The 112,894-nt window shown below is 63.0% G+C and carries 107 protein-coding genes, 1 tRNA gene and 4 pseudogenes (1 of these 112 cut by a window edge); 58 read left to right on the top strand and 54 right to left on the bottom strand.

All coding sequences use genetic code 11. The annotated features are described in order from the left end of the window. The first annotated feature begins 35 nt into the window (after positions 1-35). From PMI20_RS10330 to PMI20_RS10305, 6 genes are all read left to right on the top strand, one after another. Positions 36-920: an alpha/beta fold hydrolase gene (locus PMI20_RS10330; RefSeq protein ID WP_007929412.1), complete on the top strand. Its 885-nt coding sequence runs from the start codon at positions 36-38 to the stop codon at positions 918-920. A gap of 202 nt (positions 921-1,122) precedes the next feature. After that, positions 1,123-1,196 (top strand) — tRNA-Gly (locus tag PMI20_RS10325). A 432-nt stretch (positions 1,197-1,628) separates the two neighbouring features. Further along, a complete protein-coding gene (locus PMI20_RS10320; RefSeq protein WP_007929414.1) occupies positions 1,629-1,811 on the top strand; it encodes a type II toxin-antitoxin system HicA family toxin in 183 nt (60 codons plus the stop codon). A 32-nt stretch (positions 1,812-1,843) separates the two neighbouring features. Continuing rightward, positions 1,844-2,251 (top strand): type II toxin-antitoxin system HicB family antitoxin, encoded by a 408-nt coding sequence (locus tag PMI20_RS10315; protein ID WP_007929416.1) that lies wholly within the window; start codon positions 1,844-1,846, stop codon positions 2,249-2,251. Between the two features lie 244 nt (positions 2,252-2,495). Next, entirely contained in the window at positions 2,496-2,963 is a 468-nt protein-coding gene (locus PMI20_RS10310; RefSeq protein ID WP_007929417.1) for a GAF domain-containing protein, read from the top strand. A gap of 129 nt (positions 2,964-3,092) precedes the next feature. Beyond that, positions 3,093-4,007 carry an SGNH/GDSL hydrolase family protein gene (locus PMI20_RS10305; protein WP_007929418.1) on the top strand — a complete coding sequence of 305 codons (915 nt, stop codon included), beginning with the start codon at positions 3,093-3,095 and terminating at the stop codon, positions 4,005-4,007. A 33-nt stretch (positions 4,008-4,040) separates the two neighbouring features. On the opposite strand, the gene PMI20_RS10300 is transcribed toward PMI20_RS10305, so the two are convergent. After that, positions 4,041-5,819, bottom strand: a complete 1,779-nt coding sequence (locus PMI20_RS10300; protein ID WP_007929420.1) for a sensor domain-containing phosphodiesterase — start codon at positions 5,817-5,819, stop codon at positions 4,041-4,043. Positions 5,820-6,056: 237 nt separating this feature from the next. After that, complete coding sequence (locus tag PMI20_RS10295; RefSeq protein WP_007929421.1) at positions 6,057-6,947, bottom strand: LysR family transcriptional regulator; 891 nt, start codon at positions 6,945-6,947, stop codon at positions 6,057-6,059. A 102-nt stretch (positions 6,948-7,049) separates the two neighbouring features. On the opposite strand from PMI20_RS10295, the gene PMI20_RS10290 reads away from it, so the two are divergent. Then, positions 7,050-7,712, top strand: coding sequence for an NADPH-dependent F420 reductase (locus PMI20_RS10290; protein ID WP_007929422.1), 663 nt, complete (start codon positions 7,050-7,052; stop codon positions 7,710-7,712). 90 nt (positions 7,713-7,802) lie between these two features. Here the strand turns inward: PMI20_RS10290 and PMI20_RS10285 are convergent, their stop codons facing one another. Together PMI20_RS10285 and PMI20_RS10280 are read right to left on the bottom strand one after the other, a co-directional pair. Beyond that, positions 7,803-8,144, bottom strand: coding sequence for a YXWGXW repeat-containing protein (locus tag PMI20_RS10285; protein WP_007929423.1), 342 nt, complete (start codon positions 8,142-8,144; stop codon positions 7,803-7,805). A 182-nt stretch (positions 8,145-8,326) separates the two neighbouring features. After that, the gene (locus PMI20_RS10280; protein ID WP_007929424.1) at positions 8,327-8,857 is read right to left on the bottom strand and encodes a GNAT family N-acetyltransferase; all 531 of its coding nucleotides are present in this window, start codon (positions 8,855-8,857) and stop codon (positions 8,327-8,329) included. Positions 8,858-8,963: 106 nt separating this feature from the next. On the opposite strand from PMI20_RS10280, the gene PMI20_RS10275 reads away from it, so the two are divergent. Together PMI20_RS10275 and PMI20_RS10270 are read left to right on the top strand one after the other, a co-directional pair. Beyond that, positions 8,964-9,134 (top strand): YhfG family protein, encoded by a 171-nt coding sequence (locus PMI20_RS10275; RefSeq protein ID WP_007929425.1) that lies wholly within the window; start codon positions 8,964-8,966, stop codon positions 9,132-9,134. Continuing rightward, a complete protein-coding gene (locus PMI20_RS10270) occupies positions 9,131-9,745 on the top strand; it encodes a Fic/DOC family protein (protein ID WP_007929427.1) in 615 nt (204 codons plus the stop codon). The genes PMI20_RS10275 and PMI20_RS10270 overlap by 4 nt, the downstream gene beginning before the upstream one ends. 76 nt (positions 9,746-9,821) lie before the next feature. On the opposite strand, the gene PMI20_RS10265 is transcribed toward PMI20_RS10270, so the two are convergent. From PMI20_RS10265 to PMI20_RS10250, 4 genes are all read right to left on the bottom strand, one after another. Continuing rightward, positions 9,822-10,838 (bottom strand): Ldh family oxidoreductase, encoded by a 1,017-nt coding sequence (locus PMI20_RS10265; RefSeq protein WP_007929429.1) that lies wholly within the window; start codon positions 10,836-10,838, stop codon positions 9,822-9,824. 121 nt (positions 10,839-10,959) lie between these two features. Then, positions 10,960-12,534 carry an aldehyde dehydrogenase (NADP(+)) gene (locus tag PMI20_RS10260; protein ID WP_007922736.1) on the bottom strand — a complete coding sequence of 525 codons (1,575 nt, stop codon included), beginning with the start codon at positions 12,532-12,534 and terminating at the stop codon, positions 10,960-10,962. A 52-nt stretch (positions 12,535-12,586) separates the two neighbouring features. Beyond that, positions 12,587-14,155 carry an APC family permease gene (locus PMI20_RS10255; protein WP_007922737.1) on the bottom strand — a complete coding sequence of 523 codons (1,569 nt, stop codon included), beginning with the start codon at positions 14,153-14,155 and terminating at the stop codon, positions 12,587-12,589. A 172-nt stretch (positions 14,156-14,327) separates the two neighbouring features. Continuing rightward, positions 14,328-15,248, bottom strand: coding sequence for a dihydrodipicolinate synthase family protein (locus PMI20_RS10250; protein ID WP_007922738.1), 921 nt, complete (start codon positions 15,246-15,248; stop codon positions 14,328-14,330). 305 nt (positions 15,249-15,553) lie between these two features. Between PMI20_RS10250 and PMI20_RS10245 the strand changes: the two genes are divergently transcribed. From PMI20_RS10245 to PMI20_RS10225, 5 genes are all read left to right on the top strand, one after another. Next, positions 15,554-16,486 carry a 4-hydroxyproline epimerase gene (locus PMI20_RS10245; RefSeq protein WP_007922739.1) on the top strand — a complete coding sequence of 311 codons (933 nt, stop codon included), beginning with the start codon at positions 15,554-15,556 and terminating at the stop codon, positions 16,484-16,486. Next, positions 16,483-17,616, top strand: coding sequence for an NAD(P)/FAD-dependent oxidoreductase (locus PMI20_RS10240; RefSeq protein WP_007922740.1), 1,134 nt, complete (start codon positions 16,483-16,485; stop codon positions 17,614-17,616). Before PMI20_RS10245 ends, PMI20_RS10240 begins: the two co-directional genes overlap by 4 nt. Beyond that, positions 17,613-17,846, top strand: coding sequence for a 2Fe-2S iron-sulfur cluster-binding protein (locus PMI20_RS10235; RefSeq protein ID WP_007922741.1), 234 nt, complete (start codon positions 17,613-17,615; stop codon positions 17,844-17,846). Before PMI20_RS10240 ends, PMI20_RS10235 begins: the two co-directional genes overlap by 4 nt. Further along, complete coding sequence (locus PMI20_RS10230; RefSeq protein ID WP_007922742.1) at positions 17,843-19,108, top strand: NAD(P)/FAD-dependent oxidoreductase; 1,266 nt, start codon at positions 17,843-17,845, stop codon at positions 19,106-19,108. The genes PMI20_RS10235 and PMI20_RS10230 overlap by 4 nt, the downstream gene beginning before the upstream one ends. A gap of 112 nt (positions 19,109-19,220) precedes the next feature. After that, positions 19,221-19,997: an AraC family transcriptional regulator gene (locus PMI20_RS10225; protein WP_007922747.1), complete on the top strand. Its 777-nt coding sequence runs from the start codon at positions 19,221-19,223 to the stop codon at positions 19,995-19,997. A 24-nt stretch (positions 19,998-20,021) separates the two neighbouring features. Here the strand turns inward: PMI20_RS10225 and PMI20_RS10220 are convergent, their stop codons facing one another. Then, the gene (locus PMI20_RS10220; protein WP_007922749.1) at positions 20,022-20,795 is read right to left on the bottom strand and encodes a GNAT family N-acetyltransferase; all 774 of its coding nucleotides are present in this window, start codon (positions 20,793-20,795) and stop codon (positions 20,022-20,024) included. Between the two features lie 126 nt (positions 20,796-20,921). Between PMI20_RS10220 and PMI20_RS10215 the strand changes: the two are divergent. Both PMI20_RS10215 and PMI20_RS10210 read left to right on the top strand, forming a co-directional pair. After that, positions 20,922-21,097, top strand: a pseudogene (locus tag PMI20_RS10215) (AidA/PixA family protein); the annotation flags it as partial. A gap of 265 nt (positions 21,098-21,362) precedes the next feature. Further along, positions 21,363-22,229, top strand: a complete 867-nt coding sequence (locus PMI20_RS10210) for a phosphotransferase (RefSeq protein WP_007922751.1) — start codon at positions 21,363-21,365, stop codon at positions 22,227-22,229. A 116-nt stretch (positions 22,230-22,345) separates the two neighbouring features. Here PMI20_RS10210 and PMI20_RS10205 read toward each other — a convergent pair whose 3' ends face one another. Then, entirely contained in the window at positions 22,346-23,431 is a 1,086-nt protein-coding gene (locus PMI20_RS10205; RefSeq protein WP_007922752.1) for a type I restriction endonuclease, read from the bottom strand. Positions 23,432-23,673: 242 nt separating this feature from the next. Between PMI20_RS10205 and PMI20_RS10200 the strand changes: the two genes are divergently transcribed. Beyond that, a complete protein-coding gene (locus PMI20_RS10200; protein WP_007922754.1) occupies positions 23,674-24,072 on the top strand; it encodes a low affinity iron permease family protein in 399 nt (132 codons plus the stop codon). A 92-nt stretch (positions 24,073-24,164) separates the two neighbouring features. On the opposite strand, the pseudogene PMI20_RS10195 reads toward PMI20_RS10200, so the two are convergent. Continuing rightward, positions 24,165-24,395, bottom strand: a pseudogene (locus PMI20_RS10195) (DUF4142 domain-containing protein); the annotation flags it as partial. A 361-nt stretch (positions 24,396-24,756) separates the two neighbouring features. Here PMI20_RS10195 and PMI20_RS10190 point away from each other — a divergent pair. The 3 genes from PMI20_RS10190 to PMI20_RS10180 are packed head-to-tail and all read left to right on the top strand — an operon-like array spanning position 24,757 to position 27,748. Then, positions 24,757-26,145, top strand: a complete 1,389-nt coding sequence (locus PMI20_RS10190; protein WP_238543413.1) for a dTDP-4-dehydrorhamnose 3,5-epimerase family protein — start codon at positions 24,757-24,759, stop codon at positions 26,143-26,145. A 52-nt stretch (positions 26,146-26,197) separates the two neighbouring features. Continuing rightward, positions 26,198-26,470, top strand: a complete 273-nt coding sequence (locus PMI20_RS10185) for a hypothetical protein (protein WP_007923785.1) — start codon at positions 26,198-26,200, stop codon at positions 26,468-26,470. A gap of 36 nt (positions 26,471-26,506) precedes the next feature. Beyond that, positions 26,507-27,748: an MFS transporter gene (locus tag PMI20_RS10180; protein WP_007923787.1), complete on the top strand. Its 1,242-nt coding sequence runs from the start codon at positions 26,507-26,509 to the stop codon at positions 27,746-27,748. A 16-nt stretch (positions 27,749-27,764) separates the two neighbouring features. Here the strand turns inward: PMI20_RS10180 and PMI20_RS10175 are convergent, their stop codons facing one another. The 4 genes from PMI20_RS10175 to fos form a co-directional block, all read right to left on the bottom strand. Continuing rightward, positions 27,765-28,289 carry a DUF4142 domain-containing protein gene (locus PMI20_RS10175; RefSeq protein ID WP_284172396.1) on the bottom strand — a complete coding sequence of 175 codons (525 nt, stop codon included), beginning with the start codon at positions 28,287-28,289 and terminating at the stop codon, positions 27,765-27,767. Positions 28,290-28,427: 138 nt separating this feature from the next. Then, the gene (locus PMI20_RS10170; RefSeq protein WP_007922228.1) at positions 28,428-29,774 is read right to left on the bottom strand and encodes a sensor domain-containing diguanylate cyclase; all 1,347 of its coding nucleotides are present in this window, start codon (positions 29,772-29,774) and stop codon (positions 28,428-28,430) included. Between the two features lie 110 nt (positions 29,775-29,884). Continuing rightward, positions 29,885-30,523, bottom strand: coding sequence for a LysE family translocator (locus tag PMI20_RS10165; RefSeq protein ID WP_007922230.1), 639 nt, complete (start codon positions 30,521-30,523; stop codon positions 29,885-29,887). A gap of 127 nt (positions 30,524-30,650) precedes the next feature. Then, positions 30,651-31,067, bottom strand: a complete 417-nt coding sequence (gene fos, locus PMI20_RS10160; protein ID WP_007922232.1) for a fosfomycin resistance glutathione transferase — start codon at positions 31,065-31,067, stop codon at positions 30,651-30,653. Positions 31,068-31,202: 135 nt separating this feature from the next. Here fos and PMI20_RS10155 point away from each other — a divergent pair, with 135 nt between their 5' ends. Beyond that, positions 31,203-31,412: a CopG family ribbon-helix-helix protein gene (locus PMI20_RS10155; protein WP_037033910.1), complete on the top strand. Its 210-nt coding sequence runs from the start codon at positions 31,203-31,205 to the stop codon at positions 31,410-31,412. A 168-nt stretch (positions 31,413-31,580) separates the two neighbouring features. Here PMI20_RS10155 and yiaY read toward each other — a convergent pair whose 3' ends face one another. Next, entirely contained in the window at positions 31,581-32,729 is a 1,149-nt protein-coding gene (yiaY, locus tag PMI20_RS10150) for an L-threonine dehydrogenase (RefSeq protein ID WP_007922233.1), read from the bottom strand. Positions 32,730-32,886: 157 nt separating this feature from the next. On the opposite strand from yiaY, the gene PMI20_RS10145 reads away from it, so the two are divergent. Continuing rightward, positions 32,887-33,906, top strand: a complete 1,020-nt coding sequence (locus tag PMI20_RS10145; RefSeq protein ID WP_007922235.1) for a DUF4917 family protein — start codon at positions 32,887-32,889, stop codon at positions 33,904-33,906. A gap of 152 nt (positions 33,907-34,058) precedes the next feature. Here the strand turns inward: PMI20_RS10145 and PMI20_RS10140 are convergent, their stop codons facing one another. Next, on the bottom strand, positions 34,059-34,601 hold the full coding sequence (locus tag PMI20_RS10140; RefSeq protein ID WP_007922237.1) for a helix-turn-helix domain-containing protein: 543 nt from the start codon (positions 34,599-34,601) through the stop codon (positions 34,059-34,061). A 159-nt stretch (positions 34,602-34,760) separates the two neighbouring features. Between PMI20_RS10140 and PMI20_RS10135 the strand changes: the two genes are divergently transcribed. Both PMI20_RS10135 and PMI20_RS10130 read left to right on the top strand, forming a co-directional pair. Next, the gene (locus PMI20_RS10135) at positions 34,761-35,543 is read left to right on the top strand and encodes an aldolase (RefSeq protein WP_007922239.1); all 783 of its coding nucleotides are present in this window, start codon (positions 34,761-34,763) and stop codon (positions 35,541-35,543) included. A 30-nt stretch (positions 35,544-35,573) separates the two neighbouring features. Continuing rightward, positions 35,574-36,461, top strand: coding sequence for a dihydrodipicolinate synthase family protein (locus PMI20_RS10130; protein WP_007922247.1), 888 nt, complete (start codon positions 35,574-35,576; stop codon positions 36,459-36,461). Between the two features lie 200 nt (positions 36,462-36,661). Here PMI20_RS10130 and PMI20_RS10125 read toward each other — a convergent pair whose 3' ends face one another. Then, complete coding sequence (locus PMI20_RS10125; RefSeq protein WP_007922249.1) at positions 36,662-36,997, bottom strand: YegP family protein; 336 nt, start codon at positions 36,995-36,997, stop codon at positions 36,662-36,664. A 215-nt stretch (positions 36,998-37,212) separates the two neighbouring features. Between PMI20_RS10125 and PMI20_RS10120 the strand changes: the two genes are divergently transcribed. From PMI20_RS10120 to PMI20_RS10095, 6 genes and pseudogenes are all read left to right on the top strand, one after another. Then, on the top strand, positions 37,213-37,752 hold the full coding sequence (locus PMI20_RS10120) for an RNA polymerase sigma factor (RefSeq protein ID WP_007922251.1): 540 nt from the start codon (positions 37,213-37,215) through the stop codon (positions 37,750-37,752). Then, the gene (locus tag PMI20_RS10115) at positions 37,749-38,705 is read left to right on the top strand and encodes a FecR family protein (protein ID WP_007922253.1); all 957 of its coding nucleotides are present in this window, start codon (positions 37,749-37,751) and stop codon (positions 38,703-38,705) included. Before PMI20_RS10120 ends, PMI20_RS10115 begins: the two co-directional genes overlap by 4 nt. Positions 38,706-38,825: 120 nt before the next feature. Continuing rightward, positions 38,826-41,201 (top strand): TonB-dependent receptor, encoded by a 2,376-nt coding sequence (locus tag PMI20_RS10110; RefSeq protein ID WP_007922254.1) that lies wholly within the window; start codon positions 38,826-38,828, stop codon positions 41,199-41,201. A 58-nt stretch (positions 41,202-41,259) separates the two neighbouring features. Then, positions 41,260-42,395, top strand: a protein-coding gene (locus PMI20_RS10105; protein ID WP_238543459.1) for an IS3 family transposase whose coding sequence is annotated in 2 segments (ribosomal slippage) — positions 41,260-41,509 and positions 41,509-42,395 — 1,137 coding nt in all. Because the reading frame shifts where the segments join, the coding sequence is not laid out codon by codon here. A gap of 37 nt (positions 42,396-42,432) precedes the next feature. Further along, positions 42,433-42,645, top strand: a pseudogene (locus tag PMI20_RS10100) (hypothetical protein); the annotation flags it as partial. Positions 42,646-43,179: 534 nt separating this feature from the next. Further along, positions 43,180-43,533: a DUF6124 family protein gene (locus PMI20_RS10095; protein WP_007927423.1), complete on the top strand. Its 354-nt coding sequence runs from the start codon at positions 43,180-43,182 to the stop codon at positions 43,531-43,533. A 125-nt stretch (positions 43,534-43,658) separates the two neighbouring features. On the opposite strand, the gene PMI20_RS10090 is transcribed toward PMI20_RS10095, so the two are convergent. The 6 genes from PMI20_RS10090 to PMI20_RS10065 all read right to left on the bottom strand — a co-directional run bounded on the left by PMI20_RS10090 (position 43,659) and on the right by PMI20_RS10065 (position 48,312). Beyond that, the gene (locus tag PMI20_RS10090) at positions 43,659-43,964 is read right to left on the bottom strand and encodes a ribbon-helix-helix domain-containing protein (RefSeq protein WP_007927425.1); all 306 of its coding nucleotides are present in this window, start codon (positions 43,962-43,964) and stop codon (positions 43,659-43,661) included. A 78-nt stretch (positions 43,965-44,042) separates the two neighbouring features. Then, complete coding sequence (locus PMI20_RS10085; RefSeq protein WP_007927432.1) at positions 44,043-44,624, bottom strand: DJ-1/PfpI family protein; 582 nt, start codon at positions 44,622-44,624, stop codon at positions 44,043-44,045. 154 nt (positions 44,625-44,778) lie between these two features. Continuing rightward, positions 44,779-45,996: a class I SAM-dependent methyltransferase gene (locus PMI20_RS10080; RefSeq protein WP_007927434.1), complete on the bottom strand. Its 1,218-nt coding sequence runs from the start codon at positions 45,994-45,996 to the stop codon at positions 44,779-44,781. A 237-nt stretch (positions 45,997-46,233) separates the two neighbouring features. After that, positions 46,234-46,851 (bottom strand): TPM domain-containing protein, encoded by a 618-nt coding sequence (locus PMI20_RS10075; protein ID WP_007927435.1) that lies wholly within the window; start codon positions 46,849-46,851, stop codon positions 46,234-46,236. 29 nt (positions 46,852-46,880) lie between these two features. Continuing rightward, complete coding sequence (locus tag PMI20_RS10070) at positions 46,881-47,630, bottom strand: TPM domain-containing protein (RefSeq protein WP_007927436.1); 750 nt, start codon at positions 47,628-47,630, stop codon at positions 46,881-46,883. A 73-nt stretch (positions 47,631-47,703) separates the two neighbouring features. After that, complete coding sequence (locus tag PMI20_RS10065; protein WP_007927437.1) at positions 47,704-48,312, bottom strand: LemA family protein; 609 nt, start codon at positions 48,310-48,312, stop codon at positions 47,704-47,706. Positions 48,313-48,566: 254 nt separating this feature from the next. Between PMI20_RS10065 and bglX the strand changes: the two genes are divergently transcribed. Further along, positions 48,567-50,888, top strand: coding sequence for a beta-glucosidase BglX (gene bglX, locus PMI20_RS10060; RefSeq protein WP_007927438.1), 2,322 nt, complete (start codon positions 48,567-48,569; stop codon positions 50,886-50,888). A gap of 139 nt (positions 50,889-51,027) precedes the next feature. On the opposite strand, the gene PMI20_RS10055 is transcribed toward bglX, so the two are convergent. From PMI20_RS10055 to PMI20_RS10015, 9 genes are all read right to left on the bottom strand, one after another. Next, positions 51,028-52,191 (bottom strand): phospholipase D-like domain-containing protein, encoded by a 1,164-nt coding sequence (locus PMI20_RS10055; protein ID WP_007927439.1) that lies wholly within the window; start codon positions 52,189-52,191, stop codon positions 51,028-51,030. A 1-nt stretch (position 52,192) separates the two neighbouring features. Continuing rightward, a complete protein-coding gene (locus tag PMI20_RS10050; RefSeq protein WP_007927440.1) occupies positions 52,193-52,783 on the bottom strand; it encodes a YceI family protein in 591 nt (196 codons plus the stop codon). A gap of 184 nt (positions 52,784-52,967) precedes the next feature. Further along, the gene (locus PMI20_RS10045; RefSeq protein WP_007927441.1) at positions 52,968-53,735 is read right to left on the bottom strand and encodes an IclR family transcriptional regulator; all 768 of its coding nucleotides are present in this window, start codon (positions 53,733-53,735) and stop codon (positions 52,968-52,970) included. An 86-nt stretch (positions 53,736-53,821) separates the two neighbouring features. Continuing rightward, positions 53,822-55,279 carry an amidase gene (locus PMI20_RS10040; RefSeq protein ID WP_007927442.1) on the bottom strand — a complete coding sequence of 486 codons (1,458 nt, stop codon included), beginning with the start codon at positions 55,277-55,279 and terminating at the stop codon, positions 53,822-53,824. Continuing rightward, complete coding sequence (locus PMI20_RS10035; protein WP_284172379.1) at positions 55,279-56,589, bottom strand: citrate-proton symporter; 1,311 nt, start codon at positions 56,587-56,589, stop codon at positions 55,279-55,281. Before PMI20_RS10035 ends, PMI20_RS10040 begins: the two co-directional genes overlap by 1 nt. A gap of 108 nt (positions 56,590-56,697) precedes the next feature. Beyond that, positions 56,698-57,873, bottom strand: a complete 1,176-nt coding sequence (locus PMI20_RS10030; RefSeq protein WP_007926551.1) for a M20 aminoacylase family protein — start codon at positions 57,871-57,873, stop codon at positions 56,698-56,700. Positions 57,874-58,086: 213 nt separating this feature from the next. Next, positions 58,087-58,416, bottom strand: coding sequence for a hypothetical protein (locus PMI20_RS10025; RefSeq protein WP_007926552.1), 330 nt, complete (start codon positions 58,414-58,416; stop codon positions 58,087-58,089). Continuing rightward, positions 58,413-59,510, bottom strand: coding sequence for a serine hydrolase domain-containing protein (locus PMI20_RS10020; RefSeq protein ID WP_007926553.1), 1,098 nt, complete (start codon positions 59,508-59,510; stop codon positions 58,413-58,415). The genes PMI20_RS10025 and PMI20_RS10020 overlap by 4 nt, the downstream gene beginning before the upstream one ends. A 165-nt stretch (positions 59,511-59,675) precedes the next feature. Further along, positions 59,676-60,551, bottom strand: a complete 876-nt coding sequence (locus PMI20_RS10015; RefSeq protein WP_007926554.1) for an acyl-CoA dehydrogenase family protein — start codon at positions 60,549-60,551, stop codon at positions 59,676-59,678. Positions 60,552-60,691: 140 nt separating this feature from the next. Between PMI20_RS10015 and olsB the strand changes: the two genes are divergently transcribed. Together olsB and PMI20_RS10005 are read left to right on the top strand one after the other, a co-directional pair. Continuing rightward, on the top strand, positions 60,692-61,447 hold the full coding sequence (olsB, locus tag PMI20_RS10010; protein WP_007926556.1) for an L-ornithine N(alpha)-acyltransferase: 756 nt from the start codon (positions 60,692-60,694) through the stop codon (positions 61,445-61,447). Beyond that, positions 61,447-62,241, top strand: coding sequence for a lysophospholipid acyltransferase family protein (locus PMI20_RS10005; RefSeq protein WP_007926558.1), 795 nt, complete (start codon positions 61,447-61,449; stop codon positions 62,239-62,241). Before olsB ends, PMI20_RS10005 begins: the two co-directional genes overlap by 1 nt. A 27-nt stretch (positions 62,242-62,268) precedes the next feature. Here PMI20_RS10005 and PMI20_RS10000 read toward each other — a convergent pair whose 3' ends face one another. Further along, positions 62,269-62,850, bottom strand: a complete 582-nt coding sequence (locus PMI20_RS10000; protein WP_007926560.1) for an acyl carrier protein phosphodiesterase — start codon at positions 62,848-62,850, stop codon at positions 62,269-62,271. A gap of 153 nt (positions 62,851-63,003) precedes the next feature. On the opposite strand from PMI20_RS10000, the gene PMI20_RS09995 reads away from it, so the two are divergent. The 3 genes from PMI20_RS09995 to PMI20_RS09985 are packed head-to-tail and all read left to right on the top strand — an operon-like array spanning position 63,004 to position 65,576. Beyond that, positions 63,004-63,318, top strand: a complete 315-nt coding sequence (locus PMI20_RS09995; protein ID WP_007926562.1) for an ArsR/SmtB family transcription factor — start codon at positions 63,004-63,006, stop codon at positions 63,316-63,318. 13 nt (positions 63,319-63,331) lie between these two features. Continuing rightward, positions 63,332-64,498: an MFS transporter gene (locus PMI20_RS09990; RefSeq protein ID WP_007926564.1), complete on the top strand. Its 1,167-nt coding sequence runs from the start codon at positions 63,332-63,334 to the stop codon at positions 64,496-64,498. 28 nt (positions 64,499-64,526) lie between these two features. Next, positions 64,527-65,576, top strand: coding sequence for an alkene reductase (locus tag PMI20_RS09985; RefSeq protein ID WP_007926565.1), 1,050 nt, complete (start codon positions 64,527-64,529; stop codon positions 65,574-65,576). Positions 65,577-65,652: 76 nt separating this feature from the next. Here PMI20_RS09985 and PMI20_RS09980 read toward each other — a convergent pair whose 3' ends face one another. Continuing rightward, a complete protein-coding gene (locus tag PMI20_RS09980) occupies positions 65,653-66,540 on the bottom strand; it encodes a DMT family transporter (protein ID WP_007926567.1) in 888 nt (295 codons plus the stop codon). Positions 66,541-66,702: 162 nt separating this feature from the next. Then, positions 66,703-67,335, bottom strand: a complete 633-nt coding sequence (emhR, locus tag PMI20_RS09975; protein ID WP_007926568.1) for an efflux system transcriptional repressor EmhR — start codon at positions 67,333-67,335, stop codon at positions 66,703-66,705. 264 nt (positions 67,336-67,599) lie between these two features. Between emhR and emhA the strand changes: the two genes are divergently transcribed. The 4 genes and pseudogenes from emhA (at position 67,600) to PMI20_RS09955 (ending at position 74,928) form a co-directional block, all read left to right on the top strand. Continuing rightward, entirely contained in the window at positions 67,600-68,757 is a 1,158-nt protein-coding gene (emhA, locus tag PMI20_RS09970; protein ID WP_007926570.1) for an efflux RND transporter periplasmic adaptor subunit EmhA, read from the top strand. A 3-nt stretch (positions 68,758-68,760) separates the two neighbouring features. Continuing rightward, a pseudogene (gene emhB, locus PMI20_RS09965) lies at positions 68,761-71,906 on the top strand (efflux RND transporter permease subunit EmhB). Next, positions 71,903-73,363 carry an AdeC/AdeK/OprM family multidrug efflux complex outer membrane factor gene (adeC, locus tag PMI20_RS09960; RefSeq protein ID WP_007926574.1) on the top strand — a complete coding sequence of 487 codons (1,461 nt, stop codon included), beginning with the start codon at positions 71,903-71,905 and terminating at the stop codon, positions 73,361-73,363. The pseudogene emhB and the gene adeC overlap by 4 nt, the downstream one beginning before the upstream one ends. Positions 73,364-73,662: 299 nt before the next feature. Further along, complete coding sequence (locus PMI20_RS09955) at positions 73,663-74,928, top strand: OprD family porin (RefSeq protein ID WP_007926576.1); 1,266 nt, start codon at positions 73,663-73,665, stop codon at positions 74,926-74,928. Positions 74,929-75,150: 222 nt separating this feature from the next. Here PMI20_RS09955 and pcaC read toward each other — a convergent pair whose 3' ends face one another. From pcaC to pcaR, 11 genes are all read right to left on the bottom strand, one after another. Beyond that, positions 75,151-75,543, bottom strand: a complete 393-nt coding sequence (pcaC, locus tag PMI20_RS09950; RefSeq protein WP_007926582.1) for a 4-carboxymuconolactone decarboxylase — start codon at positions 75,541-75,543, stop codon at positions 75,151-75,153. 10 nt (positions 75,544-75,553) lie between these two features. Beyond that, entirely contained in the window at positions 75,554-76,354 is an 801-nt protein-coding gene (gene pcaD / locus PMI20_RS09945; protein WP_007926584.1) for a 3-oxoadipate enol-lactonase, read from the bottom strand. Between the two features lie 11 nt (positions 76,355-76,365). After that, positions 76,366-77,730, bottom strand: coding sequence for a 3-carboxy-cis,cis-muconate cycloisomerase (locus tag PMI20_RS09940; RefSeq protein WP_007926586.1), 1,365 nt, complete (start codon positions 77,728-77,730; stop codon positions 76,366-76,368). Between the two features lie 47 nt (positions 77,731-77,777). Next, on the bottom strand, positions 77,778-79,073 hold the full coding sequence (locus PMI20_RS09935) for an MFS family transporter (protein WP_007926588.1): 1,296 nt from the start codon (positions 79,071-79,073) through the stop codon (positions 77,778-77,780). Between the two features lie 129 nt (positions 79,074-79,202). Further along, positions 79,203-79,769: a protocatechuate 3,4-dioxygenase subunit alpha gene (gene pcaG / locus PMI20_RS09930; RefSeq protein WP_007926589.1), complete on the bottom strand. Its 567-nt coding sequence runs from the start codon at positions 79,767-79,769 to the stop codon at positions 79,203-79,205. A 1-nt stretch (position 79,770) separates the two neighbouring features. Further along, a complete protein-coding gene (gene pcaH / locus PMI20_RS09925; protein WP_007926590.1) occupies positions 79,771-80,475 on the bottom strand; it encodes a protocatechuate 3,4-dioxygenase subunit beta in 705 nt (234 codons plus the stop codon). Positions 80,476-80,504: 29 nt separating this feature from the next. Next, positions 80,505-81,710 carry a 3-oxoadipyl-CoA thiolase gene (gene pcaF, locus PMI20_RS09920; protein ID WP_177323794.1) on the bottom strand — a complete coding sequence of 402 codons (1,206 nt, stop codon included), beginning with the start codon at positions 81,708-81,710 and terminating at the stop codon, positions 80,505-80,507. After that, complete coding sequence (locus tag PMI20_RS09915) at positions 81,707-82,489, bottom strand: CoA-transferase subunit beta (protein ID WP_172833204.1); 783 nt, start codon at positions 82,487-82,489, stop codon at positions 81,707-81,709. Before PMI20_RS09915 ends, pcaF begins: the two co-directional genes overlap by 4 nt. Then, positions 82,486-83,343 carry a CoA transferase subunit A gene (locus PMI20_RS09910; RefSeq protein ID WP_007926595.1) on the bottom strand — a complete coding sequence of 286 codons (858 nt, stop codon included), beginning with the start codon at positions 83,341-83,343 and terminating at the stop codon, positions 82,486-82,488. The genes PMI20_RS09915 and PMI20_RS09910 overlap by 4 nt, the downstream gene beginning before the upstream one ends. A gap of 214 nt (positions 83,344-83,557) precedes the next feature. Further along, a complete protein-coding gene (gene pcaK, locus PMI20_RS09905) occupies positions 83,558-84,904 on the bottom strand; it encodes a 4-hydroxybenzoate transporter PcaK (protein WP_007926597.1) in 1,347 nt (448 codons plus the stop codon). A 310-nt stretch (positions 84,905-85,214) separates the two neighbouring features. Beyond that, complete coding sequence (pcaR, locus tag PMI20_RS09900; protein ID WP_007926599.1) at positions 85,215-86,057, bottom strand: pca regulon transcriptional regulator PcaR; 843 nt, start codon at positions 86,055-86,057, stop codon at positions 85,215-85,217. 633 nt (positions 86,058-86,690) lie between these two features. Between pcaR and PMI20_RS09895 the strand changes: the two genes are divergently transcribed. Both PMI20_RS09895 and PMI20_RS09890 read left to right on the top strand, forming a co-directional pair. Then, positions 86,691-86,891: a hypothetical protein gene (locus PMI20_RS09895; RefSeq protein ID WP_009042495.1), complete on the top strand. Its 201-nt coding sequence runs from the start codon at positions 86,691-86,693 to the stop codon at positions 86,889-86,891. 353 nt (positions 86,892-87,244) lie between these two features. Then, on the top strand, positions 87,245-88,720 hold the full coding sequence (locus tag PMI20_RS09890) for an inorganic phosphate transporter (RefSeq protein ID WP_007926602.1): 1,476 nt from the start codon (positions 87,245-87,247) through the stop codon (positions 88,718-88,720). A gap of 267 nt (positions 88,721-88,987) precedes the next feature. Here PMI20_RS09890 and ccoM read toward each other — a convergent pair whose 3' ends face one another. The 3 genes from ccoM to PMI20_RS09875 all read right to left on the bottom strand — a co-directional run bounded on the left by ccoM (position 88,988) and on the right by PMI20_RS09875 (position 89,981). Further along, positions 88,988-89,104 carry a cytochrome c oxidase subunit CcoM gene (gene ccoM / locus PMI20_RS09885; protein WP_007926603.1) on the bottom strand — a complete coding sequence of 39 codons (117 nt, stop codon included), beginning with the start codon at positions 89,102-89,104 and terminating at the stop codon, positions 88,988-88,990. A gap of 145 nt (positions 89,105-89,249) precedes the next feature. After that, entirely contained in the window at positions 89,250-89,423 is a 174-nt protein-coding gene (locus PMI20_RS09880; RefSeq protein WP_007926604.1) for a hypothetical protein, read from the bottom strand. 210 nt (positions 89,424-89,633) lie between these two features. Then, positions 89,634-89,981 carry a hypothetical protein gene (locus tag PMI20_RS09875; RefSeq protein WP_007926605.1) on the bottom strand — a complete coding sequence of 116 codons (348 nt, stop codon included), beginning with the start codon at positions 89,979-89,981 and terminating at the stop codon, positions 89,634-89,636. Positions 89,982-90,200: 219 nt separating this feature from the next. Here PMI20_RS09875 and rapA point away from each other — a divergent pair, with 219 nt between their 5' ends. Then, complete coding sequence (rapA, locus tag PMI20_RS09870) at positions 90,201-93,047, top strand: RNA polymerase-associated protein RapA (RefSeq protein ID WP_007926606.1); 2,847 nt, start codon at positions 90,201-90,203, stop codon at positions 93,045-93,047. Positions 93,048-93,124: 77 nt separating this feature from the next. Here rapA and PMI20_RS09865 read toward each other — a convergent pair whose 3' ends face one another. Further along, on the bottom strand, positions 93,125-94,471 hold the full coding sequence (locus tag PMI20_RS09865) for a spinster family MFS transporter (protein ID WP_007926607.1): 1,347 nt from the start codon (positions 94,469-94,471) through the stop codon (positions 93,125-93,127). 336 nt (positions 94,472-94,807) lie between these two features. Between PMI20_RS09865 and PMI20_RS09860 the strand changes: the two genes are divergently transcribed. Then, the gene (locus PMI20_RS09860; protein WP_007926609.1) at positions 94,808-95,167 is read left to right on the top strand and encodes a YkgJ family cysteine cluster protein; all 360 of its coding nucleotides are present in this window, start codon (positions 94,808-94,810) and stop codon (positions 95,165-95,167) included. A gap of 143 nt (positions 95,168-95,310) precedes the next feature. After that, positions 95,311-97,599: a putative bifunctional diguanylate cyclase/phosphodiesterase gene (locus PMI20_RS09855; RefSeq protein ID WP_037034839.1), complete on the top strand. Its 2,289-nt coding sequence runs from the start codon at positions 95,311-95,313 to the stop codon at positions 97,597-97,599. Here the strand turns inward: PMI20_RS09855 and PMI20_RS09850 are convergent. Further along, positions 97,490-98,386 (bottom strand): NAD(P)-dependent oxidoreductase, encoded by an 897-nt coding sequence (locus PMI20_RS09850; RefSeq protein ID WP_007926611.1) that lies wholly within the window; start codon positions 98,384-98,386, stop codon positions 97,490-97,492. The genes PMI20_RS09855 and PMI20_RS09850 overlap by 110 nt on opposite strands. A 192-nt stretch (positions 98,387-98,578) precedes the next feature. Here PMI20_RS09850 and PMI20_RS09845 point away from each other — a divergent pair, with 192 nt between their 5' ends. After that, positions 98,579-100,762, top strand: coding sequence for a hypothetical protein (locus PMI20_RS09845; protein WP_007926612.1), 2,184 nt, complete (start codon positions 98,579-98,581; stop codon positions 100,760-100,762). 327 nt (positions 100,763-101,089) lie between these two features. Here PMI20_RS09845 and PMI20_RS09840 read toward each other — a convergent pair whose 3' ends face one another. Further along, on the bottom strand, positions 101,090-101,401 hold the full coding sequence (locus PMI20_RS09840) for a DUF2288 domain-containing protein (protein ID WP_007926613.1): 312 nt from the start codon (positions 101,399-101,401) through the stop codon (positions 101,090-101,092). A 339-nt stretch (positions 101,402-101,740) separates the two neighbouring features. Between PMI20_RS09840 and PMI20_RS09835 the strand changes: the two genes are divergently transcribed. From PMI20_RS09835 to PMI20_RS09795, 9 genes are all read left to right on the top strand, one after another. Then, positions 101,741-102,868, top strand: coding sequence for a branched-chain amino acid ABC transporter substrate-binding protein (locus PMI20_RS09835; protein ID WP_007926614.1), 1,128 nt, complete (start codon positions 101,741-101,743; stop codon positions 102,866-102,868). Positions 102,869-103,099: 231 nt separating this feature from the next. Continuing rightward, positions 103,100-104,023 (top strand): high-affinity branched-chain amino acid ABC transporter permease LivH, encoded by a 924-nt coding sequence (gene livH, locus PMI20_RS09830; RefSeq protein WP_007926616.1) that lies wholly within the window; start codon positions 103,100-103,102, stop codon positions 104,021-104,023. Continuing rightward, entirely contained in the window at positions 104,020-105,276 is a 1,257-nt protein-coding gene (locus tag PMI20_RS09825; RefSeq protein ID WP_007926619.1) for a high-affinity branched-chain amino acid ABC transporter permease LivM, read from the top strand. Before livH ends, PMI20_RS09825 begins: the two co-directional genes overlap by 4 nt. Next, entirely contained in the window at positions 105,273-106,040 is a 768-nt protein-coding gene (gene livG / locus PMI20_RS09820; RefSeq protein WP_007926620.1) for a high-affinity branched-chain amino acid ABC transporter ATP-binding protein LivG, read from the top strand. The genes PMI20_RS09825 and livG overlap by 4 nt, the downstream gene beginning before the upstream one ends. After that, positions 106,041-106,742, top strand: a complete 702-nt coding sequence (locus tag PMI20_RS09815; RefSeq protein ID WP_007926621.1) for an ABC transporter ATP-binding protein — start codon at positions 106,041-106,043, stop codon at positions 106,740-106,742. Between the two features lie 298 nt (positions 106,743-107,040). Next, entirely contained in the window at positions 107,041-107,346 is a 306-nt protein-coding gene (locus tag PMI20_RS09810; protein WP_007926622.1) for a BufA1 family periplasmic bufferin-type metallophore, read from the top strand. A gap of 28 nt (positions 107,347-107,374) precedes the next feature. Next, a complete protein-coding gene (gene bufB, locus PMI20_RS09805; RefSeq protein WP_238543432.1) occupies positions 107,375-108,259 on the top strand; it encodes an MNIO family bufferin maturase in 885 nt (294 codons plus the stop codon). After that, positions 108,256-109,041, top strand: coding sequence for an HvfC/BufC N-terminal domain-containing protein (locus tag PMI20_RS09800; RefSeq protein WP_037034843.1), 786 nt, complete (start codon positions 108,256-108,258; stop codon positions 109,039-109,041). Before bufB ends, PMI20_RS09800 begins: the two co-directional genes overlap by 4 nt. Positions 109,042-109,043: 2 nt before the next feature. Continuing rightward, complete coding sequence (locus PMI20_RS09795; protein ID WP_007926625.1) at positions 109,044-109,547, top strand: DoxX family protein; 504 nt, start codon at positions 109,044-109,046, stop codon at positions 109,545-109,547. Between the two features lie 132 nt (positions 109,548-109,679). Here PMI20_RS09795 and PMI20_RS09790 read toward each other — a convergent pair whose 3' ends face one another. Next, positions 109,680-110,588 carry a LysR family transcriptional regulator gene (locus tag PMI20_RS09790; protein WP_007923341.1) on the bottom strand — a complete coding sequence of 303 codons (909 nt, stop codon included), beginning with the start codon at positions 110,586-110,588 and terminating at the stop codon, positions 109,680-109,682. A 106-nt stretch (positions 110,589-110,694) separates the two neighbouring features. Between PMI20_RS09790 and PMI20_RS09785 the strand changes: the two genes are divergently transcribed. The 3 genes from PMI20_RS09785 to PMI20_RS09775 form a co-directional block, all read left to right on the top strand. Then, the gene (locus PMI20_RS09785; RefSeq protein WP_007923343.1) at positions 110,695-111,294 is read left to right on the top strand and encodes a short chain dehydrogenase; all 600 of its coding nucleotides are present in this window, start codon (positions 110,695-110,697) and stop codon (positions 111,292-111,294) included. Positions 111,295-111,461: 167 nt separating this feature from the next. Then, positions 111,462-112,145, top strand: a complete 684-nt coding sequence (locus PMI20_RS09780; RefSeq protein WP_007923345.1) for a COG3650 family protein — start codon at positions 111,462-111,464, stop codon at positions 112,143-112,145. A 110-nt stretch (positions 112,146-112,255) separates the two neighbouring features. Then, positions 112,256-112,894 carry the 5' portion of an NAD(P)/FAD-dependent oxidoreductase gene (locus PMI20_RS09775; protein ID WP_007923351.1) on the top strand. Its footprint extends 975 nt past the window's final position, so the window shows 639 of its 1,614 coding nt (coding positions 1-639); the start codon lies at positions 112,256-112,258; the stop codon falls past the right edge of the window.

Raw genomic sequence — 112,894 nt, 5'->3', positions numbered from 1 at the left:
TTGCGCGCATACCCGCTTGCCAGGAGTCTTATGACATGAGGCCAGAAATCGCTGTGCTGGATATACAAGGTCAGTATCGGGTTTACACGGAGTTCTATCGCGCAGATGCCGCAGAAAAGACCATCATTCTGGTCAACGGCTCAATGGCCACCACCGCGTCTTTTGCGCAGACCGTGAAGAACCTGCATCCGCAATTCAATGTGGTGCTCTACGACCAGCCCTATGCCGGTCGTTCGAAAGCCCACAACAGGCACGAGAAAATGCTCACCAAGGAAGTCGAGGGGCTGATCCTGCTGGAGCTGATCGACCACTTCGCCGCCGAGCACGTGATGTCGTTCTCCTGGGGTGGCGCGCCGACGCTGCTCGCCCTGGCACAACGCCCGCGGCGCATTGAAAAGGCGGTGATCAGCTCGTTCTCGCCAGTGATCAACGAGCCGATGCGCGACTACCTCGAACGCGGTGTCGATTACCTCGGTAGCCTGGACCGAGACCGTGTCGGACACCTGGTCAACGAGACCATCGGCAAGCACCTGCCGTCGCTGTTCAAGCGTTTCAACTATCGCCACGTCAGCACCCTGGCCGAGCATGAATACGGGCAGATGCACTTTCACATCAGCCATGTCCTCAACAGCGACCGCCAGTGCTACTTGAAAGCGGCGAAGAACATCGAGGTACCGGTGCTGTTCATGAACGGTGAATGGGACGAATACACCGCCGCCAATGACGCCCGGCTGTTCGGCAACCATGTCCGACACTCGACGTTCAGCACCATCCAGGCCGCCGGGCACTTCCTCGACATGGAACACAAGGCCGCCTGCCGGGACAGCCGTAACGCGCTGATGGGGTTCCTCAAACCGACCCAGCACACCAGTCGTCCGCGTTATCACTACCTGCAGGACCACCATGCCCTGGCTATCTGAAGTGGCGTCATCGCGAGCAACTCGTCCCCTGCCCCTGGAGCGAGCTTGCCCGCGATAGACCGCAAGCCGGTCTTCGCCCCGTCGCCGCAATGACGGCGTAGAAGCGTGCCTGCGTGCATTTCCCGCCGCTTCGCAAACACAGGTCCGGCAAAGAAAAACTTCAAATCCGCGCGCACTTCTGGTACAAAGTCAGCCGCTCCGAGCGGGTGTCGTATAATGGCATTACTCCAGCTTCCCAAGCTGATAACGAGGGTTCGATTCCCTTCACCCGCTCCACTTCATTCGAGTCCAGCGTCAGGCCCTGCCGACGCGGGATGCAGAAACAAAAAAACCGGTCCTCGAGTGACCGGTTTTTTTATGGGCGCTTTATTAAGCTGCGGCCACGATAAACGAGCGCGGAAATGGCAATAACCCCGAATAGCCCCGTGCTGTCCTCCAACGCCTCGGCCGGGTTCGCTCATCTTCAAAGATGACCATCGAGTACTCCTGTCGGTCCTCAACGCAATCAGCTTGGCCAGTACTTCGGCAGATATCGCGGTTCGAGAAGGATCCTGCAACACAGCCAGCGCTTTTATCCGCCGCGTTCCAAACTCGCTCTTTCTACACTTCAGCCTGCGGAGTTCCCCTGCCAACGACCGTCGGGCGGGCCAGGTATTGAACACATTTTTTTGGTAGGTATAGTAACCACCAGCATCACAAGGAGGTGATGTGAACAGTCGGTATTTGATCGGCCAAATCGTCGCAGACGGTTGGTATCTGGTCAGGGTCAGAGGCAGTCACCATCATTTCAGGCATCCCAGTAAACCGGGGCTGGTGACAGTGCCACATCCCAAAAAGGACCTGCTGAGAAAAACCGCCATCAGCATTCTGAAACAGGCGCTGCTCATGTGAAGGTGATTCACCGCGCCCTGGAGGTTCCGCACATGCTTTACCCGATTGCAATTTCAATGGGCGATGACGAACACGCCTGGGGGGTGGAAGTCCCCGACATTCCTGGCTGCTTCTCGGCCGGTGACGACCTCGACGACGCCATGGCCATGGCCCGCGAAGCCATCGAAGGGCACTTCGAGATTCTCGCCGAAGACGGTGCCCCCATCCCGCACGCCAACAAGGTCACCCTGCACGCAGCCAACCCTCAGTACGCAGGCTGCACCTGGGCGCTGATCGACATCGATGTCACCAAGTACCTGGGCAAGGCGCAGAAGCTCAACATCACCCTGCCCGGCTACTTGCTGAACCGCATCGACGAATACGTGCTACATCACCCGGAAGCCAAGAGCCGCTCGGGGTTTCTCGCTTCGGCTGCACTGAAGGTTTTGCAGCAAGACTGAACACGCCGCCCTGACCGAAGCACGTGAATAGCCAATAAGGCTGTTGGTGGCCGCTCAACGCTGGACCGGCTAGCGCTCGCGCAAAAGAAGAATCGGCCCGGCGTGGCCGATTCTTTTGTCCCCCTGCGCTGCCTCGGCAACGAACTGCAAACGAATATAAGCAAGGACCCATTCGGTATTTAAAGTTGCCCCACCCGCCCCGTTATAGTCGGCCCTCCCCAGGTTAAACAGACAGGAGGCCCAGGTGGCCAAGTCTTCTCCGTTGTTCGACTCGCTGCAGGCCGATATCGACGCCCTGGCCAGGCAACTGGGCGTCAGCTCGATCCTGATCATGCGTTCGCTGCCCCAGCACATGCAGGTCGAAGCCTCGGGCGGGCGGCATGAGGATACTTATCCGATTGGTGCCCAGGGCCAGAAAAGCAGCCTCGCGCACAACGGCCAGGCGCTGTATTGCGAGCGCGTGGTGGACAGCGGCCAGCCGCTGTACGTCAAGGATTCGCGCCTGGAAGCCGAGTGGGCAGGCAACGAGGACGAGGTCGAATTCGGCCTGAGCAACTACCTGGGTTACCCGGTGCGTGATGCCGATGGTGAGGTGTTCGGCACCGTCTGCGCGCTGGATGAAAGCGCCAGGCAATACAGCGCCGAGGAACAGGCCGCGCTGGAGGCGTTCCGGCAAAAGGTCGAGGCCCTGCTCGCCCGATCGCCGCGATGAAACTTTAGTCGTACAGGTCGCCCACAGGCACGCGCGGACGAGTACGGCTAAGCCCAGGTCGCATTCGACGCATCGGCAACGCTCGAAACTTCTACGATGAGCCCTCGCCTTTCACCGTAGAGACCGCCCATGCGCCAGATCCTGCTCGCTCCCTTGCTCGCACTTTCGTTGGCCGCCGGCAACTGCCTGGCCGGCCCGTCGTTCGATCGTCTCTACGCCTTCGGCGACAGTTACTCCGACAACGGCGCCAGCGACCGCTTGACCCGGGACATGCTCGCCCAGCAGTTCAAGGACGCCCAGCAGCTGCCCGGCGAGCTGTATTGGCAAGGCCGCTGGAGCAACGGCCCGACCGCCGTGGAAGTGCTTGCCAAAAGCCTGCGGTTGCCCCTCACCGACCACGCCGTTGGCGGCGCGAAAAGCGGGCAGAACAATTACTACGCCTGGATGACTGCGTACCGCGACACAGGAGTGAGCGGGCAGATCGACGACTACCTGGCCAACACCAAAGGCCAGGCCGACCCTCGCGCGCTGTACTTCATCTTCATCAGCGCCAACGATTTTTTCGAGCATGCCGACTTCGGCCACAAGGAGCCGATCGACGAACTGGCCACCAGCAGCATCGACCATATCCAGAATGCCGTCAGTCGTCTGGCCAAGGCCGGCGCCAGGCATTTCCTGGTGGTCGGCAGCACCGACCTGCGCCATGCCCCGGCGGTGGTGGCCAGCGGGCAGAGCGAACAGGCGCTGCGCTATCAACGGATACTTGAACGGCAACTGCCGTCGCTGCTGGTGGCCGAGAGCAAAAAGCTCAATGTAAAAATCACCTACTTCGACCACATCGCCTTCAGCGATCAACTGCGCCGCCGGCCTGCCGAGCATGGCCTGGCCCAGCTCGACCGACCGTGCCAGCCGACCTATCCCGAGGTGAAGCCGGCGTGCGCCCATCCAGACGAATATTTCTATTGGGATGAATGGCACCCGACCCGCAAAGTCCATGCCCTGGCGGGCGAAGCCATGGCCAAGACCCTCGGCCAGGCCCGCTAAGGCACAGCCTCGCCGGCGAGCAGCAGGCCTGCCCTAGACGCAAAGCTGCAACGGGAACCGGTTCGCCCCGCTCCAGGCCAGGAAGCGTTCCTGCAGCATCGGCCTGGCGAGGAAATAACCCTGGGCTTCATCGCAACCGAACGTGTAGAGCATCTGCAAACATTTGAAACTCTCGATGCCCTCGGCCACGGTGCGATAACCCAGCTCGCGGGCCAGGCTGATGATCGAGCGGGTGATCTTCTGGTGCTGGGTGTTGCGCTCAAGGTCGGTGATCATCGATTTGTCGAGTTTCACCACGTTGGCCGGGATCTGGTGCAGGTAGGCAAAGTTGCTGTAGCCAGTGCCGAAATCATCGATGGCCACGTCCATGCCCAGCTCGCGAATGCGCGTCAATTGCGCCAGGACATTCGGGTTGGAACGCAGCCACTCGCCCTCGGTGATCTCCACTTCGAGCCGCCGTGGGTCGATGCCATGCAGCTCACAGGCGCGGCGGATCAGCTCGGCGATATCCTGGTCCTCGAAATCCTTGGGCGACAGATTGATCGACAGCTTGCAGCTCTCGGGCAGGCCCCAGGTGCGCAACTTGCTCAACACCGTATCGATGACCCAGCGGGTCACCTGATGAATCAGGCCGTTGCGCTCCATCACCGGAATGAACTCGGCGGGCGAGATCGGCCCCAGCCACGGATGTTCCCAGCGCAGCAAGGCTTCGGCACTGACCTGGGCTCCGTCGGGCAGGGCGAAGCGTGGCTGGAACATCAGGTAGATCTGGCCACTGCGCAAGGCGTCGTTGAGGTCCGACGCCAGGTTGAACGCGCGGCGCTGGGCGTGATCGCGCCCGGCATCGTAATGCGCCCAGAAACTGCGCCCGGCCATGGCCAGCTCCAGGGCGAACATGGCCTTGCGCAAGGCATCGTCCACCGACTGGGTATCGATCTCGAACTCCACGGTTCCGGCGCAGACCGTGGGAATCATGGGAAACCCCAGCCCGGGCGGCTGGCGACGCAGGCGACTGACCAGCGCATCGAGCAGTCTATCGAGCCCCTCGGCCGGCGCCGGCAGCAGGAAGCCGAAGCGCTTGACCGACACGTGATAGACCCGCACATGCCGCCCCAGGTACTCCTGCAAACGCAGCGCGAGAAAACGGATGATGGTCTCGAAAGGCGCCAGCCCCAGGGCCAGGGTCAGTTCGTGGGCCACCTTCATGTCCAGGGCATCGATCAGCACCAGCACGCGCTGTTCGCCGATGTGGTGCTCGACCAGGTCACGCAGGTCGCTCTGGAACTGCTCGCGATTGGCCAGGCCGCTGACCGGGTCGCGACGACGCTGGCGCTGGCGCTGCTCGACCTGCTCCATGACCATCGCCGCCATGTCCCGCAACTGCTGGCGTTCGACGATGCTCAACTGCTGCTCGACCTTGTCGATGATGCACAGGCTGCCGATGGCATAACCGGACGCGGTCAACAGCGGCGCCCCGGCGTAAAAGCGGATGCCCTGGCCTCGGGTCACCAGTGGGTTGTCCTGGAAGCGCGGATCGAGCGCCGCGTTGCGCACCTCCAGCACTTCGCGGCCTTGCACCGTGAAGGCGCAGAACGACTGGCTGATGGGGGTCTGCGGCTCATCGAAACCCACCCGCGACTTGAACCACTGACGATCACGGTCCACCAGGCTGATCAAGGCGGTAGGCACCTTGAAGTACTCGGCCGCCATGCGGCAGATCCGGTCGAAATTCTCGCAACTGGCGGTGTCCAGCAACTCTAGGGCATGCAGGGCGGCCAGGCGCCGCTCCTCGGCAATCGCCTTATCGGGCATACACGACCTCGGGCCGGGACAACGCGATCATCACAATAAACAACCTATTCGCAGGGAGGCTGGAGGGGGAGCGACGGGGATGAAAGCGATAGTGGCATTAGGACATCCCGGCCACCAGAATGACTGACGGGCAGGCGCTTGCCAAACCCATCCGTCGGACGAACGGTATTGGTTACAAAAAAGCTTGGTTCTCAAGAGCTTCGGTCTAGAGCGCTTCGACGGTTTTCGACGTTGCTCTCAGGCGCCGAAACGAGCGATCGCCGCATCGACGAAGTGCCGCAGCTTGGCGGTCATCTGCCGGTCCGGCCGGTACAGCAGATGCATGGCGCGACTCGGCGCCTCATAGCCGGGTAGCAACTGCACCAACTCCCCCGCGGCCCGCGCCGGTTCGAGAAAATCCGCCGGCCCCAAGACGATGCCGAAGCCATCCACGGCCGCCGACAGCAGGGCCTTGCTCTCGTTGACCTGCAAGCGGCTGCGCACCTGAACCTCATGTACCTGGCCGTCGCGGCGGAACTGCCATTGGTTGTCCGCCGGCCGCGACCAGTAGGCGTACCCCAGGCACTCATGCTGTTCGAGATCGGCCGGCACCCGTGGCGTGCCCCGGGCGGCGAGGTAGGCAGGTGCCGCGCAGGCGATCAGGCGATAGGGCGCCAGCGGCCTGGCGGTCAGGCTGGAATCGGCCAGCGGGCCGATACGAAAGGCCGCCTCGTAGCCCTCCTCCACCAGGTCGATGTAGCGATCGGTGAGGTGCAGGTCGATTTCCACCTGCGGATGCTCGCGCAAAAACGCCGTCACGAACGGCATGAGGCTGTAGGAGCCGAAGGTCACCGGCGCACTGATGCGCAACTTGCCCCGGGGCGTGGCGTTCATGATCTGCGCCAGGGAATCGGCAGCCTGGGCTTCGCCGAGGATGTGCTTGCAGCGCTCGAGGTAGGCACTGCCCAGCTCGGTCAGGCTCTGCCGGCGCGTGGTGCGGTTGAGCAGGCGCGCGCCCAGCCGCTGCTCCAGCGCCGCCACATGCTTGGCGACCATCTGCGGCGACAGTCCCAGGCGGGTCGCCGCACGAGCGTAGGAACCGCTTTCGGCGGCCGCGACAAAGGCCTCCATGCTGGTCAGACGATCCATCATTCAACACTCCCAGTAACGAGACCAAGTACCAGGCGCTTATTTATCGCCATCTGGTGGCGAATCATCATAGCCGCTCGACCCTTTCAACGGAGCATGGACATGCGTATCGGCATTATCGGAGCAGGTTTTATCGGGCGCGCCGTGGCGCAACTGGCCCTGGCGGCGGGGCATGAGGCGATGCTCAGCAACTCCCGCGGCCCGCAGACCATGAGCAGCGTGGCCAGCGGCATTCGCGGCAGCCGCATCGGCAGCGTCGAAGACGCCGTACAGTTCGGCGAGCTGGTGCTGGTGGCCATCCCGCTGGCCCATTACCGTAGCCTCCCCGCGGCCCTGCTGGCCGGCAAGACGGTGCTGGACGCCAATAACTATTACCCAAACCGCGACGGCCATATCGAAGCCCTGGACCGCTTCGAAACCACCACCAGCCAATTGCTCGCCGAACACCTCGAAGGCGCCAGGGTGGTGAAGGTGTTCAATGCCATCCTCGCCCAGGACCTGCTGACCGACGCCCGCTCCAGTGGCGCCCCTGATCGCCGCGCCCTGCCGATTGCCGGCGACGATCCGCAGGCCAAGGCGCAGGTCGTGCAATTGCTCGACGAGCTGGGTTTCGACACGGTCGATGGCGGCGGCCTGGCGGACAGCTGGCGTTTCGAACGGGCCAAACCGGCCTACTGCATCCCGCTGGATAAACCGGGGCTGCGCGCGGCCCTGGCACAGGCGCAACGAGAAGTCGAACTGCCCGAAGGTTCGTGGCGCTCCTGACGCCAAGGCATGCAGCGTTCTGCGAGCGCAAAAAAAACGACCCGTTCGGGTCGTTTTCATAGGTTTGCCTGTGTGCCGGTTCGCCTTCGCTCAACTGGCCCAGCCACCCGCATGCAGGTGCCAGCCATCGCCGCGACGCTCCCAGAACGGGTGCACATAATGGTACCCGGGACGCAACGGCTCCCAGTGACCCTGGACCGCCACATACTGCCGGCCATCCCAGTGCCAGTAAGCCCGGGACCAGACATAACCCGGGCGATGCATGGGCTCGACTTCGATGACCCGCACCGGCGGTGGCTGCGGCGCAACCACCTCGGCGTATTCCACCGGCGCCGCGCGTTCGACCACCCGCCGCTCATGCACCACCCGTTCCTGCACACACCCGGAGGCCACTACGACCACCGCCACCAGAGCCGTGTAACGTAACAACATGCTGCCTCCCCGGCGCTTGACGCCGACGTTTGAACTGCTGACAACGCCCCCTGCAACCACCCGGCTCCTGCCAGGCGTAAGACGTGTTTTAACAGCTCGAAACTGTCTGCTTGCTGAACCTGACAGCGGCCGGCAGATAGCGACAGCCGGGTGGCGACAAACGGCCAGTCAGCGGCGGCAGATCAACGTCCTCGGGCGTCGAAATCCGCCCGGGTCATCTCGAAAAACTTGCTCGGCAGTCCCTCGAACTCGCCATCGCGCACAAAACGAAAACCCAGCTTGCGCGCCACCCCCAGCGAGGCCTCGTTCAAGGCATGGGCATCGGCGACGATGCGCTCGACCCTTGCCCCGAGAAAAGCGTGCTCGACGATGCGCCCCGCCGCCTCGGACGCAACACCCCTGCCCCACGCCCGGCGCACCAGGCGCCAGCCCATTTCCAGTTCCGGGCCGACAGCCTCGTAGGGAATGAACGACACCCAGCCGAGAAACTCCTGCGGCGCGGACTTGGCAAAGATCGCCCAATAGCCGCAGTGCTCACCAAAATCGCGCTCCATACGCGAACGCACGAAATCGCGGTGCTCCTCGCCACCGTCCCAGGGGCCGGGAAGGTAACGGGTGACGTGCGGATCGAGGTCCATGGCGATGCACGCCTCGAAGTGTTCGAGGGTACGCGGGCGCAGCAACAGGTTGGGGGTTTCGAAGTGAAGGTTCATCAACTGGATATCCGTATTCAGGAAGATTGAAACGAGCGATGAACGATAACAAAGTCCCCCCTGCTATCAGCTATAATTTCCCATCACTCGCACAGAGGGGCCGGATATGGAAAAGCTGAGTTTTCAAGCTAAAAAAGCCTACTTCGCCAAGCATCGTAAATCCAACTTCAGCGCCAGTCTGCGCCTTGAAGGTTTCGCCACATCGCTCAACGATGAGGAATGCAAACTGCCCTCCCGCAAAGCAGCACTCAAAGCCGTTCAACAACTCAAAGTGTGAATACCGACAAGTACGGCGTTGGCCATGACCCGGATTGCTACCCGGGAACCGATGTCCTGAAAAACCTCCTGGATTTGCGTGATGAGCGAGACCTCAACGAGGCAGAACGCTATCTCACCGAGAAGTGCGCAACGCAGTTCGAATTCCAGGAACCGCCCTACAGTCTGGCAACCTTGAAAGACATCCATCACACGCTGTTTTCGCGGATCTACAGTTGGGCAGGCGAACTGAGAACAGTGAAGATCAGCAAGGGTGGCAATCAGTTCTGTATCCCCGAGCGCATCGAACCGGAAGCGACCAAAGAATTCAGCCGGCTCAAGGCTGCAGGCTGGTTTGACGGTTATTCACGTGAACAGCTGGTAGTTGCCTGCGCCGAGTCTTACGGAACGATCAACGTCCTGCATCCCTTCAGGGAAGGCAACGGGCGAACCCAACGCATCCTTTTCGAATGGATCATCGTCAACGCCGGCTATGAAATCGATTGGTGGGCGGTTGACCAACAGGAATGGGTTGCAGCCAACATCAGTTCATTCCACGGCAATGATCACCATCTGAATCAGATATTCGAGCGCTGCATCGGTATGCCGATTCAAGAAGACGTTCATTCATAGCCCGGAACTGAAACGATCACTTGTTGAACGATTACGGCCCCTCTGTAGATGAGCTTGCTCGCTACAAGAATCGCGGTTACTGCGCCAACAGCGCCTGGATATCGTTGAACAGCGCGCGGGGGATCTTTACGCCGTGTTGCGCGCTGCGGGCCCTGGCTTCGAAACGCCGCTGCGACGGCAGCCGCGCGCCCTGCCCCGTGATGGCTGCGAACAGTCCTTCGGCGCGTTCCAAACCCTTCTCGTAGTCCTGCCCCAGAAACACCTGCGGATCGAACGCCAGGATCAGCTCGCCATGGCAAGGCGCGGCGCCGACGCCAGCGTCGAAGGCCATGGACTCGGCGCTGGTGAGGTCGCCGATCAGCGCGCCGGCCAGCAGTTCGATCATCGCCGCCAGGGCTGAACCCTTGTGCCCGCCGAAGGTTTGCATGGCGCCTTGCAGGGCTGCCCTGGCATCTGTAGTCGGTTGGCCCTGGGAATCGATAGCCCAGTGTTCGGGGATGGCCTTGCCTTGGCGCGCGTGCAGTTCGATATCGCCGCGGGCGATGGCGCTGGTGGCGAAGTCGAACACGAACGGCTGGCCCGCCGGCCGTGGCCAGGCGAACGCCAGGGGGTTGGTGCCAAACACCGGCTTGCTGCCGCCGGCCGGCGCCACCCAGCTGTGGCTGGGGTTCATGGCGATGCCCACCAGCCCCTCGGCGGCGATGGCCTCGACCTCCGGCCACAGAGCGGAGAAGTGGAAGCACCGCTTGATCGCCATGGCCGCCAGCCCCTGGCTACGGGCCTTTTCCGCCAGCAATGGCAAGCCGGTCTGGAACGCCAGCAGGGAATAACCGTAGTGCGCATCCACCTCCAGTACGCCCGCGGAAATAGGCCGCAGGCTCGGCTCAGCCAGCGGGTCGACCTGGCCCTCGCGCACGGAGCGCACACACCCCAGCAGGCGGTACACCCCGTGGGAATGGCACTCGTCGCGCTGTCCCTGGGTGATGACCTCGGCAATGGCCCGGGCATGGGCATTGGACAGGCCGTGGCGGGTCAGCACCTTGAGGGACAGGTCATGGACTTCGGCGAGGGAAAGAGTGACGAGATCGGACATGGGGCTTGTGCTCCGATAAAAACCGTGGGGGCCGGGAAACCCGGCCCTATGGGGTTGAAGGTGAGAACGCCGCAGGCCTGCGGCCTGATCGCAGCCTGCGGCAGCGGCTACAAGCAACGACTCAAGTCAGCCGCTCGCCGTTGAGGCGCTGCGGAACCTGCCAAGGGTTGTCGTTGCACAAAGCCTGCGGCAGCAATGCTGGCGGCAAGTCCTGGTACGACACCGGGCGCAGGAAACGCTGGATCGCCAGGCTGCCCACCGAGGTGGTGCGCGTATCCGAGGTGGCGGGGAACGGCCCGCCATGGACCATGGCATGGCCAACTTCGACACCGGTGCCAAAACCGTTGACCAGCAGGCGGCCGGCCTTGCGCTCCAGCAACGGCAACAGTTCCCGGGCTTGCGGATGGTCGTCGTCACTCAGGTGCAGGGCGATGGTCAGCTGACCTTCCAGGCTCGCCAACAGCGCTCTCATCTGGGCCGCATCGGTACAGCGCACGATCAACGAGGCCGGGCCGAAGACCTCCTCGCGCAGTGCAGTGCGGGCCATAAAGGCCTCGGCCGATGTGGCGAACAGCGCGGCACGGGCCTGATAGCGCTGGCCATCGGCGCCCTGCCCCAAGGGCTCCACCTCGGCATGCCGCAGCAGCCGCTCGACGCCCTGGCAGTAGCTGCCATGAATACCTGGCGTCAACATGGTCTGCGCCGGCGCCAGCTTGAGCGCGGCTGCCGCCGCGGCTTCGAATGCGCGCAACGCCGGGCTGTCGACCGCGAGGAGCAAACCCGGGTTGGTGCAGAACTGGCCGGCGCCCAGGGTCAGGGAGCCGACAAAGGCCTGGGCGATGGCTTCGCCGCGCTCCGCCAGCGCGTTGGCCAACAGCAGCACCGGGTTGATCGAACTCATCTCGGCATAGACCGGAATCGGCTCCTCGCGGGCCGCGGCGATCTTCATCAACGCCACGCCGCCGTTGCGCGAACCGGTAAAGCCCACGGCCTTGATCCGACTGTCCGCCACCAGCCCCTGGCCAATGCTGCGGCCGGCATCGAACAGCAGGGAGAACACCCCTTCCGGCAGCCCGTGGCTGTGCACCGCCTGCTGGATCGCCTGCCCTACCAGTTCCGAAGTACCGGGGTGCGCCGAATGCGCCTTGACCACCACCGGGCAACCGGCGGCCAGCGCCGAGGCGGTGTCGCCGCCGGCCACGGAAAACGCCAGGGGAAAGTTCGAGGCACCGAACACCGCCACCGGCCCGATGGCGATCTGGCGCAGGCGCAGATCCACCTTGGGCAAGGGTTGGCGCTCCGGCTGGGCCGGGTCGATGCGCGCCTCCAGAAAGCTGCCATCGCGCACCACCGCCGCGAACAAACGCAGCTGGCCTACGGTGCGCCCGCGCTCGCCTTCCAGGCGGGCACGGGGCAGGCCGGTCTCGCTCATGCAGCGCTCGATCAGCTCATCACCGAGGGCGAGGATGTTGCCGGCGATGCTCTCCAAAAAAGCCGCCCGTTGTTCCAGGCTGGTTTCCCGGTAGCGGTCGAATGCCGCCTCGGCCAGGGCACAGGCGCGTTCCAGGTCGTTCGGGCCGGCGCCGCCAAAACCCGGCGCCAGGATCTCGCCGGTGGCGGCAGCCAGCGCATGCACTTCGCCGTGGCCACCCCGCACGCGGGTTTGGCCGATCAGCAGTTGTCCTGTTACAGGCATGGGTTACCTCTCTGAATAAATGGCGTGAGCTGAATGGATGCCTGGTCCGTGCTCATTCGTCTGCCCCTTCCAACAGCAGCTTGCTGCCTGGCACCCCGGTGTTGGCGCCCCAGTAGTAAATGCACAGGGCCATGAGGGTGACGACCAGGGTGTCGTAGGGGTGAGTGAGCACACCGATCCCGCCGAAGCTGCCCAGGTAGGAAATGACCATGGTCAGGGCGTAAAAGGCGATCAGCCACAGGGACGAGCGCACCTGTTCGGTCAGGCTCAGGTGGTCGGTGGGCACCAGGCGCCTGCAGCCCAGGTAGATGACGAACATCAGGATCTGCAGGCCCAGCAGCCAAGACACCGTGCTCCAGCCGGACCAGTAGACGATCAGCGCGGCGATGACGAAGGACACCGGCCCCAACAGGCCGAAGCCACTGACCCGGAACGGCCGCGGCAGGTCCGGCGCACTCTTGCGCAGCGCCGCCACGCTGATCGGGGCAATCGCGTAACTCAGCACCAGGGCCGCCGACACCACATTGATCAGCGCTTCCCAGGACGGGAACGGCAAGGTCCAGAACACCGACAGGCCGAAGGTCAGCCACAGCGCCGGGCGCGGGATGCCGGACTGCTCGTCGATGCGAGTGAAGATCTTGAAGAAGGTCCCGGTCTTCGCCCAGCCGTACACCACCCGTGGCGTGGCGTTCATGTAGATGTTGCCGCAGCCGCTGGGGGAAATCACCGCGTCGGCCACCACCAGGTAGGCCAGCCAGCCGACGCCCAGGGTCAGGGCGATGTCGCGGTACGGCAGGGAGAATTGCTTGCTGATGCTGCTCCAGCCGTTGGCCAGCATGTCGGTGGGAATGCTGCCGAGGAACGCCAGTTGCAGCAGGCCGTAGATCAGGGTCGAGAGCAGGACCGAAAGGATCAGCGCGATGGGAATGGTGCGCTGTGGATTGCGCACTTCGCTGGCCACCGAAATGATCGGCGTCAGGCCCAGGTAGGCGAAGATGATGCCGCCGGCGGAGACCGCCATTTCGATGCCGGACAGCCCGAAGGGAGCAAAGCCCTGGACGTGGAAATTCTCCGCTTTGAAGAAGGTGAACAGCACGCCGATGACCAGCAGCGGCACGACGAACTTGAACAGGCTGATGAGGTTGTTGGACTTGGCGAAGGTCTTGACGCTGGAGTAGTTGAGCCAGAAGAACAGGCACAACAGGGCGAACTGCACCAGCCAGCCGAGCAGGGTCGGGTTGCTGTTGCCGGCATGGGTCAGCCCCGGAAACCAGGCCGCTGCGTATTGCCGCGCCGCCACCACTTCAATGGCCACCAGGCTGGAAAACGCGATCAACGTGATGAAGCCCATCAGGTAGCCCAGCAGCGGCCCATGGGAGAACACCGGATAACGCACCACCCCGCCCGCTCGCGGCAGGGCCGCGCCCAGTTCGCAATAGACGATGCCCAGCAGCAGGACGGCGAAACCGCCGAGCAGCCAGGAGAAGATCCCCGCCGGCCCGGCGATGGCCGAGACATGGCTGGCGGCGAACAACCAGCCGGAACCGAAGATCGCCCCCAGGCCGATGAAGGTGAGGTCAACCAGAGAGAGCTGTTTCTTGAATTTGCCTTGGCCTGACATAGGCGCGCCTTCTTATTGAGTTATTGGAGTAGGCAGATCGAATGTCGCGCCGGCCTCCTGCGAGCAGGCTGCCGACGGGGTGAAACACGGCACTGCGCGAGTGCCTGATGGTTCTTCTCGTGGACCAGGCCGCCCCCGCGAGCCACTGCGCGGGGGCGGTCTGTCGGCTGGCTTACAGACCGACGTCCGGCAACTGCGGACGCTCGGCCAGGGCCTTGGCGACTATCGCCTTGACCTCGGCCAGGGTCTCGCCCTGCAGGGCCAGGCGCGGCGGGCGGGTGATCGAGGAACCGCGACCGACCAGTTCCTCGCAGAGCTTGATGCACTGCACCAGGTCCGGACGCGCATCCAGGTGCAGCAGCGGCATGAACCAGCGGTACAGCGCCAGGGCTTCCTCGAAGCGTTTTTCCCTGGCCAGGCGGAACAGGGTTTCGCCCTCTTTCGGGAAGGCGTTGGACATCCCGGAGACCCAGCCTTCGGCGCCGACGGCGATGCTTTCCACTACCACGTCATCCAGGCCGGCGAACAGCACGAAGCGGTCGCCCACGGCATTGCGCAGATCGATGAAGCGCCGGGTGTCGCCGGAGGAGTCCTTGAAGCAGACGATGTTTTCGCAGTCCTGCAGGGCGATCAACACGTCCGGGGTGACGTCGTTTTTGTAGATCGGCGGGTTGTTGTAGACCATCACCGGCAGGTCGGTGCCGGTGGCAATGGCGCGAAAGTGCGCGGCGGTTTCATGGGACTTGGCCGAATACACCAGGGCCGGCATGACCATCACCCCGTCGACCCCGACCTTGGCCGCTTCGCGCACGGTGTTGCGGGCGAACTCGGTGGTGAACTCGGCGATCCCGGCGATCACCGGTACGCGGCCGCCGGCGGCGTCCTTGGCGACCTCGATCACCGAGAGTTTTTCCGCGGTGCTCAGCGAGGTGTTTTCGCCCACGGTGCCGCACACCACCAGGCCCGACACACCGTCGGCCACCAGATTGCGCATGACGCTGTGGGTGGCGTCCAGGTCCAGGGAAAAGTCGGGTTTGAACTGGGTGCTGACGGCAGGGAACACACCGCTCCAGTGGATGGCTTTACGGCTCATGGTCTTGTCCTTATGGGTTGAGTCGGTCGGGGCCGACAGGCGTTGGAAACGAAAAACAGATTCCGCCTTTCACCGCCTCGCAGCTTGAGGTTTTTCCCGCTCAAGCAAGACGAAATCGGCACATTTACCCAATCGCCCACCGACCTTTTCCGTCCATTGCGCCTCCTTCGACCTGCCTGAAATCTCCTGCACCAGCAGCCGCACCGCACACCTGTGCCGATTTCGTCATCCGCCGCAGAGAAAACCCACAAGCGATGCGGCCCTTTCCCGAGCCACTCTGTAGGCCTTTTCCGTCAGGTGCTGCCATGAAAAAAATAACCGTCATCGATTCACATACGGGGGGCGAGCCGACTCGCCTGGTTGTCGACGGCTTTCCCGACCTGGGCAACGGCTCGATGGCCGAACGGCTGGCGATCCTGCAAGCACGCCACGATCGCTGGCGCACGGCCTGCGTGCTGGAACCACGGGGCAGCGATGTGCTGGTGGGGGCCCTGCTGTGCGAACCCCAGGCGGCGGATGCCTGTGCCGGGGTGATCTTCTTCAACAACAGCGGTTACCTGGGCATGTGCGGCCACGGCACCATCGGCCTGGTGCGTTCGCTGTATCACCTGGGGCGCATCGAACCCGGCGTGCACCGCATCGAAACCCCGGTGGGCACCGTCAGCGCCACCCTGCACGACGACCTCTCGGTCAGCGTGCGCAACGTGCCGGCCTACCGATACCGCAGCGGCGTCGAACTGCAACTGCCCGGCCACGGCAAAGTCCGTGGCGATATCGCCTGGGGCGGCAACTGGTTCTTCCTGATCAGCGAGCATGGCCAGCGCATCGCCCTGGATAACGTCGAAGCCCTGACCCACTACACCTGGGCCGTGCGCGAAGCCCTGGAGACCGCCGGCATCAGCGGCGCCGACGATGGTGTGATCGACCATATCGAGCTGTTCGCCGACGACCCGCAGGCCGACAGCCGCAACTTCGTGCTGTGCCCCGGCAAGGCCTACGACCGCTCCCCCTGCGGCACCGGCACCAGCGCCAAGCTGGCCTGCCTGGCCGCCGACGGCAAACTCGCGCCCGGGGCGATTTGGCGTCAGGCCAGCGTGATCGGCAGCCAGTTCAGCGCCAGCTACGAGCAGGCAGGCGAGCAGGTCATCCCGACCATCCGCGGCACCGCCCACATCAGCGCCGAAGCCACCTTGCTGATCGAAGACAGCGATCCTTTCGGCTGGGGCATCGTCTCGTGAGCCAGCCGGCCGAAGCCGACGTCCTGGTGATTGGCGGCGGCATAGTCGGGGCCGCCTGCGCCCATGAAATGGCCCGCCGCGGCCTGCGGGTACGGGTGCTCGACAACGCCAGCGGCGGCGCCACCGGCGCGGGCATGGGCCACCTGGTGGCGATGGACGACAACCGCGCCGAACTGGCGCTGAGTCACTACTCCATCGGCCTGTGGAACCAGCTGCGCGCGCAACTGCCGGCCACCTGCGCCTACCGCAATTGCGGCACCCTGTGGCTGGCCGCGGACGCTGCGGAAATGGACCTGGCCCGGGCCAAGCAAATCAACCTGGCCCAGCACGGAGTGGCGGGCGAATTGCTCGACAGCGCGACCCTGGCTGCACTCGAACCTCTGTTGCGCAAAGGGCTTGGCGGCGCCCTGAAGATCCCCGGCGACGGCATTCTCTACGCCCCGGCCACCGCCCACTGGCTGTTGCACAACACGCCAGGGATCAGCTGCGAGCGGGCCACGGTCAGCGCCATCGCCGACCACCGCGTGGAGCTGGATGACGGCCGTGTGCTGCGTGCCGAGTACGTGGTGCTGGCCAACGGTCTGGCGGCGAAGAACCTGCTGCCGGAGTTGCCGCTGCGGCCGAAGAAAGGCCATTTGCTGATCACCGATCGTTACCCCCGGCAGGTGTCCCACCAACTGGTGGAACTGGGCTACGCCGCCAGCGCCCACGCCAGCAACGGCACCTCGGTGGCGTTCAATGTGCAGCCACGGCCGACCGGGCAATTGCTGATCGGCTCGTCCCGGCAGTTCGACAGCCTCGACCCGGCCATCGAGCCCGAAGTACTGACCCCAATGCTGCAACGGGCCGTGGCCTATCTGCCGGGGCTGGCGCAACTGAACGGCATCCGCGCCTGGACCGGCTTTCGCGCCGCCACCCCGGACGGCCTGCCGATCCTTGGCCAACATCCACGCCACACAGGCCTGTGGCTGGCGGTCGGGCATGAAGGCCTGGGCGTCACCACCGCCCCCGGCAGCGGCCGGCTGCTGACCCAATTGCTGCTCGGCGAACGGCCGGATATCGACGCCCAGGCCTATCGCCCCGAACGCTTCGCCGAGCTGACCGCCTCCCTGACTGGAACTGCCCCATGATCATTTACCTGGACCGTCAGGCGCTGACCGTGGGCGATGGCCTGAGCGTCGCCGCCGCCATCGCCGCCAGCGGCGACCCACGTACCCGAACCTCCTGCATCGGCCAGCCCCGGGCGCCCTTCTGCGGCATGGGCATCTGCCAGGAATGCCGCATGACCATCGACGGCCGGCGCCAACTGGCCTGCCAGACCCTGTGCCGCGAAGGCATGCACGTGGAGCGCACGCCATGAGTCAACAGCGCCTGAGCTGCGACATCCTTATCGTCGGCAGTGGCCCGGCCGGCCTCGCGGCGGCCCGGGCGGCGAGCCGCAGCGATCTCTCGATCATCCTGCTCGATGACAACCCGCGCCCCGGCGGCCAGATCTGGCGCAACGGGCCCGGCGTCACGCTCGCCGGCATCGCCCGCAACGCCTTGCAGGTGCTGGAGCATCCTCGGTTGCGTTACCTGCCGGGCACCCGGGTGGTGGCCGACGCCGGCGCCAATGCCCTGCTGCTGGAAAATGCCGAGCAGGCTTTGCTGGTCCGCTACCAGAGCCTGATCCTGTGCTGCGGCGCCCGCGAACTGCTGCTGCCCTTCCCCGGTTGGACCTTGCCCGGAGTGACGGGCGCCGGGGCTTTGCAAGCCCTGCTGAAAAACGGCCTGGCCGTGGCCGGCGAGCGCGTGGTCATCGCCGGCAGCGGGCCGTTGCTGCTGGCCAGCGCCGCCACCGCCCGCCAGGCCGGCGCCCGGGTCGAGGCGGTCCTGGAGCAGGCCCCGCTAGCCGCGCTGGCGACATTCGCCGCCGGGCTCTGGCGCTGGCCGGCCAAGCTCGGCCAGGCCGCCGGGCTGGCCACCACGGCCTATCGCTACAACGCCCATGTGCTCGAAGCCCTGGGCGAAGATCGCCTGCAAGCGGTGCGTATCCAGCAGGGCGAGCAGGTTCGGGAAATACCCTGCGAACGTCTCGCCTGCGGTTTTGGGCTGGTGCCCAACACCACCCTGGCCAGCCACCTCGGCTGCCAACTGCAGGCCAATGCCATTGCCGTGGATCGCTACCAGGCCACCAGCCTGGCCCAGGTCTACGCGGCCGGCGAATGCACCGGGGTCGGCGGCAGCGAACTGGCGAGGGTCGAAGGCGAGATCGCCGGGCTGGCCGCCAGCGGGCAGACCCGGGAGGCCATCGCACTGATCCAGCGTCGGGCCCATTGGCAGGTTTTCGCCGAGCGAGTGCGGGAAACCTTCGCCCTGCGACCCGCGCTTCTGCGCCTGTCGCGACCTGATACGCTGCTGTGCCGCTGCGAGGATGTGCCCTACGCCGAGGTAGCTGGCGAAGTGAGCTGGGCCGAGGCCAAACTGCACAGTCGCTGCGGCATGGGCGCCTGCCAGGGGCGAGTCTGCGCCACGGCGGCACAGGCCCTGTTCGGCTGGGCCGCGCCGACGCCACGAGCGCCCCTGGTGCCGGCGCGGATCGAAACCTTGCTGATGGAATCGCCGACACCCGGCGCGAAGTGAAGCGCAGACCGCTGCCACGGGCCGCCCGCCAACGGCGCCGCGCAATTCAAGGATGAGCCAGTAGACCCAAAGTCGCGGGGCGCGCCCCGCCCCACAACAAGAGCAGCCCTTGATGATCGATACCGCTCAGCTGCACCGCCTGCCCGAAGCCATCGCCAGCCAGGCGCCCGAGGATATTCACGGCCTGCTGGGCAGCATGGCCCTGGTGATCCCGCTGCTCGACACCCTGCCCAACGCGGTGTTTTTCATCAAGGACCTGCAGGCCCGCTACCTCACCGCCAACCTGACCCTGGCCCAGCGCTGCGGCTTCAAGAACGTCGCGCCGCTGCTGGGCAAGACCTCGGCCGAGGTGTTTCCCGCCGTGCTCGGCCCGGTCTATACCGAGCAGGACCAGCGCGTGCTGCGCCAGGGTGTCACCATCAAGGGCCAGCTGGAACTGCACTTGTACGGCAGCCGCGAACCCGGCTGGTGCCTGACCCACAAGCTGCCGCTGCACGGGCGCGACGGGCGGATCATCGGCATGGCCGGCATCTCCCTCGACCTGCAGGCCGCCCGCGACGCGCACCCGGCCTACCAACGCCTGGCCGCGGTGGACCGGCATATCCGCGAGCACTACAACGAAGCCATCCGCCTCGACGACCTGACCCATATCGCCGACCTGTCCATCGCCCAGCTGGAGCGCTACTGCAAACGCATCTTCCACCTCACCCCACGGCAGATGATTCACAAGGTGCGCCTGGAACACGCCTCGCGCCTGCTGCTCGGCGAACTGCCGATCACCGACGTCGCCCTGCAATGCGGCTACACCGACCACAGCGCCTTCAGCCGCCAGTTCAAGGCGCTGACCGGCGTCAGCCCACGGCAGTTCCGGCAGAACGCTGCGCATTGAGCGGAGTGTTTGCCCACCACCTGCTCATTCGCGGTAAAAGGTCGTGTACCCGAACAAAGTGTCGAACCCCGCCTTCCGGTAGATCGACAGCCCCTCCTGGGAGGCCTCCAGCACACACAGGCTCACCCCCTGTTTTTTCGCATACGCCAGCGCTTGTCGAATCAGTGCGCTGGCATAGCCCCGGCCCTGGTATTCGGGCCGGGTGCCGATATCATCCAGACGCGCCACCGCCTGCCCCAACGACAGGGTCAGCGAACTGACGGGCAGCGACTGCTCATATAGGGTGAAATGCATCAACGGCTGGCCGTTTTGCAGCGCCACCCGATGCCGGGCCAGGTATTGCCCCGCTCCCGCATCACCCGACTCGAAGGCACTTTCCACAGGATCGGCCCAATCCTCGAGCAGCTCATCGGTACAGCGAATGTCGAAGCTCACCGCCACATCCGGTGGCAATTCATGGACGCTCAGATCGACCCACATCGACGTGGTTCTATCGCCTTCCAACAAGTGCTGCTCCAGCAGCAGGTCACGGACCTGCGCCACCAGGTTATCGTGCACAACCACACAAAAAGGCAGCCCCGCGCGTTCAAGAAACCCGATGCCTGCAAGCACCCCCACGGCCAGGTCCGGCCCTGTTCGCTTGACGAACAGCAGGTTCAGACTGCTGGCGACAACACCCGTGCAGTACGCCGCAAGACTATCGTTAAAATGCCAGTTTTTTTGTGAAATGGCCGAGAAAAAAAGGTCCTCTGCCTGATGATAGAGAGCGACCGTACGGGACTGCGTAACGCTGGACATCGTGTTCACTCCTAATCTGCTCGCGCCCCCTGTGTCGCGCTCTTCAATCCACGGTAACCCCGAGTACCTGGGCCCTCCAGAAAAATTCTGTTTTAGAGTGTGAAGGTGTGTGTTCGTCGATAGAGCAACCTGATCCGCTGGCGCGAAACCAGCCTGTCGCAGAGCTTCGAAACCGCGGTGGTGTTCTACAGGTTCATCAGTGGCCAGGGCAACGGCCCCCCACTCCACGCAAGGCCACCGCCTGAATGGCGGTTCCCAACCCCAGCAACCCTTCGGTGCCCAGCTGTCAGAAAGTGGACAACTAACACGGGTCGTCCGAAATCCTGGCCTGCGGCAGGCAGAATGCCGCGCATTGACCCCGTCTACCGGCCTACTCGGTCCAACCCCGGCCAAAACAGGCTGTGGCCGGCCAGAGGTCCTTTTCCCTCGCAAGGGCACAGAAGGCACCCGGATGAATTTCGTGAACGCCAGGACTTGCGATGAATTATGATGCGCGCCCTTTCGGCTCGCGTTTCAGCGCAGGCTCACAGCGCCCCCTCGTTCGTAATCCCAGGTCAGGAACCCTACATGCTTCACCTCAGGAGCTTCACCCGAACGCTGCATCGACAGCAGATCGATGGCGTGACCTTCCATTTCGAGCCATCCCATCGGCACGAACTGGACCCGCTGATACGGCGTTTTCTGGCCAAGCCCGAGCAATATCCCACGCTGGATATTCCGGAAGACACCCGGGGCGTGTTCCTGCTCGAAGGCGAACGCCAATGGGTGCTCAAGCGCAACCGCCTGACTCACTGGAAAAAGCAGCTGCAGAACTTCCTCGGCCTCAAGCGCAGCTTCGGCCTGCACGACCTGACCAATGAATTCATCAACCTGTCGGTGGTATCGGGCAAATCCGCCCTCTCGCCCCAGGTCTCGGCGTTTGGCTACAAGGGGCGTTTTCCGTTCCTGCGCGAAGAGTACTTGCTGGTGGGTTTCTGGGCGAATCATTGCAGCGTCGACGACCGCCTGCTGGCCCATCCCGAGCAGGCTGAAACCCTGTTGTCGGCGATCTTCCGGCTGTTCGGCCAGATGCTCGACGACGACTTCGTGCACATGGACCCCCACCCGAAAAACATTCTGCTCGCCGCCGATGGCCACCTGCGCCTGATCGACTTCGAGTGCTGCGCCCACTCGGTACTCCACCGCGACTTCAGCCTGGGTTTCCTGCTGGGTTACTTCTACCGCTTCTGGTTCCGGCGCTTCATCGCGCAGCAGGATTACGACCGACTTTGCGAGGCGTACCTGAACACGGAGCACCCCAACCTGGATCGCACCGTCTTCCAGCCGGTGTACCGGCGCTTTCGAGACCAAACCGTCTCACGCAGCACGCGCTACCGCATCCTCACCTGCGCCCGGGCACAAGCGGCGTTCCAGCGCGAAATCAGCCGCCCCTGAGGCCAATCCGCTACCCCGCCCATACCGCTCTCGACAAGCGAAGGCGGGGAGTGAATCAGGCAAAAAAAAACCGGCGTAGCCCGCCGGTTTTTTTAACTCGTACCCAATGCAGATTCCTAGTCGTAATACCCAACGGTTTTTTTCAGGTGATCGGAATACTCGTAGATTTCATCGACAGAGCTGATCGGATGACGTGTCTCATTCTTTTCCTCGTCAAAAATCCCGATGTACTTTTGTGAACGGTTGAAATGCAGGCGGCAAATCGGTTTTCGGTTGTTGTCGTCGAGCAAGATACCGAAGTAACTCTGAGTGTCCCTCTGAACGATTCGCTTGGCATCGACCACGGAGCGAACCACCGCACGTACGATGTGATAGCCCTCAAGCTCCTCCAACGTCGTCAGCACCTTATCGTCCGCTGCCTCCACATCATCGTTATCGGCACTCCCCACTCCGGAAGCGGAGGCAACCGAAAGAGACGGCTGGATAGCACCACTCATTGCAGACTTGAGACGATCATTGATTTGATCATTGAGAAATTGTCCCACCGCTTTTCGAGTCAGCTCATAAAACTGCTCACGGACTTTTTGGGTAATCACTCCGTCGTATACCCGCGATGCAAAGACTTTGACGAAGTCATCGTCTGGCTTACTAACTTGAGAAGCGATGACTTTTTTGATCTGGCTGACGTACTTCAGCTCACCTGCCGCGCTGATAATCGACTCCACATCAAAAGACGACTTCGTCAGCTTGGTCAGTTCTGGTACCGAATACTCGTCGATATCGAGCAGATCCAGTTCAAGGAAAGGTTTCTCATCCATTTTGTTGGGAGCATCCAGGTCGGTGAAAAACTTATAAACCTGGCCGTTGGTAAGGATGGAAATCCGCGCGCTGGTGACATGGAAGTAACGAAACAATTGCGACGCATGATTGATATGCAACGGCTCGCCGATCTTCTTGCACTCGATGAGGATCTGGACCTCCCCTTCCTTCATGATCGCGTAATCGATCTTCTCGCCCTTCTTGGTTCCTATATCGCAGACAAACTCTGGCGTCACCTCCGTCGGATCGAATACGTCATAGCCCAACACCGTGCTGATGAAGGGCATGACAAAAGCATTTTTTGTCGCTTCCTCCGTCTGAATGGCTGCTCCCTGCAGACGTACCTTGGCAGCAAGACTGGTTAACTTCTCGAAAAATTCCATGAGTGGCCTCTTACCTGTTCCGATCCATGTATGAGCGTGGTGGCAAATTGACTGCCATTGATACTAGACACAAACCGCCACAAAGAAAGATTCCTCCTATCCTGGAAAGAACGCCGGGAGAGGATCCCTGGCGACCGAACGGATGCAGCCCCTGACTGCAGCCAGAGGGCCAATCATAAAAAGAATTTTCCCTCTACCGCCGCTGTCTGAATTTCAGATGCCGCCGCACAGGGGAAACGACAATGAAATTCGCCAAACTCTCGCAGAAGCTGTCGCTGTGGGCCGGCAGTCCGGGGACCTTTCTGATCGCGCTGGCATTGATTGCAATCTGGGGCATGAGCAGGCCGGTCTTTGGTTTTAACAATACCTGGCAGCTGATCATCAATACCTCCACCACCATCATCACCTTCCTGATGGTGTTCCTGATCCAGAACACCCAGAACCGCGACAACGACATCCTGCACTTGAAGATCGACGAACTGCTGCGCGCCACCAAGGATGCGCACAATGCGTTGCTGAGCCTGGATGGGCTGGATCTCAAGCAGTTGGAGAAGCTGCGGCAGGAATACAAGGAAATCGGCGAGGGCGAGCCCTTGAAGCTGGATGAACTACCGCCGGAGCAACAGCAGAAGCCGAGTTGAATCGATGCTGAAAATGCCAGGGAGAGACGGCGACACCGGACGCGGTGCGCCTTCAGGTTAGGCCAGAAGGCGCATCGGTGGTGGGACGGCACTCAGCCGTCCAACTGATCCAGAGGTCGGCCAGCCTTGAGGGCCTTGGCCATTTGCAGGTGATTGCGCAGTTTCGGCAGGGTCTCTTCGGCGAAGGCCTTGAGTTCGGGGACCTCGGTGATTTCGGCCTGTTGCTGGATCTGTTCGATGGCTTCTTCGGTGGCCTTGACCTGGCTCTCGGCATAGGCGGCATCGAAGGCTTCGCCTTTCGGAAACTCGGGGATCAAGGACTTACCGCGCAGGACCGGCGCGTGCTGCGCCAGGGCATCTCCCTCGACCTGCAGGCCGCCAGTTCAAGGCGCTGACCGGCGTCAGCCCACGGCAGTTCCGGCAGAACGCCGCGCACTGACCTGGACAGCCCGCGGGCTGAAGTCTTATCGGATGAAGGAATATGCTGGGATGGAAACCGGATATTGTCTGAGGAAAAGAAGTTTGTTTCCTTCATCTGTCCATTCTCTTGAGCGACCCACTTTGGTTCGATCTAAGCACTTAACAAAAGAACATATACTAGATCTTAAACATTCAGATCTATAACTTAATGTTCCATATGATTTTTATGATTCGCACTATTTTTGTGCCGCTGCGCACCATAAGATGGCGATCAGAAAACTCATAAACCTCACAAAGAAATTTATTGACAAGCCTTCATCAGACAAGCACTTTCTCAGCACCACAGCCGTTCACATAAACAACACCGAAGACGTCAGGACAGACGCTGGTGCAGATACGTTTTTTCTGTCGAAAGAGGGATCTATGTTCGAGGAAATTGGCAACGATACTCATCAGGCCGACTTTTTAATTCCAGGCCTCAGGTTCGAAAAGAACTCCGTCAGTAATACCTATGCTGGAAATGGCTGGTTCAGTCGAAAACTAATGTCCAGCAAGGGGCCGCTCATATCGGACTTCGTCACTCATGAACCAGACTTCAGTTATTCCACCTATGGCATACATGTCGGCCAGGACGATCGCCTGACATTCATGGGGGACAACGGCAAGAAAATAGAAGGTTATTTTGTCGATTGCCGAGAAGGCAGCCCTAGCTTCCATCAAATTGTCCAACTCAGATTCTCGCCAAGCCTGTATCGACACTTGGTCATTCCACGAGGCGTGGCTCATACCTTCGATAACCTGGAATACATTGTCACCCGGGACGAACCAATCTGGCACTCGGATCAAGACAATACAGCATGGAACCTGGACAACGATCTTGTTTCAGTTCCGCGCACTACGGAACTTGCAAAGTTTCCAATGATCAAGGCCAACCGATATCGCTTGCCCGATGAAGCCCATCGTTTTCTTTCGAAGATTTCCCAGTCTTTGCTGGAGAACCCCAAGTCCTATCTGGCTCGATATCCGGTAACCATCCGCGGTACCGAACAGTATGTGATGTTCGAGCCCAAGACCTGGTCGGACGATGCCCACAGCGTCGCTGAACGGCTTACGGACGAGGAGTTCTGCGGCGTACGGATAAAACGCAACCGCTATGCCCTGACTGGCGCCAGGTCCTATACGCTGGTGCCCAATACCGCCTCCTGCGTGGCCGACGTCCTGGTGCTTCCAGCGTCCGTTCCGGGCACTCCTCACCAGTATTACTGGCACGCCAGAACGAAAAAGACCTATACCTTCCTCAATAATCAGGAACTGCAAATTGACTTGAGCCTAATTGATCTCAGGCATGACTCCGCCACTTACGGCCAGCACAAGTCTCTCCAGATCATTTGTGACCCACGCACCAGCATTCATATTGAGCAAGGTATTGCCTACACGTTCCATTGCAGTAAACCGACATTGGTTCGTTGTGAACATGAAGTCTTCGTCAGTCAGAACGAGCCGCGCTCGGACATTCCCATGTTCGGCCAGGATTTGATTCCATTCGCTGTCGACCAGCCTTATCCAAATATCAAACTACCTGATATGCGTTGCCCGGACATCCTGCTGTACAAGATGGCCAAGTTCGAGCAGCAGACACTGAAAGTAACTTAGTTTTTGGGGTGTGCACCCAAGTTGCAAACTTACTGACATCATGGAGATTCACATGAAAGCAACTCAAGAAGCAGTATCCTGGAAAGAAGAGCTGGCTGACCTGGTTGGCTCGGCTCAAAACGCAGAAGAGTCTCTGGCTCTCGCCGCGTTCGAGAAAGCCCTGTCTCCTTACCTGCAAGAACCTGGAGCACTGCGTACACTCCTGGGCAAGATACAAGCCATGGAAATTGTTGCGCTGGATAGCCTTACGGCCAAAAAGGAGTTCAACAGCATAGAAGAGCTCCAATCGTTCTTGCCTGCCAATATCAAAGCCCTGGCTGCGTGATACCGGGCATATAAAAATTTAACGGATTAAATTTCTGTGCACACCTCTTTCAATTCAACGGCGCGATCAGTCTGGTCCTTTGTGGCCTTGGGGGTATTACTCATACTTTCCGAAGCCATCTACGACCTGGTATTCGCCAACCTTGCCTACTCCATCAGCGGAACAACGCTGGCCGTTACCACCACCTACGCCATCGGCTATAGCGCTGAAATACTCGTGACCTTGCTAGGCGCGGGTTTTATCGATCGTTTCAACAAATGGAAACTGTTCATTGCCACGCAACTGGTAAACATCGCGGTGTTTGCCCTGGCCATTCCTGTCCTCAGGATCTATGACAGCTCCGTGGAGTGGGTGTGGTTTTTTGCCTTCTTCGTCGACCTGATCCATCAGTACTCACGGCTGATCCTGTTTGCCTTGATCCCGTTCCTTTTCACTGCTGGCGACATCCCCAGAATCAACGGCCTGCTCGCCACCTTCAATGGCGTCGCCAGGACCCTGGGGCCGGTCATCGGGGCCCTGGTCATTTTCAACGTCGGCTTGTCGATCTCACTACTGGCCTCCATTGCCTTCATGCTGGCCGCGCTCGCCTTGACGATCAGCCTGAGTGCCTTGAATGGGCAAACCTCGCCCCTCGATATTGCCAGCACCTCGTTTGCCCAACGCTTCCAGGAAAGTGTCACCGGCGCTTCGAGAGCCACCATCGATCTATTGCGCGCTCCACGTTGGCGCTATTTCCTCGCCTCTTATGCCACCTGCCTGCTGGTGGTCAGCGTGCTGGCGCTCCTGTGGGTCCCCCTGCTGCGGGGCTTTCATGGGTTTTCCGAAGTGCAGACCGGCTACCTGTTCTCCGTTGGAGCGGCAGGTGCCATAGCCGGCGGACTCGCCTTGCGCGCCAGTGGCCAGGCCTCCCGGGTGCCGGGCACGATATTGCTGTCGCACCTGATCATGATCTCGGGGGTCTGCATCACGTTATGCCTGCGCGGCAATATCTGGCTCGCGGGCACCGGCATGTTCGTATTCCAGTTCGGTACCACACTGTATTTCCGTACCACTGCCAGTGCCATCCAGCTCACCGTGCCCAAGGAAATCATTGGTAGCTGGTATGGCTCGATAGACTTCATCAGCCGCTTTGCCGGGCTCGTGGGCATTCTGTTGGCAGGCTGGGCCTACGACAGGCTCGGAACCTACGCCATCTACTCGATACTCTTACTCTTGCTGGCACTGAGCAGCTTCAACTGGCGCGGCAGTCGCCAGGCTCGCTGGCTGGTCAATACCTGAGGCGGCACACCGCCGCTCAACCATCCAACTGATCCAGGGCCCGGCCAGCCTTGAGGGCCTTGGCCATTTGCAGGTGATTGCGCAGTTTCGGCAGGGTCTCTTCGGCGAAGGCCTTGAGTTCGGGGACCTCGGTGATTTCGGCCTGTTGCTGGATCTGTTCGATGGCTTCTTCGGTGGCCTTGACCTGGCTCTCGGCATAAGCGGCATCGAAGGTTTCGCCTTCCGGAACCTCGGGGATCAGCGCCTTGGCCTTGTTGATCACTTCTTCCCGGGGCGCCACGGGCAGGTCGAGTTTCCTGGCGATTTTAGCCAGGTGCTGGTTGGCGGTGGTGCGGTCGTTGATGACCACGATGGTGTAGTCCTTGACCGCCTTGGAAGAGGTCTTCTGGTGGGCCAGGCGACTGGCCTCGATGTCGGCCATGCCCTTGGCCGAGGCGTCATCGATAAACTCCGCGGGGGACTGGGCGAATGCCGCGCTGGCGCTCAGGCCGAGCAGCAGCGCGAGGCAGGTGCGGGACAGATGGGTGGCCATGAAGCTCATGGTATCGGCCTCCTTTGATCAGTTGACGGCGCACGGCGCCTGCACAGAGTGAGAGCTTTCAGGCCATCGAAGGTTTGAAAAAGTTGCATCGGCCACGACGAACGGTTGGCAAAAAAACGCCCTGATCGGCCGTTTCTTTCAGGCCCGGGACGGGCTCCGCTGGGCGCGTTTGGCCGCGTACATCGCCTCGTCGGCGTGCTTGAACAGCTGCTTTTCGTCATGGCCGTGTTCGGGGAACAGGCCGATGCCGATGCTCGGCAGAATGCTCAACTGATGGCCATCCAGGCGCAGCGGCTCGTCGAGCGCCCGGCGAATCTTTCCGGCGACGATGCCGGCATCTTCCGCATGCTGGATACAGTCGAGCAGCACCACGAACTCATCGCCACCGATCCGCGCCACGGTGTCGCTCTCGCGCACGCAGGCCTTGAGCCGGTTGGCCACCGCCTGCAACAGCATGTCGCCGACGGCGTGGCCAAGTGTGTCGTTGACCTGTTTGAACCGGTCCAGGTCGACGTAGAGCAAGGCCATGCGCCCGGACTCGCGACGAGCACGGGCCAGGGCACTGCGCAGGCGCTCGCGGAGCAATTCGCGGTTGGGCAACTGGGTCAGCTGGTCGTACTGGGCCATGTACTGCAGGCGCGCATGCAGCTGCTTGCGCTCGATGGCGGTGGCGAGCTGGGCGCAGACGTATTGCAGCAGCTCCTTGTCCTGCTCGGTGTATCGCTCGTCGCCCGGCGCGCTCTTGACGATCAGCGCGCCGATGGTGCCTTTCTGCGAATTGAGTGGCACACCGAGCCAGCAGGGTGAGTACGGGGCGGCGGCATCCGACAGCGGGGACAGCGGCCCATAATTGCCGGGAGTCAGCAGCAACGGCTGGCCACTGCGGATCACCTCGGTGCACAGGCTGCCGGTCAGCGTGCCCGGCTGCTCCGGACAACGCTCGCGGTCGTCGACGTGATAGGGAAAGCTCAGCGCCTGGCATTGCTCGTCGTACAGCGCGACGGAGAAATTCAGCGCCGGCAGCCATTCACCGATGATCCGGTGCACGCGCCGGAACAACGCCAGCAGGTCCTCGGTGGCATGGGCCGCTTCGGAAATCGCATACAGCGCCGCCTGCCGCGACTCGGCCTGCTTGCGCTCGGTGATGTCGCGGGCCACGGCGATGCGCAGCTGGTCGACCTCGGACCAGCGCGCCGACCAGAGGATATGCGCGACCTGCCCGTCCTTGCGCAGGTAACGGTTCTCGAAGTTGGGCATGGGTTCGCCAGCCATGATCCGCTCGGCGGCCTGCAGCGTGCGCAGGCGGTCCGCGGGGTGCACCAGCTCGATCATGCGCCGGCCGACCAGTTCGTCCGGCGTATAACCGAAAATCCGCTCGCAGGCGGCGCTGACAAAGACAAAACGACCCTCCACATCCACCGCACAGACGGCGTCCAGCAGAAGGTCGATGAAACTGGCCAGGGGCGCGGAGTTGTTGGTTGCCATCAGGGAACGACACTGCCTGTGAAGATAAAGCGCCGAGTATCAATCCCTGGTTCTGGCAGCGGCGCAGGGCCGCTGCTGGTCCGTGGCTGTCGCAACCTTGCGGACAGCCTTTATGCCTTGTTCGCCAGCAATCCCGGAACGGCATGCAGCAAGGCGTTGATGGCAAACCCGATGAACATCACGCCGCAAAGCCGGGTGATCGCCAGTTCGTGGCGCTGATACAGGGTCCGCACCCGCCGCGCACCGACGATGCCAATCAGAATAGCGTATGCGCCGATGCCGCCGAGGAAACTGAGGAAGATCAGCCAGGGCAGCATCGACCAGTTGAGCAGCTCGGCACGACTGGACAGCAGCGCGGTGAAAGTCGCCACGGCCACCGGGTACGCCTTGGGGTTGGTCAGGCCGAACAGGATGCCGTGCCAGAACGGCTGGCGCGCCGGGCCCTGGGGTTCCTGCCCGTTGCTGCGCTGGCTGCGGATCGCCCGCAGGCCGAGCCAGAACAGATAAAGGCCGCTGAGCACGCCGAGCACATCGAAGGCGCTGCTGCCGATCTCCTTCGCGCCGACGATGGCGATCAGCGCGGTGCTGCACCAGATCACGTCGCCCAGCAGATGCCCGCAGAGAAAGCCGGCCCCGGCGCGCCGCCCGCGCGCCGCGCCGATACCGAAGACCGCCAGCACGCCCGGCCCGGGAGTAATGCCGTAGATAAATCCCGAGGCGAGAACGGCCAGTAACAGCGAAGAAGTCATGCCACACTCCGAAGCGCCGAAGGTGGCGCGGTTTTGATCGCAGGATTCTGCCGGCTTGCGCGCCCCCGCACCACCCCACAATGGTCGCCATAACGACAGCCAGCCGTCTTGAAGCGGCGGCGAGCGGTCATTCGTCGGTAAAGATCGTCATCCCGGCATAGGGCTGCTGCCGGCAGGCGCGCAAACGCGAGGCCAGATCGCCGACATGGGCTTCCAGCTGGTGGCCGTCGGGGTCGAGGAAATAGAACGAGGCGCCTTCGCTGCGGTTGTCGCGCCACTCCCGTACGCCAGCAGCCCGCAGGCGCTGGACGAACGCCAGGAAATGCCCGGCCTCGATGCTGAAGGCATAGTGGGTGTAGTCCGGCACTTCGGCCAAGCGGCGCGACGGGTCCAGCGACAGGCACAACCACAGGCCCGGCAGCGACAGATAGGCGCCGCTGTCCCAACTGGCGTCCAGGTGCAGGCCCAGCAGGTCGTGGTAGAACCCCAGGCTGCGGTTCAGGTCGGTCACGGCGAGGGTCAGATGGTTGAGGCCGGTCAGCATGCAAAGTCCTTGTAAGAGGAAGGTCCTGAATCGTCTTGAATCAAAGCAGCGCTCGCACTGGACGAATGGCTCTGGCGGCAAGCCTCGGGTGGCGATGTAGTGTGCTGCATCACAAACCACTACATCGAGATCACCCTGTCCGTCATGTCCTTGCGCCTGCCCGATGATGTTGCCAGTTCCCTGGCTCACTTGGCCAAGGCGACAGGCCGCAGCAAGTCATTCCTCGCTGTGGATGCTCTGAGAGAATATCTGGCCCGCGAAGCCTGGCAAATCGACGAGATCCAGAAAGCCCTGACTGAAGCAGAGGCAGGCGACTTCGCCTGGTCCCCAATCGTCCTTACCTGATCCCCTACCGCGTACGTCAGGGACGCCTGCAGATACTGCGGATTTCCATACCCGGCGCTTGCCGCCTGCCGGTTGGCAAGGCGACCGCCAATAGCTCGTGCATTGGGGCCAGCGGCGGCGCGCCCAGGACAGCAAGGGCCCGAGCGCGCGATAGAACATCTGTAGGTATCAGAACGCGCTACGGAAGATTTCCTCGATCTGACGCTGGTCGGCGGTGCGTGGGTTGGTCAGGCCGCAGGCGTCTTTCAGGGCGTTGGCGGCCAGGACCGGAATGTCCGTCAGCTTGGCGCCCAGGTCACGCAAGCCGCTGGGGATCTCGACATCCCGGGCCAGGCCGCGAATGGCGCTGATGGCTGCCTGCGCGCCCTCCTCCGGGCTGAAGCCACGAATGTCCGCGCCCATGGCGTGGGCCACGTCGGTCAGGCGTCCGGCGCAGACCATGGCATTGAAACTCTGCACATGGGGCAGCAGCACGGCGTTGCACACACCGTGGGGCAAATCGTAGAAACCGCCCAGCTGGTGCGCCATGGCATGCACGAAACCCAGCGACGCATTGTTGAAGGCCATGCCGGCGAGGAACTGGGCGTAGGCCATGTTTTCCCGGGCGACCAGGTCGCTGCCGTCGTGCACCGCCTGGCGCAGGTTCTGGCTGATCATGGTCATGGCTTTCAGCGCGCAGGCATCGGTAATCGGGTTGGCCGCGGTGGACACATAGGCTTCGATTGCGTGGGTCAGCGCGTCCATGCCAGTGGCGGCGGTCAGGCCCTTGGGCATGGCGACCATCAGCGCCGGGTCGTTGACCGACAGCAGCGGCGTGACGTTACGGTCGACGATGGCCATTTTCACGTGGCGCTGCTCGTCGGTGATGATGCAGAAACGGGTCATTTCACTGGCGGTGCCGGCGGTGGTGTTGATCGCGATCAGCGGCAGTTGCGGCTTGGCCGAGCGGTCGACGCCCTCGTAGTCGCGGATATGCCCGCCATTGGTGGCGCACAGGGCGATGCCCTTGGCGCAGTCATGGGGCGAACCGCCGCCGAGGGAGACCACGAAGTCGCAGCTGCTCTGCTGCAATTGCGCCAGGCCCTTCTCGACGTTGCCGATGCTCGGGTTGGGCTTGGCGCCGTCGAAGATCACCGAATCGATGTCCTGCATCGCCAGTTTCTCGGCAATCATCCCGGCCACCCCGGCCTTGGCCAGGCCGGCGTCGGTGACGATCAGCGCCTTGCGAAAACCGTAGTTGCGAATCGCGACCATGGCCTCGTCGAGACAGTCGATACCCATGATGTTCACGGCGGGAATGAAAAAAGTGCTGCTCATGGCGCGTCCTCCAGGCTGGGATTGGATCAGCCGTGCCGATCCGGCAAATGCGCACAGGATCGACCCATCGGTCACGCGCGTTGTTGATCTGGCTCAAGGGTCGGTCGTGATAAAGTCGGCGCCCTGTACACCTTCTGCCTTGAGACGACGAACCGCGATGATGGATTTCCAGGAATTTGATGCCGACCTTGAAGACTGGAACGCCTTGCGCGCCAGCACGCCGATCACCGGCCTGCTGATCGGCAACGGCGCCAGCCGCGCGGTGTGGGAAGACTTCGCCTACGATTCGCTGTTCGAGAACGCCCGCACCGTCGAAGAAAAGCCCCTGAGCCCCTCCGAGCTGAGCGTGTTCGAAGCCCAGCAGACCCGCAGTTTCGAACAGGTGCTGGGCGCGCTGAAGACCACCAGCCGGGTCAACAAGGCCCTGGCCGTCAGCTCCGCGGCGCCGCGCAATCGCTACTACGCAATCAAGGAAGCGCTGATCAATACCGTGCACGCGGTGCACATTCCGTGGCGCCTGGTACAGCCGGCGACGCTGTCGCAGATCAACCAGGAACTGCGCCGCTACCGCACGGTGTTCACCAGCAACTACGACCTGCTCAACTACTGGGCGATCCAGCACGATGCCCAGGGCATCGACGACCTGTTCCAGGGCGCCGACCCGAGCTTCGACATCAGCCAGACCGCCAGCGAACGGACCCGCGTGCTGTACCTGCACGGCGGCCTGCATCTGGTGCGCAACCAGGACGGCACCGCGCGCAAGCTGGGTTCCACCGAAGGCACGCTGCTGGGCAACTTCGCCATCAACAACACCCTGAAGACCCTCGACGATGTGCCGCTGTTCGTCAGCGAGGGCCCAGTGGCGGACAAGCTCAAGACCATTCGCGGCAGCGACTACCTGTCGTTCTGCTACCAGCAGTTGCTGAATCACAGCGACGCGCTGTGCATCTTCGGCCACGACCTCGGCTCCCAGGACAGCCACCTGGTGAGCGCCATCCGCCAGTCCAAAGTGCGGACCCTGGCGATCTCGATCCAGCCGCGCAGCAAGGCCTTCATCCAGAACCAGAAGCGGCGCTACGCCAAGCTGTTCGCGGGGATGGAAGTGACGCTGCGCTTCTTCGATTCGAAGAGCCATGCGCTGGGCGATCCTGCGCTGTCGGTGCCGGTCGAGCGCTGAAAGATCGCGGGCAGGCGTCTGCGGAGCGCCACCTCTGTAGCCGCTGCCGAGCCCGCGAGGCTGCGATCGACCCCGAAGGGGGCGCACGGTGTTGAGATCGCTGAAGGCCTTCGGCCTTATCGCAGCCTTCGGCAGCGGCTACATCGTGTCCCTTATTCCTCGCCGCTGTGCACCACCACCAGCAACTGCGCCTGCACCTCGCCCACCGAGCGCAGGCGGTGGGGTTTCTGCGCGTTGAAGTGCAGCGCGTCGCCCCGGTTGAGGATCACCCGCTCGTTCATGAAATCCACTTCCACCTGCCCTTCGTGGACAAACAGAAACTCCTCCCCCAGGTGTTCCTTGAAGCTCTTGTCGGTGAACTCCCTGGGCGGGTAGATGATGAACGGCAACAGGCTGCGCTCGCTGACCTGATGCGCCAGCACCGCATAACCCGGCGCCTGGTCGTTGGCCGCCAGCGACTGGCGTTCGTCGCTGCGCACCAGGCTGTAGCTGTCGAGGCTGACCTTGTCTTCGGCGAACAACTCCTCGACGTTCACGTTCAACGCCTTGGCCAGTTTCAACGCCGCGGCGATCGAGGGCGTGTTCAGGCCGCGCTCGACTTTCGACAGGTAGCTCTTGGTCATGCCGGATTTCTCGGCCAGGGCCTCTAGCGTCACGCCAAGTTTTTTTCTCAATAATTTCAAACGGATAGACATGTAGAACGGTTAACCCATCAAGGAGGCGACGATTTGTCCTTGCCAATGACACAAAGTGTCATATAGCCTCTTTAGTGTCATTTGCTTTCACCCAACGACCTTGCGAGCAGCGGGGGCTGGCAAATCCGACGTCCATTGCAACGACCAAAGGACACCGATATGGCCAAGACATTAGCACTACCCAAAGAGCAACTGGTCAGGCAAGCCCTGACCCAGATGCAAAACACCCTGGCGGATAATACGTGGACCGACCGGCAAAAGCTGGCCCTGACCTGCCGCATCCTGTTCGAGAACGGGCATGACTCCGGTCTTGCCGGGCAGATCACCGCCCGTGGCCCGCAACCGGGCACTTACTACACCCAGCAACTGGGCCTGGGTTTTGATGAAATCACCGCGGGCAACCTGCTGCTGGTCAACGAAGACTTGGAGGTGCTCGAAGGCCACGGCATGCCCAACCCGGCCAACCGTTTCCACAGCTGGGTGTACCGCGCCCGCCCCGATGTGAACTGCATCATCCACACCCACCCGACCCACGTCGCCGCGTTGTCGATGATCGAAGTGCCGCTGGAAATCTCCCACATGGACCTGTGCCCACTGTACGACGACTGCGCCTTTCTCGAGGCCTGGCCGGGGGTGCCGGTGGGTAACGAAGAAGGCGAGATCATCTCCGCGGCCCTGGGCGAGAAGCGCGCCATCCTGCTCTCGCACCACGGCCAGCTGTCCACCGGCGCCAGCATCGAGGAAGCCTGCGTGATCGCCCAACTGATCGAGCGCGCCGCCAAGATGCAATTGCTGGCCATGGCCGCCGGCACCATCAAGCCGATCCTGCCGGAGCTCGGCCGCGAGGCCCATGACTGGATCTCCAAGCCCAAGCGTCACGCCGCCGCCTTCAACTACTACGCTCGGCAGAACCTCAAGCAACACGCCGATTGCCTGAACTGAACCCACCTCATTTGCTAAAGGAGCGTCGCCATGTCGAACGCCAACATTCACGGCATCATCGGCTACACCATCACCCCGTTCACCGCCAACGGTGAGCAACTGGACCTGGACACCCTCGGCCGTTCCATCGATCGCCTGATCGACAGCGGCGTGCAGGCCATCGCGCCCCTGGGCAGCACCGGCGAAGGCGCTTACCTGAGCGACGCCGAGTGGGACCAGGTCGCCGAGTTCAGCATCCGCCACATCGCCAGGCGCGTGCCGACCATCGTCAGCGTTTCCGACCTGACCACCGCCAAGGCCGTGCGCCGCGCGCGGTTTGCCGAGGCCAAGGGCGCCGATGCGGTGATGGTCCTGCCGACGTCCTACTGGAAGCTCAGCGAAGCCGAGATCCTCGCCCACTACCGCGCCATCGGCGACAGCGTCGGCGTGCCGATCATGCTCTACAACAACCCGGCCACCAGCGGCACCGACATGTCGGTGGAGCTGATCCTGCGGATCTTCAATGCCGTGGAAAACGTGACCATGGTCAAGGAGAGCACCGGCGACATTCAGCGCATGCATAAGCTGCAACTGCTGGGCGAAGGCCAGGTGCCGTTCTACAACGGTTGCAACCCGCTGGCCCTGGAAGCCTTCGCCGCTGGCGCCAAGGGCTGGTGCACCGCCGCGGCGAACCTGATCCCGCAGCTCAACCTGGACCTGTACCAGGCGGTGCTGGACAACGACCTGGAGCGCGCGCGCGAACTGTTCTACCGCCAGTTGCCGGTGCTCGACTTCATCCTCAAGGGCGGCCTGCCGACCACCATCAAGGCCGGGTTGAACATGACCGGTCTGCAGGTCGGCGACCCGCGCCTGCCGGTGTTCCCGCTGAATGAAGCCGGGCGCAATCAGTTGCAGGCCATGTTGAACGCAGTGCGCTGATCGGGCCCTGGCTGTAGGGGCAAGCTTGCGGGCCTCATCGCCGGCAAGCCTGGCTCCTACCGTCCGCTTCTGTAGGAGCGAAGCTTGCTCGCGATAGCGGCGCATCAGACACCACGCGTTGTCTGACGCCTACAAAAGCAGCGCCCAACAAAAAGCCCGGCAGGTTGTCCTGTCGGGCTTTTTTGTTTCAGTGCAAAACGTCAGGCGGTCTTGTCTTTGATGGTCGTGCTCGGACCGTTGGTCTGCACGCTGGCAATGCCCGCGTCGCGCGCCGCCTCGGACGAATAGCGCTGGCTATTGCCGATGATCTGGTGGTTCGCGGCCTTGAGGTTGAAATAAGGTTTGCCGTCCTTGGAGACTTCCTTGGCGTAGCGGGCCTCGTTGGGACTGTTGGTCTGCACCGAAGCGATGCCGTTTTCGGCGGCGCTGCGGGAGGAATACAACTCACTCGTCAAAATGGTTTCAGCATTGCCAGCCTTGAGAACGAAGCGGAACTGCCCGTCACTGCTTTTGCTCAATTCATACCATCCAGCCATGGTCCTGCTCCTGAGTGTCCAAAGATGCGAATGCACTTCGGATTAAAGCTTGTCTTTGCCGGTTTACCAGCGTTTGGGGTGTGTTGCTGAGGCACGCAGCATCAGACAGGAAAAATCGCATCCGGTTCATGGCGCGAAACTCATGCAGACAAATAGTAATAATTCTCGATATCATTCGCGACCTTTCTGCCCGGCAGTACTTGCGAAGGATTTTCATGTCTCGCTTCAAGCCCGACCCCACCTCGGCGGACCCCGTCCGCGGGTTCTATGCGGACATCCTGCATTACCTGCGTAAACGCACGGACAACGCCTGCGATGCGGCGGACATGACCCAGGACGTCTTCACCCAATGGCTCGATTACCGCGACCGGGCCAAGGTCGAACAACCCCGCGCCTTTCTGTTCCAGATGGCGCGCAACCTGCTGCGCGATCACTGGCGCCGGCAGAAGGTCAGGCACAAGGTGCACCACGAACCGCATGCAGCAGAACCCGAGCCACTGGCCGATGAACACCACGAGCCTCTGCCCGCGGCCCAGCGCCTGCAACGCCTGGAGCGCTTGAAGAGCGTGCTCGCCGAACTCTCGCCGCGCCGCCGCGAAGCCCTTATGCTGCACCGCTTCGAAGGCCTGAGCCAGGCACAGATCGCCGAACGCATGGGCATCTCCCTGAGCATGGTGGAAAAACACATCGCCTTTGCCCTGCTGCACTGCAAGCAGCGCCTGGAGCAGGAACACGGCAAGGAGCAAGCCCAATGACCCGCCACAGCGACACCGACGAGATCGACAGCATCGACGCCCAGGCGGCCGTCTGGTTCACCCGCAATCGCGACGATCGCAGCCAGGCCACGCGTGAAGCCTTTGCGGCCTGGTCCCGCGAGCCGGCCCATGCCCGGGCCTATGCCGAGTTCGAGCGCTTGTGGGCCGAGCTGGCCGAACTCGAACCACTGAACCAACCAACGCCGCTGCCGGTGCGCAAAAAGCCGCGCTGGCGCCCGGCCCTGGCGGTGGCCGCCGCGTTGGTCTGCGCGCTGCTGGCCATCGAGCTGGGCGCCCCGCCGGCGATCCATTCGCAACAGATCGCCGCGCAGAGCACGGGCATGCGCAGTTTCAACCTGCCCGATGGCAGCACCCTGTACGTCAACGCCAACACCCGCCTGCGCATCGACTTCAGCGCGCAGCAGCGCAACCTCTACCTGGACCAGGGCCAGCTGTACCTGGAAGTGGCCGCCGACAAGGAACGGCCGCTGTGGGTGCATGCAGGCAACGCCCAGGTGCGGGTGGTCGGCACCGGCTTCGATGTGCGCCGCGGCGAGAAACAACTGGTGGTCAGCGTCGCCCACGGCCAGGTGGCGTTCGTTCCCGACGCGCAGAAGCCCGATTCGCTGCTGCTCGGCGCCCGCCAGCGCGGCATCTATGACTACGCCAGCGGCACCCTGCGGGAACAGGCGGTGAACCTCGATGAGGTCGCCGACTGGCGCGGCGGCCACCTGGCCTTTCGCAATCGCGACCTGGCCAGCCTGGTGGACGAGCTGAACCTCTATCGCCGCCAGCCGGTGTTGCTGGCCGATGGCGCGCTGGGCAACTTCAAGGTCTCGGGCAACCTCGATGTGCAGGACCCGGACGCCCTGATCAAGGCCCTGCCGGCGCTGATCCCGGTGAAAACCGTGGCCCTGGCCGACGGCCGCGTGCGTATCGAAGCCCGACGCTGAAACCCATATGCGAATATTTTGCATTCGCATATGAGGTTTTATTTTGCTGACGCGTCTTCCTCCGGTCTGCGTTGTTTACGCACACCTTTTCTGGCCTTTGTCGCCGCTCCGGGGGATTTCATGTTTCGCGCGCCTTATCACTTGCAGCTCATCTGTTCGCGTCCGACCCTGCTCGCCACCTGCCTGGCGTTCAGCCTGCAGGCCCAGGCCCAGGTTCAAGTCGAATCGTTCAACTTTGCCCTGCCCGCCCAACCGCTGGCGGCCTCGCTGAGCCAGGTGGCGCAGCAGGCGAAGATCCAGTTGCTGTTCGACGAAGAGTTGCTGCGCAACGTGAAGGCCCCGGCGCTGAAGGGCGATTTCAGCCCCGAGGCGGCGATCCAGCAATTACTGGGTGGCAGCGAGTTCAGCCTGGTCAAGGTCGACAAGACCTACGTGGTGCGCCCCGCGGAAAACAGCAGCACCCGCAGTTCGGCGCTGCAGCTGGGGGCCATGAGCGTCATCGGCAGCGGCCTGGAAGTGGACTCCGCCACGGTCGGCCGCTCGACCTTGAACCAGGCCGAGATCGATCGCCACCAGGCCACCAATATTCCCAGCCTGATCGCCACCCTGCCCGGCGTCAGCCTCGGCGGCTCGCTCAAGCCCGGCGGCCAGACCATCAACATCTGGGGCCTGGGCGACGCCGAAGACGTGCCGATGAGCGTCGACGGCGCGACCAAGAGCGGCTTCGAACGCTACCAGCAGGGTTCGATCTTCATCGAGCCGGAACTGATCAAGCGCATCGAAGTGGAAAAGGGCCCGCACTCGCCCGAGACCGGCAACGGTGGTTTCGGCGGCACCGTGCACATGGAGACCAAGGACGCCCCCGACCTGCTGCAGGAAGGCCGCGACAGCGGCGCCATGCTCAAGTACGGCTACAGCAGCAACAGCCATGAGCAGGCCTACACCGGCGCGGTGTACGGACGCACCGAGGACCGGCGTTTCGATGCCCTGGCCTACTGGACCAAACGCGACGGCGACGACATGAAGCTGGCCAGCGCCCAGCCGGACCCGCGCAACGCCTACCCGATCAACCCCAAGCGCCTGCCCAACACCGCCCAGGACCTGGACGGCGAGCTGTTCAAACTGAACATGCAACTGACCGACGAACATCGTCTGGGCTTGAGCTACATGCGTTCCAACAGCGATATCTGGGCGCCCTTCTCGGCCAAGAGCTACCCGACGCCACCGACCCAGAGCGATATCGACAAGTACGGCTACGACGGCGCCACCCGGCGCTTCCTGGCCCAGCGCAATACCGTCGATACCACCTGGCAGGCCAAGTACCAGTACACGCCGCTGGACAACCCGTGGATCGACTTCGAGGCCAAGTACTCCGATTCCAAGACCGACCAGACCGACGAGCGCGGCCCGAACGCCTACACCCAGCCCGCCTCCGGTGGACGCAAGATCACCGTGGGTTACGAGGACAGGATCCTCTCGCTGAAAAACACCAGCCGCTTCAACACCGGCCCGCTGGAACATGCCCTGACCCATGGCATCCAGATCCGCAAGCACACCCGCGAGGTGGACATGTGGATGCCGGGCAAGACCTACGAGGTGCCCAAGTACAACAACGGGCATTACCAGCCGGGCTTCATGCCCCATGGCAAGGTCGACAACAACGCCTTCTATATCCAGGACGCGATCACCCTGGGCGACTTCACCCTGACCCCGTCCCTGCGCTACGACCATGTACGCAACCGTGGGCAGAAAAACGACGCGCCGATCTATAACAGCCCCAACCCGGTGGTCGGCCACGATTATGGCGACAAGACCTACACCGGCTGGTCGCCACGGCTGTCGGCGTTCTGGACGGTCACCCCGCAATTCGCCCTGTTCGCCGACTACAGCAAGACCTGGCGCGCGCCAGTGATCGACGAGCAATACGAAGTCCAGGCGCCGGGCACCACCCGCTCGGCCACCAGCCGCGACCTCGACCCGGAGCGCATCACCGCGTTGCGCGCCGGTAACATCACCAGCTTCGCCAATGTGTTCAGCGATGCCGATAGCGTGCAGATCCGCACCACCGTGTTCCGCAATGAGATCAAGGACGAAATCATGAAGAACCTGGGGATCGGCTGCCCCGAGCAACTGAGCAGCGGCAAGAACATCGGCCAGGTGTGCAACCAGCCGACGATCGGGGTCTACCGCAATATCGGCGACCTGACCATCAAGGGTTTCGAGGTCGAGAGCTTCTACGATTCGACCTACCTGTTCGGCTCGCTGTCCTACTCCTGGATCACCGGCAAGCATGAAGGCGCCTACACCAATCCCTGGGGGCCGAATGTCTGGGCGCGGGACATTCCGCCGCGCAAGTGGGTCGCCACCCTGGGGGTGAAAATCCCGCAGTGGGATGCGCAGGTGGGTTGGCAGGGCCAGTGGGTACGCCAGACCGACCGCGTGCCGAGCGACGTCTACCCGAGCGGCCCGGCCAGCGCCTTGGGTGAACTGGCCTAATAATTCTGGACACCTCAATCGGGCGCTATGATGGCGCCCAAATCTGAGGTGTTTGGACATGCGCAACTCTTATTCAAATGAGTTCAAGCTCAAAGCAGCCAGCATGGTGCTGGACGAAGGACAGTCGGTTCCCGAGGTCTGCGCCAGCATAAATATTGGTCCTACGGCCTTGCGGCGCTGGGTCGATCAACTGCGCAAGGAAAGAGAAGGTTTAACTCCGATAGGGGCCAAAGCCATCACTGCTGATCAGCGGGAAATTCAGCGGCTCCAGGCCCTGCTCAAGCAGAAAGACCGGGATATCGAAATCCTAAAAAAGGCCAGTGCTCTCCTGCTTTTGGACGCCAAAGATCACTCGCGCTGATCGATGAGTTGGGCGAGCAGTACGGCGTAAATGAGTGCTGTCGTGTGCTTGAGATCAGCCGCAGCAGCTTCTACAGCTGGCGTCAGCGCCAAGGCCAGCAATGCCCTGAGCGAGAAAGGCTCAAGGCGGAGCTGGTCAAGCATCACAAGGCGTCGAGGGCCTCAGCAGGCTCTCGTACCCTGGCCAAAATGCTGCAGGCCGCTGGGCACCAGATAGGTCGATTCAAGGCTCAAAGCCTGATGCGAGAGGCCGGGATAACCTGCCGGCAGCGCAGGCGTCACAAATACCGGTCATCGGGTGTGGAGGCTTTGACGGCACCGCATGAACTCAAGCGTCAGTTTGATGTGAAGGCACCCAACGAGGTGTGGTGTGGGGACGTTACTTACATCAAGGCTGGCAAGCGCTGGTTGTATTTGGCGGCTGTTTTGGATCTGTTTGCCCGCCGTATCGTGGGCTGGTCGTTCTCGTCGATTTCTGATGCGACGCTGACCTGTGAGGCACTGCGGATGGCGACTGAACTGAGAGGACACCCAAAGGGCGTGCTGTTTCACTCTGACCAGGGCTGCCAGTACACCAGTCACAAATTCAGGCATGAATTGAATGAACAAGGCTATCGCCAGAGCATGAGCCGTAAAGGCGAATGTTGGGACAACGCCCCGATGGAGCGTTTTTTTGGAAGCCTGAAGTCGGAGTGGGTGCCTAAGGGCGGCTACGGCTCGGAACATGAGGCCCGAATGGACGTGCAGCGCTACATCACACGCTACAACACCACTCGGCCTCACAGTTACAACGAATATCGATCACCCGTCGCAGCAGAAAGACTGGCTGCGTAAACCTTAAATGGTGTCCAGGATTACTTGACCAGTTCAGGGCGACTCCTACTGGGACCAGTACGAGAACGGCCGCTACAACGTGCAGGGCCTGTTCGCCAACTGGAAACCGCAGCAACCGTACCTCAAGGGCACGGAAGTCAACTTCACCCTGGACAACATGTTCAACCGCGATTACCGCCCGCCCCTGAGCGGCGAAAACGCCTCCAGCCTTGGGCGTAACGCCAAGATCAGCGTGACCCGGTTCTTCTGAACCGGGTGCGCTGCCCCTATAACCGCTGTAATCCCTGCAATCGCTGTAACCCCTGTAGCCGCTGCCGAGCCTGCGAGGCTGCGATCGACCCGAAGGGGCGCGGCGATCTTGCGACCGTCTGAGGTCCTGCGGACCTATCGCAGCCTCGCAGGCTCGGCAGCGGCTACAGGTATTGGTCAGGGAGAGGTGCTGGACGGAGAAGAAGTTTCGCTTTGTTTTGTAAGGTATTTCCTAGAAAATCCCCAACGCCTTTGAGCGCCTTGTCCCCCTCAGATCGATCAGGCAGTCTGCCTGGGTCGCTGCAAAATCAGCGGCCCGGATGTGGAAGTCTGGTTCTGAAGAGCGTGCAATTCGTCTCAATACGAACATCAGTAACTTTCGGTGCTGGTGAAGTCGTTTTATGGCGGCTGTACGTGGGGCACCCTCGGGTGCGCCGGCTCTTCAGTCCCGGTCTTCCACACCTGCGTACGGCTGCCACCTTCTCATGTGGAAGTGAGATCCGGCGGTTCCTTGAACGACTGGAGAAATCACCTCATGAAAAAGCTCGTCCCCGATCCACCCCTGCAATCCCCTCGTAAACTGCGCGACCCGGAACTGGATCGCGCCAACGCCAGCCTGATCGCCACCTTGCAAGGCACGCGCCGCCGCCCCTTTGGCCTGCGCGATGGCCAGGGCCATCCCCTGTTCGCCGTGCAGCCCGGCGTCAATGCCGAAGACGCGCTGATGCACGTGTCCCTGCTGCTCAAATGCGCCGAGGAGGTGTCCGATGAAATCACCGAACGCGCCAGCGGCATCGAACGCGGGCTGATCTGGTCCATGGTGCACTCAGTAGAAATGGCCCGCGCAGTGGTGGACGCCCTGCTCGACGGCACCCGCCCGACCTCTTGATATGAAACGAATCCTGTAGCCGCTGCCGCAGGCTGCGATAGGTCCGCAGGACCTCAGACGGCCGCAAGATCGCTGCGCCCCTTCGGGTCGATCGCAGCCTGCGGCAGCGGCTACAGGGTGCGGGGTTATTGGGTGGCGCTGCGCACCACGCTGAGTCCCGGCGTGGCGCTGCGGCGCTGGCTCAGGTAGCGGGTGCAACTGACCCGCAGGAACGAGGCGAAATTCACCACTTCGCCGCGGTAGTCCATCACCTCTTCGTAGAGCTTGGCGATCAGCTGGTTGGTGGTCATGCCATCGACCTCGGCGATTTCGCTGAGGATGTCCCAGAACTGGTTTTCCAGGCGCAGGGTGGTGACCACCCCGCAGATGCGCAGCGAGCGCGAACGGGACTCGTAGAGGATCGGGTCGGCTTTGACGTAGAGCTCGCACATGCTGGGCGCTCCTCGGTTGTAGGGGTAGGACGATGGCGCTGCTTCCTGACAGAAAAGCAGCGCCGGCGGATCATCCTCTTACAGGGTGATTTGGGTGCCCAGCAAACCGAGGAAACCGGCCAGCCAGCTAGGATGCGCCGGCCAGGCCGGGGCCGTCGCCAGATTGCCTTGGACGTGGCTGTCCGTCACGGGAATATCGATGTAGGTACCTCCGGCCAGGCGCACTTCCGGGGCACAGGCCGGGTACGCACTGCACTCGCGGCCTTCGAGAATGCCCGCCGCGGCCAGCAGTTGGGCGCCGTGGCAGACGGCGGCGATCGGCTTGCCGGCCTGGTCGAAGGCTTGCACCAGTTGCAGGACTTTTTCGTTCAACCGCAGGTATTCCGGGGCACGACCGCCGGGGATCAGCAGCGCGTCGTAATCGGCGGCCTCGACCTTGGCGAAGTCAAAATTCAGGGCGAACTGATGGCCCGGTTTTTCGCTATAGGTCTGGTCGCCTTCGAAGTCGTGGATCGCGGTGCGCACGGTCTGCCCGGCCTTTTTGTCCGGGCACACCGCATGCACGGTGTGGCCGACCATCAGCAGCGCCTGGAACGGCACCATCACTTCGTAGTCCTCGACGTAATCGCCGACCAGCATGAGGATTTTTTTCGCGGCCATGGAGATGACTCCTCTTCAAGGGAAAACAGGAGTATTCAAGGTAGTCCCTATCCGCGGGGCCGGGTAATAACCCGGTACTACGCCAGTAATGCTGCCGGGCATTGCGTCATCGTTTTTCGCGGGCAAGCCTCGCTCCTACGGCTGCAGGCAACCCTCAGCCCAGGTAGCCGTCGGCCCGCAGCAGGGTTTCCAGGCAGTGCTCGCTGATGTGGTAGAACGCCTTGAGCTCGCCGATCTTCGCCAGCAGCTGGGTCGGGTCCTGGGGCTCGGCGCGTTTGACCGCGAGGATCATCTTGTTTTTGTTGGTGTGTTCCAGGGAGATGAACTCGAAGACCTTGGTCTCGTAGCCGCAGGCTTCGAGGAACAGCGCGCGCAGGCTGTCGGTGACCATCTCCGCCTGCTGGCCCAGGTGCAGGCCGTATTGCAGCATCGGCTTGAGCAGCGCCGGGCTCTGCATCTGCGGGCGGATCTGCTTGTGGCAGCACGGCGAGCACATGATGATCGCCGCGCCGGAACGAATGCCGGTGTGGATCGCGTAGTCGGTGGCGATATCGCAGGCATGCAGGGCGATCATCACGTCCAGCTCGCTCGGCGCCACGCTGCGCACGTCGCCGCACTTGAACTCCAGGCCCTGATGGTCGAGGCGCGCCGCCGCGGCGTTGCACAGGGTCACCATGTCTTCGCGCAGCTCCACGCCAGTCACCTGCCCTTGCGCCTGCAAGGTGTTGCACAGGTAGTCGTGGATGGCGAAGGTCAGGTAGCCCTTGCCGGAGCCGAAGTCCGCCACCCGCACCGGCTGTTGCAGATCGATCGGCGACGAGCTCAGCGCATGGCTGAAAACCTCGATGAACTTGTTGATCTGCTTCCACTTGCGCGACATCGCCGGGATCAGTTCGTGCTGCTTGTTGGTCACCCCCAGGTCGGTGAGGAAGGGCCGGCTCAGCTCCAGGTAGCGGTTCTTCTCGCGGTTGTGCTCGGCGGACGGCACTTCGCGCTGCTGCTGGGCCTTGCCCTTGAACAGCGAGCTTTTGCCCTTCTTGCTGTATTCGAGCTGCACCTCATCGGTGAGCGACAGCAGGTGCGCGTTCTTGAACGACGCCGGCAGCAGCCCGGCGATCAGCGCCACGCCTTCATCGAGGGGGAAGTTCTTGGTGATGTCGCGGGTCTTGTAGCGGTAGACGAAGGACAGGCACGGCTGCTCCTTGACCGTCAGTTGCTTGATGATCAGCCGCTGCAAATCCGCCTCGGCCCCCACATGCTTGGCCAGCACCAGTTTGATAAAGGCGTTCTGCGCCAGGCTGGTTTCCAGCAATTCGAGAAACTGGGCGTGATGATCCGGCGCGAGGCTGGCGGGGGTTGCGGTTGCAGACATGTAAAAGGTGCCTCGGGCGATGCGGGGTGTGAATCGGGGAATGGCGGGTATTTTAGGGGGGATGGCCCGCCGGGGCACGGAGTTATTTACCCGACGGAGCAGAATTCCAGGCGATGGGGCCTCCTGTAGCCGCTGCCGAAGGCTGCGATCGGCCGAAAGGCCGTGGCGCTCTCAAGATCGCTGGAGGTCCTGCGGACCTTGCGCAGCCTACGGCAGCGGCTACAGGGACGGGGGAAATCAGGCCAGGACCACCAGGCGGTTGGGCAGTTCGTTGCGCACATGGGTCACCGGCACATGCACCTTGAGCAGTTCGCCGCAGGCCTCGATGCAGTTGATGAAGCCTTGCAGGGTCTGCCCCTGCTTCACCTGCTGGGTGAAGGCCTGGACGATGGCGTCCCAGGTCTTGTCGTCGAGGCGCCTGGAAATGCCCTCGTCCACCAGGATTTCCACATAGCGCTCGGCTTCGCAGACGAAGATCAGCATTCCGGTGCTGCCGACGGTGTGATGCAGGTTCTGTTCGAGAAACTGGCGGCGGGCCAGGTTCGAGGCGCGCCAGTGGCGTACCGAGCGCGGAATCAGGCGAGTGGTGATCCGCGGGATGCGAAACACCAGGCAGAGCACGATAAAGGTCACCCATTGCACCAGCAGCAACAGGTGCATGCTCATCCAGCCGGTGGCGTAATGCACCACGCCCGGCACGATCAGCGCCAGCAGGCTGGCCCAGAGCAACGGGATATAGGCGTAGTCGTCGGCGCGGGCGGCCAGCACGGTGACCAGCTCGGCATCGGTCTGCTGTTCGACCCGGGCGATCGCCTCGGCGACCTGCCGTTGTTCGTACTCACTCAGTAGTGCCATGTCTTCCCATACTCATCGATTATTGTTAGTCACCAGCCGCCTGACGATCCGCCGCCGCCAAAACTACCACCGCCACCGCTGAAGCCCCCACCGCCTCCGCCGCCAAAACCGCCCCCGCCAAAACCTCCGGAACCGCCACGCCCGCCGCCACCGCTGGGCAGGATGCCAAGCAACTGGCAGACGAAGATCGTCACGATAAACAGCAGCACCAGGAACACCAGGGCGCCGGGATGCCGCTCGAAAAACTCACTGCCGCGCTCGCCGCCACCGTCATAGGCAGCGCTCGGTTCGTCCAGGGGATTGCCGCCCAGCACCAGCAGCATGGCCGATACGCCATCGCTGATGCCCTTGCTGAAATGGCCGGCCTTGAAGGCCGGGGTGATGACCTGGTTGATGATCACCGAACTTTGCGCATCGGTCAGGCGATCTTCCAGGCCGTAACCGACTTCGATGCGCAGCTTGCGATCATCGCGGGCGACGATCAACAAGGCGCCATTGTTCTTGTCCTTCTGGCCAATGCCCCAGTAGCGCCCCAGCTGATAGCCGAAGTCCTCGATGCTGGTGCCTTGCAGGTCCGGCAGGGTCACGACCACCACCTGCTCGCCGGTGGACTGTTCGTGGGAGGCCAGCTCCTGGGTCAGTTGCTGGCGCACCGCCGGCTCGATCATCTGGGCGTTGTCCACCACCCGCCCGCTCAGCGCCGGGAACTTCAGCTCGGCCTGGGCCGCTATCGCAAACACCCAGAGCAACAGCACCACACCCACTCTCAACACGCGCATTGGAACCTCATCCGTGGTAACGCCGGGGCGGATCCCGCGGCCGCTCGCGCGATCCGCGGGTAGCCGCTGCTGATCAGAACTTCACTTCTGGGGCTTTGTCGGCGTCGGGGCTGGTGGCCTCGAAGGTCTCGCGCACCGGCAGGTTGCTGTACATCACGCTGTGCCACAGGCGGCCGGGGAAGGTACGGATCTCGGTGTTGTACTTCTGCACCGCGAGGATGAAATCGCGACGCGCCACGGCGATGCGGTTCTCGGTGCCTTCGAGCTGCGACTGCAGGGCCAGGAAGTTCTGGTTGGCCTTGAGGTCCGGATACCGCTCGGACACCACCATCAAACGGCTCAAGGCACCGGTCAGCTGGTCCTGGGCCTGCTGGAACTGCTTGAGTTTTTCCGGGTTGTCCAGGGTGCTGGCATCGACCTGGATCGACGTCGCCTTGGCCCGCGCCTCGATCACCGCGGTCAGGGTCTCCTGTTCGTGCTTGGCGTAGCCCTTGACCGTTTCCACCAGGTTGGGGATCAGGTCGGCGCGACGCTGGTACTGGTTCTGGACCTGACCCCAGGCCGCCTTGGCCTGTTCGTCGAGGGTCGGGATGTTGTTGATCCCGCAGCCGCTGAGCAGGCTGCCGAGCAGCAGCAATGCCATCACGGGCCAGCTTGAGCGAAGGCTCTGTCGTACGTTCATGGTGGTGACGCTCCTTGCAACCTAGGGGATGGAACCTGTAACCCTTTGAATCGAGTGCATCGGGCATAATCTGCCGCCACCACTGGATTGCATCGGGCCAATCGGCTAAAAGATGCCCAGCGCGAAAAAGAGTTCAGAAGTGTGCTGCATTTATCCGAACAACAATAGTCGTTCCTTTATTAGCCGCTCTCCCAATTTTCGGCCGCTCGACGCGTACTGATCGCGTCTGTTTTAGGCCCTAGAGAACAATATTCATGAAGAAGCTGTGTTTGCTGGGTTTGCTGATCAGCCTGGCCAGTCACCCTGCCCTCGCCGCCACCACGCCGGTATCGGCCCAGGAAAAACCCTTTTCGGACGCGGTCCTGCAGAACAAGGACGCTTTCATCGACAACCTGCTCAAGCAGATGACCCTGGATGAAAAGATCGGCCAGTTGCGCCTGATCAGCATCGGTCCGGAAATGCCCCGCGAGCTGATCCGCAAGGAAATCGCCGCCGGGCGCATCGGCGGCACCTTCAACTCCATCTCCCGCCCGGAAAACCGGCCGATGCAGGACGCGGCCATGCGCAGCCGGCTGAAGATCCCGATGTTCTTCGCCTATGACGTGATCCACGGCCACCGCACGATCTTCCCGATCCCCCTGGCCCTGGCGTCGAGCTGGGACATGGACGCCATCGGCCGCTCCGGGCGCATCGCCGCCCGGGAAGCCAGCGCCGACAGCCTGGATATCACCTTCGCGCCAATGGTCGACATCTCCCGCGACCCACGCTGGGGCCGCACCTCCGAAGGCTTCGGCGAAGACACCTACCTGGTCTCGCACATCGCCAAGGTCATGGTCAAGGCCTACCAGGGCGACAGCCCGAAGAACGCCGACAGCATCATGGCCAGCGTCAAGCACTTCGCCCTGTACGGCGCGGTGGAAGGCGGTCGCGACTACAACGTCGTCGACATGAGCCCGGTAAAGATGTACCAGGACTACCTGCCGCCCTACCGCGCCGCGATCGACGCCGGTGCCGGCGGGGTGATGGTGGCGTTGAACTCGATCAACGGCGTGCCGGCCACCTCCAACACCTGGCTGATGAACGACCTGCTGCGCAAGGAGTGGGGCTTCAAGGGCCTGGCGGTGAGCGACCACGGCGCCATCGTCGAGCTGATGCGCCATGGCGTCGCCAAGGACGGCCGCGAAGCCGCCAAGCTGGCGATCAAGGCCGGCATCGACATGAGCATGAACGACTCGCTGTACGCCAAGGAGCTGCCGGGGCTGATCAAGTCCGGCGACGTCAGCCAGCGTGACCTGGACAACGCCGTGCGCGAAGTGCTGGCCGCCAAGTACGACATGGGCCTGTTCGCCAACCCGTACCTGCGTATCGGCAAGGCCGAGCAGGACCCGGCCGACACCAACGCCGAAAGCCGCCTGCACCGCAGCGATGCCCGCGATGTGGCGCGCCGCAGCCTGGTGCTGCTGAAGAACGCCAATGAAACCCTGCCGCTGAAAAAGGCCGGCAAGATCGCCCTGGTCGGCCCGCTGGCCAAGGCGCCGATCGACATGATGGGCAGTTGGGCCGCCGCCGGCGTGCCGGCGCAATCGGTCACCCTGTTCGACGGCATGAGCCGCGCCCTGGGCGATCAGGCGCAGCTGATCTACGCCCGTGGCTCGAACATCACCGCCGACAAGGCGGTGGTCGACTACCTGAACTTCCTCAACTTCGATGCCCCGGAAGTGGTGGACGACCCGCGCCCGGCCCAGCAGTTGATCGACGAAGCGGTAAAGGCCGCGCAGCAGGCTGACGTGGTGGTGGCGGCGGTGGGCGAATCGCGGGGCATGTCCCACGAATCCTCCAGCCGTACCGACCTGCACATCCCGGCCAGCCAGCGCGAGCTGATCAAGGCCCTCAAGGCCACCGGCAAGCCGCTGGTGCTGGTGTTGATGAACGGCCGGCCGCTGGCGCTGCTCGATGAGAACGAACAGGCCGACGCGATCCTGGAAACCTGGTTCAGCGGCACCGAAGGCGGCAACGCCATCGCCGACGTGCTGTTCGGCGACTACAACCCGTCCGGCAAGCTGCCGATCACCTTCCCGCGTTCGGTGGGGCAGATCCCGACCTACTACAACCACCTGACCATTGGCCGGCCGTTCACCCCGGGCAAACCAGGCAACTACACCTCGCAGTATTTCGACGACATCACCGGTCCTCTGTTTCCGTTCGGTTATGGCCTGAGCTACACCACCTTCAGCCTGTCGGACATGGCCCTGTCGTCGACCACCCTGAACAAGAGCGGCAAGCTCGACGCCAGCGTGACCCTGAAAAATACCGGCAAGCGCGACGGCGAAACCGTGGTGCAGCTGTATATCCAGGACGTCGCCGGCTCCATGATCCGCCCGATCAAGGAACTGAAAAACTTCCAGAAAGTGCAGCTCAAGGCCGGCGAACAGAAGGTGATCCACTTCAGCATCAGCGAAGACGACCTGAAGTTCTACAACGCCCAGCTCAAGTACGCCGCGGAACCGGGCGAGTTCAAGGTCGAGATCGGCCTGGACTCCCGGGACGTCAAGCAACAGAACTTCGAACTGCTGTAACCCTCCCCCTCGGACTCGCTCCTGCCCCCCCATGTAGGAGCGAGGCTTGCCCGCGATAGCGATTCTGCTGATACACCGCGTTGCCTGGATCGCCAGCAAGCTTGGCTCCTACAGAAGCCAAAGCTGGGCCGGGCCGGGTTCAGTCGCGGCGATTGAGCAGGTTGACCACCAGCCGGTCCACCCAGCCCCAGATCCGCTGCTTGACCCGCCGCCACAGCGGGCGGTTTTTCCAGGCTTCGAGGCTGACTTCCTGGCTCTGGTCGAAGTCGGCGAGGAAGCTTGCAAGCACCGCATCGGTGAGCGGTAGGTCGAGGGCTTCGAGGTTGGCCTCGAGGTTGAAACGCAGGTTCCAGTGATCGAAGTTGCACGAGCCGATGCTCACCCAATCGTCGATCAGCACCATCTTCAGGTGCAGGAAACGCGGCTGGTATTCGAAGATCTTCACCCCGGCCCGCAGCAGGCGCGGGTAATAACGATGCCCGGCATAACGCACCGACGGGTGATCGGTGCGTGGCCCGGTCAGCAGCAGGCGCACGTCCACCCCGCGTCCGGCAGCGCGGCGCAGTGAGCGGCGGACCTTCCAGGTCGGCAGGAAATACGGGGTCGCCAGCCAGATTCGCCGGTGCCCGCTGTTCAGCGCGCGCACCAGCGATTGCAGAATATCCCGATGTTGCCGGGCGTCGGCATAGGCCACCCGGCCCATGCCCATGCCCTCGCCCTGGGCCGGCACGCGCGGCAGGCGTGGCAGACCGAAGTTCGACGCCGGCTTCCAGGCGGTGCGATAGCGGTTGGCGATCCACTGCCGGTCGAACAGCATCTGCCAGTCGAGCACCAGCGGGCCGCTGATCTCCACCATGACTTCATGCCAGTCGCAGCTGTCTTGCAGCGGGTTCCAGAATTCATCGGTCACCCCAGTGCCACCGACCACCGCCAGTTCCTGATCCACCAGCAACAGTTTGCGGTGGTCGCGATACAGGTTGCGCACCCCGCGACGCCAGCTCAGGCGATTGTAGAAGCGCAGTTCGACCCCGGCGCCCGTCAGGCGCTGGCGCAGACCCAGGGTGAAGGCCAGGCTGCCGTAGTCGTCGAACAGGCAACGCACCCGCACCCCGCGCTCGGCGGCCTGGGTCAGGGCCTGGACCATGGCCTCGGCGCAGGCGCCCGCCTCCACCAGGTACAGCTCCAGTTCCACCTGCTCACGGGCCCGGGCGATCGCCACCAGCATCCGCGGGAAAAAACTCGGACCGTCGATCAGCAACTCGAAGCGATTGCCTTCACGCCAGGGAAAAACCGCGCCCGCCATATCAGCGCGCCGTGAAGATCAGCACCGCACCCACCGGCACAGATAGACTGATCGCCGACAGGCCGGCCGCCTTGCGCAGGGTTTCGAGCCCCGGCACCAGGTCGAAATCGGCGGCGTTGAGCACCAGCGGCTCCAGGGTCACCACCTGGAAGCGTCGATCGTCCAGGCGCGTGGCCAAAAGCTCGGCGCTGTATTCGTGCTGTTTGCCGTGCAGGGTGACGTTGACCGGCAGACGCAGCTCGATCTGCGCGCCGGGCGCCAGGTCGTTGATCGGGCGCAGGTTGATCTGTGCGTTGATCAGGGCATCCGGATGCTGCTCGATTTCGAACAGCTCCTTGCGCATGCGCTCGTCGCGCAGCGGAATCCCGCTGTTGATCGAGTCCAGCTCGACTTCCAGCTGCGCCATGCCCTTGGCGTCGACCTTGCCATGCAGGACCAGGAAGCGCTGGACTTCGGAAACATTGGCGTTTTTGGTGGTGACAAACGACAGGCGCGAGGACTCGTTGTCCAGGTACCAGTTGGCCTGGGCCGGCCAGGCCGCGCAGGCCAGCAGCAAAGCGCCCAGGGCCTTGGGGAAAGAAGCGTTGAACATGGAAGACTCATGGGGTCGAGAAATCTGAGCCGAACCTTAACCGGCCCGCGCGCGCTTGCAAACAGCGACCAGCCCCGAATGGTGAATTCCGTAGCCGCTGGCGCAGGCTGCGAAAGGTCCGCAGGACCTCCTGCGCCCGCGAGAATGTCACGGCCGTGCCGGCCGATCGCGCCTGCGGCAGCGGCTACAGGCTGCGCTCGACATCGTGGACAGTCGCCGCGAGGCTGTCCAGGTGCAAACTCAGCACCCGCTCCACTGGCGCCTGGTCCATCGGCCAGTGCAGGGCCATGCTGCCCACCAGCCGGCCCTGGTCACGAATCGGCAAGGCCACGGCGCGGATCAGGAACGGCAGCCGCACCGGGTACTCCCAATAACCTTCGGTGCGCTGGCCGAACCCTTGATGCTGGGATTGCTCGCAGGCGCGGTACTGGTCCTCCTGGGGCACCCGCTCGCGGACGGCCAGGCGCTGGACCTGCTCGTGATCCAGCTCGGCCAGGCACGCCTTGCCCATCGCCGAATGGAACAGGCTCGAATAGTGGCCGACAATCTGGCAGTTATGCGGATAACGCTTGCGCAGTACCGCCGGGATCGAACTTTCCATGACCTCCAGGCGCTCGCCGTCGAAACACGACAGGTCGACCACCAGCCCGGTGCGCTCGCTCAAGGCCTGCAACCAGGGCGCGGCACGCTCCACCAACTGCCGCTTGAAGCGTTGCTGCTGGTCGCCGAACAGCCGCCTGGCGCACAGCCGGTAGCGCCGGTCGCTCAGGCCGCGATAGATCCAGCCCTGCTCCTGCAACGTCAGGAGCATGCGCGACACCGTGGCCTTGGGCAGCGCCGTCAGGTAATGCAGCTCCTCCAGGCCCAGGGCCTGGTGCTGGCCCAGCAGTTCGACGATCGCCAACGCCCGTTCGACCGAACGCACACTGCCGGTTTCTACCTTGCTGGCCATATGCCGACCTCCCTGATAAGCGGATGGATGAGCGTTTTACGCAGCAAGATACGGGCCCGATAAACCCGTACACCCCGGTTCGAGGGTTACAACGGATGACCCGGCGGCCGGCGCCTGACCCACTGCGTCAGTTGTTCGTGGGCATGACCGAGCTGCAACACCGCCCGGTCGGCCTGGGCCGGACCGATGATCTGCATGCCCATGGGCAAGCCCGCCGGGTTGAAGCCGACCGGCACGCTGAGGCTCGGCAGGCCGGCCAGGGTCGGGCCGATCACCACTTCCATCCAGCGATGGTAAGTATCCATTTCCCGCCCTCCGACAAGGCGCGGCCAAGGCACCCCTGCATCGAAAGGGAACACTTGGGCGCTGGGCAACAGCAGGAAATCGTAACGTTCGAACAGGCGCTCCAGGGCCCGGTACCAGTCGCTGCGAATCTGCGAGGCCTGGTAGACATCCGCCGCGCTCAGGCGCAGCCCGCCCTCGACTTCCCACTGCGCCTCGGGCTTGAGCAGTTGGCGCTTCTGCGGGTCGGTATACAGCGGCCCCAGGTTGCCCTGGACCAGCCAATGCCGGTGCACCAGCCAGCACTGCCACAGCGCCGCCATGGAAAACGCCGGCTGGCAGGCCTCGACCTCGCAGCCCAACTGGCGAAAATCCCCCAGCGCCGACTCGCACAGCGCCAGCACGCCATCGTCCATGGCCAGATAACCGTCGTAGTCCCCCAGCCAGCCCAGGCGCGTGCCGCGAAAGTCCCGCTGCAAAGGCTCGTTGAAGATCGCCGGGTCGTCCTTGAGCGACAAGGGCACCCGCGAGTCGTACCCGGCCTGAGTGGCCAGCAGACGCGCGATATCGGCCACGCTGCGGCCCATCGGGCCCTCGGTGGCCAGTTGCTGGACGAACAGCTCCGGCGCCGGGCCGTGGGGCACCCGGCCCTGGGACGGGCGCAGGCCGAAGACATTGTTGAAGGCCGCCGGGTTGCGCAACGAGCCCATCATGTCGCTGCCATCGGCCACCGGCAGCATGCGCAGCGCCAGGGCCACCGCCGCCCCGCCACTGCTGCCGCCGGCATTCAACGTCGGGTCGTAGGCATTGCCGGTGGTGCCGAACACCTTGTTGTAGGTCTGCGAGCCCAGGCCGAACTCCGGCACGTTGCTCTTGCCGACGATGATCGCCCCGCTGGCCCGGACCCGCTCCACGCAGATGGCGTCATGGGCCGGGATCTGTTCGGCGAACAGCGGCGAGCCCAGGGTCGTGCGCAGCCCGGCGGTGGCCGCCAGGTCCTTGATTGCCTGGGGCATGCCGTGCATCCAGCCCAGGGACTGGCCCCGGTCCAGATGGCGGTCGCGCGCCTCGGCCTCGGCCAGCAGTACCTGGCGCTCGCGCAACGACACCAGGGCATTGACCCGGGGGTTGCAGCGCTCGATCCGGTCCAGGTAGGCCGACATCACTTCGCGGCAGGAAAACCTGCGGGCGTGGATCGCCCGGGACAGCTCGACGGCGCCCAGCTCGACAATGGGTCCAAGGTCTTGTATTGCGATATCCATCAAGGCTTCACCCCGAAATTCAGTGTGCTCGGTTTCTTCTCTTTGGGTGCCTCATGCAGGCAATAAGTGCCCAGCAGCGTCAACACGCAGGCAAACAAGACATAAAACGCCGGGGCCACCGGGGTGCCCAGTACCTTGCTGAGCCAGGTCACGATCAGCGGAGCGAAACCGCCAAAGACCATGACCGCCACGTTGTAGGCCACCGACACCCCGGTGGAGCGCACCTGCACCGGGAACTGTTCGGCCAGTGCCGTCGGCGCCGGGCCGAAGAAGCCGCCGATGGCGCTGCACAGCAGCACCTGCATCACCAGCAGCCGCTCGATCGAGGGCGCCGCGGCGACCCAGACATACAGCGGGTACACCATGACGAAAAACGCCAGGGTGAAGGCCAGCAATACCGGGCGCCGCCCCAGCCGGTCAGACAGGGCGCCGGACAACGGAATCACCACCGTCATCAGCGCCACCGCGAACATCTGCACCAGCAACACCTGGTCCAGCGGCAAGCCAAGGTTCTTGTGGGCGAAGGTCGGCATGTTCACCAGCACCACGTAGAACGACACCGTCGCCCCGCAGGCCAGGCCCATGGACACCAGGATGCTGCGCCGGTGCTCGCGCAGCACCTGCATCAGGCCCGGGCCGTTGCCGCGCACCTGCCTGCGGGCCTCGACGAAGGCTTCCGGCTCTTCCATGTACTTGCGGATCCACAGGCCCACCGGGCCGATCAGCAAGCCGATGACGAACGGCAGGCGCCAGCCCCACAGATCGAGGTCCTCGGGCGAGAGCAGATGGGTGACCAACGCCACCATCGCCGCCCCGGAGAACACCGCCAGGCATTGTCCGACCAATTGCCAGGAGCCATACAGGCCCTTGCGGTGCGCCGGCGCGCTTTCCACCAGGAAGGCCGTGGCGCTGGCGTATTCGCCGCCGGTGGCGAAGCCCTGCAGCATCCGCGCGACCACGATCATCAGCGGCGCGCCCATGCCGATGGCCGCGTAGTTGGGGGCAAAGGCGATCAGGGCGATGGAGACTGTCATCAGGCGGATGATCAGTTGCATGGCGGCCTTGCGGCCTTTGCGGTCGGAATACATACCCAGCAGGACGCCGCCCACCGGGCGCATGAAAAAGCCCACGCCGAAGGTGGCCAGGGCCATCAGCAGCGAGGCGTATTCGTCGTCGGAGGGAAAAAACTGCCGGGCGATGATGCTGGCCAGAAAGCCGTAGACGATGAAGTCGTACCACTCCAGGGCGTTGCCGATCACCGCGGCGACCACTTGCCGGGTACGCGAAACACTGGAATTCGAGGTGTGCATGAGCGCTGTCCTTCTATTCTTGTCGGGCCTCTCGGGTAACGAGTCGGGCCCTTATGGGAAGTGCCGGGCGCCACGGCGCCCGATTCAGCGGCAGAAGAAAGGGAAAACTCAGGCCGGCTCGAGCCAGCTCTCGGCCAGTGCGGCCCAATAGGCGGCGCCAGTCAGCAGGATGTCGTCGTTGAAGTCGTAGCCGGGGTTGTGGACCATCGGCCGGGACAGGCCGTTGCCGATGAACAGGTAGCTGCCGGGACAGCGTTGCAGCATCCAGGCGAAGTCTTCACTGCCCATCAGCTTGCGCGTATTGCCGTCGACCGCCTGCTCGCCCAGCAGCGCCACACCCACCTGGCGGGCGAATTCGGTCTGCTCCGGGCTGTTGACCAGCACCGGATAGGCCGGGCGGTGTTCGATGCTGGCCGAGCAGCCGAAGCTCTGGGCCTGGGTGTGGATGATCGCCTTGACCCGTTCGAGCATCTGCTCGCGCACTGGTGCGTTCAGCGCCCGCAGGCTCAGGCGCAGCAGCGCCTGTTGCGCAATGACGTTGGCCGCCTCGCCGGCCTGCAGCGCACCGACCGTCACCACCGCCGCCTCCTGGGCATCGATGTTGCGCGCCACCACGGTTTGCAAGGCCATCACCACACTGGCCGCCGCCACCAGCGGGTCGACCGTCAGGTGCGGCATCGAACCATGCCCGCCCACGCCTTCAAGGGTCACGGTGAGCAGGTCCTGGGAGGCCATCATCGGCCCTTGGCGAAACCCCAGGTGACCGGCCGGCAGCCCCGGCATGTTGTGCATGCCGAACAGCGCGTCGCAGGGGAAACGCTCCAGCAGGCCGTCGGCGAGCATCGCTTCGGCGCCGCCCTGGCCTTCTTCGGCCGGCTGGAAAATCAGGGTCAGGGTGCCCTCGAACTGGCGCGTGGCCGCCAGGTAACGCGCCGCGCCGAGGAGCATGGCGGTGTGGCCGTCGTGCCCGCAGGCATGCATGCAACCGCTGTGGCGGCTGCTGTAGGCCACGCCGCTGTTCTCGATGATCGGCAAGGCGTCCATGTCGGCGCGCAGGCCAAGCCTGCGCGGGCTGTTGCCATTGCGCAGCACAGCGACCACGCCGGTCTTGCCGATACCGCTATGCACTTCGTAACCCCACTCCTCCAGGGAGCGGGCGACCAGCGCCGAGGTGCGGTTCTCCTCGAAACCGAGCTCGGGATGGGCGTGGATGTCCTGGCGCACGGCGCGCAGGTCGCTGGCGACGTCGTCGAGCCAGGCAAAGATATGCGGGAAACGGGTCATGACGTATCTCCTCGGGCCGGGTGTAATCCCGTTCTTTTTTTCGGAGCGTCTCACGGTGCGGCAAGGCGTGATCGCGGCGTGCCCTCAGATAACCGCGAGCCGTCGCCCGCGACAATCAAATGTGGTTCCACAGGGTGGAACCTTGTGCGGGGAGCCAATAAGCATGGGGCTGGAAGCCCCGGGAAAGGATTACCGATCGTTGCGCGGCGCCGTTCAGGGCTCCAGTCGACAGCCCTGGCGTTCGCCCAGCCAGACCGCGCTGTGGCTGCGCCCCAGGCCGCTGGCGCTGACCCGCTTGTGCTCGGCATCGTCCTGCAGGCTTTTCAGTGGCAGGTACTGCTGCACATAACCTGCGCAGTACTCGGCGGCGTTACGCATCACGTACCGGCAGGAGCAGTACTCCTTGGCGCTGTAGGCGCTGAGGATGTCCGGGAAGGCCCGCAGGGCGACCCGCTCACTCCAACCCCAGCCGAGCAAGGCCAACAGCGCCAGCAACAGCAGGCTGCCAAAAGGATGGCGCAGGACCCACGGGCGCCGGCTCATGGCTGCACCTGCCGGGCGAAGGCCGCCAGCGCCAGCTTGAGCAATGTGTTGTGGCTATAGCTGCCGTCGCGGTCATCGGCATAACGCACGATCACCAGCCCGGCGCTGGGAATCACGTACAACGCCTGCCCCCAATGGCCCAGTGCCGCGAAGGTATCGGCCGGCGCATCCGGCCAGGGCGACGGGGCTCCGCCGACGGCGCGGTTGAGCCACCAATGACCGCCGGGCACCAGTTCGTCCTGATTGGCCTGATAACCGGCGAACGGCGTGCGATTGAATTCGACCCAGTCCCTGGGCAGCAACTGGCGCTCGCCCCAACGCCCATCGCGCAGCATCAACAAACCGACCCGCGCCAGATCGCGGGCAGTGAGGTAGGCATAGGAGGAACCAACGAAGGTGCCGGTGGCGTCGCTTTCCCACACGGCGTGGGTAATGCCCAGGGGCTCGAACAGCGCCTGCCACGGGTAATCGGCATAACGCCGGGCGCCCAGCATGCCTTTCAGGGCCGCCGACAGCAGGTTGCTGTCGCCGCTGGAATAGCGAAACACCTGCCCCGGCGGGCTGAAGGCCGGGTGCTCGGCGGTAAAGCTCGCCATATCGCCGTGGCCGCGGGTGTAGAGCATGGCCACCACCGAGGACTTGAGGGGCGCGTACTCGTAATCCTCCTGCCAGTCCAGGCCCGAGGCCCAGTGCAGCAGGTCAGCCATGCGGACATCCGGGTGCTGGCGCAACGCCGGAAGAAAGCGGGCGGCCTTGTCCTGCAACTGGAAACGCCCTTCGCCATAGGCCACGCCCAGCACCGCGGCCAACAGGCTCTTGCTGATGGACCAGGTCAGGTGCGGGGTGTCGGCGTTGGTCGGGCCGGCGTAACGCTCATAGATCAACTGGCCGTCGCGGATCACCAGCAAGGCGTCGCTGCGGATGCCCAGGCGGGTCGCCTCGTTCCGGGGCGCGAAGGCATAAGCCTCCAATGCCTCAAGGGCCGGGCCGCTGGCTGCGGGCCCCTTGCTCCATTGCGCGCCGGGCCAGTTCTCGGCCCAGGCGGGTGGGAGCATCAACAGCAACGCAAGCAGCAGGGTCGAGCCTTTGAGCATGGCGGGAACTCGGACTGGGCAACCTGCTGAGGGTAGACCAGGGAGATGACAGTTTTTGTCCGGCCGATGGTCCTGCAAACCTATCGCGAGCAAGCTCGCTCCTACAGAAAAGCGACGCTGCTTATGTAGGAGCTTGCTCGCGATGGGCCGCGCAGCGGCCCCTCCTTATAGAGCCAGAGCCTTGGCCAGGCGTTTGCTCCGCGCCCCCGCCGCCAGGTCCAGCACCGCCCGATCGCGCTTCCACAATTCGGCCCACTGCGGCGGGCCATCGGCAAAGGCCTGCTCAAGGGCCGGCTTGAGCCCGTCGAACTGGGCGAACAGGCCTCCCAGCAACACATGCCCGCTGCCCAGCGACGGGCTCTGCCGGCTGACTTCCGCGCAACCGGCAAGCAAGGCCAGCAATTGCAGGAGCAGGGTCTGCGGCCAGTCGTTGTCCTGGCCGACGCCATACAGCCAGGCGGTCATGGCGCTGAGTACATAGATGTCTTCCAGGGTGCGGAAGGGTTTGACGTAGGCATCCCAACCGTCGCCCGCCAACAGCTCGCACAGGGCGTTATCCAGTTGCAGGCGGCCGTGGCTGATGTCCGGCATCAGCGGGATCGCCGGCAGCTTGTCGACCTTGACCCCGGGCTCGCCAGCATGGACCACCGCCAGGCTCAGGCGCTGCGACTCGCCTGGCGCTTCGCAGCGGGCGGCGATCAGCAGCCAGTCGGCGGCATCGCCGGCGGTGACAAAATCCTTGCGCCCGTTCAGGTGCAGGTCCTGCAGGCGGGTCTGCATGTCGGCCGGGCGCAGGCTGCGCTGCTCGGTGGCGCACAGCGCACCCAGGCTCAGCGGCGCGCTGGGCCAGAGCATGCGCAAGGCCGCCTGGTAGCCCACCAGGAAGGCCAACCCCGGGGTGGCCATCAACCGCCCACCGCGCACCGCCAGTTCGAAGGGCGTCACCGGTCCCAGTTCCTGTAACAACGCGGCATAACCTTCGGCCAGGTCCGGGTGGGCGGGCAGTCGGCGACGGCTGTGCAGCAGGGCTTGCCAGGGCATAAGCGGGTCCTCAGGGGCTGTCATATAAGCATCACCAAAGCTTCATGGCGATGACACCGGGGCTACATAGCCTGACTTTGCACAACAAAGTCGATCGGCTGCAACCCAAGGCGGGTCAGTGGCCCGCACGGAGATTCACAATGACTCAGATCGCCCGCATCAGCGACACCGGCAATGAACGCCGCCTGCAAGCCGAGCGCCTGGTTGGCGCCGCGGCCCTGCAAGAAGCCCAGGCCCTGCGCTTCAACGTCTTCAGCGGCGAGTTCAACGCCAAACTGAAAGGCGCGGAACTGGGTCTGGACATGGATGACTATGATGTCCACTGCAGCCACATCGGCGTACGTGACTTGAACAGCGGCCGCCTGGTCGCCACCACCCGCCTGCTCGACCACCAGGCCGCCAGCAGCCTGGGGCGTTTCTACAGCGAAGAAGAATTCAGCCTGCACGGCCTGGTCCAGCTCAAGGGCCCGATCCTCGAGATCGGCCGCACCTGCGTCGACCCGGCCTACCGCAACGGCGGCACCATCGCCGTGCTCTGGGGCGAGCTGGCCGAAGTGCTCAACCAGGGCGGCTACAGCTACCTGATGGGCTGCGCCAGCATCCCGATGCAGGACGGCGGCGTGCAGGCCCACGCGATCATGCAGCGCCTGCGCGAGCGCTACCTGTGCACCGAGCACCTGCGCGCCGAACCGAAGAACCCGCTGCCGAACCTCGATATCCCGTCCAACGTCATCGCCGAGATGCCGCCGCTGCTCAAGGCCTACATGCGCCTGGGCGCGAAGATCTGCGGCGAGCCGTGCTGGGACCAGGATTTCCAGGTGGCCGACGTGTTCATCCTGCTCAAGCGCGATGAGCTGTGCCCGCGCTACGCCCGTCACTTCAAGGCGGCCGTGTGATGCGCCGGCTACGGGTCTACGGGCGCATCGCCCGGGTGCTGCTGGTGGTGGCGCTGGGCCTGAGCATGGCCAGTGTGTTCGGCGTGTTCGAGCGCCTGGGCGTCGCCCATTCCATGGTCCGGCGCCAGCGCTGGTCGCGCTTTTTCATGGCGCGCCTGAGCAATGCCCTGCCCTTCGGCGTGACGGTGCACGGCGAGGTGCCGAAGCAGCCGATGCTGTGGGTCAGCAATCACGTGTCCTGGACCGATATCCCGTTGCTCGGTGCGCTGACACCGCTGTCGTTCCTGTCCAAGGCCGAAGTGCGCACCTGGCCGGTCGCCGGCTGGCTGGCCGCCAAGGCGGGCAGCCTGTTTATCCGCCGCGGTTCGGGCGACAGTCAGTTGATCCGCAAGCAGATGACCCGCCATCTGCAGCAAACCCACCCGCTGCTGATGTTCCCCGAAGGCACCACCACCGACGGCCGCAGCCTGCGCACTTTCCACGGTCGCCTGCTGGCCAGCGCCATCGACGCCGACGTGGCGTTGCAGCCGGTGGCCATTCGTTACCTGCGCGATGGCGATATCGATCCGCTGGCGCCGTTCATCGGCGACGACGACTTGCTGTCGCACCTGATGCGTTTGTTCGCCAACGATCAGGGCCGGGTGGAAATCCATCTGCTCAAGCCGATTGCCTGTCAGGGCCAGGAGCGCGCCGCGCTGGCGTTCCAGGCGCAACAGGCGGTGCAGAAGGTTCTGTTTGGCGACATCGCCCAGCCAGCCGAGCCACGGCGTGCCGGCGACCTGATCGCCGCCTGAGCCTGGAGGAGCCGGCCTTGCCGGCTCCTACCGCGGCTGCATATGTTGCGCGGCGAACGCCTGCAACTGCGGGTAGAACGCCCGGAAGTCTTCGCTCAACGGCTGATACAGCCGCTCCAGCTCGCCCATCGCCGCCGCCAGCTCTTCCGGGCGTGACAGGCGCCGGGCAATCCCCCGCAACACCTGCTCCAGCACCTCGAACTCACGGTAGGAACCCAGCCAGTCATGGGCGGCCATATGCGGCGCGATCTGCGCCAGACGCCCAGGCAACCGGGGTTCGGCCGCCAGCACCCGGTACACGTCCGAAGTGAACAACTCCAACGGCCGGTCGGCATAAAGCGCCCAGTCCCGGGCCAGGCAGTGGTCGAAAAACACGTCCAGCACGATGCCGGCATAACGCCGGCGGGTCAGGGAAAAACGCGACAGCGACTCGCCCACCAACGGATGACGGTCGGTAAAGATATCGATGCTGCGATGCAGCTGGATCGCCGCCTCGATTTCCGGGTCGAACTGGCCCTGCAGGCGCCCTTTGACGAAGTCGCCATACAAACTGCCGAGTAATTGACCGGGGCGCTGGCCGCCGAGATGCAGATGTGCGAGATAATTCATTCGCGCAGCTTAGCACCGCGCCTCACATATCGTTATAACCCGATATACCGATTAACGCTGATCTCAGATCAAAATCATATTGGTATATCGCTAAATAGCGATTTAAAGTTCGCCTCATCGCGATATAACGTTTTACGGAAAACGAGCACCGCCATGTCCATCGACCTCGACGAAATAATAAAAGCCCTGGCGCACCCAGTACGACGAGACATCCTTATCTGGCTCAAGGACCCGAAGGTCCAGTTCCCCGATCAGACCCACAACCACGAGTACGGCATCTGCGCCGGACAGATCGACCAACGCTGCGGCCTGTCGCAGTCGACCGTCTCCGCGCACCTGGCGACCTTGCAGCGGGCCGGCCTGATCAGCAGCCAGAAAGCCGGCCAGTGGCACTTTTTCAAACGCAACGAAGATGTGATCCAGGCCTTCCTCGAGAAGCTGACCGCAGAACTTCGCATCAAAGACTGACAAGGACCCGACAATGCCCCTCTCGCTCCTCATCCTGGCCTTGAGCGCCTTCGCCATCGGCACCACTGAGTTCGTCATCATGGGCCTGCTGCCCGATGTGGCGAACGACCTGGGTGTGTCGATCCCCGGCGCCGGCTGGCTGGTGACCGGCTACGCCCTGGGCGTGGCGATCGGCGCGCCGTTCATGGCCCTGGCCACCGCCAGGCTGCCGCGCAAGGCCGCCCTGGTGGCGCTGATGGGGATTTTCATTGTCGGCAACCTGTTGTGTGCGCTGGCCAGTGACTACGACGTGCTGATGTTCGCCCGTGTGGTCACCGCCCTGTGCCATGGCGCCTTCTTTGGTATCGGTTCGGTGGTCGCGGCAGGCCTGGTGCCCGCCAACAAGCGTGCCTCCGCCGTGGCCCTGATGTTCACCGGCCTGACCCTGGCCAACGTGCTCGGCGTACCGCTGGGCACCGCCCTGGGCCAGCAGGCCGGCTGGCGTTCGACCTTCTGGGCGGTGACCGTGATCGGCGTGATTGCCCTGATCGGCCTGATCCGCTTCCTGCCCGCCAAGCGCGACGAAGAGAAGCTCGACATGCGTTCGGAACTGATCGCCCTCAAGGGCGCCGGGATCTGGCTGTCGCTGAGCATGACCGCGCTGTTCTCCGCCTCGGTGTTCACCCTGTTCACCTATGTCGCCCCGTTGCTGGGCGAGGTGACCGGCGTCTCGCCCCAGGGCGTGACCTGGACCCTGGTGCTGATCGGCCTGGGCCTGACCCTGGGCAACATCATCGGCGGCAAGATGGCCGACAAGAGCCTGTCGGGAACCCTGGTCGGCGTGCTGATCGCCATGGCCGTGACCAGTTCCGTGCTGACCTGGACCAGCGTCGCGCTGATTCCCACCGAAGTCACCCTGTTCCTCTGGGCCACCGCCTGCTTCGCCGCGGTGCCCGCCCTGCAGGTCAACGTGGTGACCTTCGGCAAGGCCGCGCCGAACCTAGTGTCCACGCTGAACATCGGCGCCTTCAACATCGGCAACGCCCTGGGCGCCTGGGTCGGCGGCAGCGTCATCGCCCACGGCTACGGCCTGGTCAACGTGCCGCTGGCGGCCGCCGCGCTGGCGGTCCTGGCCCTGCTGGTGACGCTGATTACCTTTCGCCAGGGCGGCAATGCCGAACTGGCTCCTGCCACCAACTGATACGTTCATCTAAAGAAGGGTGTATTTCATGACGACTATTTTCGATCCGATCAAACTCGGCGACCTCGAGCTGGCCAACCGCATCATCATGGCGCCGCTGACCCGCTGCCGCGCCGACGAAGGCCGCGTACCGAACGCGCTGATGGCCGAGTACTACGTACAACGCGCCTCCGCCGGCCTGATCCTCAGCGAGGCCACCTCGGTGACCCCGATAGGCGTGGGTTACCCGGACACCCCAGGCATCTGGTCCAACGACCAGGTGCGCGGCTGGAGCAACGTGACCAAGGCCGTTCACGGCGCGGGCGGCAAGATCTTCCTGCAACTGTGGCACGTGGGCCGGATCTCCCACCCGAGCTATCTGAACGGCGAAGCGCCGGTCGCGCCCAGCGCCATCCAGCCCAAGGGCCACGTCAGCCTGGTGCGCCCGCTGGCCGACTTCCCGACCCCGCGCGCCCTGGAAACCGCTGAAATCGCCGACATCGTCGACGCCTACCGTGTCGGTGCCGAGAACGCCAAGGCCGCCGGCTTCGACGGCGTGGAAATCCACGGCGCCAACGGCTACCTGCTCGACCAGTTCCTGCAAAGCTCCACCAACCAGCGCACCGACCAGTACGGCGGCTCCCTGGAAAACCGTGCGCGGCTGATGCTGGAAGTGACTGACGCGGCGATCGAAGTCTGGGGCGCCGGCCGTGTGGGCGTGCACTTGTCGCCCCGTGCCGACCTGCACGACATGGGTGATGAGAACCTCTCGGAAACCTTCACCTACCTCGCCCGCGAGCTGGGCAAACGCGGTATCGCCTTTATCTGCTCGCGCGAGAAAGAAGGCGCCGACAGCCTCGGCCCACAACTGAAAGAAGCCTTCGGCGGCCCCTACATCGCCAACGAACGCTTCACCAAGGACAGCGCCAACGCCTGGCTGGCCAGCGGCAAGGCCGATGCCGTGGCCTTCGGTGTGCCCTTCATCGCCAACCCGGACCTGCCGGCCCGCCTGAAGGCCGATGCACCGCTGAACGACGCGCGTCCCGAGCTGTTCTACGCCAAGGGCCCGGTCGGCTATATCGACTACCCGACACTGTAAGACGCTTCAATAAAAAGCCCCGGACTCGCAAGAGCCGGGGCTTTTTCATTCGCGTTCACCTGAAGGTGGGGCGCGATCAGTCGCGTTTGCGCTGGTCCCAGGCCACGGCCAGGCCGCTGAGGCAGATCACCGCGATCCCGACTATGGCGAAGCTGTCCGGGGTGTGATCGAAAATCAGGTAGCCGTACATGCCGGCGAACAGGATCTGCCCGTAGCTGAATGGCGCCAGCATCGCCGGCGCTGCATGGCGGAAAGCCTGGGTCAGCAACAGGTGGCCGAGCATGCCGCAGGTCCCTAGGCCGATCATGAACAGGGCATGCCCCAGGGTCGGCGTGCTCCAGAAGAACGGCAGCGCCGCGCTCATGATCAGGCTGTTGAGAATCCCGGTGAGGAAGTTGCTGGTGGTGGGGCTGTCGACACCGCTGAGCTTACGGGTGAGTAACTGATAGAAGCCGAAACACAAGGCCGAGCACAGCGGCAGCAGGATCGCCGGGGTGAACAAGGCGCCGCCCGGACGAATCACGATCAATACCCCGACGAAACCGGCCAGCACCGCCAGCCACTGGCTGCGGGTCACCCGCTCGCCCAGCAGCGGCACGGACAAGGCGGTAACCAGCAAAGGCGCGAGGAAGTTGACCGCGGTGGCCTCGGCCAGGGGGATATAACGCAGGCCGGTGGTGAAAAACAGGCTGGTGCCGATCAGGCACAAGGCGCGCAACAGTTGCAGGCCCGGACGCTTGGTACGCACCACGGCGGAGAAACCGCTGCGCGGCACGAACACCACCAGCATCAACAGCGTGTGCACCACATACCGGGCCCAGACCACCATGACGATGGGATAGAACCCGGACAGGTATTTGGACAGGGTGTCATGACTGGCGAACAGCAAAACCGCCAGGCAAATCAGTGCTATACCTTTGACCGGTTGCTCGGTGCCCTTGTAAGCCGCGGTACTCACACTCATTCACATACTCGCAACAATTTCCCTACAAAATACGTAGCTCGCTATCTATCAAGATAAGGTCGGCACGTATATAAAGGCATCCCGGTGAACCGTGACGAATGAAACATCGCGTTTTATAACGCGCAAACGTTGACATCTGCCGACGTAATTCCGCATTTTGTCTTAATTACGCAGGCTGGGACTCAGGCGCAGCATGTCCAATCCGGTATCGATCCAGCGCTCCGCTTCCTTATGGAGTTCGAAACTGTCCGGCGCCAACAGCCACTGATAAAGAATGCCATCAATATAGGCGTGGATGCTGATGGCCGCCCGGGCAGTATCGAGATTCGCGGGCAGTTGTCCCCGCTTCACGGCATTGCGCAACCCCAGCTCGATATGCACGTTGCAATCCAGGCTGGCCGCGCGACGCTGGCGCCGCATGTCGCACATTTCATCGGTGATTTCGCACTTGTGAAACAAAATCTCATTAATGCGTCGGGTTTTCGGGTCCAGGGCAATTTGATGAAACAAATGAATCAGCAGCTTGCGCATGCACCCCAGCGGGTCGACTTCCTCTTCGTCTTCACTGGCCCTGGCCATTTCATTCAACGGCTCGCGCAAGGTATCGAGCATGGCCTGCACCAGATCCGCCTTGTTGCTGAAATGCCAGTAAATAGCTCCACGCGTGACACCGGCCAAAGCCGCGATATCGGCCAGGGTGGTACGCGCCACACCGCGCTCGTAGAAGGCTTTTTCAGCCGCCTCGAGTATCTGTTTGCGGGTTTCTTGAGCTTCCTCTTTGGTACGACGGACCATGGCAGTAAACCTCGATCAGGATGTTTCAGCGATGCATGAAGCTCATCTGAATAAATATGGAACGGCATCTCGGGTGCCGTTTGCCCAGCCTACAATTCGACACTTGCAACGGCTTTTGTAACCGAATGGGTACGCCGCCAAGGTATTTACAAACAACCATGAACGTAAGTATATTCATTAGCAAGCTACTTATCCACTCAGCACTCGTTTTTTACCCTTCCACTTTTCGAGTGCGCATTTTGCGCGCCTGACCCGAGGATCTTCATGCAACTCAAGCCAGCTGTTACCGCTCTGGTCACTGCCGTCGCCCTGGCATCGCTGCTCAGCGGATGTAAAAAGGAAGAGGCGGCTCCCGCCCCACAAGCCCCTCAGGTCGGCGTAGTCACCCTGCAACCTCAAGCCTTTACCCTGACGTCCGAGCTTCCAGGGCGCACCACTGCGTTCCGGATCGCCGAAGTCCGTCCTCAGGTCAACGGCATCATTCTCAAGCGTCTGTTCAAGGAAGGCGGCGACGTCAAGGAAGGTCAGCAGCTCTATCAGATCGATCCGTCGGTCTATGAGTCGACCCTCAAGAGCGCCCAGGCCAACCTGCAATCGACCAAGTCGATCTCCGATCGCTACAAGCAGCTGGTCGACGAGCAAGCCGTAAGCCGCCAGGAATACGACACCGCCGTCGCCAACCGCCTGCAATCGGAAGCCGCGCTGCAGAGCGCCCAGATCGACCTGCGCTACACCAAGGTGCTGTCGCCGATCTCCGGGCGTATCGGCCGTTCTTCGGTCACTGAAGGCGCATTGGTCAGCAACGGTCAGTCCACCGCCATGGCAACCATCCAGCAACTCGACCCGATCTACGTCGACGTCACCCAGTCGTCGGTGGAACTGCTCGAACTGCGCCGCGAGCTGGAAAGCGGTCGCCTGCAGAAGGCTGGCGACAACGCCGCCAAGGTCAAGCTGACCCTGGAAGACGGCAGCCAGTACAAGCTCGACGGCAAGCTGGAGTTCTCCGAAGTGTCGGTCGACGAAACCACCGGTTCCGTGACCCTGCGCGCGGTGTTCCCGAACCCGGAACACACCCTGCTGCCCGGCATGTTCGTGCATGCGCAACTGCAGGCCGGCGTGAATGCCGCGGCGATCCTCGCCCCGCAACAAGGCGTGACCCGCGACCTCAAGGGCACACCGACCGCCCTGGTGGTTGGTCCGGACAACAAGGTTGAACTGCGTCAGCTCAAGGCCAGCCGCACCATCGGCAACCAGTGGCTGATCGAGGACGGCCTGAAGGCCGGTGATCGCCTGATCACCGAAGGGCTGCAATTCGTCCGACCTGGCGTCGAAGTCAAAGCCAGCGAAGCGACCAACGTTCCAGCCAAAAACCCGGCCACTGCACAGGCAACTGACAAAGCTGCAGGCGGCAAAGGGGAGTAAACCATGTCGAAATTTTTTATCGACCGTCCGATTTTCGCCTGGGTAATCGCCCTGGTGATCATGCTGGTCGGGGCTCTATCGATCCTCAAATTGCCGATCAACCAATACCCGAGCATCGCGCCTCCAGCGATCGCCATCTCCGTGACCTACCCAGGCGCTTCCGCACAGACCGTGCAGGACACCGTGGTCCAGGTCATCGAGCAGCAGCTCAACGGTATCGACAACCTGCGTTATGTGTCATCGGAAAGTAACTCCGACGGCAGCATGACCATTACCGCGACCTTCGAGCAGGGCACCAACTCGGACACCGCGCAGGTCCAGGTACAGAACAAGCTGAACCTGGCCACCCCGCTGCTGCCGCAAGAAGTGCAGCAACAGGGTATCCGCGTGACCAAGGCGGTGAAGAACTTCCTGTTGGTGATCGGTGTGGTTTCCGAGGACGGCAGCATGTCCAAGGACGACCTGTCGAACTACATCGTGTCCAACATGCAGGACCCGATCTCGCGGACCGCGGGCGTGGGTGACTTCCAGGTGTTCGGCGCCCAGTACGCCATGCGTATCTGGCTCGACCCGGCCAAGCTGAACAACTTCAACCTGACTCCGGTCGACGTGAAAACCGCCGTGGCGGCGCAGAACGTCCAGGTGTCGTCCGGCCAGATCGGTGGTTTGCCAGCCCTGCCAGGCCAGCAACTGAACGCCACCATCATCGGCAAGACCCGCCTGCAGACTGCCGAGCAGTTCAAGGCGATCCTACTGAAGGTCAACGCGGACGGCTCGCAAGTGCGTCTGGGCGATGTCGCGGATGTGGCCCTGGGGGTGAAAACTACTCCGTCAGTGCCCAGTTCAACGGTGCCCCGGCTTCCGGCCTGGCCGTGAAACTGGCCAACGGCGCCAACGCCCTGGACACCGCCAAGGCCCTGCGCAAGACCATCAGCGACCTGGAGCCGTTCTTCCCGGAAGGGATGAAAGTGGTATTCCCGTACGACACCACCCCGGTGGTGACCGAGTCGATCAAGGGTGTGGTTGAAACCCTGGTCGAAGCGATCGTGCTGGTGTTCCTGGTGATGTTCCTGTTCCTGCAGAACTTCCGCGCCACTGTCATCACCACCATGACCGTTCCGGTGGTGTTGCTGGGTACCTTCGGTATCCTTGCGGCCGCCGGCTTCAGCATCAACACCCTGACCATGTTCGGCATGGTGCTGGCCATCGGCTTGCTGGTGGACGACGCCATCGTCGTGGTGGAAAACGTCGAGCGGGTAATGGCCGAGGAAGGCCTGTCCCCCAAGGAAGCGACCAAGAAGTCCATGGGCCAGATCCAGGGCGCCCTGGTCGGCATTGCCCTGGTGCTGTCGGCGGTACTGCTGCCAATGGCGTTCTTCAGCGGTTCCACCGGTGTGATCTACAAGCAGTTCTCGATCACCGTGGTCTCGGCCATGGCCCTGTCGGTACTGGTTGCCCTGATCTTCACCCCGGCCCTGTGCGCCACCATGCTCAAGGCCATTCCCCACGGCGAACACGCCGCGCCGAAACGCGGCTTCTTCGGCTGGTTCAACCGTACCTTCGACCGCAGCGTCAAAAGCTACGAGCGTGGCGTGGGCAACATCCTGCGGCACAAGGCGCCTTATCTGCTGGCCTACGCGCTGATCGTGGTCGGCATGATCTGGCTGTTCGCCCGCATCCCGACTGCGTTCCTTCCGGAAGAAGACCAGGGCGTACTGTTCGCCCAGGTACAGACCCCGGCCGGCTCCAGTTCCGAGCGAACCCAGGTGGTAGTCGATGAAATGCGCGCCTACCTGCTGGACAAGGAAAAGGACACCGTGGCCTCGGTCTTCACCGTGAACGGCTTCAACTTCGCCGGTCGTGGCCAGAGCTCGGGCATGGCGTTCATCATGCTCAAGCCGTGGGACGAACGCTCCGTGGAAAACAGCGTGTTCAACCTGGCCGCCCGTGCCCAGCAGCACTTCTTCAGCTTCCGTGACGCGATGGTGTTCGCCTTCGCCCCGCCGGCGGTACTGGAGTTGGGTAACGCCACCGGTTTCGACGTGTTCCTGCAGGACCGCGCCGGTATCGGCCACGAGAAACTGATGGAAGCGCGCAACCAGTTCCTCGGCATGGCGGCGCAAAGCAAGATCCTGTCCCAGGTGCGTCCGAACGGCCTGAACGACGAGCCGCAGTACCAACTGGAAATCGATGATGAGAAGGCCAGCGCCCTGGGCGTGACCATCTCCGACATCAACAACACCTTGTCGATTGCCCTGGGCAGTAGCTACGTCAACGACTTCATCGACCGCGGTCGGGTGAAGAAGGTGTACATCCAGGGTCAGCCTAACGCTCGCATGAGCCCCGAGGACCTGAAGAAGTGGTACGTGCGCAACAGCGCCGGGACCATGGTGCCGTTCGCCTCCTTCGCCAAGGGCACGTGGATCTACGGTTCGCCGAAACTGGCCCGTTACAACGGCGTGGAAGCGGTGGAAGTCCTGGGTGCCCCGGCACCGGGCTACAGTACCGGTGAAGCCATGGCCGAAGTCGAAGCCATCGCCAAGAAGCTGCCGGCCGGTGTCGGTATCTCCTGGACCGGTCTGTCCTACGAGGAACGTCTGTCGGGCTCGCAGGCACCTGCGCTGTACGCCTTGTCGCTGCTGATGGTGTTCCTGTGTCTGGCGGCGCTGTATGAAAGCTGGTCGATTCCGATCGCGGTCATGCTGGTGGTGCCGCTGGGGATCATCGGTGCGCTGATGGCAACCAGCCTGCGCGGCCTGTCCAACGACGTGTACTTCCAGGTGGGGCTGTTGGTGACCATCGGCCTGGCGGCGAAAAACGCCATTCTGATCGTCGAGTTCGCCAAGGAACTGCACGAAGAGGGCCGCAGCCTGGTGGACGCGGCGATCGAAGCCTGCCGCATGCGTCTGCGTCCGATCGTCATGACCTCCCTGGCCTTCGTGCTCGGTGTGGTACCGCTGGCCATCTCCACCGGCGCCGGCTCGGGTAGCCAGCATGCGATCGGTACAGGGGTGATTGGCGGTATGCTCACCGCGACTGTCCTGGCGATATTCTGGGTACCTTTGTTCTTCGTCACCGTGTCGTCGATGAGCCGCCGCAAGGCAATCGAAGCGCAAACTACTGAAACTCCTGAAGAGGCTGGCCAATGAGCAAGTCGCTACTCTCCCTCGCAATCACCGCCGCCGTGCTGAGTGGTTGCTCGCTGATACCGGATTATCAGCAGCCGCAAGCGCCGGTCGCGGCGCAATACCCGCAAGGGTCGGCCTATTCGCCTGCGGAGGCTGCCAACCAGGCAGCCGCCGAACAGGGCTGGCGGCAGTTCTTCCATGACCCTGCCCTGCAGCAGCTGATCCAGACCGCGCTGGTGAACAACCGTGACCTGCGGGTCGCGGCGCTGAACATCGACGCTTACGCCGCGCAGTACCAGATCCAGCGCGCGGACCTGTTCCCGGCGATCTCGGCCAACGGCAGCGGCAGCCGTCAACGCACCCCGGCACGGCTGTCGCAGACCGGTGAAGCGGCCATCTCCAGCCAGTACTCGGCAACCCTGGGTGTCAGCGCTTATGAGCTGGACCTGTTCGGTCGCGTTCGCAGCTTGAGCGAGCAGGCCTTGCAGACCTACTTCTCCAGCGAAGAAGCCCGGCGCAGCACGCAGATCAGCCTGGTGGCCAGCGTGGCCAACGCCTACCTGACCTGGCAGGCCGACAAGGAACTGCTCAAGCTGACCCAGGACACCCTTGCGGCCTACGAGGAGAGCTACCGCCTGACCTCGCGCAGCAACGAAGTCGGCGTGGCCTCGGCCCTGGACCTGAGCCAGGCGCGGACCTCGGTGGAAAACGCCCGGGTGCAACTGGCGCGTTATACCCGCCAGGTGGCCCAGGACGAAAACAGCCTGACCCTGCTGCTGGGTACCTCGATCCCGGCCAACCTGCCGAGCCCGCAGCCGTTGTCGGCCGACCTGCTAAGCGAGTTGCCTGCCGGCCTGCCGTCGGAACTGCTGCAACGCCGTCCGGACATCCTCGCCGCCGAGCACAACCTGAAAGCCGCCAACGCCAGTATTGGCGCGGCACGCGCGGCGTTCTTCCCGAGCATCAGCCTGACCGCCAATGCCGGGACCTTGAGCCCGGATATGGGCGGCCTGTTCAAGGGCGGCTCGGGCACCTGGTCGTTCGCGCCGCAGATCAATATCCCGATCTTCAACGCCGGCAGCCTGCGCGCCAGCCTGGATTACTCGAAAATCCAGAAAGACATCAACGTCGCGCAGTACGAGAAGTCCATCCAGACCGCCTTCCAGGAAGTCTCCGATGGCCTGGCCGCACGCCAGACCTACAACCAGCAGTTGCAGGCCCAGCGTGACTTCGTCAATGCCAACCAGGATTACTACCGCCTGGCCGAGCGTCGCTACCGCATCGGTGTCGACAGCAACCTGACCTTCCTCGACGCTCAGCGCTCGCTGTTCAGCGCGCAGCAAGCGTTGATCACCGACCGGCTTGCGCAGCTGACCAGCGAGGTCAACCTGTACAAGGCCCTGGGCGGCGGTTGGAACGAGCAAGGTTCGCAGAAAGCGGAAGTGAGCAAAGAGGCACCGCCACTGAAGCTGTTCTGAGTGCATGACGCTTGAAAAAAACCCACCTTGCGGTGGGTTTTTTTATGGGCCGCAGACCGCCGTCACTTGTGTTCGTTAATCGCCCAAAACCCGCCAAGGCCAATTGAACAGGGTCGTTGATCCAACGCACCATTCCCCGCACCTACAAAAACCAATAACAACAGGTTCGTCATCATGACCCCGCGCCCTGCCCGCTCCGGCTGATTCCGTTCCATCCACCCTCCCGGTTTCAACCTTGTCTGCAACCTGACGTTGCGGCAGCGCCCAGCCTCACCCCTAACAATTAGAGAGCCCGATCCATGAAGCCATCCACTCGCACTCCCTATTCACTGCTGCCCAGCCTGCTGGCTGTCAGCATCGCCAGCACAGCCCTGCCGGTCATGGCCGCGGAGTCCGGCTTTCTCGAAGACGCCAAGGTCAACCTGAACCTGCGCAACTTCTACATCAACCGCAACTTCACCAACCCGGGCAAGGCCCAAGGCAAGGCTGAAGAATGGACGCAGAGCTTCATCCTCGACGCCAAGTCCGGCTTCACTCAGGGCACCGTCGGCTTCGGCATGGACGTGCTGGGGCTGTATTCGGTGAAGCTCGATGGCGGCAAGGGTACCGGCGGTACCCAGTTATTGCCGCTGGATCACGACGGGCGCCCGGCCGACCACTTCGGCCGCACAGGCGTGGCATTCAAGGCCCGCCTGTCGCAGACCGAGGTCAAGGTCGGCGAATGGATGCCGGTGCTGCCGATCCTGCGCTCGGACGACGGTCGCTCCCTGCCCCAGACCTTCCGCGGCGGCCAGATCACCTCGAAGGAAATTGACGGCCTGACCCTCTACGGCGGCCAGTTCCGCGCCAACAGCCCGCGTGACGACAGCAGCATGAGCGATATGTCGATGACCGGCAAAGCGGCCTTCACCTCCGACCGCTTCAACTTCCAGGGCGGCGAATACAGCTTCAACGACAAGCGCACCCAGGTCGGGGTGTGGAACGCCCAGCTCAAGGACATCTACAGCCAGCAATACCTCAACCTGATCCACAGCCAGCCGCTGGGCGACTGGACCCTGGGCGCCAATATCGGCTTCTTCTACGGCAAGGAGGATGGCAGCGCCCGCGCCGGCGACCTGGACAACAAGACCTGGTCGGGCCTGTTCTCGGCCAAGTACGGCGGCCACACCTTCTACGTCGGCCTGCAGAAGCTCACCGGCGACAACGCCTGGATGCGCGTCAACGGCACCAGCGGCGGCACCCTGGCCAACGACAGCTACAACGCCAGCTACGACAACGCCCAGGAAAGATCCTGGCAGTTGCGCCATGACTACAACTTCGTCGCGGTCGGCATCCCCGGCCTGACCCTGATGAACCGCTACATCAAGGGCGACAACGTGCACACCGGCACCATCACCGACGGCAAGGAATGGGGACGCGAGAGCGAACTGGCCTACACCGTGCAAAGCGGCACGCTCAAGAACCTCAACGTCAAATGGCGCAACTCGACCATGCGCCGCGACTTCAGCACCAACGAGTTCGACGAGAACCGCCTGATCATCAGCTACCCGATCAGCCTGCTGTAAGCACACTCGCTCGCCCACACAAAAAACAAGGCCAGCCCCATTCCCCGGGGCTGGCCTTGTTTTTGTAGGAGCGAAGCTTGCTCGCGATGATCGTCAACGATGGCGCGTACTGACTGGCTGAACGTGGTGCTCTCAGGTTCATCGCGAGCAAGCTCGCTCCGACAGGGAAAACGCAGCGGCGCCGAGTTGCTCGGCGCCGCGCTCCTTTATAGGCGTGGGTTATCAGCCGCGGGATTCGACACCCAGCTCGTCCCACACCGACTCGGCGAGGTGGAAGGTCGCGTTGGCCGCCGGAATGCCGCAGTAGATCGCGCTCTGCATGATCACTTCCTTGATCTCGGCGCGGCTCACGCCGTTGTTGGCGGCGGCACGCAGGTGCAGCTTGAGCTCTTCGTTGCGGTTCATGCCGATCAGCATGGCGATGGTGATCAGGCTGCGGGTATGGCGCGGCAGGCCCGGACGCGTCCAGATATCGCCCCAGGCATGCCGGGTGATCATTTCCTGGAACTCCGAGTTGAACTCGGTCAGGGTGCTCAGGCTGCGATCGACATGGGCATCGCCCAACACCGCGCGACGCACTTGCATGCCTTCGGCGTAACGTTGTTTCTCGTCCACGGGGGGCTCCTTAAATACGCTGGTCGGCCAGCAAAAATGCCACGACCCGCTCGCTGAACGCAGCGCCAGCCTGGACGTTGGACAGGTGCGCCGCATGGAACTCGGCGTATTCGGCGCCGCGCACGCGCTCCTGGATAAAGTGCCCGCCCGAGGGCGGCGTGACCGCGTCTTCAGTGCCGGACACCACCAGGGTCGGCGCCTCGATCGCCGACAATTGATCACGGAAATCCGCATCGCGCACCGCCGCGCAGTTGGCGGCATAACCCTCGGGCGAGGTGGCCGCCAGCATGTCGGTGATCAGCTTGGCCTGGTCCGGGTGCGCCGCGGCGAAGTCCGGGGTGAACCAGCGGGCGATCGAGGCATCGCGCAATGCGACCATGGCCGCCTGGCCATCGCGCAGCACGGTTTCGATGCGTGGATTCCATACCGACGGGTCACCGATCTTCGCCGCGGTGTTGCATACCACCAGTTTGTTCAGGCGCTCGCCGGCATTGATACCCAGCCACTGGCCGATCAACCCGCCCATGGACAGGCCGCAGAAATGCGCGCGCTGGATATGCAGCGCGTCCAGTAGCGCCAGCACATCGTGCCCCAACTGCTCGATGCTGTAGGGGCCCTCGGTGACCAGGGATTTGCCGTGGCCACGGGTGTCGAAACGCAGCACCCGGAAGTGCTTGGTAAAGGCCGGAATCTGCATGTCCCACATGTGCAGGTCGGTACCCAGGGAGTTGGACAGGACCAGCACCGGCGCATCGGCCGGGCCGTCCAGTTGGTAATGCAGTTCGCCATCGGCGAGTTGTACGAATCCCACGGCAGTCTCCTTCAGGCGTTCAAGGCTAAATGTTCGGCCACGGCGCGCTCGACCCAGGCGTGCGCCTGGCCGAGGTAATGCGCCGGGTCCAGCAGGCGGTCCAGTTCCGCCGCCGACAGCTCGGCGGTCACTTGCGGCTCATCCCCCAGCACCGCGCGCAGATGCCGCTGTTCGGCCACCGCGCGCTTGCAGCATTGCTCCAGCAGATGGTGTGCGGTCTCGCGGCCCAGGCGCTGGGCCAGGGCGATGCTCACGGCCTCCGCCAGCACCAGCCCCTGGGTCAGGTCGAGGTTCCTGGCCATACGCGCGGCGTCGACTTCCAGCCCGTCGGCCACCAGCAGCGCCTGTTGCAAGGCGCCGGACACCAGGCAGCAGATCTCCGGCAGGGTTTCCCATTCGGCGTGCCACAGGCCCAGGCTGCGTTCGTGCTCCTGGGGCATGGCGCTGAACATCGTCGCCAGCAGCCCGGGAACCCGGGTCGCCGCGCCGATCAACACCGCCGCGCCCACCGGGTTGCGCTTGTGCGGCATGGTCGAGGAGCCGCCCTTGCCCGGCGCCGACGGCTCGAAGACTTCCGCCGCCTCGGTCTGCATCAGCAGGCTGATGTCACGGCCGAGCTTGCCGAGGCTGCCGGCGATCAGGCCGAGTACCGAGGCGAACTCCACCAGCCGGTCGCGCTGGGTATGCCAGGGCTGTTCCGGCAGGCTCAGTTGCAACTCCTCGGCCAGGGCCTGGGCAATCGGCAGGGCCTGCTCGCCCAGGGCCGCGAGGGTGCCGGAGGCCCCACCAAACTGCAGCACCAGCAGGCGTGGCTTGAGCTGCGCCAGACGCTCGCGGCTGCGGGTCAGCGCCCCCAGCCAGCCGGCGATCTTCATGCCGAGGGTGACCGGCGTGGCATGTTGCAGCCAGGTGCGGCCGGCCATGGGGGTGGTGGCATAGCGCTGGGCCTGCGCGGCCAGGATGCCGCCCAGGCGCGCCAGGTCGTTGTCGATCAGGCTCAGCGCCTGCCGCACTTGCAGGACCAGCCCACTGTCCATCACATCCTGGCTGGTGGCGCCCAGGTGCACATAACGCTCGGCGCTGGCATCGCTCTTGGCGATCTGTTTGCCCAGGGCCTTGACCAGTGGAATCGCCGAGTTGCCCGCCGTGGCGATAGCCTGGCCCAAGGCGGAAAAATCATAGAGCCCGGCCCGGCAGGCCGCCTCGATCGGCGCCACCGCAGCGGCCGGGATCACCCCGACCCGGGCCTCGGCCCGGGCCAGCGCGGCCTCGAAGTCGAGCATGGCCTGGACCCGCCCCTGGTCGCAGAACACCGCGCGCATATCGCGGGTGGTGAAGTAGGCATCGAACAGTTGGTTGCTCGCCGGTGTGCTCATAAACAATCCTTTGGGGCGTGCGTCCGCGACGGACGCACGCGGACAGGTCACAGATCGTGGTGCAGGTACGCCGCCTGCTTCGGCAGGCGCAGGCTGAACAGGAAGGCAATCGCCATCATCGCCGTCACGTACCAGTAGAAGGTGTTTTCCATGCCCAGGGATTTCAGGCCCAGGGCCACGTATTCCGCCGAACCGCCAAACAGCGCATTGGCCACCGCATAGGCCAGGCCGACCCCGAGCGCCCGCACTTGCGGCGGGAACATCTCGGCCTTTACCAGGCCGCTGATGGAGGTGTAGAAACTGACGATCGCCAGGGCCAGGGTGATCAGCACGAAGGCCAGGAACGGGCTGGTGATGGTTTTCAGGGTCAGCAGGATAGGCACGGTGCACAGCGTGCCCAGCGCGCCGAACCAGAGCATCGAGTTACGCCGGCCGATCTTGTCCGCCAGCATGCCGAACAGCGGCTGCATGCACATATAGAGAAACAGAGCGCCGGTCATGATGTAACTGGCGGTCTTGGCGTGCATGCCGGCGGTGTTCACCAGGTATTTCTGCATATAGGTGGTGAAGGTGTAGAAAATCAGCGAGCCGCCGGCGGTGTAGCCGAGCACGGTGACAAAGGCCTTCGAGTGATGCTTGAACAGCGCGGCCACGCTGCCGGCGTCCTTGTCTTCACGCATTTCCTTGCTGGTGGTTTCTTTCAGCGAGCGCCGCAGCAGCAGGGAGATCAGGGCCGCAATGGCGCCGATCACGAACGGAATCCGCCAGCCCCAGGCCTTGAGCTGCGCCTCGTCGAGAAACTGTTGCAGGATCACCACCACCAGCACCGCCAGCAATTGCCCGCCGATCAGGGTCACGTACTGGAAGGACGCGAAGAACCCGCGCTGGCCCTTGAGTGCGACTTCACTCATGTAGGTCGCGGTGGTGCCGTACTCACCGCCCACCGACAGGCCCTGGAACAACCGCGCCATCAACAGCAACGCCGGCGCCCAGGCGCCGATGCTGGCGTAGGTCGGCAGGAAAGCGATGACCAAGGAGCCGGCGCACATCATCAGCACCGAAATCATCATGGAATTCTTGCGCCCGTGCTTGTCGGCCACTCGGCCGAACAGCCAGCCGCCGATAGGACGCATCAGGAACCCGGCGGCGAACACGCCGGCGGTATTGAGCAGTTGCACCGTGGGGTCGTCGGAGGGGAAAAACGCCGGGGCGAAATAGATCGCGCAGAAGGCGTAGACGTAGAAGTCGAACCATTCGACCAGGTTGCCGGAGGAAGCACCGACGATCGCGAAGATCCTCTTGCTGCGCTCCTCGGTCGTGTAGTGACTGGTTAACGTTGTCATGGCTTTTCACTCTTTGGGGACGTGGTGAGTCTAGACATACTTTGTAACAGTCCCGTTCCGCAAGACGACCTTGGGGGGAGCGACCGGTTCAGCCTTATCGCGAACCAGCCCGCACTCCCCCAGGCACACTCAATAATCGAAGAACACCGTTTCCGCGTCGGTACCCTGCAGGATCACGTTCCACTGGTAGTGGCCCGGTGCATCCGCCTTGGCCAGCAAGGTGGCGCGACGCTCTTCAGGCACGCAGGCCAGCAGCGGGTCGGTGGCGTTGGCCGACTCGCCGTCGAAGTAGATACGGGTCAGCAGGTGCTTGACCAGGCCTCGGGCAAATACCAGTACCACCAGGTGCGGCGCCTGGGTCGAGCCTTTCAGGCCAGGTACGGTACCCGGCTTGATGGTGGTGAAGCGGAAACGCCCTTCTCCATCCACCGGCACCCGGCCGAAGCCCTGGAAGTTCGGGTCCAGGGCCTTGGCCTGATCGTCTTCCGGGTGGTCGTACTTGCCGAGCGCGTTGGCCTGCCAGATTTCCAGCATGGCGTCGTTGACGAAATCGCCGTTGCCGTCCACCACCTGGCCGCTGATTGCCACCCGCTCGCCGAGGGTCTCGGCCCGGGTCAGGTCTTCGCGGTTCAGCCAGGTCAGGCCGATGTGGTAGTACGGGCCGACGGTGTGGGATGTGGTCGCAGTCAGCGTCATCTTATTTCTCCATCGGCGTGGCATCGCGGCCGCGCAAGACGATGTCCCAACGGTAGCCGAGGGCGTAGGACGGAATGGTTTTCTCCAGGTCGAAGCTGGCGATCAGGCGTTCCTTGGCGCGGGTGTCCGGCACGCAGTTGTAGATCGGGTCGTAGGCCAGCAGCGGGTCGCCGGGGAAGTACATCTGGGTCACCAGGCGCGTGAGAATGCTCGGGCCGAACAGCGAGAAGTGGATATGCGCCGGACGCCAGGCGTTGTGGTGGTTACCCCAGGGGTAGGCACCGGGCTTGATGGTCTGGAACTGGTACCAGCCATCGGCATCGGTGACGGTGCGCCCGGTGCCGGTGAAATTCGGGTCCAGCGGTGCGTCATGCAGGTCGCGGTCGTGGTTGTAGCGACCGGCGGCGTTGGCCTGCCAGATCTCCACCAGGATCCCCGGCACCGGCAGGCCGTTCTCGTCCAGCACCCGGCCGTGAATGATGATGCGCTCGCCCTGGGGCTCGCCGGCATGCTGGGCAGTCAGGTCGTTGTCCTTGTCCTGCAGGTAATCGGCGCCGATGGTCGGGCCGGTGATTTCCGACAGCGAATGGGGCAGGAACACCAGCGGCTTGGACGGCGAGCGGGTGTTGGTGGATTTGTAGGCCGGGTGCAGGTAATCAGGCTGAGTACCTGGTTGCGGGCGCCGGTAACCGGGCTTGTCGGTCATGCTCGTTCCTCGTTCTTATAAGAAGCGCGTCAGACGCGCTCGATGGCCAGTGCCAGGCCCTGGCCGACACCTACGCACATGGTCGCCAGGCCTTTTTTGCCACCGGTCTTTTCCAGGTGGTGCAGCGCGGTCAATACCAGACGCGCGCCGCTCATGCCCAGCGGATGGCCGAGGGCGATGGCGCCGCCGTTGGGGTTGACCTGTGGCGCGTCGTCCGCCAGGCCCAGTTCGCGCAATACTGCCAGGCCCTGGCTGGCGAAGGCTTCGTTGAGTTCGATCACATCGAAATCGCTGACCGCCACGCCCAGGCGCTCGGTCAACTTGCGCACCGCCGGCACCGGGCCTATGCCCATCACCCGTGGCGCCACGCCGGCGCTGGCCATGCCCAGCACCCGGGCACGGGCGGTCAGGCCGTGCTTTTTCACCGCCTCGGCCGACGCCAGGATCAGCGCCGCCGCCCCGTCGTTGACGCCCGAGGCGTTGCCGGCGGTGACGGTCTTGTCCGGGCCGTTGACCGGCTTGAGTTTGCTCAGGGTTTCCAGCGAGGTATCGGCCCGCGGGTGCTCGTCCTGCTCGATAACGGTCTCGCCCTTCTTGTGGACGATACGCACCGGAACGATTTCCTCGGCGAAGAACCCGGCGGCCTGCGCCGCGGCGGTGCGCTGCTGGCTGCGCAGGGCGAACGCATCCTGGTCGGCACGCGACACCTGATAATCGTCGGCGACGTTGTCGGCGGTCTGCGGCATCGCATCCACGCCGTACTGAGCCTTCATCAGCGGGTTGATGAAGCGCCAGCCGATGGTGGTGTCTTCCAGCTTCATGTTGCGCGAAAAGGCGGTGTCGGCCTTGCCCATGACAAAGGGCGCGCGGGACATCGACTCGACGCCGCCGGCGATGGCCAGCTCCATCTCACCACTGGCGATGGCGCGGAAGGCGGTGCCGATGGCATCCATGCCCGAAGCGCACAGGCGGTTGAGGGTCACGCCCGGAATGGTTTCCGGCAGCCCGGCCAGCAGCAGCGCCATGCGCGCCACGTTTCGATTGTCTTCGCCGGCCTGGTTGGCGCAGCCGAGGAACACCTCGTCCACCGCGCTCCAGTCCACCGACGGGTTGCGCTCGATCAGCGCCTTGATCGGCGCGGCGGCCAGATCGTCGGCCCGCACCGTCGACAAACCGCCACCAAAGCGGCCGATGGGGGTACGAATGGCGTCACAGATAAACACTTCGCGCATCAGGCTTCTCCCGGGGTTTGGCCATGGGCCGCGGCGGTGCGGGCTTCCAGGTCACGCAGAGCGGTCAGTTCGATCTCGGTCGGGGCGGCGGTTTCCGCCACCTGGTCGGCGAAACGGATCGCCCAGCCAGTGGCGGCGACCACCTGCTCGCGGGTCACGCCCGGGTGCAGCGAGGTCACCACGAATTCATGGGTGCCGGCTTCCGGCTCCATGATGCACAGGTCGGTGATGATCCCCACCGGCCCGGCCCCTGGCAGGCCCAGGCGCTTGCGCGAGTCGCCGCCTTCGCCGTGACCGACCGAGGTGATGAAGTCGAGTTTGTCGACAAAGGAACGCGACGACTGCTTGAGGATGATCAGCACGCTCTTGGCCGAGCCGGCGATCTCCGGCGCACCACCGGCGCCCGGCAGGCGGACTTTCGGCTGGTGGTAGTCGCCGACCACCGTGGTGTTGATGTTGCCGAAACGGTCGACCTGGGCGGCGCCGAGGAAACCGACGTCGATACGCCCGCCTTGCAGCCAGTAGCGGAAGATCTCGCCGGTCGGCACCACGGTGTCCGCGGTCTCGGCCAGCTCGCCGTCACCGATGGACAGCGGCAGTACGCTGGGCTTGGCGCCGATCGGGCCGGATTCGTAGATCAGCACCACGTCCGGCGACGAGGTCAGGCGCGCCAGGTTGGCGGCCTTGGACGGCAGGCCGATCCCGACAAAACACACCGAGCCGTTCTGCAGGCGGCGGGCGGCGGCAACGGTCATCATTTCATTGGTGGAGTAAGTCATTATTTGGCCCCCGTTGCTGCGGCCAGCTTGGCCTGGAATTCGCTGAAGTCAGCACTGCCGCGGATGTATTCGTTGATCCAGGCGGTGAAGGTTTCACGGTCGCGGGCGATCGGGTCCCAGGCCTGGTAGAAGATGTTGTCGCGCTCGGTATAGCCGTGGGCGTAGGACGGATGGGCGCCGCCCGGCACATAGCAGACCGCGCTCAGGGCCCAGGTCGGCAGCACGCAGGCGTTCATCGGGGCGTTCAGGTCGTCGACGATTTCTTCCACGGTGACGATGCAGCGCTTGGCGGCCAGGGCGGCTTCCTTCTGTACGCCAAGAATGCCCCACAACAGCACGTTGCCCTTGCGGTCGGCTTTCTGCGCATGGATCACGGTGACGTCAGGACGTACCGATGGCACCGCCGCCAGCACTTCACCGGTGAATGGGCAGGTCACGCTCTTGATCAGCGGGTTGACCTTCGGCAGGTCGGAACCGGCATAAGCGCGCAAGACCGCGAATGGCAGGCCCGAGGCGCCCGCCACGTAGGCATTGGCCAGGTCGGCGTGGCTGTGTTCTTCGATTTCCAGGGGGTGCGGCCATTGCTTCTCGACCGCATCCCGCAGGCGATGCAGGGAGCCGACGCCCGGGTTACCGCCCCAGGAGAAAATCAGCTTGCGGGCACAACCGGCACCGATCAACTGGTCGTAGATCAGGTCAGGGGTCATCCGCACCAGGGTCAGGTCTTTTTTGCCCTGGCGAATGATTTCATGACCCGCGGCCGTGGGGATCAGGTGGGTGAAGCCTTCGAGCGCGACGGTATCGCCGTCGTTGACGAACTGCTTCACCGCGTCGTGCAGCGAAAGGATTTCAGCCATGGGGGATCTCCCGATTGTTATTGAGCGACTGGAAGAAAAAGGCGCCGAAGGATGCGCCGGAGTGACTGAAGATTAAGCCGAGGGAAAAACCCAAACAATCCGATAATCGACTGAGCGTTCGCTTATCGAACAGATTGTTGTCTGACTATCGATTGTGCTGCGGCAGCGGCTACAGGTATTCAGCGCTCCCTTGAGGAGCGCCTTGCTCATTCGATCAGGTCGCATCCGCATGGCTGACCATGCCCTTGATCACCACCGCCGTGGTCGCCAGCGCGGCCGGGATCACCAGCGCGGTCAGCACTTGCTCGAAATTCCAGCCCAGCCCCAGCAGCGTGGCGCCCATCCAGGCCCCGAGGATCGCCCCGAAGCGACCGATGCCGAGCATCCACGACACGCCGGTGGCGCGGCCCTGGGTCGGATAGAAACGCGCGGCCAGGGATGGCATCGCCGATTGCGCGCCGTTGACGCACATGCCGGCGATCAGCACCAGGGTTGCCAGCAAGGTGATGTTGCCCAGGCTTTGCCCGACCGCGTAGGCGAAGACCCCGGCCAGCAGGTAGAAGGTGCCGATGACCTTGTGCGGGTTGAAGCGGTCCATGGCCCAGCCCACCGCCACGGCGCTGAGTACCCCGCCGAACTGGAACAGCGCGCCGATAAAGGCCGCCTGCTCCATGCTCGCGCCGCTGTCGCGCATCAGGGTCGGCAGCCAGCTGGTCAGCAGGTACACGATCACCAGCCCCATGAAATAGGTCAGCCACAACAGCAATGTACCGACGCTGTAGGTCCCGGAGAAAATCACCGCAAACACATTGCGCGCCTTCACCGTCTTCTGTTCCGGCACGCTGAAGCTCGCGGCCTGGCCGACCGTGCCCGGCTCGATGGGCGCCAGGGCCTTGCGAACCTTGTCGGTGCCACGATTGCGCACCACCAGGTAACGCGCCGACTCCGGCAGCCAGACCAGCAGCACCACTGCCAGGATCAGCGGCAAAATCCCGCCGATCAGCAACAGGCTGTGCCAGCCAAATGCCGGGATCAGCTTGGCGGAAATGAAACCGCCGCCGGCCATGCCCAGGTTGAAACCACAGAACATGCTGGTCACCAGCAACGACTTGTGGCGCTCGGGGGTGTATTCGGAAAGCAGCGTGGTGGCATTCGGCATGCCGGCGCCCAGGCCCAGGCCGGTAAGGAAACGCAGCACCAGCAACTGGTCGACATTGCTGCTGTAGGCCGACGCCAGGCTGAAGGCACCGAACAGCAGCACCGCCCCCACCAGCACCACTTTGCGCCCGAAGCGGTCAGCCAGCGGGCCGGAGCCCAGCGCCCCGAAGACCATGCCGATCAGCGCGGCACTCATCACCGGGCCGAGGCTGGCGCGGTCGATACCCCAATCCTGGGACAGCGCCGGCGCAATGAAGCCCATGGCCGCGGTATCGAGGCCATCGAGGAAGACAATCAGGAAACACAGGATCACCACCCGCCACTGATAGCGCGACAGCGGCTGGGCATTGATAAAGGACTGCACATCGAGGCAATTCCCTACAGCGGATTGAGGCTGGTTCATTATTTTTATTCCACGCGAAAAACGCAGGCGAACAGGTGCCAGCCAGAGCTGGTCGGTTCAGATCGAAAAGGGTCTTGCCGGATCAGGCCGTCGGCAGGCGAAGGCAGGAAAGAGGAGCGCGGCTGGGCGCACGGGCGATGCTCATTGGGGGTTGGCCTCTTCATTATTATGGGGGCGTCACGCGGCCATTGCAGAGGCAGTGCTCCAGTGGCCGGATGACGCTGCCGCGACATTAATGAGGCAAGGGAAAGAGCGTCAATTCAGCAAGCGCGTATCTGTGCGTTTATCGAACAGCTTAAGCAGACAGCCCTCAAGCGAACAATTGGGCGCTGAGGTCGCGACTGGCGCTGAGCAGGCCCGGCAAGAAGCGCTGCTCCAGCTCGGCGCGGCTAACGCGACCGGCATGGGTACTGACGTTGAGCGCGGCCAGTACCTGGCCCGAAGCGTCGTACACCGGTACGGCGATCGAGCGCAGGCCTTGTTCCAGTTCCTGATCGACGATGCACCAGCCCTGCTGCCGGACCTGTTGCAGGCATTCGAGCAGCGCCTGCGGCGTGTGCAGGGTACGGCTGGTCTTGGCTTGCAGGTCGGCATGGTCGAGGTATTCGCGCAACGAGGCGTCATCCAGCGCCGCCAGCAGGATCCGCCCCATGGATGTGCAGTAGGCCGGCAGGCGCCCACCCACCGAGAGATCGACCGAGATCAGGCGCTGGGTGGTGGCCGAACGGGCGATGTACAGAATGTCGTCGCCTTCCAGGGTGGCCATGTTGCAGGCTTCGTGCAGTTGCTCGCTCATGCGGTCCAGGTAAGGCTGGGCCGATACCGCCAGCGGTGTGGAAGACAGATAGGCATGCCCCAGCGTCAGCACCTTGGGCAGCAACGAATAGGTGCGGCCATCGGTGGTGGCGTAACCGAGCTTGATCAAGGTATGCAGGCAGCGGCGCACAGCGGCACGGGGAATCTCCGTACGGTGGCTGATCTGGGCGATGGTCAGATGGCGCTTGCGCTCCTGAAAGGCCTGGACCACCGCCAGGCCGCGAGCCAGAGAGGTCATGAAATCCGGATCACCCGTCAGCGCCTGAATCCGCTTGGCCGGCGAAGCGACAATCGGCGGCGCGGCGGAAGCGAAGGAATTACGCAATTGATCGTTCATTTCAGGTTCTCTGCGACGGAAGTCCGGCTTATTACAAGCCGTACTGGAGAGGATGCACAAGCCTGCACGGCCAACATTGGGCGATTATCGAACCATCGACCGATAATCGCAATCCATCGCGATAAATGCCTGCCATGCGATGTGCCGCTTTTTCGTCGCCAATAAAACTCTCATTTCTTCCGCATTAGTCCAGGCAACTTGTCAGGCCTTGTTACAGAACTGCTCTCGTCATCCGGATTAAAACTTTCGTGTAACAAAACCCTGATATCAAGTTGATGATTTTTAACTTATTGCCGATAGAGTTATTCATGGCCGCCGCTATAATGAGCAAAGTGATCACCGGCGCTTTTCTGCGTCCGGCAGCATCATCAGGCTGCGTAGAGTAAATGACGCCTCCTGCAGCAAGCGCTTGACGCTCATCTCAATATGCCCGGCCAATGCGTTTGCAAAAAAGTAACTGTTGCTACGACAGCTGTTCTTGTCCGGTGGCGTGGCCGCATGCAACAAGAAGCGGTTTGGCGAGCCCCATCGCAATCCTGGCTCCTTTAATCGAGCCGAGTACGAGGCGGTTTGATAAACCCGATCTAGGTAATGCGTATCATCGGGATAATCTCAACTCAGTTAGGTAACACTGTGACGAAAGACGAACTGCGCGCGGAACTTGAGCGCCAGGAACAACGTTACAAGGAAGTTTACGGAGGCGAAGTCACCACCTACGCCGCCCAGCCTGAACCGGAACGCAAACCCTGGCGCAAGCGCGCCAGCGTTCTCGACCAGGCCTTCACCCAAGAACTGCAAAAGATGGAAAAAGAGCTCAAGGCAGACCAGCCGTGACGCTGTTCGCCTGAAACTTTCGCACGGCTCGATGCCCTTGCAGATAAAGGTCGATCGCAAGGTCGGCCTGGCATCCGCCGCGTTGCAGCGAATGGCCCCAAAGGGCTCAAAAAGTGTCATGGCACTGAAATTTCATACAAGCGTTTGAGACGTTTGGCTCAGCGTTGCGCCCCTGGCCTTGAGGATGAGCCCCAGTAAAATCAATGGCTTGCCCATGCCCCGAAAAAAGGCATGGCCATTGGCCTGCCTCCGGCTTTTTCGTTGAAGAATGTTACCAACCAGCACCTAGTGCATCGATTACCAGGGTTTTCTGGCATAATCGCGCCCCCTTATGACCGGGTCAGAAAACCTTCATGATCGATTTATTCAGCGGACTGGATGCTTGGGTGCTTGTGAGCCTCTTGCTCGCCCTGGCTTTTGTCCTCGCCTACGAGTTCATCAACGGCTTTCATGACACCGCAAATGCGGTTGCCACTGTTATCTACACCAAAGCCATGCCGCCGCACCTGGCCGTATTCTTTTCCGGTGTATTCAATTTCCTCGGCGTGCTGCTGGGCGGTGTCGGCGTGGCCTATGCCATCGTCCATCTGCTGCCGGTCGAGTTGCTGATCAATGTCAACACCGGCCACGGCCTGGCCATGGTCTTCTCGTTGCTGGCCGCGGCCATTACCTGGAACCTGGGCACCTGGTACTTCGGTATTCCCGCCTCCAGCTCCCACACCCTGATCGGTTCGATCCTCGGTGTCGGCCTGGCCAATGCCCTGCTCAACGACATCCCGCTGGGCGATGGCGTGAACTGGCAGAAAGCGATCGACATCGGTGCTTCCCTGGTGTTCTCGCCCATGGCCGGTTTCCTGATTGCCGCCCTGGTGCTGATCGGTCTGAAGTGGTGGCGCCCGATCTCGAAGATGCACAAGACCCCGGAACAACGCCGCAAGGTCGACGACAAGAAACACCCGCCCTTCTGGAATCGCCTGGTGCTGGTGATCTCGGCCATGGCCGTGAGCTTCGTGCACGGTTCCAACGACGGCCAGAAAGGCATCGGCCTGATCATGCTGGTACTGATCGGTATCGTGCCCGCGCAGTTCGTGCTCGACCTGAACAGCACCACCTATCAGATCGAGCGTACCCGCGACGCCACCCTGCACCTGAGCCAGTTCTATCAGCGTAACGAGGACTCCCTGGGCGAGTTCCTGGCCCTGGGCAAAAGCGTGAAAGACGACCTGCCAGGCAAGTTCCGCTGCAACCCGCAGCAGACCGAACCGACCATCGCCGCGCTGCTGGGCACCCTCAAGGGTGTAGCCGACTATCACTCGCTGCCGGCCGAAAGCCGTATCGAAGTGCGTCGCTACCTGCTCTGCCTGGATGACACCGCGAAGAAAGTCGGCAAGCTGCCGCACCTCGCGGCCCGTGAAAAGGCTGACCTGGACAAGTTGCGCAAAGACCTGACCGCCACCACCGAGTACGCGCCGTTCTGGGTGATCCTGGCCGTGGCCCTGGCCCTCGGCCTGGGGACCATGATCGGCTGGAAACGTGTGGTACAGACCATCGGCGAGAAGATCGGCAAGCAAGGCATGACCTATGCCCAGGGCATGTCGGCGCAGATCACCGCCGCCGGCTTGATCGGCATGGCCAATATCTTCAGCCTGCCGGTATCGACCACCCACGTGCTGTCGTCGGGCGTGGCGGGAACCATGGTCGCCAACAAAAGCGGCCTGCAAAGCGGCACCATACGCACCATCCTGCTGGCCTGGGTGCTGACCCTGCCGGCAACCGTGGCGCTGTCGGCCGGTCTGTTCTGGCTGGCCTCGAAAGCCCTCGGGACCTGATTCGCTCAGTCCGCGACAAAAAAGGTGCGCCCCTCGGGTCGCACCTTTTTTTGTGCCTGAAATAAATGATCGACTTCTGTAGGAGCGAAGCTTGCTCGCGATGGGCTGCAAGGCAGCCTTGAAACCTGATTCCGCGTTCTACCTGGAGACCTGTATCGCGCAAACGGACGCCATCGCGGGCAAGCCTCGCTCCTACAAAATACACAGGCAAAAAAAAGGGCAACCGAAGTTGCCCAAAATGCCTTGCGTGCTCGTTACCGGAAAGACTTAAGGTTTTTTGCGTTTATGCGCATCTTTCCAGATGAAAAATCCAAACCCGGCGAAAAACAGAACCATGAGGCCGACAGTCAGCACTCCGGCGATCACCACATTGTCGAAAAACATGACTGGCCTCCTGCTCTTGCCCTGTTGCGATGGGGCTAAGTTAACCAAAGAGGCGGCGGGGAAAATTGACCGGGGTCAATGGTCGACCAAGACAGGACGACAGGAAGGGGAAATAACTGACTTACATCAACAGATCGCGCCCGGTTCAGCGCTTTTTCGGCTTTTTCGGTTTCTTCTTCGGCTTGCCCAAAGGCATTGCCTGCTCGAATGCCTGACGCACTTCGTTCAGGCGCTTTTCCTTCAAGTCATGCACACGCTTGGCACGTTCGGCGTTCAGGTCGATCAGGTTGTCGTCTTGGCTCATGGCGTTGGCTTGCATCGTTCAGGTCTATGTCGACCGGAGCCTCTATATAGAGTGTGGCTACGGCCCTTGCGGGTTTGCCAATAATGCGGCGTGACGCGGCGGCTGACCAGTGATCGGCAGATATTCAGCGCAATTAAAGGTGGAGGCCCGTCGTTTGACCAGCACCGCGCGGATTGCGGTGTGTGATCCCCTGCTCCGCTGTCGCAGGTATTTAAAGAGCGGTATCTAAACCTCGACGTCGACCCACAGCCCCTGGCGTGGCGCGTCCTCGATCAGCGGCGCCACCGGCACGGTGTTGTCGGCATTCAACTCGTCCCCGGGCACAGCCAGGTGCAGTTCGGGATCGTCCGCAGCCTCGGCTTCGCGCTGGCGTTTGTGCCTTTGCTGCTGGCGCTGCTGTTCTTCGCGCAGCAGCAGCGCCGACTGTTCGGCATCGCGCTTGTGCAGGTCGATGGTGCTTTCGTTGGAACTCTGTTGCACCGGTACCACCGGCGGGATATCCGGGCGCGGCCGGATCGGATCCTGCTGGGAGGTCACGGGCACGGCACTCAAGGGCAGCATCGGGGGCAGCATATTATTGGTCTCCTGTCGGCAGGCTGTCGGCTGCTGCGGGGGCGACTTGAGCCATCGGTCGCAAACTTGTGACCCAGTCGTCAGCCGATAGTGCCCCGAGCCCCGACAAATGCGCCCGATACGCTACCTTCCAGCGTAGTTGTTTTTGTTAGAGTCCTTTGGCCTGAGGCCGCCGATCCGTTAACATAGTCGGCTTTTTCAAGGCGGGAGTCAGGCAGCATGGCGCAGCAGTATCAACCGGGGCAACGCTGGATTAGTGACAGCGAAGCCGAGCTAGGTCTAGGCACCGTTCTGGCACAGGACGGCCGCTTGCTGACCGTGCTCTATCCGGCCACTGGCGACACTCGCCAGTATGCGCTACGGAATGCGCCCCTCACTCGCGTGAGGTTTTCCCCGGGTGACACCATCACCCACTTCGAAGGCTGGAAAATGACCGTGCGCGAAGTCGACGACGTCGACGGCCTGCTGGTCTACCACGGCCTCAACGGGCAGAACGAAGTCGTCACCCTGCCAGAAACCCAACTCTCGAACTTCATCCAGTTCCGCCTGGCCAGCGACCGTCTGTTCGCCGGGCAGATCGACCCGCTGGCCTGGTTCTCCCTGCGCTACCACACCCTGGAACACACCAGCCGCCAGCTGCAATCGTCGCTGTGGGGCCTGGGTGGCGTACGCGCCCAACCTATCGCCCACCAGTTGCACATTGCCCGTGAAGTCGCCGACCGTATCGCGCCGCGGGTTCTGCTGGCGGACGAAGTGGGCCTGGGCAAGACCATCGAAGCCGGCCTGGTGATCCACCGCCAGCTGCTGTCAGGCCGCGCCAGCCGTGTGCTGATCCTGGTCCCGGAGAACCTGCAGCACCAGTGGCTGGTGGAAATGCGCCGGCGCTTCAACCTGCAGGTTGCGCTGTTCGACGAAGAACGCTTTATCGAAAGCGATGCCGCCAACCCCTTCGAAGACACCCAGCTCGCCCTGGTGGCCCTGGAATGGCTGGTGGACGACGAGAAGGCCCAGGACGCGCTGTTCGCCGCCGGCTGGGACCTGATGGTGGTCGACGAAGCGCACCACCTGGTGTGGCACGAAGACCAGGTCAGCCCGGAATACGCGCTGGTGGAACAGTTGGCCGAGGTGATCCCTGGCGTCCTGCTGCTCACCGCCACCCCGGAACAACTGGGCCAGGACAGCCACTTCGCCCGTCTGCGCCTGCTCGACCCGAACCGCTTCCACGACCTGGCCGCCTTCCGCGCCGAGAGCGAAAACTATCGCCCGGTGGCCGAAGCCGTGCAGGAATTGCTGGATAAAGGACGCCTGTCGCCCGAAGCGCACAAGACCATCCACAGTTTCCTCGGCAACGAAGGCGAAGCCCTGCTCGCCGCCGTCAACGACGGCGACACTGAAGCCAGTGCGCGCCTGGTGCGCGAGTTGCTGGACCGCCACGGCACCGGCCGCGTGCTGTTCCGCAACACCCGCGCCGCGGTGCAAGGCTTCCCCGAACGCAAGCTGCACCCGTACCCGCTGCCATGCCCGGACGAGTACCTGGAACTGCCGCTGGGCGAGCACGCCGAGCTGTACCCGGAAGTCAGCTTCCAGGCCCAGCCGGACGCCAGCGAAGAAGAACGCTGGTGGAAGTTCGACCCGCGCGTGGAGTGGCTGATCGACCAGCTGAAAATGCTCAAGCGCACCAAGGTCCTGGTGATCTGCGCCCACGCGGAAACCGCCATGGACCTGGAAGACGCCCTGCGCGTACGTTCCGGCATCCCGGCCACGGTATTCCACGAAGGCATGAACATCCTCGAGCGCGACCGCGCTGCCGCCTACTTCGCCGACGAAGAGTTCGGCGCCCAGGTGCTGATCTGCTCGGAAATCGGCAGTGAGGGTCGCAACTTCCAGTTCGCCCACCATCTGGTGCTGTTCGATCTGCCGTCGCACCCGGACCTGCTGGAGCAGCGGATCGGCCGTCTCGACCGGATCGGCCAGAAACACGTGATCGAGCTGCATGTGCCGTACCTGGAAACCAGCCCGCAAGAGCGCCTGTTCCAGTGGTACCACGAAGCGCTGAACGCCTTCCTCAATACCTGCCCGACCGGCAACGCCCTGCAGCATCAGTTCGGCCCGCGCCTGCTGCCGCTGCTGGAAGAAGCCGACGACGGCGAGTGGCAAGCGCTGATCGACGAGGCGCGCACCGAGCGCGAGCGCCTGGAAGCCGAGCTGCACACCGGCCGCGACCGTCTGCTGGAGCTCAACTCCGGCGGCGCCGGCGAAGGCGATGCACTGGTGGAAGCGATCCTCGAGCAGGACGACCAGTTCGCCCTGCCGATCTACATGGAAACCCTGTTCGACGCCTTCGGCATCGACAGCGAAGACCATTCGGACAACGCGCTGATCCTCAAGCCGAGCGAAAAAATGCTCGACGCCAGCTTCCCGCTGGGCGACGACGAAGGCGTGACCATCACCTACGACCGCAACCAGGCGCTGTCTCGCGAAGACATGCAGTTCATCACCTGGGAGCACCCGATGGTGCAAGGCGGCATGGACCTGGTGCTGTCCGGTTCCATGGGCAACACCGCCGTGGCACTGATCAAGAACAAGGCGCTGAAACCCGGCACCGTGTTGCTGGAACTGCTGTATGTCAGTGAAGTGGTGGCACCGCGCTCGCTGCAACTGGGCCGCTACCTGCCACCGGCTGCCCTGCGCTGCCTGCTGGACGCCAACGGCAACGACCTGTCGGCGCGCGTCGCCTTCGAGACCCTCAACGACCAGCTGGAAAGCGTGCCACGGGCCAGCGCCAACAAGTTCATCCAGGCCCAGCGCGACCAGCTGACGCCGAAGATCAACGCCGGCGAAGCGAAGATCGCCCCGCGTCACGCCGAGCGCGTGGCCGAGGCGCAACGGCGCCTGGCCGCCGACACCGACGAAGAACTGGCGCGCCTGACCGCGTTGCAGGCGGTCAACCCGACTGTGCGCGACAGCGAACTGGTGGCCCTGCGTCAACAACGCGAACAAGGCCTGGCGATGCTTGAGAAAGCCGCGCTGCGCCTGGAAGCGATCCGGGTCCTGGTGGCGGGCTGATCCCCCCTGCTCTGCCGGTAAATGAAAAGGCCCGCACAATGCGGGCCTTTTTTTATCTGCTTCTGTAGAAGCACTGTTCAAGCCGCCACCGCCGCCACCGCCGGCTCGCCCGGTACCAACCCGTCCTTCATCCGCTGCGCATCGCGCACGAAGCAGCGCGAGGCCAGGAACAGGAACAGCATGGTCAGCAGCAACGCCACCGGGATCAGATACATGGCGTCATGCAGGCCGACTGCCTTGAACGCCTCGGTCATCTGCCCGGCTCCTGCGGCGTACATCGCCGCATGGGCGAAGTGATCGGACAGCGCCCCCACTACCACCGGCCCCAGGCCTCCGCCCAGCAGATACAGGCCGGCGAAGAACAGCGCCATGGCCGTGGCCCGCAGGCGTGGTTCGACCACATCCTGGATCGCCGTGTAAACGCAGGTATAGAAGTTGTAGGCGAACAGCCAGCCGACACTGAACACCGCGACGAACACCCCGATCTCGATGCGCCCGGCATGCAGGGCCCAGGCGGTGCACAGGGTCGAGATCAACATGCTGAAGGCGGCGAACAGCAACCGGCCATTGGCGACACGCTGGTGAATCTTGTCGGCGACCCAGCCGCCCAGGGTCAGGCCGAACAGGCCGGTCACCCCGACTATCACCCCAGTCGCCACCGCGGCTTCCTGCAAGGGCATCAGGAAGTAACGCTGCAGCATCGGCACCAGGAACGAGTTGCAGGCGTAGGTGGCGAAGTTGAAAGTCAGCCCGGCCAGCACCAGCCAGAGAAAGGTCGGGATCGCCAGCACCCGGCGGATCGGCCGGTCGACGCGCTCCTGGGAGACCTTGACGGCTTCCGCCGCCCCACGCTTGGGCTCCTTGATAAAGAACATGAACACTGCCAGCAACAGGCCCGGCACCGCGGCGATAAAGAACGGCGCGCGCCAGCTGTCGAAGGCCTTGACCATGGCGCCGATGGTAAAGAACGCCAACAACAGGCCCAGCGGCAGGCCGAGCATGAAGATGCCCATGGCCCGGGCCCGGCGATGGGCCGGGAACAGGTCGCCGATCAGCGAGTTGGCCGCCGGCGCATAGCTGGCTTCGCCGATGCCGACGCCCATGCGCACGACGAGGAAACTCCAGAAGCTGCCCACCAGGCCGTTGACCGCGGTCAGCCCGCTCCATACCGCCAGGCCCCAGCCCATGAGCTTGCTGCGCGACCCGGTATCGGCCATGCGCCCCAGGGGCAGGCCGGCAATGGCGTAGACGATGGTGAAGGCAGTGCCGATGATGCCGATCTGGAAGTCGCTCAGGTGCCACTCCATGCGGATCGGCTCGATGATGATGGCCGGAATGGTGCGATCGAAGAAGTTGAACAGGTTAGCCAGGAACAACAGGAACAGAATGCGCCAGGCATTCGCCGCTTGGGTCGAGTTCTGCATGGGTCGGTCTCTTTATTGTTATTCGGCCAGACGCAACCGAGCCTGGAAGTTGCAATCTAGTCAGCCCCGCCGCGCTTGTCTGTAATGATTCGTAAGGCTGATACCAGGCAATCCGAAGCACAGGTCGTCGACCGCGCTCGACGGCCGCCCGAACAACGCCATCGCCCCCGCAAAATCCGCCGCACGCCCCGGATACCGGGGCTAAAGCCCGATTTTTCAAGGGCTTGCGCAGGGCCTGAAAAATACCTCGCGCGCCCCCTTCCCAAGGCCGTTGCGAAGCCTAGAATAGCGGCCTTGCTGACCCCCTCATCAACCTCCTCCCCTTTGAATACGCCCATGTCCGAAGCCAGTCCGTGTCTGAATTGCGGTGCCTGCTGTTCACACTTTCGTGTGTCTTTTTTCTGGGGTGAATGCGCCTCTTCCGGCGGTACGGTCCCCGACGATCTGGTGGCGTCCATCAGCCCCAGCCGGGTCGCCATGCTCGGTACCGATTGCAAGCCGACCCGCTGCACCGCGCTGACCGGCGAGGTCGGCAAGGAAGTCAGCTGTTCGATCTATCACCAGCGTTCCAGTACCTGCCGCGAGTTCGAGGCGTCCTGGGAAAATGGCCAACAGAACGTCGATTGCGACGCCGCGCGCGCGGCATTCGGGCTCGCGCCCCTGGAGCCGACGCTGTACTTCGAACAGAGTGCTTAGCTCAATTGGCTATGGGATGAATTCCAAAATCATTTAAGTCAATCTGCCACCATCGCTCCCGGCCTTGCCTCGGCTCCCTATACTCACTCCCATTGGTCAGCCATCAGGGCTGGCCCTGGATGACTCAAGAAACGGGGCCTGCGATGGAATGGCTTGGTCTGCATTTTTTTACCGAGCTCCCCGAAGGCGGGCAGGTATTACTCACCTGCAGCCACAACCCCGTGCTGGTGATCCTCGCCTATCTGGTGGCCTGCGCTGGCAGCTTCGCCACCCTGGACATGGCCGAACGGGTGCGCCACGTCGACCTGGCAGCCGCCCAGCAACGCTGGCGCTGGATCGGCGCCTTCTGCCTGGCCGGCGGCATCTGGGCCATGCATTTCATTGGCATGCTGGCACTGCAAATCCCCATCGAAACCCATTACGACCTGCCGATGACCCTACTGTCGCTGCTGATCGCGGTGATTGCATCCTGGCTGGCGATGAAGACCCTCAGCCATACCCAGCTGCAACTGTGGCGCTACCTGCTGGCGTCGATCTGGATCGGCCTGGGCATCTGCGTCATGCATTATGTCGGCATGGCGGCGATGCGCTCACAAGCCACGGCCTACTACCAACCCGACCTCTTCGGCCTGTCGATTGCCATCGCCATCAGCGCGAGCCTGGTCGCCTTGCTGCTGTCCCGCTACCTGAGCAATGGCAGCGGCATGCTCCACCAGATGCTCAAATACGCGGCCAGCCTGCTGCTGGGGGGCGGCATAGTCGCCATGCATTTCACCGGCATGTGGGCGCTGAAACTGGTGATGCCAGTGGCGGGCACGCCTTCGATAGCGGTGGATGACAACCCCTTGCAACTGGGCCTGACCATCGCCGTCATCGCCCTGTTGATCATCGGCAGCAGCATCAGCGCGGCCCTGGCGGACAAGAAACTCCAGCACAAGGAACAGGACCTGCGCCGGGTCAACACCCTGTTGAGCCAACTGGACCAGGCCCGGGTGGCGCTGCAACAGGTGGCGCATTACGACGCCCTGACCAACCTGATCAATCGTCGTGGCTTCAATCATCTGTTCGCCGAAAAGCTCATCGAAAAGACCGTGCAGGGCGGCATGCTGGCGGTGATGTTCCTCGACATCGATCACTTCAAGCGGATCAACGACAGCCTCGGCCACGATGCCGGCGACCAACTGTTGAAGGTGATTGCCGGCCACATCAAAAGCTCCACCCGCAGCCATGAAGACGTGGTGGCGCGTTTCGGTGGAGACGAGTTCTGCATCCTCATGAGCTTGAGCCACCGCGACGAAGCCCAGTACATGGCGCAACGCATCATGAACAAGATGAAAGAGCCCATCGAGCTGGCAGGAAGGCGCATGGTGATGACCACCAGCATCGGCATCAGCGTCTTTCCCGACGATGGCACAACCTGCGAAGAACTGCTCAAGCATGCCGACCTGGCGCTCTATCAATCCAAGGGCAGCGGTCGCAACAGCCTGCATTTCTTCAGCACCAACCTGAAGACCCGGGCGAGCCTGGAACTGCAACTGGAGGAAGAATTGCGCAACGCCCTGCGCCACGAAGCCGGATTGACCCTGTATTACCAACCCATCTACGACCTGGGCAGCCGCAAGGTCAGCAAGCTCGAAGCGCTGGTGCGCTGGCGGCATCCGTTGCACGGGCTGCTGGCCCCGGATCGCTTCATCGGGATCGCCGAAGCCAACGGGCTGATTGCCGAACTGGACAACTGGGTCCTGCGCAAGGCCTGCGAGGACCTGGCCGCCCTGTCCCGCCACGGCTTTGCCGAGCTGAAAATCGCGGTGAACTGCTCGGCCCTGAACCTGGCGCGGGAGGAGTTGGCCGAGGAGATCGCCAACACCCTGAGCAGCGCCGGTGTCGCGCCCCAGCGCCTGGAACTGGAAGTCACGGAAAACGCCCTGATGGGCAACATCGACAGCACCGTGGCCCTGTTGCGGCAGATCCGCAATCTTGGGGTGTCGCTGTCGATCGACGACTTCGGCACCGGTTATTCGTCCCTCGCCTACCTCAAGCGGCTACCGCTCAACACCCTGAAGATCGACCGCTCGTTCATCCAGGACGTGCCCCAGTCGACCCAGGACAAGGAAATCGTCCAGGCGATCATCGTCATGGCCCATACCCTGCGCCTGCAGGTGGTGACCGAAGGCGTCGAGAGCCTGCAGCAGTACGAGTTTCTCGCCCAGTACGGCTGCGACTTCATCCAGGGTTACCTGCTCAGCCGGGCGCTGCCCCTGGAAGAGTTGCCCGGGGTGATCGACGAGATCGAGCAGCGCATGCTGCCCGCCGTCGCCGCGGTCAGCCCTCTGACGTCGGTTCGCGATACAGGCGGATCAGGGTCGCGGGATCCTGCTCCAGATAGCCCTGGCCGCCATGCAGGCGCATCAGTTGCGCAGCCAATCCGCTGATCGGCGTGGCCGAGCCCTGCTCGCGGGAGAACTTCACCGCCCCGTCCAGATCCTTGAGCAGGGTGCGCACATGCCATTTGATCGGTTCGAAGCGGCTTTCGGCCATCTGCGGGGCGAGAATCTGCAACGGCCTGGAATCGGCGAAACCACCGGCCAGCGCCTCGGCCAGCAATGACGCATCGACCCCGGAACGCTCGGCCAGCGCCACCACTTCGGCGATCACCAGGGCATTGCAGGCGACGATCATCTGGTTGCAAGCCTTGGTCACCTGGCCGGCGCCGACGCCGCCCATATGAGTCACCCGTTGCCCCAGATTGAGCAGGACCGGGCGCACCCGTTCGATATCCGCCGCCTCGCCGCCGACCATGATTGCCAGGCTGCCGGCCTCGGCACCGGGCGTGCCGCCGGACACCGGGGCATCGACCCAGCCCATGCCGGTGCTGCTGGCCAGTTGCGCGGCCATTTCCCGGGTGGCGGTCGGCTCCAGGCTGGAAAGGTCCACCAGCAGTTGGCCGGCCCGGGCTCCCTGGGCGATACCCTCGGCACCGAACACCACCTCGCGCACCACCTCGGTATTGGCCAGGCACAGCAGCACCAGGTCCGCTGCCTCGCATAGCCGGGCCGGGGTCTGCGCCAGTCGCGCGCCCGCCTCCAGCAGCGGCGCGCATTTTTCCCGGTTGCGATTCCACACCACCAGGGGATAACCCGCCGCCAGCAGACGGCGACACATGGGCAAGCCCATCAGGCCAATACCGGCGAACCCGAGGGTGGGTAACGTTGCCATCATCTTGCCTCCTTTTGATTAAAGATCACCAAAAACTGGCCGATTTATCTGAGCTTAGGAAAGGATTCCCCCTAGCGGCCATCAGACTTATCCCTATCGCTGGGGCCAATATCGCGCTGTAAAGTCGCGAGATCCCACTTGATGGCTCTTTGATATCTTGTCACCGAGCCGACCAGTCCAGACACACGGCGCACAATGACTTCTAAAAACAATTCTGCCAACGCAGTATCCGAACTGACGCTGACCCCGGGCAGCCAGAGCTTTTCAGATTCGAAGCCATTGTCCAGCTCGCGCCCACAGGCGCCCCAGCAATACCTCTACTTCACCGAAACCAACACCGACCGCATCCTCGACAACCTCGACGGCCTGCGCGACTCGGTATTTCCCCGCGCGCCGCACCTGGAAGACGAACTCGAGGCGCGCCGCGAGCAGGAGTTTCCCTCGGTCTGCCTGATCGGCCTGGGCCGCTGCGGGTCGAACATCGCCCTGGATGTCGCGGAGCTGGTGTACAACGCCCGCAAGTTCTACCTCAACGAGTTCAACACCGACGACAAGGCCTATGCCGACAAGGGCTACAGCCCCGCCCAGTGGATCCGCCACAACCTGCGCCTGGGCCAGAGCAAGGCCAGCAAACCGGTGTTCCTGGTCGAGCCGCTGGTGATGCTGGGCGATCTGGACAAGGACATCGCCGGGCGCATCCGCTTCTCGCGCAAGGGCGAAAAAAGCGGCTTCATCCGCGACTACAGCAAAATGAAGATCATGGACCTCTCGGAAGTCCATGCCGGCGGCGCCGGCAACGCGCCGATCCTCGGCCAGTACCTGGCCAAGATCATCCTCAACAAGGACACGCAGCGCTTCTCCAGCCCCGACTGGAAAATGATCCACTCGTACCTGATCGACTCCTGCGGCATCAAGGCCAACCAGTCGCGCCTGTACTTCTCGATCTTCAGCGCCGGCGGCGGTACCGGTTCGGGCATGGCCTCGGAGTTCGGCCTGGCCCAGCAGTACTCGTACATGAACAAGACGTTCGACACCAAGCCGATCGACGAGCACGACAGCAAGAGCGGCCACTCCTTCGTCTTCGAGCCGATCTTCACCAGTGGCATCTGCGTACTGCCGAACATCTCCGATCACCGCAGCGAAATGTCCGAAGCGTTGCACATCAACGCCGGACGCTTGCTGTGCAAATACCTGTCGGAAGAATGGGACTTCTCCTACAACTTCGATAACGAAGACAGCAGCGAAGCCAGCGTCATGGGGCGTATCCGCCCATGGAACGCGATGATGCTGATTTCCAACGACATCATGCGCTATGCCGAAGAGAGCGATGACGGCAACATCCAGAACATCGACGTCAACGCCATGGAGAAGCACGCCAACCAGTACATCTCCCAGCAGATCTTCAACATCCTCACTGCCCAGGCGGTGACCACCGACTACGACCAGAACTACTTCCGCCGCGCCGGCATCGACATCGGCGAGACCATCCGCCTGGATGCCAACGACCTGTTCATGAGCCTGGCCGGCCCGGTGGCGATCGCCTATGCCGAGTCCGTGGTCCCGGAAACCCCGGTGCCGAGCGGCGACAAGTTCAAGGTGTTCGAGAAAGAGCCGCAGCGCCTGAACATCGACGACCTGTTCTTCCGCTCCATCGACCTGCCGCACTTCAACAAGGTGACCCAGGCCATCGAAGGCATCAGCCTGCTGCCGATCGAGTCCAAGCGTTATCGCGCGGCGCTGGAGCAATACAAGGCATCCGGTTACGACGCCGCCGCGCTGCACGACCTGCACTTCTTCAAGAACTGCTCGTCGGTGGTGTCGATCGTCTCCCTGCCCAAGGACTACAAGCTGTCGTACATGGACCTGAACCGGCTCAAGACCCACCTCAACAGCCTGTTCCCCAATACCACCCTCAAGCGTTACGCCCTGGTGATCGGCGCTTCGGCCAACCTGTCGCTGACCACCCTGATCGCCAAGAGCCCGTGCCTGTCGGACGACTTCCTGACCCTGATCGTGGCCTTTATCAAGCGTTGCTTCGCCCGCAACCCGTACCGCTTCGACGAGACCCTGGACAACTCGATCCTCGACTTCATCGTCAGCGAGGCATTCGATGAAAGCCGCATCGACGAGTTGCTCAACGAGTTCGAGAACCCGGCGAAGATCCTCGATACCAACTGGTACGCGATCAAGCCGATGTACGAGAAGAAGTACCGCGAGCTGATCAACGATAAGGACAAGTTCGTCTCGATCAACGACATCCGCCTGTCCCGCGATTGCGTGAAGAAAGCCATCAAGTACCTGCGCGAGATCTACCGCCACCGCATCGGCAAGACCAAGGTGATCTCGCTGAACAACCATACGGGCAGGACGGCTTACTAACAGCTGCCCCCCTCACCTGTAGGAACAGCGGGTCGACGCTCGATTGCTCGCGATCAGCGGCATCGAGCTGAAGCGATGTCGACTAGGCTGGACGCCATCGCGAGCAAGCTTCGCTCCAGGGGAAATGGCGTTTACAGGGAAGTGATGTTAATCCCCTGAAACAATCAGGCAGCCCTCGGGCTGCCTTGCAAACTGTTCCCATTCCGCTTACGTCACCGTCAGCCTGAAATGGGTGGGGCCTTTCTCCACGGGCAACTTGCCAGCACTCTGATCGCGGTTACTCGGCTACACACTTTTAGCCGGAAAAACCAGGCACTATTTTGGTGCTCAATCTTCGCCCTGCGCCCTTTCCTGGACCAGAATCCACGGCGAAACCACCACCGCCCACAGCAGCGGATCGCGCTCCACCAGATCCAGCGCCCGCGTCGCAGACACCTTGCCCACCTTCTCGGCGGCCAGCCAGGCAGAGACTTTCTCGGCCTGGTTCTCGGCCATGGCCTCGGCTGCCTCGATCAAATCCAGGCTGGCGTCGACCCACAATAGGGCACCCTTGGCGAAGAACGGTTCCAGCTCCTTCCAGGTAATGGATGCGGTTTCACCAAGCAGCTTGGCATAGAGGGTGCTAGGTTCTTGAGTCATGGGCCTGTCCCGAAAAGAAATCGGCGCAATGATAACGTCGGTGCTCTGGCAGACAAACCCGGTTGCAATTGCGTCAACGATAGAGAAGTGCAGGAGAGCCAGGGATTGCTCGCTGAATACGGTCAAAACCCCGCCGCGATTCTGTCTTTTTCTTTCAATAAAGCGACACCCCCTGATTTTGCCCCCTGGCGCCAGCTTCCCAGGCTAACAATCGGCGCTCTACACTGTACCGGTACAGTTGCCGGGGGCATTTTCCGGGGATATCCAAGAGATATCTGACCCGGTTCTGCTGCTACGGCGCCAGGACTATAAAAATTACAACAGTAAGAGTGGAGCACTATGAATAAGGCTACTAAGCAGATTTCCAAACTGTTTGCCGCTATGGTTCTGGCCGGAGTCGCCAGCCATTCGTTCGCAGCTGACACCATCAAGATCGGCATCGCCGGCCCCAAGACCGGCCCTGTAGCCCAGTACGGCGACATGCAGTTCAGTGGCGCCAAAATGGCCATCGAACAAATCAACGCCAAGGGCGGCGTCGATGGCAAGCAGCTCCAGGCCGTCGAATACGATGATGCCTGCGATCCGAAACAAGCCGTCGCCGTAGCCAACAAAGTCGTCAACGACGGCGTCAAGTTCGTGATCGGTCACCTGTGCTCCAGCTCCACTCAACCGGCTTCGGACATCTACGAAGACGAAGGCGTGGTCATGATCACCCCCGCCGCCACCAGCCCGGACATCACCACCCGTGGTTACAAGATGGTGTTCCGCACCATCGGCCTGGACAGCGCCCAGGGCCCTGCCGCCGGCAACTACATCGCCGACCACGTGAAGCCGAAAATCGTTGCCGTGCTGCACGACAAGCAGCAGTACGGTGAAGGCATCGCCACCGCCGTGAAGCAGACCCTCGAGAAGAAAGGCACCAAGGTTGCCGTGTTCGAAGGCATCAACGCCGGCGACAAAGACTTCTCCTCGATGATCGCCAAGCTCAAGCAAGCCAACGTCGACTTCGTCTACTACGGCGGCTACCACCCGGAGCTGGGCCTGATCCTGCGCCAAGCCCAGGAAAAAGGCCTGAAAGCCAAGTTCATGGGTCCGGAAGGCGTGGGTAACGACTCCATTTCGCAGATCGCCAAGGACGCTTCCGAAGGCCTGCTGGTGACCCTGCCGAAATCCTTCGACCAGGATCCGGCCAACGTAGCCCTGGCGGATGCCTTCAAGGCCAAGAAAGAAGACCCGAGCGGTCCGTTCGTGTTCCCTTCCTACTCGGCTGTCCAAGTGATTGCCGAAGGCATCAAGGCCGCCAAGTCCGAAGACGCCACCAAAGTGGCCGAAGCCATCCACGCCGGTACGTTCAAGACCCCGACCGGCGACCTGAGCTTCGACACCAAGGGCGACCTGAAAGACTTCAAGTTCGTGGTCTACGAGTGGCACTTCGGCAAACCTAAAACCGAAGTCTCGCCTCAATAAGGCCCTGTCTGACTGACTGCCAATAAAGCCCACGGCGTGCCGTGGGCTTTGTTTTGCGAACGTATTGGGCCTGTTTTCCGTGATCCGGAAGCCCGCCCACCTGAAAATCTCAAAACCGTCATCAGCGGTTCGCTGGCAAAACCTGACCCGAAGTGGATGCAGATCCACGGGGCACAGGCGGGAAAATGACTCCACCAGTGAAATGCGTATCAGGTTTTTAGGAGCGCTGTAATGCCTGACCTCTATCACTTTTTCCAACAGCTGGTTAACGGTCTCACCGTTGGCAGCACGTATGCCCTGATCGCCATCGGCTATACGATGGTTTACGGCATCATTGGAATGATCAACTTCGCCCACGGCGAGGTGTACATGATCGGTTCCTATGTGGCGTTCATTGCCATCGCGGGCCTGACCATGATGGGACTCGACAGTGTCCCGCTCTTGATGACCGCGGCCTTCATCGCGACCATCGTCGTTACCAGTGCCTACGGCTACAGCATCGAACGGATCGCCTACCGCCCCCTGCGCGGCAGCAACCGTCTGATCCCGCTGATCTCGGCCATCGGCATGTCGATCTTCCTGCAGAACACGGTTCTGCTGGCGCAAGACTCCAAGGACAAATCCATCCCCAACCTGATCCCGGGCAACTTCTCCATCGGGCCAGGTGGCGCACATGAAGTGCTGATCTCCTACATGCAAATCGTGGTGTTCGTGGTGACCCTGATCGCCATGCTCGGCCTGACCCTGTTCATCTCCCGTTCCCGCCTGGGCCGCGCCTGCCGTGCCTGCGCCGAGGACATCAAGATGGCCAACCTGCTGGGTATCAACACCAACAACATCATCGCCCTGACCTTCGTGATCGGTGCCGCGCTGGCGGCGATCGCGGCCGTGCTGCTGAGCATGCAATACGGTGTGATCAACCCCAACGCCGGCTTCCTGGTCGGTCTCAAGGCCTTTACCGCCGCGGTACTGGGCGGCATCGGCAGCATTCCGGGCGCCATGCTGGGCGGCCTGGTACTTGGGGTGGCGGAAGCCTTCGGTGCCGATATCTTCGGCGACCAGTACAAGGACGTCGTGGCGTTCGGCCTGCTGGTTCTGGTGTTGTTGTTCCGGCCAACCGGCCTGCTGGGCCGTCCGGAGGTTGAGAAAGTATGACTAGGAATCTTCGACAGGCGTTCTTCAGCGCCTTGCTGGTGTGGGCCGTCGCCTACCCGATACTCGGTTTGAAACTGACCATCGTCGGCATCAACCTGGAAGTCCATGGCACCAGCCCCACCACCCTGATGATCATCGCCGCGTGTTCGGTGCTGATGTTCCTGCGGGTGCTGTTCGACCAGCAGATCAGCGCGGCCTGGAAGTCCTCGCCCAACATGCCGGTGATCCCGGCCAAGGCCAGTAACTTCCTGACCCTGCCGACCACCCAGCGCTGGATCATCATTGCGTTGATCATCGGTGCGCTGGTCTGGCCGTTCTTCGGCTCCCGCGGCGCGGTGGACATCGCCACCCTGGTGCTGATCTACGTGATGCTCGGCCTGGGCCTGAACATCGTGGTCGGCCTGGCCGGCCTGCTGGACCTGGGGTACGTCGGCTTCTACGCCGTGGGCGCCTACAGCTACGCGCTGCTGTCGCACTACTACGGCTTGAGCTTCTGGATCTGCCTGCCTATCGCCGGCCTGATGGCGGCCACTTTCGGCTTCCTGCTGGGCTTCCCGGTATTGCGCCTGCGCGGTGACTACCTGGCGATCGTGACCCTGGGCTTCGGCGAGATCATCCGCTTGTTCCTGCGTAACCTGACCGACCTCACCGGTGGTCCGAACGGTATCAGCAACATCGATAAACCGACGTTCTTCGGCCTGACCTTCGAACGCCGGGCCGCCGAGGGCATGCAGACCTTCCACGAGTACTTCGGCATCGAATACAACTCGATCAACAAGGTGATCTTCCTCTACCTGGTCGCGCTGTTGCTGGCGCTGTTCGCCCTGTTCGTCATCAACCGCTTGCTGCGCATGCCCCTGGGACGTGCCTGGGAAGCGCTGCGTGAAGACGAAATCGCCTGCCGCGCACTGGGCCTGAACCCGACCGTGATCAAGCTGTCGGCCTTCACCCTGGGTGCCTGCTTCGCCGGTTTCGCCGGTAGCTTCTTCGCCGCGCGCCAGGGTCTGGTGACACCGGAGTCCTTCACCTTCATCGAGTCCGCGACCATCCTCGCCATCGTCGTGCTGGGCGGCATGGGCTCGCAGTTGGGCGTGGTCCTGGCGGCCACCGTGATGATCCTGCTGCCTGAACTGATGCGCGAATTCAGCGAATACCGCATGTTGATGTTCGGCGCCATGATGGTGCTGATGATGATCTGGCGTCCTCAAGGCCTGCTGCCCATGCAACGTCCCCACATGGAGCTGCGCAAATGAGCCGTGAGATCCTCAAAGTAACGGGCCTGAGCATGCGCTTTGGCGGCCTGCTGGCGGTCAACGGCGTGGCCCTGACCGTCAAAGAGAAACAAGTGGTGTCGATGATCGGCCCGAACGGCGCCGGCAAGACCACGGTGTTCAACTGCCTGACCGGTTTCTACCAGCCCACCGCCGGCAGCATCCTGCTCGACGGCGAGCCGATCCAGGGCCTGCCCGGCCACAAGATCGCCCTCAAGGGTGTGGTGCGCACCTTCCAGAACGTGCGGCTGTTCAAGGACATGACCGCGGTCGAGAACCTGTTGATCGCGCAGCACCGTCACCTGAACACCAACTTCCTGGCCGGCCTGTTCAAGACCCCGGCGTTCCGCAAGAGCGAGCGCGAGGCCATGGAATACGCCGAGTACTGGCTGGAAAAGGTCAACCTCAAGGAGTTCGCCAACCGTCCCGCCGGCACCCTGGCCTACGGTCAGCAACGGCGCCTGGAAATCGCCCGCTGCATGATGACCCGTCCGCGGATCCTCATGCTCGACGAACCGGCCGCCGGCCTCAACCCGCGGGAAACCGAAGACCTCAAGGCGCTGATCGGCGTGTTGCGCGAAGAGCACAACGCCACGGTGCTGCTGATCGAACACGACATGAAGCTGGTCATGAGCATTTCCGACCACATCGTCGTGATCAACCAGGGCACGCCCCTGGCCGACGGCACGCCGGAACAGATCCGCGACAATCCTGAAGTGATCAAAGCCTACCTGGGGGAAGCGTAAATGCTGCAGTTCGAAAACGTTTCCACCTTCTACGGCAAGATCCAGGCGCTGCACAGCGTCAACGTCGAGATCCGCCAGGGCGAGATCGTCACCTTGATCGGTGCCAACGGCGCCGGCAAATCCACCCTGCTGATGACCCTCTGCGGTTCGCCGCAGGCCCACAGCGGCAGCATCCGTTACCTGGGTGAGGAACTGGTGGGGCAAACCTCGGCGCAGATCATGCGCAAGAGCATTGCCGTGGTGCCGGAAGGTCGTCGGGTGTTCGCCCGCCTGACCGTGGAGGAGAACCTGGCCATGGGCGGGTTCTTCACCGACAAGGGCGATTACCAGGAGCAGATGGACAAGGTCCTGGGCCTGTTCCCGCGTCTCAAGGAGCGCTTCAACCAGCGCGGCGGCACCATGTCCGGCGGCGAACAGCAGATGCTCGCCATCGGCCGCGCGCTGATGAGCAAGCCCAAGCTGTTGCTGCTCGACGAACCGTCCCTGGGCCTGGCGCCGATCATCATCCAGCAGATCTTCGACATCATCGAACAGCTGCGCCGTGACGGCGTGACGGTGTTCCTGGTGGAACAGAACGCCAACCAGGCGCTGAAGATCGCCGACCGTGCCTATGTACTGGAAAACGGCCGGGTGGTGATGCAAGGCACCGGCGAAGCCCTGCTGACCGACCCCAAGGTGCGCGAAGCCTATCTGGGCGGCTGAGCACTTGCTGCAAACAAGAACGGCCCTGCGGGGCCGTTTTTTACGCCTGGAAATCGCCCCTCCTGTAGCCGCTGCCGCAGGCTGCGATCGGGGCAACGCCCCGCACAGGCTGACCACTCGGAAGGCTCGGTACACCGTGCTGCCAGTGATTGCGCCGGCTTCGCCGTCGATCGCAGCCTGCGGCAGCGGCTACAGAAAAATTTCCACCGCGGCTTGTAACAAACCCCAGCGACCTTTCTCTAGAGGGGTAAGCAGGCACGAATGCCTGCCTACCCACTACCTTTTCTGGAGAAACACCATGACCGCTACCACTCGCACCCTGTCCGCCGCCGCCCTGGCCCTGGCCCTCGGTTCTGCCTTGAGCATCGCCGCGCTGCCGACCACCGCCCAGGCCGCCGACGACATGGAGAAATGCTTTGGCGTCGCCATGAAGGGCAAGAACGATTGCGCGGCAGGCGCGGGCACCACTTGTGCCGGTACCGCCAAGGTCGACCACCAGGCCAACGCCTGGAAGCTGGTTCCTAAAGGTACCTGCGAGAAAACCGCCAGCAGCACCTCGCCTACCGGTTTCGGCCAACTGCAAGCCTACAAAGCCAAGTCGTAAGCAACCTGCCTGAGTGTCGATGATGAACATGGCCGTACCACTCCCCCTCCATCCCGCCACTCAGGCGACCGTCTCCAGCCTGCCGCAACGCGCCGGGCTGGGGCTCAAGACCGAGCACTTTCGCCAGGTCCTGAAGGAACAGCCCGATATCGGCTTCTTTGAAGTCCATGCGGAAAACTACATGGTCGCTGGCGGGCCGTTCCATCACTACCTGGGGCTGATCCGCGAACAGTATCCGCTGTCGCTGCACGGCGTCGGCCTGTCGATCGGTGCCGAAGGTCCGCTGGACCAACAGCACCTGAAACGCCTGGCCGTGCTGATCGAGCGGTATCAACCCCAGTCCTTTTCCGAACACCTGGCCTGGTCCAGCCATGGCCCGGTGTTTCTCAATGACCTGCTGCCCCTGGCCTATGACCGGCCGACCCTGAACCGCGTCTGCGAACACATCGACCAGGTGCAGAGCACATTGCGCCGCCCCATGCTGCTGGAGAATCCCGCGACCTACCTGGAGTTTCGCCAGTCGAGCATGGACGAGGCCGAATTCATCCGCGAGGTGATACGCCGCACCGGCTGCGGCCTGTTGCTGGACGTGAACAATGTCTACGTGTCGTGCATCAACCACCGGCGCGACCCGCTGGCCTATATCGATGCCCTGCCGCTGCACGCGGTGGGCGAGATCCACCTGGCCGGGTTTGCCGAAGACACCGACAGCCTGGGCGACCGGCTGTTGATCGACGATCACGGCGCGCCGATCGATAACGCCGTATGGGCGCTGTACCTGCGGCTGCTGGAACGGATCGGAGCGACCGCGACCCTGATCGAGCGCGACAACCAGGTGCCGGCGTTTTCCGTGCTGCACGCTGAAGTACGCCAGGCGGATGAGCTGCTGCAATGCGCCAGGAGGCTGCCGTGAACACACAAGCCAGCTTCGCCAGCGCCCTGTTCGACTCCGAGCAACCCTGCCCTGCGGACCTGTACTGCGGCAACGGCGCCGACCCGGCCAGCCGCTTCGCGGTGTACCGCAACAATGTGCAGAGCTCGTTGATCAACGCCCTAGCCGATGCCTATCCGGTGGTGGCGCAACTGGTGGGCGATGAGTTCTTCCGGGCCATGGCCGCGCTCTACGTCAGGCGCTTCCCGCCCACCAGCGCCGTGCTCAGCGACTATGGCCATGACTTCGCCGACTTCATCGGCGGTTTCCCTCCCGCCGCCGGCGTGCCTTACCTGGCCGATGTCGCGCGCCTGGAGCGCCTGCGGGTCACCGCCTACCATGCCGCCGACGCCTGCCCGGTGCCACTGGCGCAACTCGCAACGGCCATGGCCGAGCCGCAAACGCTGGGGCAATTGCGCCTGGAACTGCATCCCTCGCTCGGCCTGCTGAACTCGCCCTATCCGGTGGTCGATGTATGGGCCGCCCACCAGGGCGATGGCGACTGGCAAGGCGTCGACCTAAAGAGCATCGACCTGTGCCAAGGACAAAGCGCCCTGGTACTGCGTCATGAGCTGGAGGTCGAGGTGTTCGCCATCGACGCCGGGGTCGCCTGCTTCATCCACGCCCTGCGCCACTCGCAGCCACTGCAAGCCGCAGCGGCCAATGCCTTGGCTGTCGATCCGGCGTTCGAGCCGAGCCAAGCCCTGGCGCTGCTGATCGGTCGCGGCGCCATCACTCGCCTGTCCCCCCATTCCGAGGTCTGAACATGCACACCCACTGCACCAATCACCACCCGCTCACCCATGGGGTGAACCGGCTCATCCAGCTGCTGGAGCGTATTCCCCACAGCCTGATCGCCTTTATCGCGCGCTTCTCCATTGCCGCGGTGTTCTGGAAGTCCGGCCAGACCAAAATCGAGGGCCTGGCCATCGACCTGTTCTCCGGGACGTTCGAGTTCGGCATGCCGCGCCTGGCCGACTCGACCATTCCGCTGTTCCAGAGCGAGTATCAGGTACCGCTGCTCTCCCCCGAACTGGCCGCGCACCTGGCGGCATTCGCCGAGCATCTGTTCCCGCTGCTGCTCCTGGTCGGTTTCGCCACGCGCTTCTCGGCCCTGGCGCTGCTGGGCATGACCCTGACCATCCAGCTGTTCGTCTACCCCGACGCCTACCCGACCCACGGCACCTGGGCGGCGGTGCTGCTGTACCTGATGGCCCGCGGCCCCGGCAAGTTGTCCATCGACCACCTGATCGCCCGCCGCTATCGCTAGACGCCGCTGTAGCGCTGTAGCCGCTGCCGCAGGCTGCGATCGGCCCCGAAGGGGACGCAAGGTCTTGAGATCGCTAAAGGCCTTCGGCCTTATCGCAGCCTGCGGCAGCGGCTACAGGCGCAAACCGTCAGGTCAAAGGCGATCCAGCGCTTCGCCGCTGCGTTTGAACCAGCCGATCAGGTAATCGGCCAGGACCTGGGTACGCCTGGGCAACCCGCCCTGATACGGATGCACCAGGTACATCGGCATGCTGCGGGTCTGGTAATCGCGCAGCAGCCCGCGCAAACGCCCGTCGGCCAGTTCCGCCTGCAGCAGGTAGGACGGTAGTCGGGCGATCCCCGCCCCCACCAGCGCGGCCTTTTTCAGCAGGTTGTAGTGATTGCTGGCGAAAGGTCCCGAAACCCGTACCCGAAACAGTTCGTGCTGCTGGTGATAGAGCCACTCCTCACGGCCGCTGTAATGGCTGTTGAGCAGGCAGCGATGCTCGGCCAGGTCCCTGGGCGCCTGTGGCTCGCCATACTGTTCCAGGTAAACCGGGCTGGCGCAGGTCATCTCGTGCCAGGCCAGCAGCGGCCTGGCCACCAGTCGTTGGTCATTGGCCACTTCCGAACGGATCGCCAGGTCGAAACCGTCCCGGGACAGATCGCGGTAGTTGTTGTTCAGCTCCAGCTCGATCTGCACCTCGGGGTACTGCCGGGAAAACTCCAGCAGCAGGCCTTCGAAGAAGGTCTCGCCCAGGGACACCGGCACCGTCAGCCGCACCGGCCCGGCCATGTCGTCCTTGAGCCGCGCCAGCGCCTGGCGCGCCCGCTCGACCTGGACCAGCAGCGCCTGGGCCTGGGGCAACAAGGCGGCGCCCGCCGCGGTCAGGCTCAAGCGCCGTGTGGTGCGCTGCAACAGCACCACCGCGAACTGCGTCTCCAGGGCGCTGATGCGCTTGGACAATTGCCCCTTGCTGCACCCCAGTTGCTGGGCGGCCAGGGTGAAACTGCCGGCCTCGATCAGCACAGCGAACGCCGCCAAGTCATCCATCTCGCTCATGGATTGTTTCCATTTGAAAACCAAAGGTTGCCCATTAGCGCGCTAATCAACAAGAAAAACCAGCACTAGACTGCAACCTCGTTCAACCCACGCGAGGAACAACCCCATGAAAATTCTTCTGATCGGCGCCAACGGCACCATTGGTTCGGCCGTCGACAAAGAGCTGTCGCAACGCCATGAAATCATCCGCATCGGCCGCAACAGCGGTGATTTCCAGGTGGATATCAGCGACAGCGCCTCGATCCGCGCACTCTTCGAGCAAACCGGCACATTCGACGCACTGATCTGCGCCGCGGGCAATGTCACCTTCGCGCCGCTGGGCGAGATGAGCGCCCAGCACTTCGCCCTGGGCCTGCAGGACAAGCTGATGGGCCAGGTCAACCTGCTGCTGATTGGCCGCGAGTTCGCCAACGACGGCGCCTCGTTCACCTTCACCTCCGGCATCCTCAACCGCGACCCGATCCGCAGTGGCGCCTCGGCGGCCCTGGTCAACGGCGCCATCGACGGCTTCGTCCGCGCCGCCGCCATCGAACTGCCACGCGGCCTGCGGGTGAACTCGGTGAGCCCGACCGTGCTGGAAGAAGCCATGGACAGCTACGCCCCGTACTTCCGTGGCTACAAACCGGTTCCCGGCGCCGATGTGGCGCTGGCCTACGCCAAGAGCGTGGAAGGCCTGCAGACTGGCCAGACCTATATCGTCGGCTGACCCACACCTCTGCAGGAGCGAAGCTTGCTCGCGATAACATTGCACCCGGCATGCCGCAGCGCCTGGATCGCCGGCAAGCCTGGCTCCTACAGAGACAGGAGTGGATCCAGGGTTGTGATGAACGGTCAGGCTGCGTAACGTGGCGGCACTTGATTGGAGACCCGACGATGCGTGCCGCCCGTTCCCTTGTTTGTATTGCCCTGCTCCCCCTGTTTGCCGGTTGCCAGATGCTGTCGGTGTTCGATGGCCAGTCCCGGACGCAGTCCCAGGCCGGCCAGACCCGCATGCAGGGCACACTGACCGCCGCCGACGGCCAGTTGCTGTTCAAGCCCTGCGTCGGCGAGCAGCGTTATGTGGTCAAGGACAACGGCGGTACCAGCATCCTCCAGGAAGCCGCCAGCCTGGCCGACCAGCAGGGCACGCTGTTCGCCGACCTGCGCGGGCATTTCTCCCCGAGCAAGTCCGGCGGCGCCGACAGTGAAGTGGCGCTGAGCCAGCTGTACCGCGTCGAACGCTCGAACGACGCCTGCCGCGATCCCGACTTCCCGCGCCTGATCCTGCGGGCCAGTGGCAAGGCCCCGGACTGGAACGTCGACGTCAGCGCCAAGGGCATGCGCATCGAACGCGCCGGCCAGCCGGCGCTGGCGCTGCCCTACCTGGAAGAGCAACTGGGCGACGGCCGTTTCAACCTCAGCAGCGAAGCCAACAACCGCCACGTCGAACTCTGGGTCGCGCCGCAGCGCTGCGTGGACAGCAAGACCGGCAGCGTGCAGCACCTGACGGCGGAACTGCGGGTCGATGGCCAGGTCCAGCGCGGTTGCGCCTATTTCGGCGGCTCGCGCAGCGACTGAGGCGACGGGCAACCGTTTTAACCTCACGGGGTCCGGGCTTTGCGGCTTATAATCGCCGGTTTGTAAAACCGCCCTGACGCATTGGTGCGTCCCGCGAACCGGACCCTGTCATGTTACGAATCACCGAACTCAAGCTGCCGATCGACCATCCCGATGAAGACCTGCGCCCTGCCATCCTGCAGCGCCTGGGCATCGCCAGCGAGGACCTGCTCGACTTCACCCTGTTCAAGCGCAGCTACGACGCGCGCAAGAAGTCGTCCGAGCTGTGCTTCATCTACACCCTCGATCTGAAGGTGCGCGACGAGGCCAGGCTGCTGCACAAGTTCGCCGACGACCGTAACGTCAACCCGGCGCCGGATGTCAGCTATAAAGTCGTCGGCCAGGCGCCCGCCGACCTGGAACAGCGCCCGATCGTGGTGGGTTTCGGCCCCTGCGGGATTTTCGCCGGCCTGCTGCTGGCGCAGATGGGCTTCAAGCCGATCATCCTCGAGCGTGGCAAGGAAGTGCGCCAGCGCACCAAGGACACCTGGGGCCTGTGGCGCAAAAGTGTGCTCAACCCGGAATCCAACGTGCAATTCGGCGAAGGCGGCGCGGGGACCTTCTCCGACGGCAAGCTGTACAGCCAGATCAAGGACCCGAAACACCACGGCCGCAAGGTCCTGCACGAGTTCGTCAAGGCCGGCGCGCCGGAAGAGATCCTCTACGTCAGCAAGCCGCACATCGGCACCTTCCGCCTGACCGGCGTGGTC

The organism is Pseudomonas sp. GM17, from assembly GCF_000282175.2.
GTDB classification, from domain to species: domain Bacteria; phylum Pseudomonadota; class Gammaproteobacteria; order Pseudomonadales; family Pseudomonadaceae; genus Aquipseudomonas; species Aquipseudomonas chlororaphis.
This window is presented reverse-complemented; position numbering and strand designations above follow the sequence as displayed.

Coding starts and splice junctions, on each gene's coding strand:
- PMI20_RS10330 (WP_007929412.1), top strand. CDS start 36: ATGAGGCCAGAAATCGCTGTGCTGGATATACAAGGTCAGTATCGGGTT.
- PMI20_RS10315 (WP_007929416.1), top strand. CDS start 1,844: ATGCTTTACCCGATTGCAATTTCAATGGGCGATGACGAACACGCCTGG.
- PMI20_RS10305 (WP_007929418.1), top strand. CDS start 3,093: ATGCGCCAGATCCTGCTCGCTCCCTTGCTCGCACTTTCGTTGGCCGCC.
- PMI20_RS10300 (WP_007929420.1), bottom strand. CDS start 5,819: ATGCCCGATAAGGCGATTGCCGAGGAGCGGCGCCTGGCCGCCCTGCAT.
- PMI20_RS10295 (WP_007929421.1), bottom strand. CDS start 6,947: ATGGATCGTCTGACCAGCATGGAGGCCTTTGTCGCGGCCGCCGAAAGC.
- PMI20_RS10290 (WP_007929422.1), top strand. CDS start 7,050: ATGCGTATCGGCATTATCGGAGCAGGTTTTATCGGGCGCGCCGTGGCG.
- PMI20_RS10285 (WP_007929423.1), bottom strand. CDS start 8,144: ATGTTGTTACGTTACACGGCTCTGGTGGCGGTGGTCGTAGTGGCCTCC.
- PMI20_RS10280 (WP_007929424.1), bottom strand. CDS start 8,857: ATGAACCTTCACTTCGAAACCCCCAACCTGTTGCTGCGCCCGCGTACC.
- PMI20_RS10275 (WP_007929425.1), top strand. CDS start 8,964: ATGGAAAAGCTGAGTTTTCAAGCTAAAAAAGCCTACTTCGCCAAGCAT.
- PMI20_RS10265 (WP_007929429.1), bottom strand. CDS start 10,838: ATGTCCGATCTCGTCACTCTTTCCCTCGCCGAAGTCCATGACCTGTCC.
- PMI20_RS10260 (WP_007922736.1), bottom strand. CDS start 12,534: ATGCCTGTAACAGGACAACTGCTGATCGGCCAAACCCGCGTGCGGGGT.
- PMI20_RS10255 (WP_007922737.1), bottom strand. CDS start 14,155: ATGTCAGGCCAAGGCAAATTCAAGAAACAGCTCTCTCTGGTTGACCTC.
- PMI20_RS10250 (WP_007922738.1), bottom strand. CDS start 15,248: ATGAGCCGTAAAGCCATCCACTGGAGCGGTGTGTTCCCTGCCGTCAGC.
- PMI20_RS10245 (WP_007922739.1), top strand. CDS start 15,554: ATGAAAAAAATAACCGTCATCGATTCACATACGGGGGGCGAGCCGACT.
- PMI20_RS10235 (WP_007922741.1), top strand. CDS start 17,613: ATGATCATTTACCTGGACCGTCAGGCGCTGACCGTGGGCGATGGCCTG.
- PMI20_RS10230 (WP_007922742.1), top strand. CDS start 17,843: ATGAGTCAACAGCGCCTGAGCTGCGACATCCTTATCGTCGGCAGTGGC.
- PMI20_RS10225 (WP_007922747.1), top strand. CDS start 19,221: ATGATCGATACCGCTCAGCTGCACCGCCTGCCCGAAGCCATCGCCAGC.
- PMI20_RS10220 (WP_007922749.1), bottom strand. CDS start 20,795: ATGTCCAGCGTTACGCAGTCCCGTACGGTCGCTCTCTATCATCAGGCA.
- PMI20_RS10210 (WP_007922751.1), top strand. CDS start 21,363: ATGCTTCACCTCAGGAGCTTCACCCGAACGCTGCATCGACAGCAGATC.
- PMI20_RS10205 (WP_007922752.1), bottom strand. CDS start 23,431: ATGGAATTTTTCGAGAAGTTAACCAGTCTTGCTGCCAAGGTACGTCTG.
- PMI20_RS10200 (WP_007922754.1), top strand. CDS start 23,674: ATGAAATTCGCCAAACTCTCGCAGAAGCTGTCGCTGTGGGCCGGCAGT.
- PMI20_RS10190 (WP_238543413.1), top strand. CDS start 24,757: ATGGCGATCAGAAAACTCATAAACCTCACAAAGAAATTTATTGACAAG.
- PMI20_RS10185 (WP_007923785.1), top strand. CDS start 26,198: ATGAAAGCAACTCAAGAAGCAGTATCCTGGAAAGAAGAGCTGGCTGAC.
- PMI20_RS10175 (WP_284172396.1), bottom strand. CDS start 28,289: ATGAGCTTCATGGCCACCCATCTGTCCCGCACCTGCCTCGCGCTGCTG.
- PMI20_RS10170 (WP_007922228.1), bottom strand. CDS start 29,774: ATGGCAACCAACAACTCCGCGCCCCTGGCCAGTTTCATCGACCTTCTG.
- PMI20_RS10165 (WP_007922230.1), bottom strand. CDS start 30,523: ATGACTTCTTCGCTGTTACTGGCCGTTCTCGCCTCGGGATTTATCTAC.
- fos (WP_007922232.1), bottom strand. CDS start 31,067: ATGCTGACCGGCCTCAACCATCTGACCCTCGCCGTGACCGACCTGAAC.
- yiaY (WP_007922233.1), bottom strand. CDS start 32,729: ATGAGCAGCACTTTTTTCATTCCCGCCGTGAACATCATGGGTATCGAC.
- PMI20_RS10145 (WP_007922235.1), top strand. CDS start 32,887: ATGATGGATTTCCAGGAATTTGATGCCGACCTTGAAGACTGGAACGCC.
- PMI20_RS10140 (WP_007922237.1), bottom strand. CDS start 34,601: ATGTCTATCCGTTTGAAATTATTGAGAAAAAAACTTGGCGTGACGCTA.
- PMI20_RS10135 (WP_007922239.1), top strand. CDS start 34,761: ATGGCCAAGACATTAGCACTACCCAAAGAGCAACTGGTCAGGCAAGCC.
- PMI20_RS10130 (WP_007922247.1), top strand. CDS start 35,574: ATGTCGAACGCCAACATTCACGGCATCATCGGCTACACCATCACCCCG.
- PMI20_RS10125 (WP_007922249.1), bottom strand. CDS start 36,997: ATGGCTGGATGGTATGAATTGAGCAAAAGCAGTGACGGGCAGTTCCGC.
- PMI20_RS10120 (WP_007922251.1), top strand. CDS start 37,213: ATGTCTCGCTTCAAGCCCGACCCCACCTCGGCGGACCCCGTCCGCGGG.
- PMI20_RS10115 (WP_007922253.1), top strand. CDS start 37,749: ATGACCCGCCACAGCGACACCGACGAGATCGACAGCATCGACGCCCAG.
- PMI20_RS10110 (WP_007922254.1), top strand. CDS start 38,826: ATGTTTCGCGCGCCTTATCACTTGCAGCTCATCTGTTCGCGTCCGACC.
- PMI20_RS10095 (WP_007927423.1), top strand. CDS start 43,180: ATGAAAAAGCTCGTCCCCGATCCACCCCTGCAATCCCCTCGTAAACTG.
- PMI20_RS10090 (WP_007927425.1), bottom strand. CDS start 43,964: ATGTGCGAGCTCTACGTCAAAGCCGACCCGATCCTCTACGAGTCCCGT.
- PMI20_RS10085 (WP_007927432.1), bottom strand. CDS start 44,624: ATGGCCGCGAAAAAAATCCTCATGCTGGTCGGCGATTACGTCGAGGAC.
- PMI20_RS10080 (WP_007927434.1), bottom strand. CDS start 45,996: ATGTCTGCAACCGCAACCCCCGCCAGCCTCGCGCCGGATCATCACGCC.
- PMI20_RS10075 (WP_007927435.1), bottom strand. CDS start 46,851: ATGGCACTACTGAGTGAGTACGAACAACGGCAGGTCGCCGAGGCGATC.
- PMI20_RS10070 (WP_007927436.1), bottom strand. CDS start 47,630: ATGCGCGTGTTGAGAGTGGGTGTGGTGCTGTTGCTCTGGGTGTTTGCG.
- PMI20_RS10065 (WP_007927437.1), bottom strand. CDS start 48,312: ATGAACGTACGACAGAGCCTTCGCTCAAGCTGGCCCGTGATGGCATTG.
- bglX (WP_007927438.1), top strand. CDS start 48,567: ATGAAGAAGCTGTGTTTGCTGGGTTTGCTGATCAGCCTGGCCAGTCAC.
- PMI20_RS10055 (WP_007927439.1), bottom strand. CDS start 52,191: ATGGCGGGCGCGGTTTTTCCCTGGCGTGAAGGCAATCGCTTCGAGTTG.
- PMI20_RS10050 (WP_007927440.1), bottom strand. CDS start 52,783: ATGTTCAACGCTTCTTTCCCCAAGGCCCTGGGCGCTTTGCTGCTGGCC.
- PMI20_RS10045 (WP_007927441.1), bottom strand. CDS start 53,735: ATGGCCAGCAAGGTAGAAACCGGCAGTGTGCGTTCGGTCGAACGGGCG.
- PMI20_RS10040 (WP_007927442.1), bottom strand. CDS start 55,279: ATGGATATCGCAATACAAGACCTTGGACCCATTGTCGAGCTGGGCGCC.
- PMI20_RS10035 (WP_284172379.1), bottom strand. CDS start 56,589: ATGCACACCTCGAATTCCAGTGTTTCGCGTACCCGGCAAGTGGTCGCC.
- PMI20_RS10030 (WP_007926551.1), bottom strand. CDS start 57,873: ATGACCCGTTTCCCGCATATCTTTGCCTGGCTCGACGACGTCGCCAGC.
- PMI20_RS10025 (WP_007926552.1), bottom strand. CDS start 58,416: ATGAGCCGGCGCCCGTGGGTCCTGCGCCATCCTTTTGGCAGCCTGCTG.
- PMI20_RS10020 (WP_007926553.1), bottom strand. CDS start 59,510: ATGCTCAAAGGCTCGACCCTGCTGCTTGCGTTGCTGTTGATGCTCCCA.
- PMI20_RS10015 (WP_007926554.1), bottom strand. CDS start 60,551: ATGCCCTGGCAAGCCCTGCTGCACAGCCGTCGCCGACTGCCCGCCCAC.
- olsB (WP_007926556.1), top strand. CDS start 60,692: ATGACTCAGATCGCCCGCATCAGCGACACCGGCAATGAACGCCGCCTG.
- PMI20_RS10005 (WP_007926558.1), top strand. CDS start 61,447: ATGCGCCGGCTACGGGTCTACGGGCGCATCGCCCGGGTGCTGCTGGTG.
- PMI20_RS10000 (WP_007926560.1), bottom strand. CDS start 62,850: ATGAATTATCTCGCACATCTGCATCTCGGCGGCCAGCGCCCCGGTCAA.
- PMI20_RS09995 (WP_007926562.1), top strand. CDS start 63,004: ATGTCCATCGACCTCGACGAAATAATAAAAGCCCTGGCGCACCCAGTA.
- PMI20_RS09990 (WP_007926564.1), top strand. CDS start 63,332: ATGCCCCTCTCGCTCCTCATCCTGGCCTTGAGCGCCTTCGCCATCGGC.
- PMI20_RS09985 (WP_007926565.1), top strand. CDS start 64,527: ATGACGACTATTTTCGATCCGATCAAACTCGGCGACCTCGAGCTGGCC.
- PMI20_RS09980 (WP_007926567.1), bottom strand. CDS start 66,540: ATGAGTGTGAGTACCGCGGCTTACAAGGGCACCGAGCAACCGGTCAAA.
- emhR (WP_007926568.1), bottom strand. CDS start 67,335: ATGGTCCGTCGTACCAAAGAGGAAGCTCAAGAAACCCGCAAACAGATA.
- emhA (WP_007926570.1), top strand. CDS start 67,600: ATGCAACTCAAGCCAGCTGTTACCGCTCTGGTCACTGCCGTCGCCCTG.
- adeC (WP_007926574.1), top strand. CDS start 71,903: ATGAGCAAGTCGCTACTCTCCCTCGCAATCACCGCCGCCGTGCTGAGT.
- PMI20_RS09955 (WP_007926576.1), top strand. CDS start 73,663: ATGAAGCCATCCACTCGCACTCCCTATTCACTGCTGCCCAGCCTGCTG.
- PMI20_RS09940 (WP_007926586.1), bottom strand. CDS start 77,730: ATGAGCACACCGGCGAGCAACCAACTGTTCGATGCCTACTTCACCACC.
- PMI20_RS09935 (WP_007926588.1), bottom strand. CDS start 79,073: ATGACAACGTTAACCAGTCACTACACGACCGAGGAGCGCAGCAAGAGG.
- pcaG (WP_007926589.1), bottom strand. CDS start 79,769: ATGACGCTGACTGCGACCACATCCCACACCGTCGGCCCGTACTACCAC.
- pcaH (WP_007926590.1), bottom strand. CDS start 80,475: ATGACCGACAAGCCCGGTTACCGGCGCCCGCAACCAGGTACTCAGCCT.
- PMI20_RS09910 (WP_007926595.1), bottom strand. CDS start 83,343: ATGGCTGAAATCCTTTCGCTGCACGACGCGGTGAAGCAGTTCGTCAAC.
- pcaK (WP_007926597.1), bottom strand. CDS start 84,904: ATGAACCAGCCTCAATCCGCTGTAGGGAATTGCCTCGATGTGCAGTCC.
- pcaR (WP_007926599.1), bottom strand. CDS start 86,057: ATGAACGATCAATTGCGTAATTCCTTCGCTTCCGCCGCGCCGCCGATT.
- PMI20_RS09890 (WP_007926602.1), top strand. CDS start 87,245: ATGATCGATTTATTCAGCGGACTGGATGCTTGGGTGCTTGTGAGCCTC.
- ccoM (WP_007926603.1), bottom strand. CDS start 89,104: ATGTTTTTCGACAATGTGGTGATCGCCGGAGTGCTGACTGTCGGCCTC.
- PMI20_RS09880 (WP_007926604.1), bottom strand. CDS start 89,423: ATGCAAGCCAACGCCATGAGCCAAGACGACAACCTGATCGACCTGAAC.
- PMI20_RS09875 (WP_007926605.1), bottom strand. CDS start 89,981: ATGCTGCCCCCGATGCTGCCCTTGAGTGCCGTGCCCGTGACCTCCCAG.
- rapA (WP_007926606.1), top strand. CDS start 90,201: ATGGCGCAGCAGTATCAACCGGGGCAACGCTGGATTAGTGACAGCGAA.
- PMI20_RS09865 (WP_007926607.1), bottom strand. CDS start 94,471: ATGCAGAACTCGACCCAAGCGGCGAATGCCTGGCGCATTCTGTTCCTG.
- PMI20_RS09860 (WP_007926609.1), top strand. CDS start 94,808: ATGTCCGAAGCCAGTCCGTGTCTGAATTGCGGTGCCTGCTGTTCACAC.
- PMI20_RS09855 (WP_037034839.1), top strand. CDS start 95,311: ATGGAATGGCTTGGTCTGCATTTTTTTACCGAGCTCCCCGAAGGCGGG.
- PMI20_RS09850 (WP_007926611.1), bottom strand. CDS start 98,386: ATGATGGCAACGTTACCCACCCTCGGGTTCGCCGGTATTGGCCTGATG.
- PMI20_RS09845 (WP_007926612.1), top strand. CDS start 98,579: ATGACTTCTAAAAACAATTCTGCCAACGCAGTATCCGAACTGACGCTG.
- PMI20_RS09840 (WP_007926613.1), bottom strand. CDS start 101,401: ATGACTCAAGAACCTAGCACCCTCTATGCCAAGCTGCTTGGTGAAACC.
- PMI20_RS09835 (WP_007926614.1), top strand. CDS start 101,741: ATGAATAAGGCTACTAAGCAGATTTCCAAACTGTTTGCCGCTATGGTT.
- livH (WP_007926616.1), top strand. CDS start 103,100: ATGCCTGACCTCTATCACTTTTTCCAACAGCTGGTTAACGGTCTCACC.
- PMI20_RS09825 (WP_007926619.1), top strand. CDS start 104,020: ATGACTAGGAATCTTCGACAGGCGTTCTTCAGCGCCTTGCTGGTGTGG.
- livG (WP_007926620.1), top strand. CDS start 105,273: ATGAGCCGTGAGATCCTCAAAGTAACGGGCCTGAGCATGCGCTTTGGC.
- PMI20_RS09815 (WP_007926621.1), top strand. CDS start 106,041: ATGCTGCAGTTCGAAAACGTTTCCACCTTCTACGGCAAGATCCAGGCG.
- PMI20_RS09810 (WP_007926622.1), top strand. CDS start 107,041: ATGACCGCTACCACTCGCACCCTGTCCGCCGCCGCCCTGGCCCTGGCC.
- bufB (WP_238543432.1), top strand. CDS start 107,375: ATGGCCGTACCACTCCCCCTCCATCCCGCCACTCAGGCGACCGTCTCC.
- PMI20_RS09795 (WP_007926625.1), top strand. CDS start 109,044: ATGCACACCCACTGCACCAATCACCACCCGCTCACCCATGGGGTGAAC.
- PMI20_RS09790 (WP_007923341.1), bottom strand. CDS start 110,588: ATGAGCGAGATGGATGACTTGGCGGCGTTCGCTGTGCTGATCGAGGCC.
- PMI20_RS09785 (WP_007923343.1), top strand. CDS start 110,695: ATGAAAATTCTTCTGATCGGCGCCAACGGCACCATTGGTTCGGCCGTC.
- PMI20_RS09780 (WP_007923345.1), top strand. CDS start 111,462: ATGCGTGCCGCCCGTTCCCTTGTTTGTATTGCCCTGCTCCCCCTGTTT.